64 protein-coding genes and 1 pseudogene are annotated in these 84265 nt (G+C 67.9%); 27 read left to right on the top strand and 38 right to left on the bottom strand.

Features of this window, described 5'->3' with window-relative positions:
• Nucleotides 1-123 precede the first annotated feature (123 nt).
• Nucleotides 124-1494 (bottom strand): alpha/beta hydrolase family protein, encoded by a 1371-nt coding sequence (locus tag MRBLAR12_RS06525; RefSeq protein ID WP_364744502.1) that lies wholly within the window; start codon nucleotides 1492-1494, stop codon nucleotides 124-126.
• Nucleotides 1495-1615: 121 nt separating this feature from the next.
• On the opposite strand from MRBLAR12_RS06525, the gene MRBLAR12_RS06520 reads away from it, so the two are divergent.
• The 9 genes from MRBLAR12_RS06520 to MRBLAR12_RS23815 all read left to right on the top strand — a co-directional run bounded on the left by MRBLAR12_RS06520 (nucleotide 1616) and on the right by MRBLAR12_RS23815 (nucleotide 12054).
• On the top strand, nucleotides 1616-2104 hold the full coding sequence (locus tag MRBLAR12_RS06520) for a hypothetical protein (RefSeq protein ID WP_229993284.1): 489 nt from the start codon (nucleotides 1616-1618) through the stop codon (nucleotides 2102-2104).
• 14 nt (nucleotides 2105-2118) lie between these two features.
• Nucleotides 2119-2646, top strand: a complete 528-nt coding sequence (gene msrB, locus MRBLAR12_RS06515) for a peptide-methionine (R)-S-oxide reductase MsrB (protein WP_229993283.1) — start codon at nucleotides 2119-2121, stop codon at nucleotides 2644-2646.
• A gap of 164 nt (nucleotides 2647-2810) precedes the next feature.
• Nucleotides 2811-4229: a DUF6421 family protein gene (locus MRBLAR12_RS06510; protein WP_229993282.1), complete on the top strand. Its 1419-nt coding sequence runs from the start codon at nucleotides 2811-2813 to the stop codon at nucleotides 4227-4229.
• A complete protein-coding gene (locus tag MRBLAR12_RS06505) occupies nucleotides 4226-4993 on the top strand; it encodes an SDR family oxidoreductase (RefSeq protein ID WP_229993281.1) in 768 nt (255 codons plus the stop codon). Before MRBLAR12_RS06510 ends, MRBLAR12_RS06505 begins: the two co-directional genes overlap by 4 nt.
• 111 nt (nucleotides 4994-5104) lie before the next feature.
• Nucleotides 5105-6193: a threonine aldolase family protein gene (locus MRBLAR12_RS06500; protein ID WP_229993292.1), complete on the top strand. Its 1089-nt coding sequence runs from the start codon at nucleotides 5105-5107 to the stop codon at nucleotides 6191-6193.
• Between the two features lie 72 nt (nucleotides 6194-6265).
• Nucleotides 6266-6913 carry a DUF3000 domain-containing protein gene (locus tag MRBLAR12_RS06495; RefSeq protein ID WP_229993280.1) on the top strand — a complete coding sequence of 216 codons (648 nt, stop codon included), beginning with the start codon at nucleotides 6266-6268 and terminating at the stop codon, nucleotides 6911-6913.
• A gap of 61 nt (nucleotides 6914-6974) precedes the next feature.
• Nucleotides 6975-8333 (top strand): HRDC domain-containing protein, encoded by a 1359-nt coding sequence (locus MRBLAR12_RS06490; protein WP_229993279.1) that lies wholly within the window; start codon nucleotides 6975-6977, stop codon nucleotides 8331-8333.
• A 284-nt stretch (nucleotides 8334-8617) separates the two neighbouring features.
• Entirely contained in the window at nucleotides 8618-9880 is a 1263-nt protein-coding gene (locus MRBLAR12_RS06485) for a thiolase family protein (protein ID WP_229993291.1), read from the top strand.
• Nucleotides 9877-12054, top strand: a complete 2178-nt coding sequence (locus MRBLAR12_RS23815) for a 3-hydroxyacyl-CoA dehydrogenase NAD-binding domain-containing protein (protein WP_364744496.1) — start codon at nucleotides 9877-9879, stop codon at nucleotides 12052-12054. Before MRBLAR12_RS06485 ends, MRBLAR12_RS23815 begins: the two co-directional genes overlap by 4 nt.
• Nucleotides 12055-12313: 259 nt before the next feature.
• Here MRBLAR12_RS23815 and MRBLAR12_RS06475 read toward each other — a convergent pair whose 3' ends face one another.
• The 5 genes from MRBLAR12_RS06475 to MRBLAR12_RS06455 form a co-directional block, all read right to left on the bottom strand.
• Entirely contained in the window at nucleotides 12314-13885 is a 1572-nt protein-coding gene (locus tag MRBLAR12_RS06475; protein WP_364744493.1) for an ABC transporter ATP-binding protein, read from the bottom strand.
• Complete coding sequence (locus tag MRBLAR12_RS06470) at nucleotides 13882-14640, bottom strand: energy-coupling factor transporter transmembrane component T (protein ID WP_364744490.1); 759 nt, start codon at nucleotides 14638-14640, stop codon at nucleotides 13882-13884. The genes MRBLAR12_RS06475 and MRBLAR12_RS06470 overlap by 4 nt, the downstream gene beginning before the upstream one ends.
• 64 nt (nucleotides 14641-14704) lie before the next feature.
• Nucleotides 14705-15526: an ECF transporter S component gene (locus MRBLAR12_RS06465; protein WP_229993275.1), complete on the bottom strand. Its 822-nt coding sequence runs from the start codon at nucleotides 15524-15526 to the stop codon at nucleotides 14705-14707.
• Between the two features lie 144 nt (nucleotides 15527-15670).
• On the bottom strand, nucleotides 15671-16699 hold the full coding sequence (locus tag MRBLAR12_RS06460; RefSeq protein ID WP_364744488.1) for a nucleoside hydrolase: 1029 nt from the start codon (nucleotides 16697-16699) through the stop codon (nucleotides 15671-15673).
• A 71-nt stretch (nucleotides 16700-16770) separates the two neighbouring features.
• Nucleotides 16771-17748, bottom strand: coding sequence for an aldo/keto reductase (locus MRBLAR12_RS06455; RefSeq protein ID WP_229993273.1), 978 nt, complete (start codon nucleotides 17746-17748; stop codon nucleotides 16771-16773).
• On the opposite strand from MRBLAR12_RS06455, the gene MRBLAR12_RS06450 reads away from it, so the two are divergent.
• Nucleotides 17747-18058 (top strand): hypothetical protein, encoded by a 312-nt coding sequence (locus MRBLAR12_RS06450; protein ID WP_229993272.1) that lies wholly within the window; start codon nucleotides 17747-17749, stop codon nucleotides 18056-18058. The two genes, MRBLAR12_RS06455 and MRBLAR12_RS06450, sit on opposite strands and share 2 nt — an antisense overlap.
• Before the next feature lie 28 nt (nucleotides 18059-18086).
• On the opposite strand, the gene MRBLAR12_RS06445 is transcribed toward MRBLAR12_RS06450, so the two are convergent.
• The 5 genes from MRBLAR12_RS06445 to MRBLAR12_RS06425 all read right to left on the bottom strand — a co-directional run bounded on the left by MRBLAR12_RS06445 (nucleotide 18087) and on the right by MRBLAR12_RS06425 (nucleotide 27307).
• On the bottom strand, nucleotides 18087-18644 hold the full coding sequence (locus MRBLAR12_RS06445; RefSeq protein ID WP_229993271.1) for a hypothetical protein: 558 nt from the start codon (nucleotides 18642-18644) through the stop codon (nucleotides 18087-18089).
• A gap of 74 nt (nucleotides 18645-18718) precedes the next feature.
• Entirely contained in the window at nucleotides 18719-20692 is a 1974-nt protein-coding gene (gene dxs / locus MRBLAR12_RS06440) for a 1-deoxy-D-xylulose-5-phosphate synthase (protein ID WP_229993270.1), read from the bottom strand.
• A gap of 211 nt (nucleotides 20693-20903) precedes the next feature.
• Entirely contained in the window at nucleotides 20904-23717 is a 2814-nt protein-coding gene (locus MRBLAR12_RS06435) for an aconitate hydratase (RefSeq protein WP_229993269.1), read from the bottom strand.
• 219 nt (nucleotides 23718-23936) lie between these two features.
• Complete coding sequence (locus tag MRBLAR12_RS06430; protein WP_364744484.1) at nucleotides 23937-25334, bottom strand: class I SAM-dependent RNA methyltransferase; 1398 nt, start codon at nucleotides 25332-25334, stop codon at nucleotides 23937-23939.
• On the bottom strand, nucleotides 25331-27307 hold the full coding sequence (locus MRBLAR12_RS06425) for an APC family permease (RefSeq protein ID WP_229993290.1): 1977 nt from the start codon (nucleotides 27305-27307) through the stop codon (nucleotides 25331-25333). Before MRBLAR12_RS06425 ends, MRBLAR12_RS06430 begins: the two co-directional genes overlap by 4 nt.
• A gap of 154 nt (nucleotides 27308-27461) precedes the next feature.
• Here MRBLAR12_RS06425 and MRBLAR12_RS06420 point away from each other — a divergent pair, with 154 nt between their 5' ends.
• Both MRBLAR12_RS06420 and MRBLAR12_RS06415 read left to right on the top strand, forming a co-directional pair.
• Nucleotides 27462-28133, top strand: a complete 672-nt coding sequence (locus tag MRBLAR12_RS06420; protein ID WP_229993267.1) for a potassium channel family protein — start codon at nucleotides 27462-27464, stop codon at nucleotides 28131-28133.
• Nucleotides 28134-28877: a potassium channel family protein gene (locus tag MRBLAR12_RS06415; RefSeq protein ID WP_364744482.1), complete on the top strand. Its 744-nt coding sequence runs from the start codon at nucleotides 28134-28136 to the stop codon at nucleotides 28875-28877.
• An 83-nt stretch (nucleotides 28878-28960) separates the two neighbouring features.
• On the opposite strand, the gene MRBLAR12_RS06410 is transcribed toward MRBLAR12_RS06415, so the two are convergent.
• The 4 genes from MRBLAR12_RS06410 to dut all read right to left on the bottom strand — a co-directional run bounded on the left by MRBLAR12_RS06410 (nucleotide 28961) and on the right by dut (nucleotide 31718).
• Nucleotides 28961-29776, bottom strand: coding sequence for a DUF3159 domain-containing protein (locus MRBLAR12_RS06410; RefSeq protein ID WP_229993265.1), 816 nt, complete (start codon nucleotides 29774-29776; stop codon nucleotides 28961-28963).
• Nucleotides 29773-30228, bottom strand: coding sequence for a hypothetical protein (locus tag MRBLAR12_RS06405; protein WP_229993264.1), 456 nt, complete (start codon nucleotides 30226-30228; stop codon nucleotides 29773-29775). Before MRBLAR12_RS06405 ends, MRBLAR12_RS06410 begins: the two co-directional genes overlap by 4 nt.
• The gene (locus MRBLAR12_RS06400; protein ID WP_229993263.1) at nucleotides 30221-30952 is read right to left on the bottom strand and encodes a DUF3710 domain-containing protein; all 732 of its coding nucleotides are present in this window, start codon (nucleotides 30950-30952) and stop codon (nucleotides 30221-30223) included. The genes MRBLAR12_RS06405 and MRBLAR12_RS06400 overlap by 8 nt, the downstream gene beginning before the upstream one ends.
• Nucleotides 30953-31199: 247 nt before the next feature.
• Nucleotides 31200-31718 carry a dUTP diphosphatase gene (gene dut, locus MRBLAR12_RS06395; protein ID WP_229993262.1) on the bottom strand — a complete coding sequence of 173 codons (519 nt, stop codon included), beginning with the start codon at nucleotides 31716-31718 and terminating at the stop codon, nucleotides 31200-31202.
• A gap of 155 nt (nucleotides 31719-31873) precedes the next feature.
• Here dut and MRBLAR12_RS06390 point away from each other — a divergent pair, with 155 nt between their 5' ends.
• Nucleotides 31874-32359: a DUF3093 domain-containing protein gene (locus tag MRBLAR12_RS06390; RefSeq protein ID WP_229993261.1), complete on the top strand. Its 486-nt coding sequence runs from the start codon at nucleotides 31874-31876 to the stop codon at nucleotides 32357-32359.
• Between the two features lie 71 nt (nucleotides 32360-32430).
• On the opposite strand, the gene MRBLAR12_RS06385 is transcribed toward MRBLAR12_RS06390, so the two are convergent.
• Nucleotides 32431-32730 carry a DUF4193 domain-containing protein gene (locus tag MRBLAR12_RS06385; RefSeq protein ID WP_229993260.1) on the bottom strand — a complete coding sequence of 100 codons (300 nt, stop codon included), beginning with the start codon at nucleotides 32728-32730 and terminating at the stop codon, nucleotides 32431-32433.
• Between the two features lie 332 nt (nucleotides 32731-33062).
• Between MRBLAR12_RS06385 and sepH the strand changes: the two genes are divergently transcribed.
• Nucleotides 33063-34487, top strand: coding sequence for a septation protein SepH (sepH, locus tag MRBLAR12_RS06380; protein WP_229993259.1), 1425 nt, complete (start codon nucleotides 33063-33065; stop codon nucleotides 34485-34487).
• Nucleotides 34488-34551: 64 nt separating this feature from the next.
• On the opposite strand, the gene MRBLAR12_RS06375 is transcribed toward sepH, so the two are convergent.
• The 3 genes from MRBLAR12_RS06375 to MRBLAR12_RS06365 all read right to left on the bottom strand — a co-directional run bounded on the left by MRBLAR12_RS06375 (nucleotide 34552) and on the right by MRBLAR12_RS06365 (nucleotide 39406).
• Nucleotides 34552-35847, bottom strand: coding sequence for an alkaline phosphatase family protein (locus MRBLAR12_RS06375; RefSeq protein WP_229993258.1), 1296 nt, complete (start codon nucleotides 35845-35847; stop codon nucleotides 34552-34554).
• Between the two features lies 1 nt (nucleotide 35848).
• The gene (locus MRBLAR12_RS06370) at nucleotides 35849-36592 is read right to left on the bottom strand and encodes a DUF5998 family protein (RefSeq protein ID WP_229993257.1); all 744 of its coding nucleotides are present in this window, start codon (nucleotides 36590-36592) and stop codon (nucleotides 35849-35851) included.
• A 102-nt stretch (nucleotides 36593-36694) separates the two neighbouring features.
• Nucleotides 36695-39406, bottom strand: a complete 2712-nt coding sequence (locus MRBLAR12_RS06365; RefSeq protein WP_364744474.1) for a GNAT family N-acetyltransferase — start codon at nucleotides 39404-39406, stop codon at nucleotides 36695-36697.
• Nucleotides 39407-39473: 67 nt separating this feature from the next.
• On the opposite strand from MRBLAR12_RS06365, the gene MRBLAR12_RS06360 reads away from it, so the two are divergent.
• Nucleotides 39474-42002, top strand: coding sequence for a DNA gyrase/topoisomerase IV subunit A (locus tag MRBLAR12_RS06360; protein WP_364744471.1), 2529 nt, complete (start codon nucleotides 39474-39476; stop codon nucleotides 42000-42002).
• Between the two features lie 223 nt (nucleotides 42003-42225).
• Here MRBLAR12_RS06360 and MRBLAR12_RS06355 read toward each other — a convergent pair whose 3' ends face one another.
• Both MRBLAR12_RS06355 and MRBLAR12_RS06350 read right to left on the bottom strand, forming a co-directional pair.
• On the bottom strand, nucleotides 42226-42609 hold the full coding sequence (locus MRBLAR12_RS06355) for a VOC family protein (protein ID WP_229993254.1): 384 nt from the start codon (nucleotides 42607-42609) through the stop codon (nucleotides 42226-42228).
• Nucleotides 42610-42851: 242 nt separating this feature from the next.
• On the bottom strand, nucleotides 42852-44918 hold the full coding sequence (locus tag MRBLAR12_RS06350; RefSeq protein ID WP_364744469.1) for an HNH endonuclease: 2067 nt from the start codon (nucleotides 44916-44918) through the stop codon (nucleotides 42852-42854).
• Nucleotides 44919-45146: 228 nt separating this feature from the next.
• Between MRBLAR12_RS06350 and MRBLAR12_RS06345 the strand changes: the two genes are divergently transcribed.
• Complete coding sequence (locus MRBLAR12_RS06345; RefSeq protein ID WP_364744466.1) at nucleotides 45147-45665, top strand: DinB family protein; 519 nt, start codon at nucleotides 45147-45149, stop codon at nucleotides 45663-45665.
• Between the two features lie 131 nt (nucleotides 45666-45796).
• On the opposite strand, the gene MRBLAR12_RS06340 is transcribed toward MRBLAR12_RS06345, so the two are convergent.
• From MRBLAR12_RS06340 to MRBLAR12_RS06325, 4 genes are all read right to left on the bottom strand, one after another.
• Nucleotides 45797-46849, bottom strand: a complete 1053-nt coding sequence (locus MRBLAR12_RS06340; protein WP_229993252.1) for a GNAT family N-acetyltransferase — start codon at nucleotides 46847-46849, stop codon at nucleotides 45797-45799.
• A gap of 21 nt (nucleotides 46850-46870) precedes the next feature.
• Nucleotides 46871-50539, bottom strand: coding sequence for a thiol reductant ABC exporter subunit CydD (gene cydD, locus MRBLAR12_RS06335; RefSeq protein ID WP_364744462.1), 3669 nt, complete (start codon nucleotides 50537-50539; stop codon nucleotides 46871-46873).
• Between the two features lie 7 nt (nucleotides 50540-50546).
• Nucleotides 50547-51596, bottom strand: coding sequence for a cytochrome d ubiquinol oxidase subunit II (cydB, locus tag MRBLAR12_RS06330; protein ID WP_364744459.1), 1050 nt, complete (start codon nucleotides 51594-51596; stop codon nucleotides 50547-50549).
• A 62-nt stretch (nucleotides 51597-51658) separates the two neighbouring features.
• Complete coding sequence (locus MRBLAR12_RS06325) at nucleotides 51659-53254, bottom strand: cytochrome ubiquinol oxidase subunit I (protein WP_229993249.1); 1596 nt, start codon at nucleotides 53252-53254, stop codon at nucleotides 51659-51661.
• Nucleotides 53255-53574: 320 nt separating this feature from the next.
• Between MRBLAR12_RS06325 and MRBLAR12_RS06320 the strand changes: the two genes are divergently transcribed.
• Nucleotides 53575-53961: a BlaI/MecI/CopY family transcriptional regulator gene (locus MRBLAR12_RS06320; RefSeq protein WP_229993248.1), complete on the top strand. Its 387-nt coding sequence runs from the start codon at nucleotides 53575-53577 to the stop codon at nucleotides 53959-53961.
• A 6-nt stretch (nucleotides 53962-53967) separates the two neighbouring features.
• On the top strand, nucleotides 53968-54957 hold the full coding sequence (locus tag MRBLAR12_RS06315) for a M56 family metallopeptidase (RefSeq protein ID WP_229993247.1): 990 nt from the start codon (nucleotides 53968-53970) through the stop codon (nucleotides 54955-54957).
• Between the two features lie 117 nt (nucleotides 54958-55074).
• Here the strand turns inward: MRBLAR12_RS06315 and MRBLAR12_RS06310 are convergent, their stop codons facing one another.
• Together MRBLAR12_RS06310 and MRBLAR12_RS06305 are read right to left on the bottom strand one after the other, a co-directional pair.
• Nucleotides 55075-56601: a M20/M25/M40 family metallo-hydrolase gene (locus MRBLAR12_RS06310; RefSeq protein ID WP_364744456.1), complete on the bottom strand. Its 1527-nt coding sequence runs from the start codon at nucleotides 56599-56601 to the stop codon at nucleotides 55075-55077.
• A gap of 171 nt (nucleotides 56602-56772) precedes the next feature.
• Entirely contained in the window at nucleotides 56773-58881 is a 2109-nt protein-coding gene (locus MRBLAR12_RS06305; protein ID WP_229993245.1) for a DNA gyrase/topoisomerase IV subunit B, read from the bottom strand.
• 251 nt (nucleotides 58882-59132) lie between these two features.
• On the opposite strand from MRBLAR12_RS06305, the gene MRBLAR12_RS06300 reads away from it, so the two are divergent.
• Nucleotides 59133-59354, top strand: a complete 222-nt coding sequence (locus MRBLAR12_RS06300) for a DUF7455 domain-containing protein (RefSeq protein WP_026266251.1) — start codon at nucleotides 59133-59135, stop codon at nucleotides 59352-59354.
• A 269-nt stretch (nucleotides 59355-59623) separates the two neighbouring features.
• Here the strand turns inward: MRBLAR12_RS06300 and MRBLAR12_RS06295 are convergent, their stop codons facing one another.
• The 4 genes from MRBLAR12_RS06295 to MRBLAR12_RS06280 all read right to left on the bottom strand — a co-directional run bounded on the left by MRBLAR12_RS06295 (nucleotide 59624) and on the right by MRBLAR12_RS06280 (nucleotide 65277).
• Nucleotides 59624-60961, bottom strand: a complete 1338-nt coding sequence (locus MRBLAR12_RS06295) for an RNA polymerase sigma factor (RefSeq protein ID WP_364744452.1) — start codon at nucleotides 60959-60961, stop codon at nucleotides 59624-59626.
• Between the two features lie 283 nt (nucleotides 60962-61244).
• Nucleotides 61245-62825: a DUF4192 family protein gene (locus tag MRBLAR12_RS06290; RefSeq protein WP_364744449.1), complete on the bottom strand. Its 1581-nt coding sequence runs from the start codon at nucleotides 62823-62825 to the stop codon at nucleotides 61245-61247.
• 147 nt (nucleotides 62826-62972) lie between these two features.
• A complete protein-coding gene (locus tag MRBLAR12_RS06285) occupies nucleotides 62973-64304 on the bottom strand; it encodes an MFS transporter (RefSeq protein WP_364744446.1) in 1332 nt (443 codons plus the stop codon).
• A 34-nt stretch (nucleotides 64305-64338) separates the two neighbouring features.
• Nucleotides 64339-65277 (bottom strand): proteasome assembly chaperone family protein, encoded by a 939-nt coding sequence (locus MRBLAR12_RS06280; protein ID WP_229996050.1) that lies wholly within the window; start codon nucleotides 65275-65277, stop codon nucleotides 64339-64341.
• 377 nt (nucleotides 65278-65654) lie between these two features.
• Between MRBLAR12_RS06280 and MRBLAR12_RS06275 the strand changes: the two genes are divergently transcribed.
• The 4 genes from MRBLAR12_RS06275 (at nucleotide 65655) to MRBLAR12_RS06260 (ending at nucleotide 71176) form a co-directional block, all read left to right on the top strand.
• Nucleotides 65655-67181, top strand: coding sequence for a leucyl aminopeptidase (locus tag MRBLAR12_RS06275; RefSeq protein ID WP_229996051.1), 1527 nt, complete (start codon nucleotides 65655-65657; stop codon nucleotides 67179-67181).
• A gap of 267 nt (nucleotides 67182-67448) precedes the next feature.
• Nucleotides 67449-68834: a dihydrolipoyl dehydrogenase gene (gene lpdA, locus MRBLAR12_RS06270; protein ID WP_018772391.1), complete on the top strand. Its 1386-nt coding sequence runs from the start codon at nucleotides 67449-67451 to the stop codon at nucleotides 68832-68834.
• Between the two features lie 115 nt (nucleotides 68835-68949).
• Entirely contained in the window at nucleotides 68950-70674 is a 1725-nt protein-coding gene (gene sucB, locus MRBLAR12_RS06265; protein WP_364744441.1) for a 2-oxoglutarate dehydrogenase, E2 component, dihydrolipoamide succinyltransferase, read from the top strand.
• 151 nt (nucleotides 70675-70825) lie between these two features.
• Complete coding sequence (locus tag MRBLAR12_RS06260; RefSeq protein WP_229995712.1) at nucleotides 70826-71176, top strand: hypothetical protein; 351 nt, start codon at nucleotides 70826-70828, stop codon at nucleotides 71174-71176.
• Between the two features lie 121 nt (nucleotides 71177-71297).
• On the opposite strand, the gene MRBLAR12_RS06255 is transcribed toward MRBLAR12_RS06260, so the two are convergent.
• The gene (locus MRBLAR12_RS06255; RefSeq protein WP_229995713.1) at nucleotides 71298-71681 is read right to left on the bottom strand and encodes a VOC family protein; all 384 of its coding nucleotides are present in this window, start codon (nucleotides 71679-71681) and stop codon (nucleotides 71298-71300) included.
• Nucleotides 71682-71830: 149 nt separating this feature from the next.
• Between MRBLAR12_RS06255 and MRBLAR12_RS06250 the strand changes: the two genes are divergently transcribed.
• Complete coding sequence (locus MRBLAR12_RS06250; RefSeq protein WP_229995714.1) at nucleotides 71831-72259, top strand: OsmC family protein; 429 nt, start codon at nucleotides 71831-71833, stop codon at nucleotides 72257-72259.
• Between the two features lie 150 nt (nucleotides 72260-72409).
• On the opposite strand, the gene MRBLAR12_RS06245 is transcribed toward MRBLAR12_RS06250, so the two are convergent.
• On the bottom strand, nucleotides 72410-76006 hold the full coding sequence (locus tag MRBLAR12_RS06245) for a S41 family peptidase (RefSeq protein WP_364744437.1): 3597 nt from the start codon (nucleotides 76004-76006) through the stop codon (nucleotides 72410-72412).
• Nucleotides 76007-76079: 73 nt separating this feature from the next.
• On the opposite strand from MRBLAR12_RS06245, the gene MRBLAR12_RS06240 reads away from it, so the two are divergent.
• The gene (locus tag MRBLAR12_RS06240; protein ID WP_229995716.1) at nucleotides 76080-76973 is read left to right on the top strand and encodes a TIGR01777 family oxidoreductase; all 894 of its coding nucleotides are present in this window, start codon (nucleotides 76080-76082) and stop codon (nucleotides 76971-76973) included.
• Here MRBLAR12_RS06240 and MRBLAR12_RS06235 read toward each other — a convergent pair.
• From MRBLAR12_RS06235 to MRBLAR12_RS06215, 5 genes are all read right to left on the bottom strand, one after another.
• Nucleotides 76970-78316, bottom strand: coding sequence for a dipeptidase (locus tag MRBLAR12_RS06235; RefSeq protein WP_290369408.1), 1347 nt, complete (start codon nucleotides 78314-78316; stop codon nucleotides 76970-76972). The two genes, MRBLAR12_RS06240 and MRBLAR12_RS06235, sit on opposite strands and share 4 nt — an antisense overlap.
• Before the next feature lie 3 nt (nucleotides 78317-78319).
• Entirely contained in the window at nucleotides 78320-78766 is a 447-nt protein-coding gene (locus MRBLAR12_RS06230; RefSeq protein ID WP_229995718.1) for a hypothetical protein, read from the bottom strand.
• The gene (locus MRBLAR12_RS06225) at nucleotides 78763-80205 is read right to left on the bottom strand and encodes an APC family permease (RefSeq protein ID WP_229995719.1); all 1443 of its coding nucleotides are present in this window, start codon (nucleotides 80203-80205) and stop codon (nucleotides 78763-78765) included. Before MRBLAR12_RS06225 ends, MRBLAR12_RS06230 begins: the two co-directional genes overlap by 4 nt.
• A 193-nt stretch (nucleotides 80206-80398) precedes the next feature.
• Complete coding sequence (locus tag MRBLAR12_RS06220; RefSeq protein WP_364744432.1) at nucleotides 80399-81373, bottom strand: APC family permease; 975 nt, start codon at nucleotides 81371-81373, stop codon at nucleotides 80399-80401.
• Between the two features lie 31 nt (nucleotides 81374-81404).
• A complete protein-coding gene (locus tag MRBLAR12_RS06215) occupies nucleotides 81405-83108 on the bottom strand; it encodes a serine/threonine-protein kinase (RefSeq protein WP_364744430.1) in 1704 nt (567 codons plus the stop codon).
• A 107-nt stretch (nucleotides 83109-83215) separates the two neighbouring features.
• Between MRBLAR12_RS06215 and lipB the strand changes: the two genes are divergently transcribed.
• Both lipB and MRBLAR12_RS06205 read left to right on the top strand, forming a co-directional pair.
• Complete coding sequence (gene lipB, locus MRBLAR12_RS06210) at nucleotides 83216-83884, top strand: lipoyl(octanoyl) transferase LipB (RefSeq protein ID WP_229995722.1); 669 nt, start codon at nucleotides 83216-83218, stop codon at nucleotides 83882-83884.
• A pseudogene (locus MRBLAR12_RS06205) lies at nucleotides 83881-84265 on the top strand (lipoyl synthase); the annotation flags it as partial. The gene lipB and the pseudogene MRBLAR12_RS06205, both read left to right, overlap by 4 nt.

Raw genomic sequence — 84265 nt, 5'->3', positions numbered from 1 at the left:
CCGACGCCCGGAGGAGTCCGGCATCAGGTCCTCAATCAGAGCCCACTGGTCATCAGTCAAAACGGAAGTACGTGACACCCGTCCACTATTTCAAAAACCACGCCCCGAATTAGGAGACACGCCCTAGTTGGGTGTGGCGTTTCCGGCCGCCGTCTCCTGGTCGCCGGGGTTGGCACGGGGCGCCAGCTGCTGCCGGAGCCAGGCCGCGACCTGCCGGTCCCAGCGCTCCGGATCCACGTTCCATTCCTTGGTGTGCAGGGCCCTGTCGAAGGGCTCGAACGTGACCATCTCCGGATTCTTCTCGGCCAGCGCGGCGGAAGGCCCGAACGGCACGTATTCGTCGTCCACGCTGTGCACAATGAGGGTCGGCGTCCGCAGCTCCACGGCCCGCGAAACCCAGTCCATCGCCTTGAGGTCAACGGGGGCGGCCAGCCCGGTCAGCCGCCGGCCGAGGCGGTGGCTGAGCATCAGCTGTCCGTAGCGGCCCACGGACGACGGGATCCGGTTCAGCTCCGCGTGGTGGGCCAGCACGTTGACCCAGTTGATGACCGGCGCGTCCAGGACCATTGCCCGGATCAGGTGGCGATGGCGGGAGAGGTCAGCCGTCTGCAGGCAGATCGCGCCGCCCATCGACCAGCCGAACAGGACTACCTCGCGGGCGCCCTGTTCCAGGGCATAGCCGATGGCGGCCTCGACGTCGCGCCATTCGGTGGAACCCAGGCCGTAGCGCCCGTCGCTGGCTGACGGGGCCAGTCCGTCGTTTCGGTAGGAGATCAGCAGGCTGGACATGCCCAGTTCCCTGGCGGTCTGGAGGGCCCGCAGTCCCTCCTGCCGGGTGGCGCCGCGGCCGTGCACCATGATCGCCCAGACATCCGGGGCCAGATCCTCCGCCGGCGTGGCGGGGACCAGCCAGGCCGGCGCGGTCCCGGCATCGACGTCGATCAGCACGTCCTCCACCGGAAGCCCCAGCGCGGCCGGATCCGGATAGGCCGCCCCGCTCCACCATCCGCGCCGGGCGGTGGCAATGTCCCCGCTGTAGACGTGCTCAACCTCGCGCAGCACGGTGCGTTCGGCCGGCGAGTAGGACAGGATCCGGCCGATCCGCGCATGGCCACGGCCGCCGTCGAAGAAGAAACCATAGACCCCGTCCACTGTGGAATCCGGGGTGGCGGCGAGAATGACGTGCAGCGCCCGGCCTTCGCGGATGACGGCCAGCACTTCCTGGTCCTCAGCGCGGAACCGGGCCGGGGTGATGACGCGACGGGCGAAATAGAGCGCGAGGGCGGAGGACCCGGCGGCCAGCACGCCCGCAGCGGCGCTGCCGCCGATGATGCCGCCCACCGCCCACTTGGCGCTTCCGGACGCGGTGGCGCCGGTGGCCACTGCGAGGTGGACTGCTGTTTCGCGGGCAGCGGTCCGGCGGGCGGCGGTCCGGCGAAGATCCGGGCGGAGGTCCGGGCGGAGGTCCGGGCGGAGGCGCAAGGAGGATGCCATGGCACCATTCTGACTGAACCGCAGCCCAACCGTGGCATTGGCACGGCAGCCGGCATGGACACGCCAGGCTGCCGCGGGGCACAACCATGCGGGGCAACACGAGCGCGACTAGGCTGGGGTCATGAGTGATCCAATCGTCATTTTGACAGAAGAGCCCCTCGGTGCGGATGACCGCGTCAATATTGAAACCCTGATTGCCGGCGGTGATGCGCCCGTGCTGATCCTGGTGCCGGCCAACACCGAGCGGCACCTGGTGGTGGATTTCCTGGAGAACCTTTCCTTGCTTGAAATCGCTAAAGCCTTCCGTGAACTGACGGCACACTCCGACCCCGCCGTGGAGCGGGCCGAAGCCGCCGACACCCTGGCCGCGTCGCTGGCCGCACTGGCCGGCCTGGGCGGCGGCGTCTCGGGCGAAGTCGTCGAGGGCAAGGCCGTCGACGGCCTGGTTGCCAAGGTCAAGGAACTCAGTGCCGGACAGGCTGTGGTCATCACGCGCCCGCACGCTGTCGCAGACACTTTCCACACCGACTGGGCCACCAAGGCACAGGACAAGCTGGGGCTGCCCGTCCTGCATCTGTACGCCGGTTCGGGATTTATCGGGGACTCCTGAGCGTTATTGAGGCTATGAGCATCTTTAACAGGTCCAAATCCATGCCCTCCGCAGTGCCCGCCGCTGACCCCGCCGCGGCGCCTGCCGCTGCGCCGCTTGAACAGCCCTCCGGCGAACACACGCCGGGCCAAAAGCCGGTCGAAAAGACGGACGCCCAGTGGCGCGAGGAACTGACGCCCGAGGAGTACCGCGTACTCCGCCAGGCCGGCACCGAGCGGCCGTACACCGGCGAATACTGGGACACCCACACCCGGGGCGTCTACCAGTGCCGGGCCTGCGGCGCCGAGCTCTTCACCAGCAACGAAAAGTTCGACTCGCACTGCGGCTGGCCGTCCTTCTGGGCTCCGCTCGCCGAGGGAACCGTGCGCTACATCCATGACCGCACCATGGGCATGGACCGGGTGGAAGTCCGCTGCGGCACATGCGATTCCCACCTGGGACACGTGTTCGACGGCGAGGGCTACGGCACCCCCACGGACCAGCGGTACTGCATCAACTCGGTCTCCCTGAAACTCGTTCCCGCGGACGGCGCCGGGCAGTAGCCCGCAGCCCTTCCTCTCCTTCCGCTGGAACGGGCTTTCAGAATCACTTGCCCCAGACTTTCTTATGCTCGAAGCAATTTTGCATTAGCGCCTCTGTTTGCTTGCTACGCTCGATTCAGATCCAGCGACACGCTCCACAGCAACCAGAAAGGCGACCGTCGACGATGACCACGACTGCTCTCACCGCCCCCGCCCCGATCACTGCCAGCAACCAGGAATGGCTGCGGCTCAAGGCTGCGGCCACGGCCCTGCAGGCCCTCCAGGTCAAGGACGGATCCGTGCCGGATGCCGAAGCCCACGACGCCGCGGCCGGCCACGTTGGAACCATCACCGCGGCGGTCACGGCCCTGGCCCCGTCCTTCCCGCACGATGCCCGTTACCTTGACCTGCTCGTCACCGACTTCGGCCGGTGGGCCGACGCCGGCTTTGGCGTGCCGGACTTCCTGGATTCCCTGCAGGCCTTCCAGCCGCAGCAGCACCGGGTCAACGGGCTCCAGCACCTCGTCGTGTTCCCGATGTACACCCAGAACGGCAGCAGCAGCCGCCTCGTCGAGGCCGTCCTGATCGAGGTCATCTGGCCCGAGTTCATAGGCGGCCTGGAAACGGGCGAATACTCCAACAAGCTCTTCGTCCCGATCCGTTTCCTCGACTTCACCCCGGGCTACAACACCAACTCAGCAGTCCTCTTCCCGGAGACCGTCGCTGTCCGCGAGACCCCGACGTTCACGTGGGGCGCGATCTTCGCCGACCGCGAGGCCGCCCGCTTCCGCCGCGTCCTGCGTGCCGCCGCCGAGATCACTTCCCTGCAGCTGCCCAAGGACGCCGCCGGGCTGCTGGAGGACCAGGAGCTGACGCAGGAAACGTTTGTCATGTGGGACCTCATCCATGACCGCACCCACATGCGCGGGGACCTGCCCTTCGACCCGTTCATGATCAAGCAGCGCATGCCGTACTTCCTCTACTCGCTGGAGGAACTGCGCTGCGACCTCACCGCCTTCCGCGAATCGGTGAAAATCGAGAAGGACGAGGACGCCGACCCGGAGGCCCGCCGGCACGCCAAGCTTGTCCAGTACGCCGTGATCTTCGACCGCATCTTCCGCTTCGCCATCACCGGCACCCGCGTCCGCAATTACGACGGCCTCGGCGGCCAGCTGCTCTTCGCCTGGATGCACCAGCACCACGTCCTGCACTGGACCGACAGCAAACTCAGCATCGACTGGGACGAGGCCGCCGGGGTCGTGGTTGAACTCGGCGCCAAGATCGAGGAACTGTACTGGCGCTCGATCGACCGTCCCAAGGTGGCCCACTGGCTCGCCGCCTACGAGCTCATCTCCGGCACGGTCACGCCCAACCCGGCCTCGGTCTGGGCCAAGGGTCCGGACGCCCTTCCCCTGGACGGCCCGCCCCGCGGCCTCACGGACCAGGTCCTCGACGACGAGTTCCCGCTCTCCATGTTCTACGAAGCGCTGGAGAAGAAGATGCGGCCGGTCATCGAATCCACTGCCGGCATCACGGGATCTTCAGACACCGGATCTTCAGACACCGGCGAGGGCAGCGGCACCCGGGCACTGAACGCCGGATGAGCAACGGACGCACGTTGAACGTGCTGGTCACCGGCGGCAGCGGGCCGTCCGGGATCGCCACGGCCCGGGCCCTGCGCGACGCCGGCCACAGGGTCTTCACCGTCGGTTCGAATGCCGCCCACATCGAGGCCGCCGCCGCCGAAGCCGGCGGCGGCATCACCCCGCTTGTGAGCGATCTCGCGAGCCTGGCGGAGGTAAGGGCCTTGCGGGCGAGCGTGGCCGGCATGGCCGGAAACGTCGACGGCGTCATCCACCTGGTGGGCGGCTGGCGCGGCGCGAAAGGCATCACGGACCAGAGCGACGAGGACTGGGACTTCCTGGAACGCAATGCCGTCACGACGCTGCGGAACGTCACGCGCGTCTTCTTCGACGACCTCGCCGCCTCGGACACCGGACGCTTCGCCATGGTGTCCTCCACGGCCGTGAGCACCCCGACGGCGGGCGGGGCCAGCTACGCCGCGGCCAAGGCCGCCGCCGAAGCCTGGACGCTGGCGGTCGCGGACGGCTTCCGGCGGGCCCACGCCGCGGCCGCCGGTGCCGGCAACACCGGGCAGGAAAGCCCGGATCAGGAAAAGCCGCAGCTGCGCAGCGCCGCCACCATCTTCGTGGTGAAGGCCCTCGTTGACCCCGGAATGCGGGCCAAGGCCCCGGAACGGTCGTTCCCGGGCTTCACGGACGTGGCTGACCTGGCGGCTGCCGCAGCCGGGCTCTTCAGCACTCCTGCCGGCGAGCTGAACGGCCAGCGGCTGCTGCTCAGCCGCTGAACAGATCCGGATCCACTGACCCCGGCTCAGTGGCCCGGACTGCCGCCGGACTTAGCCCCTTGGCTTAGCCCTTGGGGCCCGACCTCTTAGACTGAAAGCGTGAGCAAAACGATGACCAGCACAGTTGAAACTGTCCCTGCCAGCACTTCGGTGCGGCTCCACGATCCTTCCGTCCGCGGCTTCGCCTCGGACAACTATTCCGGCGTGCACCCGGAGGTCCTCGCGGCCTTGGCCGCCGCGAACGAAGGCCACCAGGTCTCCTACGGCGAAGACGACTACACCGCGCGCCTGCAGCAGCTGATGGAAGGGCACTTCGGCGAAGGCATCGAGTGCTTCCCGGTGTTCAACGGCACCGGCGCTAACGTCCTGTCCCTGCAGTCCCTGCTGCCGCGCTGGGGCGCCGTCATTTGCGCCTCCACCGCCCACATCAACATGGACGAAAACGGTGCACCGGAGCGCATCGGCGGCATCAAACTGCTGCAGGTCCCCACCCATGACGGCAAACTCACGCCCGCGCTGATCGACCAGGAGGCCTGGGGCTGGGGCGACGAGCACCGCGCCCAGCCGCTGGCCGTCTCCATCACCCAGACTACCGAGCTGGGTACCTGCTACACCCCGGACGAGGTCCGGGCCATCGCGGAGCATGTCCACGCCAAGGGCATGAAACTGCACATGGACGGCGCCCGGCTGGCCAACGCCGCCGCGCACCTGGGCGTCCCGCTGCGGGCCTTCACCCGCGACGCCGGCGTGGACATCCTCTCCTTCGGCGGCACGAAGAACGGCCTGCTGTTCGGCGAGGTTGTGGTCGCGCTGAACCCCGAAGCCGCCCACGGCCTGGTCTACCTGCGCAAGATGAACATGCAGCTGGCGTCCAAGATGCGGTTCATGTCCGCCCAGTTCATTGCCCTCCTCGAGGGTGACCTGTGGCTGCGGTCGGCCTCGCACGCCAATGCCATGGCCGCCCGGCTGCGCGCCGGCGTCGAGGCGATCCCGGGCGTCGAACTGAGCCAGAAGACCGAGTCCAACGGCGTCTTCGCCGTCCTGCCTGCCGGTGTCGCGGACCGGCTGCGCACGTCCTTCCGCTTCTATGACTGGAACGAGGCTGCCCGCGAGGTCCGCTGGATGTGTTCCTTCGACACCACCGAGGAAGACGTTGATTCCTTCATTGCGGCCATCAAGCGCGAGCTCGCCGCGGCCTGAGCCCTGCACGGCTTCCCCTGCCCGGCGGCGAGTCTGCCGGGCGGGGGCCTGGCCGTTGCATAACCTTCCAAGGTGAGCTCCCTCGATCAGGTTCCGGCAGATTTCCTCTTCGCCTTGGGGACCCTTCGACATGCACGCTGCCGCAGCGAGCTGCACCTGGACGAAATTCCGGCCCCGTCGCGGCTGGCGCCGTTCGCGGTGGCCCTGGGTGCCGAGGTGATCGGACCGGGCGAGTCCCCCGCCGGCGGGCCGGTCCACGGCCCGGCTGCCGCGGCCCTGGAACGGGCGTCCGGCAGTGACGACGTCGAACTGGCCACCGGCCGCTTTATTCTGCTCCACGATCCCGACGGCTCCGCCGTGTGGGACGGGGAGTTCCGGATCGTCACCTACATCCGTGCCCAGCTGGAACCGGAGATGGGCAACGACGAACTCCTGGGGTCCGTGGCGTGGACGTGGCTGGTGGAGGCACTGGACAACCATCAGGCCCCGTACCGCTCCGCCGGCGGCACCGCCACGAGGGTGCTCTCGGAGAGCTTTGGAACATTGTCGGACCGGCCGAATTCAATCGACATTGAGCTCCGGGCCTCCTGGACCCCGGCCACTCCGGACATCACCTCGCACCTGGAGGCGTGGTCGGACATGGTCTGCACCTTCGCCGGACTGCCGCCGCTGCCCGAGGGCGTGACGCCCCTTCCCCGGCGCCCCCGCGGACACGCATGAGGCGCTTGTTCGGCCACGGTCACGGCCTTAGACGCCATGTTGTCGGTAAACTGTAGAGACCATGACCCCTCAGAATCCGGAAATCAGCACGGCCGCCGCCATTCGCAATACGGCCGAGGCTGCTGACACCACAGCCCACATCACCGTGGAAGGCTTCGACAGCCTGGTCCCTGAAGTGATCGACCTCGACGTTCCCCGCGATGGCGTGCCGCTGGTCATTGAAACCCAGTCCGGACTCGAACGCTGCGCCGCGGCCCTCGCCGCCGGCCACGGCCCTGCGGGCGTGGACGCGGAGCGGGCCTCAGGCTTCCGCTACGGCCAGCGCGCCTTCCTGGTCCAGATCCGGCGCGAAGGCTCCGGGACCTGGCTGATCGATCCAGAGCCCTTCGGGGACCTGAGCATCGTCAATGACGCATTGCGCGGCGTCGAATGGATCCTCCACGCCGCCAGCCAGGATCTGCCCTGCTTGTCCGAACTCGGGATGTGGCCGGACAAGCTCTTCGACACCGAGCTCGCCGCGCGCCTGGCCGGGCTGCCCCGGGTGGGCCTCGCCGCCGTCATTGAACAGCTCCTGGGCTTCGGCCTGGCGAAGGAACATTCCGCCGCCGACTGGTCCACCCGCCCGCTGCCGGAACCGTGGCTGCGCTATGCGGCCCTCGACGTCGAAGTCCTGACCGAGCTTCGCGAGGAACTGATCGAACTCCTCGTCGCGGACGAAAAGCTGGAATACGCCGAGCAGGAATTCGCCGCCATCCTCGAGGCCGGACAGGCCCCGCCACGCGTTGATCCGTGGCGCAAGACGTCCGGACTGCACCAGATCCGGGACCGCCGCCAGCTGGCCGCAGTCCGGGAGCTGTGGCTGGAACGCGATTCCCTGGCCCAGAAGCGCGACGTCGCCCCAGGCCGACTGATCCCCGACTCCGCCCTCGTCGCTGCCGCGAAGGCGATGCCCTCCACGGTTCCCCAGCTTCTGGGCACCAAGGGGTTCCACGGCCGCGCCGCCCAGCGCGAGGCGCCCCGCTGGCTGCGCTGCATCGGCATTGCCAGGGCCCTGGAAGACCTGCCGCCGCTGCACCTGCCCACCAACGCTCCCCCACCCCCGCGCGTCTGGGCAGACCGGGACCCGGAGGCGGCCGCCAGGCTTGCCACCGCACGTCCGAAACTCCAGGCCAGGGCCGAGGAGCTGAACCTGCCGGTGGAAAACCTGCTGACTCCGGACTATCTTCGGCGGGTCGCGTGGCGTCCGCCGGCAGAGCTCAGCGAGGAAGGCGTCGCCGAGGAACTGGCGAACCTCGGGGCGCGCCAGTGGCAGATCGAAATTACTGCCCCGCTCATTGCCGAGGCCTTCCTGCACCCCGAGCCGTTGCCCGTGAAGGAGCCCAAGGCCCCCGCAGAGGCGCCATCGGCTTCCACGCTCTAGCAGATCCTCCCGGGGCGGCACCCCTCCTCCTTGCCAGCTATGTTACTGACGAGTAACATAATTCATGATGTCGTTCGGATCCCTCCCGCCCGTGGCAAGCCCGGCCACCGGCGGGGTTCCGGCAACCATGTCTCAATGAGGAGTAACACGTGAGCCAAGCCCACAGCAGTGGAACCCCCGGCAGCGGAACAAACAAAAGCGGACAAAACAGCAGCGGAACAAACAGCGGCGCGAGTCCGCGCGCCGCACGTCCGCGCACCGCAGGTCCCCGCGCCGTCCGCGATATCGTCTTTGTCGACGGCGTCCGCACCCCCTTCGGCCGCGCGGGCGAAAAAGGCATCTACGCCGGCACCCGCGCCGATGACCTTGTGGTCAAGTGCATCCGCGAACTGATGCGCCGCAACCCCTCTCTACCTGCGGACCGGATCGACGAAGTCGCGATCGCCGCCACCACCCAGACCGGCGACCAGGGCCTGACCATCGGCCGCACCGCCGCGCTGCTGGCCGGACTCCCCCGGACCGTGCCCGGCTTCGCGATCGACCGCATGTGCGCCGGCGCCCTGACGGCGGTAACCACGACGGCGAGCGGCATCGGCTTCGGCGCGTACGACGTCGTCATCGCCGGAGGCGTCGAACACATGGGCAACCACCCGATGGGCGTCGGCGCGGACCCCAACCCGCGCTTCATGTCCGAACGGATCGTGGACCCCGCCGCCCTCAACATGGGCAACACGGCCGAGAACCTGCACGACCGCTTCCCGGCCATCACCAAGGACCGCACGGACGCCTACGCCGTCGCCTCGCAGGACAAGCTCGCCGCCGCCTACGCCAGCGGCCAGATCCAGCCCGACCTCGTGCCCGTCGCCACGATGAAGCCGGGCAGGGGCTGGACCGTCAACACCGTGGACGAACCCCCGCGCCCCGGAACCTCACTGCAGGACCTGGCGGCCCTCAAGACCCCGTTCCGCGCCCACGGCCGGGTCACGGCGGGCAACGCCGCGGGCCTGAACGATGGCGCAACGGCGGCCCTGCTGGCCTCCGCCGATGCCGCCGAGGAACTCGGGCTGCCGGTCAGGATGCGCCTGGTCGCCTACGCTTTCGCCGGCGTGGAACCCGAGGTCATGGGCATCGGCCCGGTCCCGGCGACCGAAAAGGCCCTCAAGAACGCCGGACTCGGCATCGGGGACATCGGCCTCTTCGAAATCAACGAGGCCTTCGCCGTCCAGGTCCTCAGCTTCCTGGACCACTTCGGGATCGCCGACAACGACCCCCGCGTCAACCGCTACGGCGGCGCGATCGCCGTCGGGCACCCGCTGGCGTCCTCGGGGGTCAGGCTGATGAACCAACTGGCCCGGCAGTTCGAGGAGGACCCCTCGGTCCGCTTTGGCATGACCACGATGTGCATCGGCCTGGGCATGGGCGCCACCATCATCTGGGAGAACCCGCATCACGCGGACTACGGCACCGACGCCCACAGCACCGAAACACACAGCACCGAAGCAGATCAGGCAGAGACTACGACCACCGAGACTGGAGCCACAGCATGAGCGCCGCTGATTTCCGCAAGCTTGCCGACCTCTTCCCGAACGAGACGGTCACCCACTCCTATGTCCAGGACATCGAACTGCCTCCCGTCGACGGCACAAGCCCCGGCACCTTCGCACTGGTCACCCTCGACAACGGCCTGGACCACTCCAAGCCCACCACCCTCGGACCCAACACCCTGATCGAGCTCGGCACGGTGCTCGAGGGGCTGAAGGAACGCGCCGCCCGCGGCGAGATTGCCGGCGTCGGCGTCACCGGCAAGCCGTACTTCCTCGTGGCCGGCGCAGACCTGTCAACGGTCAAGTCGGTCAGCGGACGCGAGCAAGGCAAGTGGATGGCCCAGCTCGGCCACGACGTCTACTCCACCCTGGCCACCCTGGGCGTGCCGAGCTTCGCGTTCATCAACGGCATTGCCCTGGGCGGCGGCCTGGAGATCGCACTCCAGTCCACCTACCGCACAGTCTCCACCGGCGCCGGAGCGCTGGCCCTTCCCGAGGCGTTCATCGGACTCATCCCGGGCTGGGGCGGGGTCTACATCCTGCCGAGGCTGATCGGGCCGGAGAACGCCCTCAAGGTCATGATCGAAAACCCGCTGACCAACAACCGCACCCTCACCGGGCCGCAGGCCTACCAGCTCGGCATGGCGGACGCGATGTTTGAACCGGCTGACTTCGTGGAACAGTCCCTCGCGTGGGCCGCGAAAGTCATTGCCGGCGCCGTGGCGCCGGAGCGGGCGAACGCCGTGGACCCGTCCGCCCCAGAGGTCGCCGCACGCTGGTCGGCCGCCGTCGCCAAGGGCCGGGCCTTCGTGGAGGCCAAGACCTCCAACGCCTCACCGGCGCCGGCCAAGGTCCTGGACGTCATGGAAGCCAACCGCACCCTGACCCAGGCGCAATCCGCCGGGCTCGAATGCGAGACACTGGCGGACCTCATGCAGACTGACGAGTTCCGCTCCACCGTCTACGCCTTCCTGGACCTCGTGCAGCGCCGCTCCAAGCGTCCCGCCGGCGCCCCGGACCGCAAGCTCGCACGCCCGGTCACGAAGATCGGCGTCGTGGGCGCCGGACTGATGGCGAGCCAGCTGGCACTGCTCTTCGCCCGCCAGCTCAAGGTTCCGGTTGTACTGACGGACATTGACCAGGCCCGCGTGGACAAGGGCGTGGGCTACGTCCACGCCGAGGTGGACAAGCTCCTTGCGAAGGGCCGGATCAGCCCCGACGCCGCCAACCGCACCCGCGCGCTCGTCACGGGATCCGTTTCCAAGGAGGCCTTTGCCGACGCCGACTTCGTCATTGAGGCCGTCTTCGAGGAACTCAACATCAAGAAGCAGGTCTTCAAGGAAGTCGAGGCGATCGTCTCGGCCGAGTGCATCCTCGCCACGAACACGTCCTCGCTGTCCGTCACCGCGATGGCGGAAGATCTTGAGCACCCGGAGCGCCTGGTGGGCTTCCACTTCTTCAACCCGGTGGCCGTGATGCCGCTGCTGGAGATCGTGCGCGCACCGAAGACCGACGACGCCGTGCTGGCCACCGCGTTCGAGCTCGCCAAGGGCCTCAAGAAGTCCGCCGTGCGGGTCTTGGACGCCCCGGCGTTCGTGGTCAACCGCGTCCTGCTGCGCCTCATGGGCGAAGTCACCGCGGCCTTCGACGAAGGCACGCCGGCCGAAGTGGCGGATAACGCGCTGCGGCCGATGGGCTTGCCCATGACTCCCTTTGTGCTCGGTGCCATGGTGGGCCTGCCCGTGGCCCAGCACGTCCAGGAATCGCTGCACGCGGCGTTCGGGGACCGCTTCAGGGTTTCGAGGAACCTGCAGGCGCTGATCGACAACGGTGTGACGTCCATTTGGGCCGTGCAGAATGGGGCGCCGGTGCCGGGCCCGGACGGCAAGCCATTCATCCCGGCCGAGACCCTGGCGCTGATGTCCTTTGGCAGCGCACCGTCCACCGGCGAGGAAGTGCTGCGCCGGACGCAGGACGCGCTGGCTGAGGAAATCGGACTCATGCTCGAGGAGGGCGTCGTGGCCGGCCCCGAGGACATCGACCTCTGCATGATCCTTGGCGCGGGCTGGCCGATGTTCCTGGGCGGCATTACGCCGTACCTGGACCGGGTGGGCGCCTCGGAGCGGGTCAACGGGAAGAAATTCCTGGCGCCGGGCGTGGCGTCCGAACCGGCCTAACTCCGGCGTTCGGCGGTCAGGCGCCAGCCTGAACCGGCCCTGCCTTATGGCGCCGCTGCCTGGACTTTGGTCCGGGCGGCGGCGCCGCTTTCGTTGGTGCCGCGCGTGTTCAGGCTGAGTGTGCCTGTGCCGCGTGACTGTCAGGTACGGCGATCATTTTCCGGGTGCCAGCGAGGCATCGATGCGCTGGCGGATCTGGTGGAGAGCGTGTGCAGCGATCGCTCCCTCGAACGCGAGTAGCGGAGAAACCCCGCCGGAGTCAGATCTCGCTCAGCCGGCCGTCCGTGAGTTCCAGGACGCGGTGCGCGTTCATCCGCGCGTAGGCCAGGTCATGGGTGACCATGACGACCGCGGCGCCCCGCGCGGCGGCGCGGACAACGGCGGCCTGCAGCGCCTCGAGCCCGTGCCGGTCCAGCCCGACGGTGGGCTCGTCCAGGGCCAACACTGCCGGTTCACGGGCCAGGACCGTGGCCAGGGCGAGCAGACGTTGCTGGGAGGCCGACAGTTCAGCCGGGTGGACCTCCCCGGTACCGGACAGCCCCACCGCCGCCAGCGCCGCCCGGGCCTTGCCCTCGGCTTCGGCTTTCCCGAACAGCTGCCGGAGTCCGAACGCGGCTTCGCGCAGGACGGTCCGTTCGAACAGCTGGTCCCGGGGGTGTTGGAACAACAGGCCCATGGAGGCCGCGACGGTTCCCACCGGCACGCCGGCAATACTGCGCCCGCAGACCCGCACGTCCCCGGCCGAGGGCCGGAGCAGTCCGTTGAAGTGACGCAGCAGTGTCGACTTGCCGGCGCCGTTGGGCCCGGTCACGGCGATGATCTCGCCCCGCTGCACGGCGAAGTCCACGTCCCGGAGGACCCGAGCCTGCGTAGCGGTGCCTGGCCGCCGCGGGTCCTGGCCGTAGCCGAACCCAACCCCGTGCAATTCCAGCGCTGCCGGCCCGGGGCCGGGCGCAGCGACAGGCACCGGACCGGGGCCGCGGGCTCCGGCGGTAACACCGGGCCCCAGAACGCCGGGACCAGATACGGGAGGGCCAGGAATGCCATGGCCGCGCACGCCAATCACACCGGCCCGCTCCAGCTCGGCCGAGCCGGACAGCTGCGCCGGCGTTCCCGCAGCGGTGACCGTCCCGCCGTCGAGAACTGTCCAGTGCGTTGCTTCGCCGGCGAGGCGGTCCGCCGCCTGGCTCAGCAGGACGACGCCGGTCCCGGTGCCGCGGAGGCTGCGGACCAGATCCTCAACCTGTGCGGCTCCGGCCGCATCCAGCGATGCCAGCGGCTCGTCCAGGATGAGGATGTCCGGTTCCGCGATGACGGCGCAGCCCACGGCGAGCCTGCGCAGCTCTCCTCCGGAGAGCGTGGCCGGGTCCCGGTCCAGCAGGTTCGAGAGTCCCGTGCGCGCAGCCGTCCGCCCCACCGCGCGGAGCATGTCGTCCCGCGGCGTCGCACGGTTTTCCAAGCCGAAGGCCAGCTCTTCGGCGACGGTGGCGCGAACCGAGGAGAGCATCGCGGCGGGGTCCTGCGGGACGAAGGCCACGCGGCGCGACCATTCGGCGGGGTTGATCCGGGGATCGTCAGGGGCGCCGCGGAATTCCAGCAGGGTGCCGTCAAGCTCCAGGCTGCCGCGGAATGCTCCCGCGTGACCGGCCCGGAGCCAGCCGGCCATGAGTTTGCCCAGCGTGGATTTTCCGCTCCCGGAGCCGCCCAGGACAGCGGTCAGGGAGCCGGGCGTGACCGAGACCGACGCACTGCTCAGCACCGGGGTGCCCTCGCCGTGGAACGTGAACGCCTCGATCCGGATCTGGAGCGCCGTCCGGGTGGTGGCCGTCACGTCGGCACCCCGGCAGGCCAGGAGGCCACTATCCGTCCGGCGACGGCGGCTGCCGCGAAGAGCAGCGCGGCAGTCCGGAAGCGACGCTGGCCGGGCGGGTCGGCGACTTCGCGGTAACTGGTGCGGGGTCCCGGGCTGCCGAAGCCGCGGGCGTCGAGCGCCTGGGCGCGGCTGCCGGCGTCGTCGATCAGGGCCAGGACCAGCGGCACTATCTGCAGGCGGAGCGCGCCGAGGCGGGACAGCAGGCCGCGCCGGACCTCCATCCCGCGCGTTTCCTGGGCCTGCCGGATCCGGTCCAGGCGGACGGCAACGGCGGGCAGGAGGGTGAGGGTGGATGCCAGGACAAAGCCGAACTGCGGCGGGATCCTGCGCCCGGCGAGGGCTGAGACAAGGTCGGGAACGCTCACGGCGAAGGAAAAGAGCAGGAAAACCAGGACGCAGGCGGTGGTCCGCGTTCCGAGTTCCAGCGCGAAGCCCAGGCCCTCGGCCGTGACCCTGGCAGGGCCCCAGTGGGCCAGCACGATCTGGCCTTCGGGGAAGAACAGGCCGTGCAGCACCAGCAAGGACAGGCACAGGGGCGTCAGGATCACCGCCGCGGCAGGCAGGACCCGGCCCGCAACTCCAGTGCGCACCGCGAGAAACACCGCGGCGAGGGCCACGGCGACAGACAGCGGCCAGTAAGCAGCCGCCGTCGTGACGACGGCGGCACTGGCGGCGGCGGTCAGCGCGGTGAAGGGGTGGAGACGCGGTTTCATAGGCACGGTCTCATAGGCACGGTGTCAGGGTCTCACTGTCACGAGGTCACAGTGGTCACAGGGCTCAGGCCTCCGGCGCTGCCGGAGCCTTGCCGGCGAGCACCCGGTAGCGGCGCACGAAGGGGAACTGGAAGGTGGTGCGGCGGGGCAGGGCGTAGGCGAGCAGCGCCGCGATCGTGAAGACGATCGCCTTGTCCATGGGATCGGAAATCAGCGCCTGCTTGGTGATGGCGGCCAGGAGGGTGTCCCCCATGGCCCGGAAGGCGCTGACGATCGCCCCGGTGCCCAGGCCCGAGGTACCGCCAAAGACGAAGGCTGCGATCGGGGCGGAGACGACGCCGGCCAGGATGCCGGTGACGAACCCGGCGATGGGGGCGAAGTAGAAGCGGCGGAACAGGCCGCCGCGGGCGGCCATGCCGGCCAGGAAACCGATGAGCGCAGCACCGGCGGCGAAGGGCAGCACGGTGGGGTTGAAGAAGGACCAGACGATGCTGCTCAGCGCGCCCGTGGCGGCACCGGCCGCGGGGCCGGCGAGAACGGCGATCAGGACGGTGCCGATCGCGTCGAGGTAGAACGGCAGGCCGGTGCTGCCCATCAGCTGTCCGAGGACAACGTTCAGGACCAGCGCCACCGGGATCAGGACCACGGTGGAAGTGGGGAGAACGGGCAAGACGGCCACAATCAGCAACACCGCGCCAAGCAGGAAGCCGCCGAGGGCCACGAGTGCGGAGAAACTGGCCGGGCCGTTGGCAATGTCCACAGGCTGGGTCAGCACCAGGAAGATGTACGTGGCGGCGATGGCGGCGGCGCCTGCGATTTCGAGCAGGCGGCGCCTGCGGCCGGCCGCCTGTCCAGGGGCAGTGACGGTGAGGGCTGGCTGTGACATGGGCGGTGTTCCTTTGGCTGGGTGCAACAAGTTCCGCCTCATGTCACCTCGGCGCAGCTACCATCCTAGCGAGCAGCGACGGTTCTAGCGATCTGCAGACCCGCCCGGGAACTCCCCGCGTTGACCCAGCAAAAATGTCCGGCTTCAGGGCGTCGGGGACCGGGGGCCCACCGCGCGGGCAAGGGCGCCGACCGAGGAAATCAGTTCGTCGAAGCAGTGCCCGGGGTTGTTGTCCGAGACAATCCTCGCGTTTGGCGGTAGCCCCCACAGCCCGCGGAAGTCGGCCACCGTGGTACCCATCAGCAGGGGCGAATCCGTTTCGACGTCGACCGTGGCCAGCCGGGTGGCGAACGGTGTGCGTCCCGCGGCAGCGCAGGCCGCGAAGGCGTCGTGCACGTGCGCCACATAGCCCTGGTCGTAGAGCCGGTGAAATTCCATATAGAAACGCAGGGCGTCGGACAGGCAGGCGACGAGGGGGTTGCCTGACTGGCTGCGCTGGCCTTCGGGCTGGTCCGGGAGGACGAGTTCAGGCTCCGGCGCGCCCGCAGCCTCGCCGAGGCGGCGCAGGTGCTCCGGGCGCATCTCGATCCGCTCCGTCATTTCCAGGGCACACAGGATCGGCAGTTTGTCCTCGGGCATCCCCCGGTAGGCAGCAAACACTTCCTTGGCGGCATGCGGGTCCACCGAGGTGTTCCATTCTGCCGTCGGGGTCGTGTTGCCCTGGTAGTAGAAGCTGCCGCCCATGATGACGAGTCCCTTGAGCAGCCGCGGCAGCTCCGGCTCGCGGCGCAGGGCCAGGGCGAAATTGGTCAGCGGACCGGTGATCAGCCCGGTGAGCTCCCCCGGGTGCGCCCGTACCTCCTCCACCCAGACGTCGACGGCGTGCCGCGCCGAGATCTGCTGGTGCGGCGGCGGTAGCTCGGCGTAGCCGATCCCCTGCGGCCCGTGGGTCTCCTCGGTGGTGACCAGCGGGATCTCCAGGGGGACCTCGGCGCCGATGGCCACCTCGATGCCCACGCGGCCGCACAGCTCCAGCAGGGCCAGGTTGTTCAGCGCCACCTGCCGGGCCCCGACATTCCCCGCGGTGCACGTGATTGCCTGGAGGCGGACCTCGGGCCGGGACAACAGGTAGACCAGGGCCAGGGCGTCGTCGATCCCGGTGTCGACGTCCATCAGGATCGAATGCGTGACCTCAGGACCGGCCCCGGGGGCGCCCAGGGCCGGCTCATTCAGGGGCGGACCGTTCAGAACAGTGCCACCTTGGGCGTGCGCGGGAAGAGGACGTCCAGCTCGGCGAGGTCGGCGTGGCTGGGGACCCAGGCCACGGCAGCGGCATTCTGGCGCACCTGCTCCGGCGTGGTGGCTCCGGCGATGACGCTGCTGACGGACGGCTGGGCGGCAAGCCAGGAGAACGCCACCTGGACTTCGTTGAGCCCGCGTTCGGCCGCGAACTTGCCGAAGGCACCCAACTGTTCCCAGTCGGCGTCGTGGACCAGATTGGTGCGGGTGTGGCTGAGCCGGGTTCCCTCAGGGGCCTGCCCGGACGAGTATTTGCCGGTCAGCAGGCCGTTGGCGAGCGGGAAGTACGGCAGGACGCCCAGGCCATAGGCCTCGGCCGCAGGGGTCACCTCGAGCTCGGCGCGTCGGTCCAGCAGGTTGTAGTGGTTCTGGCTGGAGATGAAGCGGGCTCCCCCGCGGGCGCGGGCCACGTACTCGGCCTCAGCGATCTGCCAGCCGGCCCGGTTGGAGTGGCCGATGTAGCGGACTTTGCCGCTGGTGACGAGGTCTTCGAGGGCCGAGAGCGTCTCATCGATGGGCGTGAGCGGGTCCGGGGTGTGGAACTGGTAGAGGTCGATCCAGTCCGTGCCGAGCCGGCGCAGCGAGGCTTCCGCAGCCTTGATGATATAGCGGCGGGATCCGCGCGCACCGAAGTCCTCGCCGTTGGCGCCGCGCATGTCCATGCCGAACTTGGTGCCGATGACGGCGTCATCCCGGCGGGCGCCGAGGGCCCTGCCGAGCATCGTCTCGCTGAGGCCCGGCTCCCGGCCGTAGGTGTCCGCGACGTCAAAGAAAGTGATCCCGGCGTCGAGGGCCGCATGGACGACGGCGTCCGTGCCTTCCTGCGATTCGGTCACGGTTCCGGGGCGGCCCAGGTTGTTGCAGCCAAGTCCCACGACCGAGACGGACAGTCCGGAATTTCCTACGCGGCGGTATTCAGTCATGGATTTAGCCTATATCGCCCGGGCGGGCGTGCCGGCCAAGGCCGCGGCAGCACTACCCTGCGGGCAATTCCAGCCCGTGCTCGTCCATGGCATCCTGGAGCTGCGCGACCGTGCGCGGGCAGACACCAGGCATCCCCGCAAGCCGGCGCTGGCCAAGCTGCACGAGGTTTTCGAGGGTTTCGACCCCCGCGTGTGCAAGCGACTTGCGCGCGGGCGCCGCCAGTCCTGCGGGGAGTGGAGTGCTGCCTGGTCGAGAGGATTTTCGCGTCACTGCGTTGCCTTCCAGTCGGTTGCCCCCAAACTGATGTGAGCCGTGCCCGGCTCCTTACCGGTGTGGCCTAGAGCGTGAAGCTGTTGGCCGGTTTCGGTGAGTGCTTGAGCTTATAAGTGTCCTCGCCAAACGGCGCGGCGCCAATGCTCAGCTTGGTAAAGTCCAGGTCCTCGCCGCGGATGCAGACCTTGATGGCGCTGACCGTCTTGTTGACGTCCGGGGTGAGGCAGAAGATATTGAGCCTGGAGTCGGAAAACTCGCTGCGGTCCACAATCCCCAGGCCACGCCAGGCCAGGTGGCTGATCAGGGCGTCCTTGGCTTTTTCCTCGAGGTAGCGGTCGCGGCTGGTTCCGTCCTTGGTCTTCAGCGCATACTGGGCCACCACCCAGAACTGTTCCTCCTCGGGGATTTCGGCGTACCCGTCCTCGGCGCACTGCACCGCGAAGGCGTCCATGAGGCGCTCGGCGGCTTCGGCATTTTCGACGTCGGTCTCGTCGGTGGTGCTCTGGTGTCCAACGACGCCGTGGTTCATCACGAACTGGCTGTAGTCCTCGTCAAACCAGGCTTCCCTAAACTGCAGGGCGCCCTCTTCGTCGCGCCTGTAAACCCGGATAATTCCACTCATATGCCAGTTCCTTCCTGGGCCGTCCCGCCGCCAAGGATGGCGCCGCACGGGGTAATGCTCAACAGATGTGCTGGCTACAGCGTCGGCAGGCTGCCGGTGCTGGGGTGTTCCTGGCCGGGCAAGGGGCGCGCAAACGGCACCTTTGTGCCCAGGACCTGGGCGACGACGTCGTGCGTGATCTTCTGGGCGGTCAGCCCGACGCGTTCGAGCACCTGGTTGCGGGTGCCGTGATCGAGGAACTCCACCGGGAGGCCGACCTCGTTGAGGGCGGTGTCCACGCCCGCGGCACGCATCTCCTGGCGGATCCGGGAGCCGACGCCGCCGGCCCGCACACCATCCTCGATGCAGATGACCAAGCGGTGGCGTGCGGCGAGATCGATGATGGAACGCCGGACCGGGAGGACCCAGCGCGGATCCACCACCGTGGAACTGATGCCTTGGGCACCGAGCCGGTTGGAGACGTCCAGCGCGAGTTCAGACATGGCGCCCACGCTGACGATCAGGACGTCGTTCTCGCTGGAGCCCGCGGGACGGCGTGCCAGCACGTCCACGCCGTCGTCCAGGCGTTCGACCGCCTCGATTTCGGCACCGACGCTGCCCTTGGAATAGCGGATCACGCTCGGGGCGTCTTCGATGGCCACGGCCTCGCGCAGTTCCTCCCGCAGCCGGGTGGCGTCGCGCGGTGCCGCGAGGTGCAGCCCGGGGACGATCTGGACCATGGCCATGTCCCACATGCCATGGTGGCTCGCGCCGTCTGGTCCGGTGACGCCGGCCCGGTCCAGCACGATCGTGACGCCGGCTTTATGCAGGGCCACATCCATCAGCAACTGGTCGAACGCACGGTTCAGGAAGGTCGCGTAGACCGCGACCACCGGGTGCAGTCCCCCGAACGCCATGCCGGCAGCCGAGGTGAGGGCGTGCTGCTCGGCGATGCCGACGTCGAACACACGCTCCGGGTGCCGGGCGGCGAACTTGTGCAGCCCGACCGGAATCAGCATGGCGCCGGTGATCCCGACGATGTCCTGGCGCTCGTCGGCGATGTCGGCGATCTCGTCGGCGAACACGGCGGTCCAGGATTTGGCGCCGCCGGCCTCGGTGGGTGCGCCGGTCTCCGGATCAATAATGCCCACGGCATGGAACTGGTCAGCTTCATGGGCGCGGGCCGGGGCGTAGCCGTGGCCCTTTTCCGTCATGGCGTGCACGATCACGGGGCCGGCGTAGTTCCTGGCTGTGGAGAGTGCGTTTTCCATGGCCTGGAGGTCATGGCCGTCGACGGGACCGATGTACTTCATGCCAAGGTCCTCGAACATGCCCTGCGGGGCCCACCAGTCCTTGAGGCCCTTCTTCATGGCGTGCAGGCTCTTGTAGGTGAACTGGCCCGCGGGGCCGCCGTTCTGCAGTTTGCGCTTCCACCACTCGAGGGTGCCTTCGTAGGAGGGGGCGGCGCGGAGGGAATCGATGGTGGGGCGCAGGGACGCGAGGTAGTCGGCGAACCCGCCGACTGTCGCGGCGTAGGAACGGCCGTTGTCGTTGACCACAATCACGACGCGGCGTTTCTTGTCCGCCGCAATGTTGTTGATGGCCTCCCAGGCCATACCGCCGGTCAGGGCGCCGTCGCCCACCACCGCGACGACGAAGCGGTCGCCGTCGCCGGTCAGCTGCCGGGCGCGGGAGATGCCGTCGGCCCAGGACAGCGACGAGGACGCGTGCGAGCTTTCGACGATGTCGTGCTCGGATTCGCCGCGGTCGGGGTAGCCGGACAGGCCGCCCTGCTGGCGGAGCGTGCTGAAATCCTGCCGTCCGGTGAGGAGCTTGTGCACGTAGGACTGGTGCCCTGTGTCGAAGACGATGCTGTCGCGGGGGGAATCGAAGATCCGGTGCACCGCGATGGTGAGCTCGACGACGCCGAGGTTGGGGCCCAGGTGCCCTCCCGTCTGGGAGACGTTGCCGATCAGGAAATCCCTGACCTCGGCTGCCAGTTGATCCAGCTGCGCCCCGGACAACTTACTCAGGTCCTGCGGATTCCGGATGGTGTCCAAGATTCCCAACGGCCCCTCCTTCGGGTGGTAGACATACCTTTTAACTCTAACGCCTCCGGGCGAGCCGCCGCGCCGGAGCCTGCACCGGTCCCCCGCACCGTCCCGGAACCTGTCCAAAACCGGTCCAGACCGGTCCAGAACCGGGAACGCAAAGGCCCCGGCCGGTCAGTGACCGGCCGGGGCCGTTGCGTGCGTTACCGAAACTGGCCGGCAGCTCCGCCTAGTGCGCGGAGATCTGGCGCAGGACGTACTGCAGGATGCCACCGTTGCGGTAGTAGTCCGCCTCGCCCGGGGTGTCGATGCGCAGCACAGCGTCGAAGGACGTGACGGTGCCGTCCTCGGCCGTGGCTGTGACCTTGAGGGTCTTCGGCGTAGTGCCTTCGTTCAGGGCGGTGACGCCCTCAACTGCGTAGGTTTCCGTGCCGGTCAGGCCCAGGCTGGCAGCATTCTGGCCGGCCGGGTACTGCAGCGGCAGGACACCCATGCCGATCAGGTTGGAGCGGTGGATACGCTCATAGCTCTCGGCCACAACAGCCTTGACGCCCAGAAGGGCGGTGCCCTTGGCGGCCCAGTCGCGGGACGAACCGGAGCCGTACTCCTTGCCTGCCAGGACCACCAGCGCGGTGCCGGCAGCCTGGTAGTTCTGCGCGGCGTCGTAGACGTAGGCCTGCGGGCCGTCGGCCTGGCTGAAGTCGCGGGTGAAGCCGCCCTCCACGCCGTCCAGGAGCTGGTTCTTGATGCGGATGTTCGCGAACGTGCCGCGGATCATGACCTCGTGGTTGCCACGGCGTGAGCCGTAGGAGTTGAAGTCCTTGCGCTCCACACCGTTGGCCAGCAGGTACTGCCCGGCCGGGGTGTCGGACTTGAAGGAACCGGCCGGGGAGATGTGGTCCGTGGTGACGGAGTCGCCGAGCTTAAGCAGCACGCGCGCACCGGTGATGTCCTGGACCGGCTCCGGCTGGGCCTTCATGCCCTCGAAGTACGGGGGCTTGCGGACGTACGTGGACTTCTCGTCCCAGGCGAAGGTGTCGCCGGCGGGGGTGTCGAGCGCCTTCCAGCGGTCGTCGCCCTCAAAGACGCCTTCGTAGCCGCGGGCGAACATTTCCTTGTCGATCGAGGAATCGATGACCTGCTGGACCTCGACCGGGTTCGGCCAGATGTCCTTCAGGAAGACGTCGTTGCCGGCCTCGTCCTGGCCCAGGGCGTCGTTGTCGAAGTCGAAGTCCATGGAGCCGGCCAGGGCGTAGGCGATGACCAGCGGCGGGGAGGCCAGGTAGTTCATCTTCACGTCCGGGTTGATCCGGCCTTCAAAGTTACGGTTACCCGACAGCACGGCCGTGACGGAGAGGTCGTTGGCCTGGATGGCCTCGGAGATCTCGGCGTCGAGCGGACCGGAGTTACCGATGCAGGTGGCGCAGCCGTAGCCCACGATGTAGAAGCCGAGCTTCTCCAGGTACGGGGTCAGGCCCGACTTGTTGTAGTAGTCGGTGACCACCTTGGAACCCGGGGCCACCGAGGTCTTGACCCACGGCTTGGACGTCAGGCCCTTGTCGACAGCATTGCGGGCCAGCAGTGCGGCGGCCAGCATCACGGACGGGTTGGACGTGTTGGTGCAGGAGGTGATCGAGGCGATCGACACTGCGCCGTGGTCCAGCTCGAATTCGCGTCCGTCCGCGGTCTTGACGCTGACCGTGTTGGACGGGCGGCCGTCGGACTTCGGGCCATGCCCGTGCGGGGCCACGTCACTCAGGTGCGAGGCTGAGGCGGTGAACGCGGGCGAGTCCGAAGCCGGGAAGCTTTCGTCGATCGCTTCGTCCAGGCTTCCGCCGGCCAGGTCTTCCTTCACGTAGTTGCGCAGGTCCTCGCGGAACTGGGCCTTGGACTCGGTGAGGATGATGCGGTCCTGCGGGCGCTTCGGGCCGGAGATCGACGGAACAACCGTGGACAGGTCCAGCTCGAGGTACTCGGAGAACTTGATCTCGCGGGAGGGATCGTGCCAGAGGCCCTGTTCCTTCGCGTAGGACTCCACCAGGGCGACGTTCTCCTCGGACCGGCCGGTGAGGCGCAGGTAGTCAAGGGTGACGTCGTCGATCGGGAACATCGCGGCCGTGGAGCCGAACTCCGGGCTCATGTTGCCGATCGTTGCACGGTTGGCCAGCGGCACAGCCGCGACGCCTTCACCGTAGAACTCGACGAACTTGCCGACCACACCGTGCTTGCGCAGCTGCTCGGTGATGGTCAGGACGACGTCGGTGGCGGTGGCGCCGGCCGGGATGGAGCCGGTGAGCTTGAAGCCCACGACGCGCGGGATGAGCATGGAGACGGGCTGGCCGAGCATGGCAGCCTCGGCCTCGATGCCGCCAACGCCCCAGCCCAGCACGCCCAGGCCGTTGACCATGGTGGTGTGCGAGTCGGTGCCGACGCAGGTATCCGGGTAGGCGCGGACAACGCCGTCAACTTCGCGGGTCATGACGGTGCGGGCCAGGTACTCGATGTTGACCTGGTGCACGATGCCGGTGCCCGGCGGGACGACCTTGAAGTCATCGAATGCCGTCTGGCCCCAGCGCAGGAACTGGTAACGCTCACCGTTGCGCTGGTATTCGATCTCCATGTTGCGCTCCAGTGCGCCGGAGTTGCCGAAGGCGTCAATCTGGACCGAGTGGTCAATGACCATTTCGGCCGGTGCCAGCGGGTTGACCCGCTTCGGGTCTCCGCCGAGCTCCTTGACGGCCTCACGCATGGTGGCGAGGTCAACGACGCAGGGCACGCCGGTGAAGTCCTGCATGATCACACGCGCCGGCGTGAACTGGATCTCGGTGTCGGGCTCGGCGCTGGGATCCCAGCCTGCCAGCGCACGGACGTGGTCGGCCGTAATGTTGGCACCGTCCTCGGTCCTCAACAGGTTTTCAAGCAATACCTTGAGGCTGAACGGAAGGTTTTCTGCACCTTCGACGGAGTTCAACCGGAAAATTTCGTATTCGGTTCCGGCTACATTAAGTTTGCCTTTTGAACCGAAGCTGTCCACAATGCTCATCGCAGGACTCCTCTCGCAACAGTTTCATCTTTGTCGCGCCGCAGGACCCTTGCTAGTTAGGTCGGCCTAACTAATACAGGCATCAGTACATCGTGGTACGCAATGCAGGTAAGAAACGCAGGGAACGGCCGATTAACGCCAAGTCATTAACAGCTGTGGTGATTTAACAGCTGTGGTGATGGAGCGCGACGACGGACTACTACGCCCATCCTAGTGGCATCACGGTTGGGGAGTCAGTAACGCCACAGTCTCCATGTGATGGGTGTGCGGGTACAGGTCGAAGGCACGCAGCCCGGCCATCCCCCAGCCGCCCTGCCGGAAGTAGCCGAGGTCGCGGGCGAACGAGGCCGGATCGCAGGAGACATACGCGATGGCCCGGGGACCGGCATCGATCAGCTGCTTGACTACCGCTTTGCCGGCGCCGGCACGCGGCGGGTCCAGGATCAGTGCGTCGAAGTTGCGCGGTTTCTGCCGCAGCACCCGTTCCACGCGGCCCTGGACGATCTCCACCTGGGCTGCGTCGTGCAGGTTCTTGCGTGCATCACGGCTGGTTCCGGGTGCCCCCTCGACCGAGAGCACGGATCCGGTCACGCCCACGGCATCGGCCAGCGGTGCCGTGAACAGCCCGGCACCGGCGTACAGGTCCGCCACCACCGAGCCCGGCTCGAGGTAGCCGCCGTCGTGCAGGAAGCCGGTAACGGCTCCGACGAGCGTCTCCGGGCCGTCCCGGTGGATCTGCCAGAAACCGTCGCCGGTAACCCGGTAGTCGTGGCCCGCCGCAGACTCCTGGACATAGGTACGGCCGCGCAGCTGCAGCACCTCGCCGGTGGCCGGGTCCAGGCTGGCCACCGAGACGTCGTCGGGCAGCTGGGCCAGGATGCCGCCGAGCCGCTTGGACCGGGTTCCCGGGGCGGGCACCAGCAGCACCAGCGGCCGGGAGCCGTTCGCCGGGGCGGCGACCTCGACCCGTTCGATGCCCTGCAGGTCGATTTCCCAGAGCCGGAGGGCGTTGATGCCCGCCACGGCCAGCGGCATTTCGCGCACGGGCAGGATGGCATCGGAGCGGTGGGCGTGCATGCCGAGCTTGCCCGCCGGCGTCACGGCAAAGCCGGCACGCGTCCGCCAGCCCAGGCCGGACACGGCGGCGCCAGCAGCGCCGTCAGTTGCGCCGCCGGCCCCGCCGTCGCCGGCCGCCGTGCCGACGGCTTCGACTGTGATCTGCCCTGCGGGCGAAAGGTCGACGCCGGCCAGCCGCTTGAGCTGTTCGGCCAGGACGTCGGCCTTGAGGCTGCGCTGGCGGGCCAGCGAAATGTGGCCAAGTTCGGCGCCGCCGACGGGCGGATGCCGGTGCGACCAGGAGCGCGCGGAATCGGCGAGGTCCCAGAAGTGGGGCACCCGGTCCGGCGAGGGCTCCAGGACCTCCACCACATCGGCGCGCCAGAACTTGGCGGCGGGGCCGTCGTCGGTGAGCCTGACCCTGACCCTCTCGCCGGGAATGCCGTGCCGGACGAACACGACGCGTCCCTCGTGCCGGGCAACGCAGTGCCCGCCGTGGGCGACGGGTCCGACGTCGACGACGAGATCGGTGTGGGCGTGCGTCCGGGTGTCGGGGGTCATTGGATATCCTGCAGTTTCTTGGCTTCTTCGGACGATTTCAACTGCCATGGCACGCTACACACCATGACGCCGGGCTCGAAGTGCAGCCGGGTCTTGATGCGCAGCGCGGTCTGGTTGTGGACCAGCTGCTCCCACCATTTGCCCACGACGTACTCCGGGATGTAGACCACGATCAGGTCGCGCGGCGAATCCCGGCGCATGTTCTTGATGTACTCCATGATCGGAGTCACCGTTTCGCGGAAGGGGCTGGCAAGCACGGTCAGGGGCACCGGGATTTCGAGCTTCTCCCAGTCCGCGACAGTCGCCTCGGTCTCCTCGGAACTGATGTCCACGGTAATGGCGTCCAGCCGCGACGGGCGGGAGGCCCGGGCATAGGCCAGGGCGCGCAGGACCGGCTTGCGCACGTGCGAGACGAGCAACACGGCGTGCACCCGGGTGGGCAGCGCGCGCGGCGAGGAGTCCTCGTCGACGGCGAGTTCCTTGGCCACGTTGTCATAGTGCGCCCGGATGCTCCACATGATCAGGAACAGCACGAACATGGCCAGCAGCGCGATCCAGGCCCCCTGTGTGAACTTGGTGATCAGGACGATCACCAGGACCAGGGCGGTCATGCAAAAGCCCACCGTATTTATGGTCCGGGACTTGATGATGCGCCGCCGCACGGCGGGGTCCTTGGACAGTTTCAGTTCCCGGCCCCAGTGCCGGATCATGCCCAGCTGGCTCATCGTGAAGGAGATGAAGACGCCCACGATGTAGAGCTGGATGAGCTTTGTGACGTCGGCGTTGAAGGCGAGGATCAGGACGATGGCGCCTGCCGCCAGTGCCAGGACGCCGTTGCTGAAGGCCAGCCTGTCGCCACGGGTGCGCAGCTGGCGCGGCAGGTAGCCGTCCTGGGCCAGGATGGAGCCGAGCACCGGGAAACCGTTGAACGCCGTGTTGGAGGCGAACACCAGGATGACGCCGGTGGCGGCCACCACGATGTAGAACGGGATGGAGCCTGGGCCGAAGACGGTCTGCGCGATCTGGCTGATGGCCGGATTCTGGATGTACCCCTCCTCCAACGGTTTGCCGTCCAGGAGGAATTCCGTTGCCGGATCCAGCACGATGTGCACATTGGTGGCGTTGGCCAGGTAGATGATGCCGGCGAGCATGGCGGAGGCAATCACGCCGAGCAGCAGCAGCGTGGTGGCTGCGTTCTTGCTCTTGGGCTTCTGGAAGTTGGGCACACCGTTGCTGATGGCCTCGACACCGGTCAGGGCCGCGGCGCCGGAGGAGAAGGCCCGCAGCAGCAGGAAGGCGCCGGCGAGCCCGACGAGTCCTTCGTCGAAGCCCGGCTCCGGCACGATCTCGAACGCCGCCGACGGCGCCTGCCCCAGCTGGCCGGTTACCGACTGGAAAACCCCGACGGCGGTCATGCCGAGGATGGAGGCCATGAAGATGTAGGTCGGTACGGCGAAAACGCTGCCGGCTTCCTTGATGCCGCGCAGGTTCACGAGGGCCAGGATGATGACGCCGATCGTGGCAATCGCCGCCTGCTGTCCGTGCAGCGAGGGCACGGCGGTGGTCAGGTACGTCGCGGCCGAGGACATGGACACGGCCACGGTCAGCACGTAGTCAACCAGCAGCGCCGAGGCCACGGTCAGGCCTGCATACTTGCCGAGGTTGACGTTGGCGATCTCGTAGTCACCGCCGCCGGAGGGGTAGGCGTGGACGTTCTGGCGGTAGGAGGCCACGACGGTCAGGAGCACCACCATGACGGCGAGGCCTACCCACGGCGAGAGGGCCACTGCGCTCACGCCGGCCAGGGCCAGGGTCAGGAGGATTTCATCGGGCGCATAGGCCACGGAGGACAAAGCGTCCGAGGCGAAAATGGGCAGCGCGATCCGCTTCGGCAAGAGGGTGTGGGCCAGACGGTCGTTCCGGAAGGGCTTGCCTACCAGCACCCGCTTCACGGCATTGAAAATTGTCAGCACCACACAAAACTAGTCTGATTCGGACGCGATGTCATGACGGCGAAGTTGGCGTCCGCAAGGTCGTCGCCCGGCGCCCCGTGGCCGTGGCCTCCCGGCGCCGCGTGGCCGGTAGAGTTTTACGCAGTATCAGACGCAGAACCAAGAGGAGGCCCATGTGGCGCACTTCGTGATCATGGGTTGTGGCCGTGTCGGGTCAACCCTGGCACACACGCTCGAGGACGCCGGCCATTCGGTGGCCATCATCGACCAGGATGACCGCGCCTTCCGGCGGCTCCGCACGGGGTTTTCCGGACGGAAGGTCACCGGGGTCGGGTTTGACCGCGAGACGATGAAGCGGGCCGGCGTCGAGGAAGCCTATGCCTTCGCCGCCGTTTCCAGCGGCGACAACTCCAACATCCTCGCCACCCGGGTGGCACGGGAGACCTTCCACGTTCCTCATGTGGTGGCCAGGATCTACGATCCGGGCCGCGCCGAAATCTACCAGCGCCTCGGCATTCCCACGGTCGCCGCGGTCCGCTGGAGCGCCGACCAGGTACTGCGCCGCATCCTGCCCGAACAGCACATCGCCGGCGACTACCGGGAGCCCTCGGGCCGGCTGGTCCTCGCCGAGGTTGACCTTAACCCCGACTGGATCGGGCACCCGATCTCCTCGATCGAGAAGGCGGCCGGCATCCGGATCGCGTATCTGACCCGGTTCGGTGAGGGCATGCTGCCCGCTGCCAGCACGTCATATCAGGACGGCGACACCGTCCACGCCATGCTGAACGTGGACCGGAGCTCCGAGATCGGCCATATTCTCGCCAAATCCCCCGCCAAGGAGTCCTGAGTGAAAGTTGTCATCGTCGGTGCCGGAAGCGTCGGTTCCTCGATTGCCCGCGAGCTGTTGGCCCACAAGCACGAAATCCTGCTGATCGACGAGAAGCCGGAGGTCATCGGCCGCAGCGGCCTGCGCGGCGCGCACTGGCTGGTCGGTGATGCCTGTGAGCTGAGCACCCTGCAGGACGCCAAACTCGAGGACGCCGACGTCGTGGTCTCCGCCACCGGTGACGACAAGGTCAACCTCGTCGTCTCGCTGCTGGCCAAGACAGAATTCGGCGTCGGGCGCACCGTCGGCCGGGTCAACAACCCCAAGAACGACTGGATGTTCGATGACTCCTGGGGCGTCGACGTCGCGGTCAACACCCCGCAGCTCATGACCGCCCTGGTGGAGGAGGCGGTGGAGATCGGTGACCTCGTCCGGCTGCTGACGCTCCAGACCGGAGTGTCCTCGCTCGTGGAGTTCACCGTCCCGCACGACTCCCATGTGATCGGGCTGACCGTGGGCGATGTCCAGTGGCCCGAGGACTCCACCCTCGTGGCGATCCTGCGGGACCAGGCGCCCATCACACCGAGCCGCGACGACGTGATCGACGGCGGCGACGAACTGTTCTTTGTCACCACGATCGCGGCCGAGGACGAACTCCGCGCCCTGCTGGCACCCGAATCCCCGCTCGAGGACCAGCACCCGGTAACCTCGGACCAGCACGGCCACGGCACCCAGCCGGCCGCGGACGACGGGTTCGACGGCTAGGGCGGTTCCGCTCTCAATAGTTGCGCTATCAGTTATGGCCGTTCCCAAGGCTGGGAAACGGCCATAACTGATAGCGCATCAGGTCAGTTGGGCTCTTTGGCTCCGGCGGGCACCGGGGCCGGCCGGGTGAGCAGCCAGGCAATCCAGATGCCGAGGATGTAGAGCGGGGCGCCCATGAGGAGCCGGGTGGTGGCGAGGGCGGCGAAGCCCTGCTCCCCCATGAAGTACAGCGGCACCTGCACCACGAGCCGCAGGACCAGCACGGAAACTATCACCCAGGTGCCGATGCTGTAGGCCCTGACCCGTTTCGGGTCCTTGCGCCATTCCAGGCCCTCGTTGCGGATGAAGCCGAAGAGCAAGCCGGCGATCGGCCAGCGCACGAACACGGAGATGGACATGGCCAGGATGTAGCCGATGTTGGTGAAGAACCCCAAAACATAGAAGTTCTCTGCCTTGCCGGTCGAGGTGGCCAGCCATGCGGAGAGTCCGACGCCGATGAAACCCGCCAGCGCCTGCGTCAGCGGTTTGCGCTGGAGAAGCCGTGCCACGGTAAAGGCGGCGGCCACCGCCAGGGAAGCGATGACAGCCAGCGTCAGGTTTTCCCTGTCGATGGTGAAGGCAATCAGGAAGACGAGGCCCGGCAGGATGCTCTCGGCGATGCCCTGGATGCCGCCGGCGCTCTTGAGCACGTCGATGTTGCCGTTGCTCGACCGGTGCAGGCCGGCCTTGGCCGCGTAGTCCTGGGCAAGTTGGGCGACGCTTGGCTGGGCTGCGGCGGGCTGGGCTGCGGTGGGCTCGGAAATGTCCCGGTTGCCGCCCCCGGCTTCCCCCGGCTCCTGCCGGCCGGTGTCCCTGTCTTCCCGCTGGGGGGCCAGCTCGGGGGGTTCTGGCAAGGTCATTGCTCCTCCTGGCGGGAGAGTATTTCGTAGCGGGGATTGAAGATCGTGGGCAGCCCGTCGCGCATGGTGACCATGCCCTCGAGCCGGAGCTCCGTTCCGGCGTCGACGCCGGGGATCCGGCGCCGGCCCAGCCACACGACGCGCAGCCGTTCCTTGGGCCCGGTGGGCCGCTGGCGCTGCGCGCTGGGACGCACCCGGTGGGTGGACACGCCGTTGGCGGGCAGGCTGCTGGCCGTTCCGGCGCCGGCTCCGGCTTTGGCACTCAGGCCCGGGAAGCGGGTGACGGGGGCGGGCGTATCGTGATCGATCAGGATCGCGATGAAGGATGCCACCTGGTTGGCGGGCATGTACGTGACGGACTCGATGAAGCCATGGCACAGCACCCGCCCGCGGTCCGGCAGGTCCCGGACCGACACAGCGGCGGCGGCTTTCCTGCCGGCGGCATCAGCCAATCTGGGTTATCTCCGGTCCGCGTTCGGGCTGTTCGAACTCGGGGGCCGCCTGCGGCGACGGGGCGGCCGCGGTGTCCTTGGGCAGGCGCAGCTGGAGCAAATCGCGCGGCGGCATGGGGTTCTCGCCGCGGACCACGACGATCTGCCGGAACAGCCCTTCCAGCCCGGCCGCGGCGTCGCGGTCCAGGGCTGCCTCGCCGCCGAAGACGCCGCGGAGGAACCAGCGCGGGCCGTCGACGCCGATGAAGCGGGCCACGCGGTACCCCTGGCTGCCGTCCGCGCCGCCGGCGGGAAGCTTGGCCACGAGTTCGGTGCCGAAGCTGCCCTCAACCTCCTCGACCTGGCCGCCCTGGCTGCCGACCGACTGGCCGATCTGCTCACGGATTTCGTCCCACAGGCCCTCGGAGCGGGGGGCGGCGAAGGCCTGCAGCTGCAGGCTCGAGCCCTCCAGGTCCATGGTGACGGCGACGACGCGCTGGCTCGCCTCTTCAACTTCCAGGCGGAGCTGGAGTCCCTCACGGGGTGCGATCAGCAGCGCACCGAGGTCCACGTACCCGTCCTGGTCGTCGATTTCCGAGACGTCGAAGGGACCGGTCGCGGCCCGGCCGGCGGTTTTGGCTGCGTTCCCGGCCGGCGTCGCGGCGGCGTCAATAGCAGCTTCCGTGGCCTCGCCCGGCTCTGTCGGTTGCTCCTGCTTGGCTTTCCTGCCGCGCCCAAAAACCATGGGGTGTCTCCTTCAGTTGTGATCCTGTGCCGCCGCCCGGCGCCGTCCTGGCGCCTGTCCGCGTGGCCGCCCGCTACCCTGCGGCCGCCTGCTCATTTTTTCTGCACCGCTGATCTTGCCTCAGCGCCTGCCTTGCTTCCGTGTCTCATTGCTTCAGTGCCTGTGTTGCTTTAGTGCCTGTATTGCTTTAACGCCTGTGTGGCACGGCAAACCCTGAACGGCTCCCGTGGCCAGGCCGGGCCTGCGCTCAGGCCGGTCCGCCGAAACCGCCGGTCGAGCCGAAGCCGCCCCCGCCGCGAACCGAGCCGTCGAGCTCCTCGACCGGGAGGAATCTGGCGTACTCCACACGCTGAATGACCATCTGTGCAATTCTATCGCCGCGACGGAGCTCGATCGCTTCCTCCCGGTCCGTATTGAGCAGTGTCACCGCGATTTCTCCGCGGTAGCCGGCGTCTACCGTGCCAGGGGCGTTCACAACTGTCAGTCCGTGCTTGGTGGCGAGGCCGGACCGGGGGTGGATCAGCGCAACGAAGCCATCCGGGAGCGCAATCGAGACGCCCGTGGGAACGAGGCGGCGCTCCCCCGGTGCGAGGACGACGTCCTCGCGGGCGCGAAGGTCGGCGCCGGCGTCCCCCGGGTGTGCATACGACGGCGGCTCAAGCCCGTCGTCGAGCATTTTCAGCTGTACCGTCAAGGTGGGCGTTCCGTAGGCTGCGTCGCTGGCCGTCAATGCGGCACTGGCGACGGCGGTGTTTTCTTCAGTCACAGTCCCTCACTCTAACTCCCGTAGGGATCATCGTCCTAGCCGCCGCTGGCCTGCCCGCGCACGCCGCCCACGGGATTGGAGCGGGCTCGATGCGGCGTTGGAGCCGGCCGTGGGGCCGAGATGAAATACCCCGGGAAAGATGAAAAGCTGTGCTTATGCCCGAATCCAGCGCAGCTGCGCCTGCACCAAAGAACGCCCCGAGCGACTCCACTGTCCTTTACGCCGAGAAGCTCTGGCCGAACTTCTGGATCTGGCTGGTGTCGGCAGGGTTCTCCAGCGCCGGGATCCTCATGCTGGCACCCATCAGCATCTGGGCCGGCATTACCGCGGCGATCGTGCTCTTCGTCGTCATTTCCGTGCTGCTGGTGCTGTCCACGCCGTCAATCACTGTCACCAGGACCACTCTGAAGGTGGGCCGGGCCTCGATTGAACGCGGGTTCCTGGGCAAGGCCACGGCGTTCCGGGGCAAGGAAGCGACGGCGGAACGGGGCACGCGGCTCAATGGGCTGGCGTTCTTGTGTATCCGCGGATGGGTGGATCCGGTGGTCCGGATCGAGATCGAGGACCCCTCGGATCGCACCCCGTACTGGCTCACGTCCACCCGCCACCCGGAGCAACTTATCGCCGCGCTCAACTCCTAGTTCCTCTCCGCCTCCTACCCGCCGGGCACAGGGTTTTGAGATCCGGGTTCCTGATCAGGGCTGCCGCCTGTCTAGCCCTCGCAATCCCTGCAGTACTTAAGGCCGTCCTTTTCGCGGGCAATCTGCGAACGGTGGCGGACGAGGAAGCAGGAGGCACAGGTGAATTCGTCTGCCTGGGCGGGCATGACCCGGACCAGCAGTTCCTCCCCGGACAGGTCAGCGCCGGGAAGTTCGTAGCCTTCGGCGAGGTCGGACTCATCTTCATCCACCACTGCGGAAGGCTTCTCCGTACGCCGCGCCTTCAGAGCCTCAATCGAATCCTCGCTGAGGTCTTCTTCGGTCTTACGCGGCGCATCGTAATCAGTCGCCATTATTTGTTGCTCACACTCCGCATTCGTTCGATTGATTCGCCGCTCCAGGTTGGCCCGTCGGGATGGTAACCCTGGGCTCCGGGAGCGGTTCACCGATGTCAACGCCGGACATGCGGTTTTTGTGCCCGGTGTCGGTCATTTTTGCTTAAGCGCCTCCCGAATGCCAGAGCCCGCCGGTCCCCTTCCCACGATCTCTTCCGCACACCGGCCAAAACCGGCGGAAAGACGCGGAAAGTCGCGGAAAATCACGGCGCGCCTGCCGTCCTAACCCGAAATGTGTCCCGCTGGTGGCAGAGTTTCGATTGTTAGCAATGCCAGGGTGGAGGATTTGTATGCAGGATCTACGGCTTGTAGGCGTCCACGACGACGGAGAGCATCTCCTGTTGAGTGGCACCGGCGGCGAGATGTTCCAGCTGCCGATCGATGAAGCACTTAGGGTGGCAGCCAGCCGGATGTCGGCGAAGTCCGCGTCCAGCGCGGCCGCAGCCCCTATTGCCATGTCTCCGCGCGACATCCAGACCAGGATTCGCAACGGAGCCACCGCCGCCGAGGTGGCGGAGCTGTCCGGAATTCCGCTGGAGAAAGTCCAGCGCTATGAGGGCCCAGTCCTGGCCGAACGCGAGTACATCGCCCAGCAGGCCCGCAAGGTGGAGGTTGCCTCCCCCGCCCCGGGCCACGACGTCTACCGCTCCGTGTTCGGTGAAAACCCGGCGTCGCTCAGCGACATGGTCGAGCACCGCCTCAGGGCTTACGGCGTCGAACCCTCAACGCTGGAGTGGGATTCCTGGCGACGTCCCGACGGCAGCTGGAACGTGGTGGCCCGCTTCGAGCCCAAGCCCGGCGGTCCGGCCGGGATCGGCGAGGAGCCGCCGGCCATGTGGACCTTCCACCCCGCCCGGAAGTCCCTGCAAAACGCTAACCGCTGGGCCCAGCAACTGAGCGAACTCGAGCCGCTCGAGGGTCCCGTGCCGGCCCGGCGCCTCACGGCCGTCTCCGACCGGCCCTTTGACTTTGAAACCGATGCCGAGGCCGCAGCCCGCACAGCGACCGGCCAGCACAGCATTATTCACCAGATGCTTCTTCAGCAGGACAGGATCCACCAGGAACAGGACGCCGACGGGCTGCTGGACATGCTGCGTTCCCGCCGCGGCCAGCGGATCGGGGTGGACGAGGACGCGGATGACGCCTTGGCCACGCTCCTGACCACTGGCGTTCCCGCGGCCCACCCCCGTCCGGCAGAGGTGCCCGAGGCGCCCGAGGTTCCACAGGCGACGGAACCGCAGTCCATCTCCGAAGCCGCTGCGGCCGACGAACCCGACCCTGCCGAAGCTGACGCTGCCCTCATCCAACCCGGGCAGCCAGAGGTTCCGGCCCTGGAGGCCGCAGCCCCGTCGGAAACCGATGCCTTCGCCCGGCGCCGCGATGGAAGGCCGTCAATGCTTTCCCGCCTGAGCCTCGCTCCGCGCCTCCCGGAGGAGGACGATGCCCTGAGACTGCACGACGGCGTCAGCACCGAGACCCGGGAAGTCACCATCGCGGCCTCGCAGCTGCGCCCGGCGGGCAAAGCCCCCACCGCAAGCCCGGGCCTGGATGAATTGATCGGCGGCGGATCATCCCGGCGTCAGCACCGCGAGTCCCACGGCACTACCCGGAACGACGCCGGCACCGAGCAGCCGGAGCGCCAGCCGGCCAAGCCGAAGCGTTCCAGCGTTCCCAGCTGGGACGAAATCGTCTTCGGAACCCGCAACGACCAATAAGGGCGTCAGTCATGACGCCCAGGAACGCCTACGAACGGCTGCGACCCGCCGGGAAACCGGCCAGTCAGCCGCGCGGCGCTTTCTTGCCATCAGCCTGGAAGTAGAGCAGCGGCACTTCCCGCTCGGCTTTCGTCAGGGACCCGTGCTGGCCCACCACCTCCAAGGCAGTGGGCCGGACCCTGCGCGTATCGTAGAGCGCCAGCGAGTCCCGGGCCGCGATCATGATGTCACCGATCCGCAAGGCGGCCTCGGCCCGCACGTCACCGAACAGCCCGCCCGCGATCGCTTCCTCACGGGTGAAGGCCCATATTCTGTCTCCGAAACGGGACCGCCAGTTTGCCAGCAGGCGGGCGCGGGCGGCGTCGTCCCTTCCATCCTCGAGGTACAGGTGGACCATCCGCGGCTCCCCGGCGGTGTGGCGGACACCGGCCAGGAGCGCCGGCTCCGCGGAGTAGTCGATCCGCTGCGACTCGGGCACGTCCACCATGCCGTGGTCCGCCGTCAGCAGCACGGTGGTGCCGGCCGGCAGCGTGGCGTGGAGCCGCCGCACCGTGGCATCGAGTTCTTCGAGCTGGTGCTCCCACTGCGGTGACTGGCAGCCGTGGCGGTGCCCGGCCTTGTCGAGCTCATTGACATAGAAGTACATCAGCGAGGGCCCGGCGCCGGCCATGGCCTCGGCGGCCGCTTCGGTCCGGGCGTGCGATGTGGTTCCGGTGATGAAACGGCCTCCGCGGAGCGCGGCCTCGGTCATAGCCGAGGTGCTGAACTGCGGGAGGCTGACGGTCGTGACATCGACGTGCTCCGCGGCCCTTTCGAAAACGGTGGGGAACGGCTGCCACGTCCGCGGGTCCACGCCGGCGTCCCAGTTGCCAAGCATGTTCACTACCCGGTCCTGATCCGGGTCCAGGACGTCGTAGCCCACCATGCCGTGCTGGCCCGCCGACAGTCCGGTGCCAAAGCTGGCGAGGGATGCCGCGGTGGTGGACGGGAAGGCCGAGTCCAGCGCCACGGGCACCTGGCCCTGGCCGGCCTGCACGAGGGTGCGCAGGAACGGGGTGTGGGCGATCTTCTGCTTCAACAGGCTGCGGCCCAGTCCGTCGGCCAGCACCACGCACACGCGTTTGGCGGGCGGAAGATTCAGTTTGTTTTCGAATCCCGGGACACCCAGGCTCGCCGCCGCGCTGGTCAGCACCTCGGCGATGGAGCGGTGCCCAAACGCCGGAGCGGCCGGGAGCGGGGACTGACCGACGCCGGCGGCCAACGGGGCGGGCAAGGCAGCACCGGCGGCGGCTGGCGAGGGACTTAGCAGCGGCTCTGGAAGCTGATCTTGGGCAGACGCGGGCTGACGGAGGTCAGCCATGTCAGCGCTGGTGGCCGCGGCTGAGGCGGTTCCCGAACACACCCATCCGCGGGCGGGGCGGCAGGCCGGGCCCGTTGTGCGGGACCGGGGCGGCGGAGCCGGTGTTCACTGCGCGCAGGGCACGGGCGAATAGCTTGGCGTCCTGCACGGCCTGCAGACCGTCCGCTTCGGCGCTGATCCGCAGGACGATGTCTTCCTGCGCGATGGTGCCGCTGTAGCCATGGTCGGCCTCGCACTGCGGGTCCCCGCAACTGGCCGGGCCCATATCGAGGCGCTGGCCGCCGGACCACGCGATGGACAGCGTCAGCTCCCGGACAGGGTCGGAGGGCTTGTAGTCCTGCGGCTGGGCGTAGACGTAGCTCAGGACCACCGAGCGGATCTGGGTGACGGGGACGGACTCGGTCGACACCTGGGCAACGGTCTGCTCACCGGCATCATCGAGCTGCTGGTCATCGACGTGGGTGATGACCAGCATGTCCTCGGTCAACACCAGGACAGTGATATGGCGGCGGACCTCGGCGCGGTCGAAGTGGGTCTCAAGATGCACCAGATGGGCCACGCAGTCGCGGCCATCCAGGGCATCGGCGACGACGTCAGCCACGAGCCGGGGGTAGAAACCGGCCTGCTGGAGCGACCCTTCCAGGCTCTGGCCCTGCGCACTGTGGTCATGGAGGCCGTGGTGGTGCGCGGTCTGGCGTGCGGGGGCGGTCGCCAGGGGCTTGGGTGTTGGAGGCTGGGAGCTCATAGTCTCCATTTTCACAGATCGGCTGGGGACTTGCTAACTGCACGGCCCCGGACGCGGGCGTCGGCTGAGGCGGCTGACCGGGCCGGACCCGCAACAACGGGCCTAGCTGCGCATCGCCCGTCGCGCACTGTCCGTCCGCTGGGCGGCGTTCGCGATCCTGACGTCGGCGGCAAGGATCGAGGCGCCGTCGGGCCCGGCTAGGACGGGATTGAAGTGCACCAGCGCGATCTCCGGATGGTTGTCCTTGAGCCTGGTGAGGCGGGCGGCGAGATCCTCCAGGGCCGTGACGTCTACGGCGGGGAGGCCCTGGTACCCGAAGAGCTTCCGCGACGCCCGGGGCGCCCGGATGAAGTCCTGGACGTCGGAGCCGGAGAGCGGCGGCACGCGGTGGGCCCAGTCATCGAGCAGGTTCACGGCGTCGCCGGCCAGGCCGAAGGAGATCACGGGCCCCAGCAACGGATCTTCAATGGCACGGAAGGTGCAGGCCTGCCCCACGGGCACCATCGTCTGCACTTCGAGGGACGGGGAGCCGTACCGCTCGAGCGACTTGCGCATCTGGTGCACGTTGTCCCGCAATGAATCGGCGTCCTGGATGTCCAGCCGCACGCCGCCGAGGTCCAGCCGGTGCCGCAGCGCCGGATCCGTGGTCTTCAGCGCCACGGGCCAGCCGAGCTGCTCGGCCGCTGCCACGGCCTCCTCCGCCGTCTCGAACCCGACGGACGGGACCAGCCGGATGCCGTAGTGGCCCAGCAGCCGCGCGGCCGTGTCCTGGTCCAGCCGGACGAGCTGCTCGCCGCCCACATTGCGCAGCAGCTGCTCCAGGTCCGCCCGGGCAGCCTCCGGGTGGCACCCTTCGGGTTCCACGAACAGGCCCTGATCCCGGTCCAGCCACTGGGCGTAACGCACGACGGCGGCCAGGGCCGCCACCGCCGCACCCGGGTTGGAGTAGCACGGAACAGGTGGAGCCAGCAGGAGCTGGTGTGGTTGCTCCGGTTCGGCGCCGACCATGCCTTCCACGTAAATGGAGGGATCAAGAATTCCGCTAAAGGCAGCAACCACCGGTTTGCCCGCCGCCGCGGAGCATTCGGCCAGCACGCCCGCGATCTTTTCGACCGTGAGACCGCGCGCCGGAAGCAACGCCACCACCGCCGCATGCACAGTGTCCGCGGTGAGGGTTTCCTGCAGGCTCCGCCGCAGCGCCGGCAGCGCCCGGGACATGCCGGCATCGAGGTCAACGTCGGCAACAATCCGCTCCACCCCAAGCCCCTGGCGGGCGGCGCTGTCCGCGACCACCTTGCCCAAGGCGCTCGAGTTGCTGAAAACGGCGATCCCGGCGCCCTTGGGCAGCGGCTGGCTGGACACGATCTGGGCGACGTCCATGAGCTCTTCGATAGTCTCGACCCGGATCACGCCGGCCTGCCGCATCATGGCGTCCAGTGCTTCCGGGGGCGCCTGGGTGGTGCGGACGGCGTGCCCCGGCGGCAGGTTCAGGCCCATGGCGTCGGACTTGGCCACAATCACCGGCTTGGTCCGGGCCAGGCGGCGGGCCAGCCGGGAGAACTTGCGCGGGTTGCCGATCGATTCCAGGTACAGGCCCACCGCCGTGGTGTCGGCGTCGTCCTCCCAGTACTGCATCATGTCGTTGCCGGAGACGTCGGCCCGGTTGCCGGCGGAGAGGAAGGTCGAGATGCCGACCCGGCGGCGGCTGGAGGCGGCGTAGAGGGAGACGCCGATCGCAGCCGACTGGCTGAACAGCCCCAGCCCGCCGCGGCGGGCCAGGGCCGGTGCCATCGAGGCGTTGAGGGACACGGCCGGGTTGGTGTTGACGATGCCCAGCGACGCCGGACCGATCACGCGCATGCCGTTGGCGCGGGCCTGCCGCACTAGTTCGCGCTGGCGGGCCAGGCCGCGTTCGCCGTCGTCCGCGTACCCGGAGGTGGCCACGACGATCCCCTTGACTCCAGCGGCGGCGCATTCCTGGACCACTTTGGGGACCTCGTCGTACGGGACCGCGATGATGGCGAGCGTGACCGGGCCGGGCACGTCGGAGAGCCGGGCGAAGGAGAGCATGCCTGCGAGTTCCAGGGCCTCCGGGTTGATCGCATAGACCGGGCCGCTGAACCTGCCTTCGATGACATGCTCGAGGAGCTGGTAGCCCACGGTGCCCCATTTGCGGCTGGCTCCGATCACGGCCACGGACGACGGGGCGAGCAGTTCCTGGATGCTGCGGGCCTCGGCGCGGTGCTCGCGGGATTCCATCACGGCACGGGACTTGTCGGTGGGGTCGATGTTGAACTCGAGGCTGACCACGCCGTCGTCGAAGTGCCGTTTGACGTCGTAGCCGGCATCGGAGAAGACCATGAGCATCTTGCGGTTCTCCGGGAGCACCTCGGCGCTGAACTTGCGGATCCCGTTCTCGCGGGCGGCGGCGGCGAGGTGCTCGAGAAGGATCGAGCCGATGCCGCGGCCCTGGTGGGCGTCGGCGATGTTGAAGGCAACCTCCGCCTCCGCCGGGTCATTCAGCCGGTCGTATCGGCCGATGCCCAGGATTTCGCCGCCAATGGTGATCACCAGGGCCACCCGGTCCTTGAAGTCCACCTCGGTGAATCGCTTGAGTTCCTTGCTGGAAAGCTTGGACTTGAAGGCGAAGAAGCGCATGTAAATGGACTTTTGGGACTGGCCCACGTGGAAGGCCTGGACCGCGTCTGCATCGGAGGGGTGGATGGGGCGCACATGCGCTGTGCCGCCGTCGCGCAGGACAACATCGGCTTCCCAATATTCCGGATATACGCCGTCCGCCGGCTGATCCACCATAGGCTTAGCCTAGTCATAAACTTACGCAGTACCCGTTCAGCACCCCTCAGAAGGATCCACCAGCCTTATGGCACGCCGCCAAACCACGCCCCCGGCAGGGGAAGCCAGTCAGGATTTCACCGAGAACATCGTCGATATCGATGTCACGTCCGAGATGGAAGGCTCGTTCCTCGAGTATGCCTATTCGGTGATCTACTCGCGGGCCCTCCCGGACGCCCGCGACGGGCTGAAGCCCGTACAGCGGCGCATTCTCTACATGATGTCCGACATGGGGCTGCGCCCGGACCGCGGCCACGTCAAGAGCGCCCGCGTGGTGGGCGAGGTCATGGGCAAGCTGCACCCGCACGGCGACGCCGCGATCTACGACGCCATGGTGCGCATGGCCCAGGACTTCTCCCTGCGGCTGCCGCTGATCGACGGGCACGGCAACTTCGGCTCGCTCGACGACGGCCCCGCGGCCCCCCGCTACACGGAAGCCCGGCTGGCAGCCGCGGCCCTGACCCTCACGGACCACCTCGACGAGGACGTCGTCGACTTCGTTCCCAACTACGACAACCAGCTGACCCAGCCGGAGGTGCTGCCGGCCGCGTTCCCCAACCTGCTGGTGAACGGCGCCACGGGCATCGCCGTCGGCATGGCCACCAACATGGCCCCGCACAACCTCATGGAAGTCATCGCCGCCGCCCGGCACCTGATTGAGAACCCGGACGCCACTCTTGAGGACATCATGAGGTTCGTCCCCGGCCCGGACCTGCCCACCGGCGGCCGGATCGTGGGCCTGGACGGCATCCGCGACGCCTACGCCACGGGCCGCGGCTCCTTCAAGACCCGGGCAAAGGTGGACATCGAGCAGCTCTCGGCCCGCCGCACCGGCCTGGTGGTCACGGAACTGCCGTACATGGTGGGCCCGGAGAAGGTGATCGAGAAAATCAAGGACGCCGTCAACGGCAAGAAGCTCACCGGCATCAGCGACGTCGTGGACCTCACGGACCGCAAGCACGGCCTGCGCCTGGTCATTGAGCTGAAGAACGGCTTCAATCCCACAGCCGTGCTCCAGCAGCTCTACCGCTACACCCCGATGGAAGACTCCTTCGGCATCAACAACGTCACCCTGGTCGACGGCCAGCCGCAGACCCTCGGGCTGCTCCAGTTACTCTCGGTCTACGTGGACCACCGGATCAATGTTGTCCGGCGCCGCACCGCCTTCCGGCTGGGCAAGAAGAAAGACCGCCTGCACCTGGTCGAGGGCCTCCTGGTCGCGATCGTGGACATCGACGAGGTCATCCAGATCATCCGGTCCTCCGACGAGGTTGCCGCGGCCCGGACGCGGCTGATGTCCATTTATGATCTCTCCGAGATCCAGGCCAACTACATCCTGGAACTGCGGCTGCGGCAGCTGACTAAATATTCACGGGTCGAGCTGGAGAAGGAGCAGGAGGAGCTCCGCCGGGAGATCGCCGAGCTGGAGGCTATCCTGGGCTCCCCTGCGCTGCTCCGTACCCTCGTGTCGGACGAGCTCGGCGAGATCTCTGAGAAGTACGGCACACCGCGCCGGACCGTGCTGCTGGAATCCGAGGCCGTCTCCCCCACCGTGGCAGCCGCAGTTGGTGCAGCCACCGGGGCCAAGGGCAAGGCCGCACCGCTGGCCCTTGAGATCGCGGACGATCCTTGCTGGGCCATCCTCACCGTGTCCGGCCAGATCGCCCGCACCGCCAGCCAGGACAGCCTGGCCGAGGCCGGTCCGCGGACCCGGCATGACGTTTTCTCCTCCGTGGTCAAGACCACCGCCCGCGGCGAGATCGCAGCAGTGACCTCGCAGGGCCGCATGCTGCGCCTGCAGGTCATGGACATGCCCGTGCTGCCGCCGACTTCGGGCACGCCGAACATGGCCGGCGGCGTACCGGCCAAGGATTTCATCACGCTCCTCAAGGGCGAGTCGCTTATGGCCTTCGCGCCGCTGGACCAGGTCCTCGCGATCGGAACCGCCCAGGGAGTGGTCAAGCGGGTGCAGCCGGACTATCCGCTGAACCGCGAGGACTGGGAAGTGATCGCGCTCAAGGACAAAGACACCGTGGTGGGCGTTGCACCCGCCGGGTCCGACGACGACGACCTTGTCTTCATCACGCGCCAGGCCCAGCTGCTGCGGTTCAGTGCCTCCGCCGTCCGCCCGCAGGGCCGGACAGCGGGCGGCATGGCCGGGATCAAGCTGGCCGCCGGGGACCGGGTGATGTTCTTCGGGGCCGCCAGTCCCGCGGACGCCGCCGCCGTCGTCGTGACCATCGCGGGGACGGACGGCGCCCTACCGGGCACGGCCCCCGGGGCTGCGAAGGTCACCGCCCTGGCCGAATACCCGGTCAAGGGCCGGGCCACTGCCGGGGTGCGGGCACACCGCTTCCTCAAGGGCGAGGACACGCTCCTCCTCGGCTGGGCCGGTCACGGTCCGGCCAAGGCTTCCTCACTCGCCGGTGTGGCCCGCTCACTGCCCGGCGAGCACGGCCGCCGCGACGGCTCCGGAATCCCGCTGTCCCAGGCGATCGACGCCATTGGACCCAGCATGGCGTGGTCAGAGGAACCCGAAGCCGGCACCGACCCGTAGCCGCGGGCACGCACGAAGCCCCGGGGATGCACGAGGCCCGGGGGTTGCATGAGGCCCGGCCGGAAACGCTTTCGCGATCCGGCCAGGCCTCGTGACCTTGGGTTGTGTTCGGGCCGCCTGCCCGGGGTCTCTGTCCGTTCGCCGTCTTCGGGCTCAGGGACGTGGCACCGTGTCCGGCAACCTCAGTCCCGGCAAGGCCGTGCCAGCATCCACCGGCCAGGCGCTAGGTCAGGGAGACGAGGCTCAGGATGTTGCCCTCCGTGTCCAGGAACCACGCGGCCGAGCTTCCGTCCGGAGTGGTGGCGATGCCGCCCTCGGTTTTTAGGCCCGGGAAATCGTATTCCTCGAAAACGACTCCCTTGGCGCGGAGTTCCGCAACGGCGCCCGGCACGTCATCGACCATCCAGCCGATCTGCGTGTTCTTGGCTGTTCCGGCATTGGGCGTCTGGTACAGCAGGAACGCGGTTCCTCCGCCGCATTTGTACTGCAGGTTGTCCTCGGCGTCCGGGTTTTCGGGTTCGAGCCCGAGCTTATCCCGGTAGAAATCCCGTGCACGGGCGATGTCCGCTGCCGGTAGCACTGCGCCGACTTGCTTGTCCTTGAGCATGGCTATTCACTTTCCAGGCCCGCCCCCCGGAAGGAATAATACTCCTCCACGTGCCGCACGTACCTGAGAAACTGAAGGGCGTTTCCCGCGGCCGCCGGCGGCATGGCCGGGACGCCAGTCCGCGGTGCAGCGGACTGCTGACTGAGGTGCGGCGGTCACTGCACAGGTACCGCCGTCTAGCTGTCGTGGAGCCGTCGCGGAGCCGTACAGGGGTGCCTTTGTCACCTCCGCCCGGGCCGTGGTCATGCGGCCGTCACGAGGTCGTCTGGTCGGAAGTAGTGGTTCCGTCTGGGTTGCTGGCGCGGGTCGAGGTGGGGTGGCGGGATGAACCAGGGAATCCCGGTTTTGAGCCGGATGGTCCAGTGTTCCTTGTGGATCACGTGGTGGTGGTGGGAGCAAAGCAGGACCCCGTTCTCTGTCCCGGTGGTCCCGCCGCGGGACCAGTAGGTGATGTGGTGGGCCTCGCACCAGGGTGCGGGGATGGTGCAGCCGGGAAAGGCGCAGCCCCGGTCCCGGGCCGTGATGGCTTTGCGGATGTGCGGCGGGAAGACCCGGGAGGCGCGGCCGATGTCCAGGACCCGGCCCTCGCCGCCGAGGACGACCGGGATGATGTCCGCGTCGCAGGCGATCTTCCGGATCGTGGAGGCGGTGACGGGCCCGGTGAACAGCAGCACCCCGGTACCCGTCCCGGTGCCCGTCCCGGGCTGTCCGGTGTTTGCTGTGGCGCCGGGGGTGTTCTGCAGCCGGGTGAGCAGGTCCCGGTAGTCGATGGTCGCCATGACCTGGGGCCGGAGCCCGCCGGCGGCGGGCAGCGTTCCGGCGGCGAGGGCGACCTTGCACGCGCCGACCAGTCCGTCGAGCAGCCTCTGGGCCCGGGAGCGGAGGTCCAGGGCCGGCAGCGCGGGGTCCTCATCCGCGGCGGGCTCATCGCCGGGGCCGGGCTGGTGCTCCGGGCTGGTCGCGGCAGCCGAAGCGCCTGCACCGGTCGAAACGTCGGAAGCAGAAGCGCCCGCACCGGACGGGTCGTAGTCGGCACGGGATACGCAGGCCGATGCCCCGGCAGCAGCAGCACTGACCGAAGCCTCACCGGAGGCCGCACCGGCGGCCCAGCCGCCGCCGCCCGAAGCGTCACCGGAGGCCGCGCCGGCAGTCCAGCCGCCGCCGGCAGCAGTGGCGCCGGCGGCCGTGCCTGCGGTCCAGCCGTCACCGGCAGCAGTGGCGCCGGCGGCGGACCTCTCGGCGGTGTCCGTGGCCGGGGAGGTTCCGGTGTTGCCGGTGCGGGGGTTGGTGGCGGTGTTCATGACGGTCAGGAGGTGTTCGAACTGTTCGGTGGTCGCGAAGATCTCGAGGTGGTGCAGGCCGTGGCGCCGGCGGCGGATGAAGGCGCCCTGGAGCTGGCGCAGCAGCTCCTCGGAGGGCTCGGCGCCGTCCTGGTCCAGCGCGTCGGCCCAGCTGCGGGTGACGCGGACGAGGAAGTCGGCGTCGTTCTCGGCGGCCGTGCGGGTCAGGGCGTGTTCCATCCGGGCCGCGGCGTCCGCCTCGCACAGGGGCCGGACCCGCTCGAGCGCGGCGGTGATGACGCTCGCGGCCCGGGACGCGACTTCACCGGCCGCGACCGCGGCCCCGAGCTCCCGGTGCAGGGGCGGCGCCGGCCGGCCGGCGAGTCCCTGCCCGGGCAGCAGAGCCTCGGCGAGGGAGAGCCTCCGCCGGGCCTCCGCGGCGCCGATCCGCAGCCGGGCCCGCAGGAACTCCACGGTGTTCCGGTACCCGTCATCCAGGACCGACGCCGGCACGGCTGACCCGTCAGCCACGTCAGCCGTCGCAGAGGCAGGAGGCGCCGCCGCGGCCGCCGATCCGGATACGGCAGCCGTCACGGACGCCGCCACGGACGCGCCGCCTGCGGACGCGCCTGCCGCGGCGGTGCCGGCAGGCTCCGCGGCTCCGGATCCGCCGGTCTCCCAGCCGGCCGGGCTCTCCCGCCAGCCCGTGGTCCACGAGGTGACAGCCCCCGCGGCCCCGGCATCGGCCGCGGACTGCTTCCGGGTCCGGTCCACAGCCGAAGCCGCCACCAGCTGCAGAAACTCCACCGTGCGCGAGAACTCCTCCACCCGTCCGGCGAAGTCCGACGCGGCCCGGAATCCCCACGACCCCGCGTCCTCCACCACCGTCCCACTCAACGCCTGCAACGCGGCCAGCGCCCCGTCCAAGCCGTCAATCCCGTCCACACTGGGTTGCTGGACCGGGGCTGGGCCCCGGTCCGTGCCCTGCCCCTCTTCCTGGCAAGCAATGAAATCCCTGACGGCTTCCATAACCAGAGTCTGCCAAAGGGGTGTGACATTTTTAGGCAGGACCCCGAGTGTGCACTCTGGCAACAAAGGCGACATCGCCATGGCCGGTTTGTCGTCAGGAAGATCCTCCGCGACAACTCTGCAGTGAACGCGGCGGCCAGGTGGGCATGACCTTGCGGGTCGCGGCCCCCACCGGCTGTTGCACCGAGTCGGCATGCCCGGCGGAACAAATGCACCTACACTGCTGGAATGCCTATCATTCCCGATTCCAAGGACTGGACCTGGGTCCTGTCACGGCCCTGCCCCGAGTGCGGTTTCGATGCCTCCGCTGCGACCCCTGCCACGGCCCCGGGGATGGTCAGCAGCATGCTCCCACGCTGGCGGGCGGCCCTTCGACGGCCGGACGCGGCGGAACGCCCCAATGAGGCCACGTGGTCCGTCCTCGAGTACGGATGCCACGTCCGGGACGTCTTCGCGCTTTTCGATCACCGTCTGTCCCTCATGCTGACCGAGGACGATGCCCGGTTCGATGACTGGGACCAGGACAAAACGGCAATCGAGAAGGACTACGCCAACGCCGACCCAGCTGAAGTCGGTGTTGAATTGACCGCCGAGGGCGAGCAGATTGCTGCGTCCTTCGCGCGGGTCCCGGAGGAGGTTTGGGGGCGCAAAGGGACCCGGAGCAACGGCTCGGTGTTCAGTGTCCTGACTTTCGCGCAGTACTTCCTGCACGACGTCGTCCATCACCTCCACGATGTGGATGGCTAGCGTGTGGACGGCTAGCGCGAAACACGGCCAGCACGCCGGCGGCTGGCACCCAGACGGCTGGCACCCAGACGGCCGGCACCCACACGGCAAGTCTGCGGTCCCCTAGATAAAGCTGTCCCCTAGAGCATTCCCTAAGGCGCCGACCGCTGGAGATCCTTGTCCCAAGCCATGCTTCGGTTGACCGCCACATAGCCCATCTTGACGTAGAGCGCGAGGGCTCCGGTGGGGTTCTCCGAATCGACGTCCAGCGAAGCCACGTCCATCCCCGCGGCGGCGAAGCGGCGCATGGCATCGGCCAGGAGCACCTGCGCGATGCCCCGGCCCCGGAATTCCCGCCGGACTCCGAGGAGCTCGGTGTATCCCTCGCGGAACCCCCGGGTCAGGGCGGCCTCGGCGTCGTGGGTGGCCAGCTGGTAGCCGGCCACAATCCCGGTGGAACGGTCCAGTACGACGCCGCTCAAGTCCGGCCGGGCCTGCGGATCGTTCACCACAAAGCCCCAGGCCTCCTCGTCGCGGGGCTCGCTGCCCCAGTGGTCCCGAAATGCCGCGTTGTGCGCCAGCCGCACCGGCTCATGCAGCGCCGGTCCAAACGTCACGAGCTCCAGTGCCGGGTCCAGGATGGCCTCAGGCACAGTCTGGGTCAGCGGCCGGTGCATCTCGTTGTAATAGCGGACAATGCCGTAGCCGGAACCGGCGAACAAGGCGGCCTGGTGTTGGTGCTGCTGCTCCATGTAGAGCCGCAGCCTCGGGCGCGGGACCGCGCTCCGTGCGTCCCCGTCCTCGTCGGCAGTCCCCGCCGCGCGCGCGTCCTCGGCGAAGCGGTCCCTGGTCCGCTGTTCCATCCAGCCCAGCAGTCCGGTGCCGATCCCGCTCCCCTGCCACTCAGGGTCAACGCAGCCGGAGCCGTTCGCCTTGTCACCGTCGCGGTTCTTGGTGATCCGGCCATATGCCCGGGCAACACCGTCCGGATCGAAGCCGAGGAGGGTGTTTGCCGCCACCGGGTTGTTCTTCGACTCCAGGATCTGTTCCAGATCCGCCCGGCGTTCAAACCAGACGGGCTGCTCGACGGCGGCGGTCCGGGCGATCAGCCTGGCCCACGAGTCGAGGTCGCCGTGCTCCGCCGCCCGCCAGGACAGCCGGGGATCGAGTGCGGGCCGGGGCAGGAGCTCGCCGTTTTGGTTCATGGCAACAGGCTAATCGGCCGGCTACCCCCGCGCCAGCACAGCCGCCGGCGCCGGACCGTCGCCCGCGGCGGCCGCGGCAGCCGCGGCGTCGAGGTCGAGTCTGGTGTCAGCGGGGTCGATATCGTTCGGGTTGTGGGTGACAAGGACAACGGTCCGGTCGCGCAGCCCGTTCCGCAATTCGGCGAGCATGAGCCTGCCTGATTCCGCATCGAGGTGTGCGGTCGGTTCATCGAGCAAGATGATATCGGCCCCGGTCATGAGCGTGCGCGCAACGGCCAGACGGGTACGCTCCCCGCCGCTGAGGAACGCCCCGCCCGGGCCGATCCGGGTGTCCAGTCCGTCCTCAAGCCGGGCCAGCACCGGACCAAGTCCGACGGCGTCGAGGGCAGCGCGCATCTGCTCGTCGCCTCCGGCGGCCGCGGACGTTCCGCCCGCCGCGGCATCCCCGGCTCGCGCGGCATCCCCGGCCGCACCCGTGGCGCTGTCCGTGCCGGCGCGAGCGGGCTCAGGCCGCGCGAGTTGAAGGTTGCCCCGGATGGTCGAGTCGAAAAGGTGCGCCTCCTGCGGGCACCAGGCGGCGCGCCCGCTCAGGTACAGGTGGCCGCCGGCCGCCGGCAGGAAACCCAGGATCGCTGCCAGCAGGGTCGATTTGCCGGAGCCGGAGGCGCCGGTGACGGCCAGCCAGCGCCCTGGGCCGGCCTCGGCAGTGAGTCCGGTAAAGACGTTGCCGCTGCCAGGCCACGCGGCTGCGAGGTCCACAAGTTCGATCCCGGGCCCGCCGCCGGGTCGCGAAGGCACGTGCACCAGGCCGCCCGTTGCGGCGTCGTCGCCCTCCGGTTCACCATTGGCCCCCGGCTCCAGGACACCTGCCTCGCTGATCCGCCGCATTACGGCGCGCAGCGCCGGGTATTGCCGCACGGCCGTGGTGATGGCCGCGTAGGGGTCCACCAGGGCAAGCTGCACCAGGACCACGACGGCGACCGTCTCCGCTTCGACCGCGCCGCTCAGAGCGAGCGGGGCGGCCAGCACGGCACTGGCCAGGGCGGCTCCGGCGCAGGCCAGGACGGTCAGGGCCTGGCCGAGCCCTTCCGCCCACGCCGACCGCTGTGAAGCAGCCGTCGCGGCCCGGTCCGCCCGGCCTATCGCACCAAGCACGGGGGCGCTCACGCCGTTCGCATTCAGTTCTGCGCGGGCGTCCAGGGCGGCTGCCACGTGACGGAGCACGCCGGAGCGGAGTTTTTGTTCGGTGCCGGCAGACATGCGGTCGGCGGCCAACGCCAGTGCCGGGGCAACGACGATGCTCAGCAGCGCTGCCACAACCACGGCGGGCAGCGCCGCGGGAAGCAGCAACCCGATCCCGCACACTGCGGCCACGGCAACAGCCATGGCAGTCACGGGCGGCAGCACGACGCGCGGCAGGAGCTCGCGGACAGTGTCGACGTCGTCCACCACCGTGCCCAGGACGTTGCCACCCTGCAGCAACCGGCGCAGGGACAGTGCCCGCCGGCTCAGCGACTCCCACAGCCGGCCCCGGAGCCGGGTCAGGGCGGCGAACACGGCGTCATGCAGCAGCAGCCGTTCGGCGTACCGCAGGCCCGCCCGGCCGACGCCGAAGAACCGCACGCCGACGATCGCGGTGAGCAGGTACAGGATGGGGGGCTGCTCGCTGGCGCGGATGATGAGCCAGCCGGAGAGCCCGGCGAGGGCGACCGCGAACAAGGCCGCCAGAGTGCCTACGGCTCCGGCGGCGGCAAACCGGCCCGTTACCGGGGCCAGCAGGCGACGCAACTGGGAGGTGACTGAGCCGGCCGGGCCGACCGAGCCGAATGAGCCGGCAGAGCCGACGGCCACGGCAGGCGCGGCGCCAGCTTCAGGGCCGCCAGGCGTTGCGCTCGGCGTTGCGCCCCGGCTCGGACTCGGCGTCGCGGCAGCCGCGGCGGAAGGCGGCCGGATGGCCGCGGCCTGGACGTCAGCGGCCTGGACGTCCGCATCGATTGATGCCGGCAAAGGCGTGGCGATGGACGGATATTCGACTCCGTGGCGCCCGGAGCCGTGCGGAGCCACCGCGACGAGCATGTCGGCAAGCTCCCGGGTCTGCCGGTCGTGCGCGACGAGCAGCACAGTGACCTGTCCCCGGAGCCCGGCGAGGGTCCGATTGACCTTTGTGGCCGATTCCCGGTCCAGATGGGCGGTGGGTTCATCCAGGAGCAGTACGCTGGCGCCGGCCTCGATCCGTGCCAGCCCGCGGGCCAGCGCCACCCGCCGCAGCTCCCCCGGGCTCAGCTCGGCCGGGTGCTTGGCGGCCAGGTGTTCCGCGCCCACGGCCGCGAGGCACCGCTGCGCTGCCGCATCGTTTTCCGCGCTGGCCGAACCGCCGGTGGCAGCGCTGGCCGCGGCGGCGTCGGGTCCGTTGGCGGGAACACCGAGATACAGGCGGATCTCGTCCAGCACCGTGGAGGCCACCATGACGGGGTGCTGGGGCACCCAGGCGAGATCCGCCGTCGTGAATCCTCCGAGGCGTCCCGATACGACGGTCCCCGAGCCCGTCCCGACGGTCCCCGCGAGGACTCCGAGCACGGTGCTCTTGCCCGCACCGCTGGCCCCGTCGAGTGCCGTAATCCGGCCGGCAGGGGCGGTGAAGCTCAGCGGACCGACGGCGGCATCCCTGCGGCCGCCGAACCGAACGCTCAGCCCGTCCACGGTGATGGAGGGCGGTCCAGCGGCAAATCCGGCGTCGGGCGCCGGAACCAGTGGCGCGGTTTCCGGCACTGAAAGGACCGCAGTGGTTTCGGCGAGCGCTGCCCGGCCTTCGTCGCTGGCGTGGTGTGCGGTGCCAAGCTCCCGGAGCGGCAGGTAGCAGTCGGGGGCCAGGATGAGGGCAAGCAGCCCTGCCTCCAGCGCCATGTCGCCGTGAACCAGGCGGACGCCGATGAACACAGCGACCACCGCCACGGAAATGGTTGATATGAGCTCAAGGGCCAGGGCGGAAAGAAAGGCCGTGCGCAAAGTCCCCATGGTCCGGGAGCGGTATTCCTCGGACATGTCCTCCAGTGCCTGGCGCTGGGCGGCGGCCCGGCCCAGGCCCACCAGGACGGGCAGGCCTTTGGCGAGTTCGAGCATGTGGCCGGAGAGCCGCGCCAGTGCGGACTGGGCTTCCCTGACGCGTTCCTCTGTGTACCGCCCGATCAGCACCATGAACAGCGGCACCAGCGGCACCGTCAGCACGATCACCACGGCGCTGATCCAGTCGGCGAACAGGATGCGGGCCCCCAGCAGCAGCGGGATGGCCGCGCAGTTGACCAACGCGGGCAGGAACTGGGTGTAGTAGTTATCCAGGGCATCCAGCCCACGGGTGGCCAGCACGGCGAGGCCGCCGTCGGCGGGCCCGGACGCCCGCGTTCCGTTCCTGAGCGCCTGCTCCAGCAGCTGAGAGCGCAGCTCCTCCTTTACCCCGAGTGCCGCCCGGCGCGAGGCCACCGACTGCGCCCACACGGTCAGTGAGCGCAGCACGGCTCCGGCGGCCCCCAGAACCAGCTGGTCGGCCCAGGCGGGGTCATGCGCCGCGAGCCCGGCGAGCATCGATGCCACGGCCTGGGCCATCAGCACAAGGGACAGCGCCTTCAGGGCGGCCAGCAGTCCCAGCAGGTAGAGGGCGGAACGGGTCGCAGGGCCGGCGGGGAACGGTCTCATCAGCGAGTTAGTCCTTCGGTGCCAGGGCTTTGGCGGCGATCGCGGGAAGGAAGCTGTGGGCCTCGGGGATGTGCGCCGCGCTGACCCGGCGCCGGAACACCCAGTACGTCCAGGCCTGGTACGCCAGGACCAGCGGCAGCCCGATGCAGGCCACAATGCTCATCAGGCCCAGGGTGTAGTCCGAGGACGAGGCGTTGGAGACTGTCAGGTTGAACGCGGGATCCAGGGTGGACGGGAGCACCACGGGGAAGGCGGCACCGAAGATGGATGCGCTGCCAAGCAGGAGGAATGCCCCCAGCGACAAGAAGGCACGGCCTTCGGCATCCTTCCGGGCAAAATTCCACGCCAGGACTGCCGCGACCACGGCGGCGACGACGGCAGCGATGGTCCAGGCCTCGCCGCTGAGAAGTTGGAGGCTCACGGCCCAGCCGGCGATAGGCAGCAGCAGCACGGGCAGCAACCGGACGAACCATGCCCGCGCCCGGTGGCGGACCTCGCCGTCGGTCTTCAGCGCCAGGAACCCGAGCCCGTGCAGGAGGGAGAACCCGACGACGGCGAACCCGCCGAGCACGGCGTAGCCGCTGAACCAGGCGAACGGGCCGCCCTCGCGGTCACCGTTGGCATCCAGCGGCAGTCCCGTGGTGGTCAGGGCCAGTGCGGCGCCGACGCCGAAGGCAGCGACGAACGATCCTGCCGCGATGGCCCAGTCCCAGCGGGCGCGCCACCGGGGGTTGTCCACTTTGCCGCGGTATTCGAAAGCGACTGCACGGAAGATGAGCGCCACGAGGACCAGCAGCAGCGGCAGGTACAGTGCGGAGAACAGCGAGGCGTACCACAGCGGGAAGGCCGCGAAGGTGGCACCGCCGGCGGTCAGGAGCCAGACCTCGTTGCCGTCCCAGACCGGGCCGATCGTGTTGATCAGGACGCGACGCTCCGTGTTGTTCCGGGCGAATACCTTCATCAGCATCCCGACGCCAAGGTCGAAGCCCTCGAGAAAGAGATAGCCCGTCCACAGCACCGCGATGGCGACGAACCAGATGGTGGGTAGCAGTTCCATGCTGAGAATCCTCTGCGCTTTTTGTGTGGGGTTGCTGGGTAGGTGGGTTGCTGGGCGGGCGCCTAGTAGGCGAAAGCCAGGACGTCGTCGTCGGGCTTGCCTGGACCGCCCCGGGGGGTGCCGTCCTCGTTTTCGTCAACGGGGGCATGTGCGAGTTCCGGCATGGCCGAGGCCACGCCGCCGCGGATGTACTTGACCAGGAGCTTGACCTCCACCACCAGTAGCACTGCATAAATGCTGGTCAGCACCACGAGGGAGGTCAGGATCTCGCCGGCCGAGACTCCCGGTGAGACGGCCGCGGCGGTGAACATGAAGACCTGATCGATTCCGCTGGGGTCCGGGTTCGGGGCGACGACGAACGGCTGGCGGCCCATCTCGGTGAAGATCCAGCCCGCGGCGTTGGCACCGAAGGGTGCGAGGATGCCGAACACCGCCAGGCGCATGAGTCCGCGGGAGGCCGGCACGGTTCCCTTGCGCGTGGCCCACAGGGCCACCAGGGCGGCGAGGGCGGCCACGCCACCGAAGCCGATCATCATCCGGAAGCCCCAGTAGGTGACCTCCATGACGGGCACGTACTGGATTTGCTGGCCGGCGCGGTCCCCGTAGATGGGGTTGTCCGGCAAAGTGGTGCCGTACTTGGCCTGGTACTCATCCAGGAGGCTGTTGACGCCCTTGACCTCCGTGGTGAAGTCGCCCTTGGCCAGGAAGGACAGGATGCCGGGGACCTCGATCACGGCCACGATGTCGTCGCAGTTCTTGGCGCCGACGTTGCCGACGCTGAGGACCGAGAAGCCGGTGCCGTCGTGGCAGGCTGCCTCGGCGGCGGCCATCTTCATGGGCTGCTGCTCGAACATGAGCTTGCCCTGGAGGTCCCCGGTGACGGCGGTGCCAGCGAAGGAAATCATGGCGACGACGGCGCCGATCCGCAGCGAGCGGATCCAGACGGTGTGGTCTGCGCGGTCCCGACCGAGGATGCCGGCGGCCTCGCCGGGAATCACCTTGCCATCGGCCCCGATCGTGTCGATGCCGTCGTGGCGGCGGCGCCACAGGTGGTACCAGGCGATCCCGAGGAGGAAGCCTCCGGCGACGGCGAGGGCGCCGAACAGGGTGTGCGGCACGGCCACGAGGGCGGTGTTGTTGGTGAAGACGGCCCACGCGTCGGTCATGACGGGCCGGCCGTTGACCATTTCGACGCCGACGGGGTGCTGCATCCAGCTGTTGGCCACGATGATGAAGTAGGCCGAGAACACGGAGCCAATCACGGCAACCCAGAGGCAGGCCAGGTGGACGCCGGGTTTGAGTTGTTTCCAGCCGAAGATCCACAGGCCCAGGAACGTTGACTCGACGAAGAAGGCCAGGAGCGCTTCCATGGCCAGCGGGGCGCCGAACACGTCACCGACAAAGCGGCTGTACTCGCTCCAGGCCATGCCGAACTGGAATTCCTGCACGATTCCGGTGGCGACGCCCATGATGAAGTTGATCAGGAAGAGCTTGCCCCAGAACTTCGTCATGCGCAGATATTCCGGCTTGCCGGTGCGGTACCAGAGCGTCTGGATCACAGCCACCACCAGCCCGAGGCCGATCGTGAGCGGCACCATCATGAAGTGGTAGACCGTGGTGATTCCGAATTGCCAGCGTGCGATTTCCAAGGCGTCCAAGGCAGTCCCTACTTTTGGCTAGGTCCGAGCAACTTCTACGCGGCGTAGAAGTAAGTCTTCTACAGAGTGTAGAACACAACGGCGCTTCCCCGTAACTCAGACTCCCACGGCGCGTCACGGCCTGCAATGGTCGGACTGGCGCCGTCCCGGCGCTCCAGACCGGCCGTCCGACACGCCGAACGGCCGTGTTCTACTTCATGTAGAAAGAATGCGCAAAACACGCTAAATTTGTAACTGAAGTATTCACATATAGCGCACCGGCAGGCACCAGCATTTTCCCAGCACGACGCCGGTGCTGCAGTCATAGAAGGATGTACGCAATGGCAAGTCTCGGTGAACTGGAACGGGCAGTGATGGACCTGCTCTGGGCAGGCCAAGAAGCTGCGACGGCCAACACGTTGCGGGACCTCCTCGCGCAGAGCACTCACCCCCAGGACGGCACGGCCGGACACGTGGGCAAGGACCTCGCGGTCACCACGGTGCTGACCGTGCTCTCCCGCCTCGAGCGCAAGGGCCTTGTTGAACGCGAACGCGGCACCCGCCCGCACCGCTACCAGGCTGTCTCGAGCCGCGCGGACCACACCGCGGAGCTCATGCACGAGGTCCTCGGCTCGGCCCCGGACCGCGAGGCCGTCCTTGCCCGGTTCATTGGTTCCGTCACGGACAACGAAGCAGAAACCCTGCGCAAGCTATTGGGCCGCAACTAGCGCCCGATGTTCTGGACCTCATATTTTCTGGCGGTCCTGGCGATAGCATTGGCGTGGCCGGTGCCTATCCTCCTCTCCCGTGCCCAGTGGCCGGCCCGCTCTCCTTTCACGGCGATGCTGCTGTGGCAGGCGATCGCCCTGGCCGGTGGCCTGTCCATGATCGGCGCCATGCTGGTCTACGGGCTCGAGCCGATCGGGGATAGCCTGCTCTCCGGCCTGCGGGCCCTGGCGGGGATGGTCTTCAACAATGCCCCCACTACCGATCTGGGCTTCTGGCACATTTTTGCGCTCTCGGCCGCGGCCCTACTGACGGCGCACCTTGTTTTCACCCTGCTGCTGACCTACTACAAGATCCAGCGACAGCGCCGGCGCCACCGCGAACTGCTGGACCTTCTGGCCTCACCGTCCTCTGACGGCCCGGGGACCATGGTCCTGAACGTGGACTCCCCCGTGGCGTACTGCCTGCCCGGCGGCGCACGGTCCGTGACTGTTCTCTCCGACGGGCTCATGGCCGCCCTGGAGCCCGATGAGCTGCGTGCCGTGCTGATTCACGAGAACGCGCACCTGAGCCAGCGCCACCACCTCCTGCTGTGGGCCTTCGCCGCGTGGCGCCAGGCCCTGCCTTGGCTCCCCACCACCCGGCTGGCGCAGGAATCGGTCAACTCCCTGATCGAAATGCTGGCCGACGACGTCGCGCTCAAGACAGAGAGCAAGGCGACCCTCATCAAGGCGATTGCCATTGTGGCCAGCGGTTCACCGGCCACCCCCGCGGCACGTTTGGCGTTCGGCGAGCCCGGCCTGTCCGACGTCGACTCCAGCCAGCCCGGCGCCACTGGAGGCACTGGCTCGGCCGGTACGACGGCGTCCCGGGTCAGCCGCCTGCTCTCGCCCCGGCCGCCGCTGTCGGAACCGCTGCGCGCCGTCGTCCTGGCCTGCTGTGTGCTGCTGCTGGCCGTGCCGACGGCCCTGTTGCTGGTCCCAGGCCTGCTCGGCTAGGGCCGGCCCCAGCCAATCTGATCATCGCGCTCAAACGCCGGACCGCCCCGCCAGAAGAACGGCGAAGCGGCACGGCTTAGCGGCCGGCGAAGCGGCCCGGCTTGGGGGCCTGCGCTGTTATTTCAGCAGCTTGCTGGCCTTGAACTGGAGGTCGACGTTCCCGGAGCCGTTGCCCTTGGCGGATCCATTGACCGCCGAGGTGGTCATGGCGAAGGTCAGTGTGGAGTGGGCGATCGCGTCGGCCATTTGCTCCAGCACAGTGGTGTTGACGTTGCCGATCGTGTCGCAGGCCTGGTGGTAGCAGGAGTCATGCGCAACATTCGCTGTCCCGCCGAACACCGCCGCCTCCTCCACGGTCTTGATGCCTTCCGCGCCCGTGAACAGGCCGCCCGCAGGAATCCCGTTGTTGATGAACCCGGAGTAGTCCGAGCGCCCGTCAAACTCCGTCGGCGCGGTGGGCAGGTTCTGGGACTTGAAGTAGTCCACGAAGACCTTCTCGACGAGCCCGGAGCCGTTGGGGCCCTTCGTGCCGAAGGAGGAACCGTCGCCGTCGTAGACGTACCGGACAAAGTTCGGCGAGCCGACCATATCGAAGTTGAGGTTGACCGCGTGAGTCTTTATCTGGCTCGCCGTCAGCTGGGAAGCGTAGTAGTCCGAGCCGATGAGTCCGGGCTCCTCTCCTCCCCAGAAGGCGAAGCGGACCCTGTTGACGGGGGTCTGGCCGGACGCCTTCAACTGGATCGCCGTCTCCAGGATGGAGGCGGTCCCGGTGCCGTTGTCGTTGATGCCGGGCCCCTCAGGCACGGAATCGAGATGCGCCCCCACCAGGACGGTGCGGTCCGCACGTCCGCCGGTGTCGGCCAGGATGTTGAAGGACGTCAGTGCGGTGACGGTGGCGTTCACGGAGAGGTGCATGCTGACGCCTGTCAGCCCGGCGAGTTCGGCGCCGGTCGCGAAACTGGTGCTGACCACAGGGAGACTGGCCTGAGGCGCGTCCAGCGTGCCGCCGAACAAGGCAAAGCGCTCGTCCCCCGGGTCGTCATTGCCCTGGTTGAAGATGATGACGCCGGCTGCTCCGGCCGCGGCGGCGTTGTCCGCTTTGATCCGGAAGGTGCACGTGCCGCGCTGGATCAGGGCGATGCTGCCCGGCGTGAACGCGCCGAAGTCAGCTGCCTCGCAGCCGCTGGTGGAGGCCCGGTCACCGGCCAGGTTGATGTCGACGGCGGCCAGCGGGGCAGTGACGTCGCCGGAACCGGAGTAGACCATATCGAGGAAGCCGTCCGGGGCGTCATAGGTGTAGCTTCTTGGGGATGGCGATAGCCGCTCCATGGAGGCCGAGACCGTGTCATAGCGGTCGTAGGGGAAAGTTTGGCGGACCGGGGTGTAGCCGGCGGCCCGCAACTTCCGCTCGATGTACCGGGCGGAGGCTTCATAGCCGGGAGTGCTGGCAGCGCGGGTGCCGCCGTTGGCGTCCGCGACCGCCTGGAGCGATGCGAGATGCTTCATGATGTTCTTCGCCGACACGGCGGCACGCAGGGATGCCGTGTTTGTTCCGTTGTCAGCGAGTGCGGGCGGCGCAAGGCTGGCCGCCAATCCGATCGAGGCGGCGATGGCCGCGCGGCGGATATTCCGGCGTTGCTTCATAGGGGTCTCCTGGATTCGGCTGCGGAATCCGAATCCGGGCGTCCTTTGCCCGCATCGGTGAGATGAAGCTATCGGAAGCACCTTGGGCAAAGGTTGGGCGAACCAGGTGCCGGCGGGGCAGCCGCGACGGGAGGGATCTCCATCGCACGGCCCTTACCCGCCGGCGGGACATCAGGCGTCGATGCGCTCCCGGTCCAGGTTTGCGGCGCCTGCAATGATGAAGTCCTTCCGGGGCGCCACGTCCGAGCCCATAAGGAGGTCGAACGTCTCTTCGGCCTGCTTGGCGTTCTCGATCCCGACCTTGCGGAGAGTCCGGTGACGGGGGTCCATGGTGGTTTCGGCCAGCTGCTCGGCGTCCATCTCACCCAGACCCTTGTAGCGCTGGATCGGCTCCTTGTAGCGCTTGCCCTCTTTGGCGAGCCGCGCCAGCAGGACATGGAGCTCGGCCTCGGAGTAGGTGTAGATCATCTCGTTGGCCTTCTGACCGGCGTTGACCACCTCCACCCGGTGCAGCGGCGGGACGGCCGCGAAGACGCGGCCCTCGTCGATCATCGGGCGCATGTAGCGGAAGAAGAGCGTCAGGAGCAGGGTCCGGATGTGGGCGCCGTCGACGTCGGCGTCGGTCATCAGGATCACCTTGCCGTACCGGGCGGCGCTGATGTCGAACGTCCGGCCCGAGCCGGCTCCCACCACCTGGATCAGGGCCGCGCACTCTGCATTGGAGAGCATGTCCCCCACAGAGGCCTTCTGGACGTTGAGGATTTTGCCGCGGATCGGCAGGAGCGCCTGGAAGTCGGAGGACCTCGCCAGCTTGGCGGTGCCGAGTGCGGAGTCACCTTCGACGATGAACAGTTCGGAGCGTCCGACGTCGTCCGTGCGGCAGTCGGCGAGCTTGGTGGGCATGGATGAGGTTTCCAGTGCATTCTTCCGGCGCTGGGTTTCCTTGTGGACCCGCGCGGAGATGCGGGACTTCATCTCGCTGACGATCTTTTCCAGCAGCAGCGCGGACTGGGCCTTGTCGTTGCGGTTCGCGGACGTCAGCTTGGCGCTGATCTCCTGTTCCACCACCTTGGCCACGATGGCCCGCACAGCCGACGTGCCCAGGATTTCCTTGGTCTGGCCCTCGAACTGCGGTTCGGCCAGCCGGACGGTCAGGACTGCGGTCAGGCCGGCGAAGATGTCGTCTTTTTCGATCTTGTCGTTGCCGGCCTTGAGCTTGCGGGCATTGGTCTCCACGGCCTTGCGGAACGTCTTGAGCAGGGCCTGCTCGAAGCCGGACTGGTGGGTACCGCCCTTCGGCGTGGAAATGATGTTGACGAAGGTGCGGACCGTGCTGTCGTAGCCGATGCCCCAGCGCAGCGCGACGTCGACCTCGCAGTCGCGTTCGACCTCCGCGAGCTGGCTGTGGCCCTTTTCGTCGAGGACGGGGACGGTTTCCTTGAATTTCCCGGCACCATGGAGGCGCCAGATGTCCGTGACGGCCGGGTCGGCGGCGAGGAAGTCGACAAACTCGGAGATGCCGCCGTCGTGGTGGAAGACCTCCTCGTGCGGGCCCGATTCGCCGGGCGTGCCGGCAACCCGGCGTTCATCCCGGACCGTGAGCTTCAGTCCGGGGACCAGGAACGAGGTCTGGCGGGCACGTGCGGCGAGGTCATCGTAGGAGAATTTGGCGTCGGGCGTGAAGATCTGGCGGTCCGCCCAGTAGCGGATCCGGGTTCCGGTCACCCCGCGCTTGGCCTTCCCCACGACATCCAGCACGGAGCCGTCAATGAAGGGTTCGAAGAGGGTCGCGGGGTCCGGCTTCGTCCCCGGATCCTTGAACCGGCCAGGCTCCCCGCGGCGGAAGGACATCTTGTACGTCTTGCCGCCGCGGTCCACTTCGACGTCGAGGCGGGCCGAGAGCGCGTTGACCACGGAAGCGCCAACGCCGTGCAGACCGCCGGAAGCGGTGTAGGAGCCGCCGCCAAACTTTCCGCCGGCGTGCAGTTTGGTGAATACCACCTCGACGCCGGTCAGCCCGGTTTTCGGTTCGACGTCCACCGGAACGCCACGGCCGTCGTCGTGGATCTCCACCGAGTTATCCGCATGGAGGATGATCTTGATGTCGTGGCCGAAGCCGGCCAGGGCCTCGTCGACGGAGTTGTCGATGATTTCCCAGAGGCAGTGCATGAGTCCGCGGGAGTCCGTGGAGCCGATGTACATGCCCGGGCGCTTACGGACGGCCTCGAGGCCCTCCAGCACGGAGAGGTGCCGGGCGGTGTAATCAGAACTGGGTGCCACGGGTCGTGAACTCCTTACAGGATCGGGACCGCCCCTGCAGCGTGCAAAGGTGGGCAGTCACAGAATTTGACGCTCTTCCTAGATTAGTCGGACTCCGGGTCATCGACGGTTTGCCACTCCCCGCAGGCGCTCTCCGCCCACTCGCCGTTACTGAGACGTGATACGCGGACAGCGAAAGAAGGCCATCCGTGCCATGGTTTGGCCACGAATGCTGGTTATATAGGTATACCGATCTACTAAGGAGGCCGAACATGACAACAGCAGTTGCGGACCGCACACTGACCGCCGCAGACCGGTGCGATCGTTGCGGAGCACAGGCATATGTCCGAGTTGTTCTCGGTGCCTCCGGCGGTGAGCTTCTTTTCTGCGGCCACCACGCACGCGCCGTAGAGCCGACACTCAAGCCGCTCAGCTCAGACTGGCATGACGAGACTGACCGCCTTCACCAGAAGGCCCCGGTTCCGGTCGACTAGACCGCACACCGGTTTCGTTTCGGCGCCCCACAGGGTTCCGGGCGACCTGAGACACTGCATCAGGGCCCCTCCATACCGGAGGGGCCCTGATTCGTTAAGTGACGTTTTCCCGTGGGCTACGCTCACCAAGCAACGTGGCGGCATCAACAGCGACCTTGGCTGCACCAACAGCAACGCGGGGCCACGTCCGGCCCGTTCCTCCGATGAGGACGGGCGGGATGTGACCCCGCGTTGGTGTGAACTTCGCCTGGCCTGTGGCCAGTGGGCGTTTAGTCCAGGTAGTCGCGCAGGACCTGTGAGCGCGACGGGTGCCGCAGCTTGGACATGGTCTTGGATTCGATCTGGCGGATGCGCTCGCGCGTCACGCCGTAGACCTTGCCGATTTCGTCTAAAGTCTTCGGCTGACCGTCGGTGAGGCCGAAGCGCATCGCGACCACACCGGCTTCACGCTCGGACAACGTGTCCAGCACCGAGTGCAGCTGTTCCTGCAGCAGGGTAAAGCTCACGGCATCCGCGGGAACCACGGCTTCGGAATCCTCGATGAGGTCGCCGAACTCGGAGTCGCCGTCCTCGCCCAGGGGGGTGTGCAGCGAGATGGGCTCGCGGCCGTACTTCTGGACCTCCACGACCTTTTCCGGAGTCATGTCCAGCTCGAGGGCCAGCTCCTCCGGTGTGGGTTCGCGGCCGAGGTCCTGCAGCATCTGCCGCTGTACGCGGGCCAGCTTGTTGATGACTTCCACCATGTGCACCGGGATGCGGATGGTGCGGGCCTGGTCGGCCATGGCGCGGGTGATGGCCTGGCGGATCCACCAGGTGGCGTACGTGGAGAACTTGAAGCCCTTGGTGTAGTCGAACTTCTCGACCGCACGGATCAGGCCCAGGTTGCCTTCCTGGATCAGGTCCAGGAACAGCATGCCGCGGCCGGTGTAACGCTTGGCCAGGGAGACGACGAGCCGGAGGTTGGCCTCAAGCAGGTGGTTCTTGGCACGCTTGCCGTCGTGGATGACGAACTCAAGCTCACGCTTGAGCTTCGGATCCATGGTGCCGTCGTCGGCGGCGATCTTCTCCTCGGCGAAGAGTCCGGCCTCGATCCGCAGGGCCAGGTCCACTTCCTGCTCGGCGTTCAGCAGGGCGACCTTGCCGATCTGCTTCAGGTAGTCCTTGACGGGGTCGGCGGTGGCGCCGGCCGACATGACCTGCTGCACGGGGGCGTCATCGTCGTCGGCGTCGGAGTACACGAAGCCGGAGCCGGTGGCGGCCGCGGCCTTGCCGGCGACTTCTTCGCCTTCTACTTCTTCGCCGAGCTCGGCGGCGTCGGGCGTGATGTCGTCGAGATCCTCTTCGGCGTCGACGTCGTCGTCGGACGCACTGGCTGAGTTGCCGGCGGCTTCTGCCGCGGCTTTAGCGCCGGGCTTGGGCCCGCGCTTCTTGGGCTCAGGCTTGGCGACCCCGGTAACGGTGTCGCCACCCTCTACGGAAGCGGCGTCCTTGACAGCCTTGTTGGCTGCGCGGGTGGCGGCGCGCTTGGCGTTGGTCGCCGCCTTCTTCTCCTCGGGGGACAATTCGGCCTGGTCGGCGGGTTCCTTCTTCGCGGAAGACGGGGTCACTGAAAACCTTTCTAGCTGCGGTCTGCGGAATCACCATACGGGCAACACCACTATGACCCTGTCAAGTCCGTGTTCAACACCAGGTGCAAACCACGACCAGCAGAGCCACTTAGTAGAACTGCTGGGATGGCCTAAATGTTCCCTGTTTCCAAGGAACATTTAGAGCACTTGATACACGGACCCAACCGGGTCTCGGCAACCATTGTCTCACGGTTTTCACGCTGAGTGCCTTCGGGACACCGGGTCCACAATATTGCGGCGGCTTCCCGGCCGCGTCAGTTACTCATGCCGCGTCGGGCGCAAACTTCTGCCAGGCGGCCTCGCGCCTGGCCGCCCAGCCGCACAGGGTGCCGCGCCGGCCAAGCTCCGCCAGCAGTTCCGCGAGCCTGTATCCCGGGTGCTCCTGCAGGGCCTGCTCGTACAAGGCGTCGGCGTAGGAGCCGCGGCCACGGCACCATTCGATCCAGCCCCGTGCCGTCACGGCAGCTGCAGTTGACTCCCCGTCACCCAAACCGCCGAGCCGCTCCAGGACCCGCTCGAGCCCGACCATCAGGGTCCAATCCGGGACTGATGGCGCCAGTCCGAGCAGGACTTCCCCGTAACCGGGGACCGCCTCGGCAACCGGAACCGTGCCAGTAACGGGCCCGCCGGTGGCAGACGCCTCCGGCAGCGGCGACCCCGGAACGGACATGGAACGGGAAGCGGGGTCGGAAGTGCGATCAGGCATGCGGTCCGGCATGGGCCCTGACAGGGGACTAGGCGTCGGTCCGAGCCGTGAGCCGAACGTGGATCGGGGAAAGGCGTCGGACCCGGCCTCCGCGTCGAACATGCCGAAGTCCTCAGCGCCGCATTCGGCTGCGGACCGTCCGGCCGCCGCCATGACGAGCACGGCGTCCCGCCATGACGGAATGCACAGGCTGGCCCGCAGGTAGCCCGCCAGCTCGGGTGAGAGCTGAAGTGGCTGAGCCGCGGTCCTGGGATCGAAGTTAGTGGGATCAAGATTCCCGGCGGGGTGACTCCCGGCGTCGGGCGTCGCGGCGTCGGGGATGGCGGCCCCAGGGGCCAGGGCGCTCTGCGCCGGGCCGGGGGGATTCTCGCGGACAGTGCCGGCCTGCATGGCCATCGTCCAAACATCGAGCACCTGGTCAAATTGTTTCCGGTCCCGCCGCCGCGGGGAGAATTGTTCCGCCCAGCCGCACTCGGCCGCGCGCACCGCGGGGTCCACAGGCAGCGGTGCCGGGTGAGTCCCTTGCGCGCCGGGGACGGCGCCGACGCTGCTGCCGCGGTAAACCATCTCGGCGTTGAGCCGGCTGTTCTTGATCTGCTCGACCGGCCGGCCGGGCCCGCAGCACTCCGGATCATCGCAGTACGCGTTGCGCCAGAACTCAGCACCGATAATCCAGGCGTCCCGCAAAGGCAGGCCGGCTGCCTCGAGTGCCAGCTCGAGTTCCTTGAGCAGGCCCGCCCACGCACTGCTTTTGCCGGGAGTGTTCGCATCGGTGTCAGTGAAAAAGGCCAGCAGCGAACCGTCAGCTGCGTCATCCGCCTGCAGGTAGGCCACGACATTTCGTGCGAATTCTGCCAACATATCCCTCCGGCCCGAGCCGGAGCGTCGTTTGGGGACGGCGCTCCCGCGCCCGCCAGCCGCGGAGTCACTGCCTCCCCCGCCGCTCTGGCCCCCACCGGCCCCGCGGCCGGTGCCGCCTCCGGGCTCGGGGAGGTCGACCCGCAAGGTGGCTCCGAGCCGTTTGCCTTGCAGGGGCATGGCCACGAGGCTGTTTTCCGGCCAGTAGCCGAGGGAATGCGGGATGAAGCCCAGGATGTCTTCGGGGCCGGTGATTCTCAAGTGATCGGGAGCTGTCATAAGCCCAGCTTCGTGGCGGCCGCGTCCTCGCGGCAGTACCAGACAGCGCTATGTGGATAAACGCGTGGTGGATAAACAGCTATGTGAATAACCGGGTGCGGAAACGTGCGGGCCGTGCCGGCCAGCAGCCAGGGCCCAAACAACGGATCAGGGCGTGCGGCGGCGCTCCGCGACCAGCCTGCGCTGCTCGGCGATGGTCTTGAGCAGCGGCGGAACCATGACCCCTTGGGCCGCCATCTGGCGCCGGACCTTCCGCCGGGTCGCGATGATGGCGCCCGCTCCCCCGGCAAGCAGCAGGAACTGCACGCTGAGGGCCACGCGGAACGGATCCAGGCCGTAGAGCTCCCCTTGGGAGAACCCGCTGGCGTTCAGGAGGTCGAGCACCAGCCCAATCAGGTAGATGGACACCAGCGCGGCAATGAAGCCGCCCACGTTGACAATGCCGGTGGCGGTGCCCAGCCGGTGGGCCGGATTGAAAGTCCGGGCGAAGTCGAAGCCAATCATGGAGCCGGGACCGCCGACGGCCAGGGTCACCACGAGGGCAGCCAGGAGCCAGAGCGGTGCGCGCCCCGGCAGAAGCAGAACCGCTGCCCAGGCGGCGGCGGTGCACCCGGAAATCAGGAGCACCATGGTGGAGCGCCGGAGCGGATGGCGGGCAACGAATCTTCCCATCAGCGGTCCGGCGGCAATGGCACCGGCCACGTACAGCGCCATGAGGGCCGAGACCGTACCGCGGTCCAGCCCCTGGGCGGAAATCAGGAAGGGGTAACCCCACGTCATGGCAAAAACCGTGCCGCTGAACTGGACAGTGAAGTGGCTCCACAGCCCCAGCCGGGTCCCCGGTTGCCGCCAGGCGTGCGCCAGCGAAATCCCGGTAGCGCGCAGCCCCTGGGATGGCGTCGGAGCGGGGTGCCCCGGCGGTAGGTCCTGAAGCAGGAGCAGGACCAGCACGACGGCGAGGCCCGACATCGCGGCGAGTGTCAGGAATGCAGGAGTCCACCCCGCAGAGTGCAGGATCATCGCGAACGGCACCACGCTGAAGAGCTGGCCCAGCTGCCCGGACATGCCGGTCAGCTGCGTCAGCAGCGGCACACGCCCCGGCGCGAACCAGAGCGGGATAAGCCGGATCACGGAGATAAATGTCATGGCGTCACCGGCGCCCACCAGGACGCGTCCCAGAACTCCGCCGGGGATGTTGTCGGCAAACGCCAGCTGAAGCTGGCCGAGCCCCATCAGGACACCGCCGCCGGCCAGCATGGCGCGGGAGCCGAAGCGGTCCACGAGGATGCCTACGGGAATCTGCAGCGCGGCATAGACCAGCAGCTGGAGCACGGTGAAAAAGGAGATCTCGGCCGCGCTGGCGTGGAAGCGTTCCGTTGCTTCCAGGCCGACCACCCCGAAAGAGGTGCGCTGGCTGACCGCCACGAGATAGGCAAAGATCCCGATGATCCAGATCAGCCAGGCGCGGGGAGAGGTCACTCCCCCATTATGCCCGGTTCATGATAAATAGTATTTATTCGCCGGGTTCTTTACGGGCCAGATACGCCTCGACGGCAGCACCAAGGGCATCGGCGTTGGGGATTTGGTCGTTCTCATCGGCCAGCAGCGACCTCCGGACCGTCCCCTCCGCCTTTTCGTCGTACCGGGTCTCCAGCCGCGAGACCACCTGCTGGACCTCCTCGGACGCCTCGATCTGCTCGGCGATCTGCCGGCCCACCTCGCGTCCCGCCTCGCGCAGACGGTCGGTCGGCAGCATGAGGGACGTGGCCGCGCCCAGGTACTCCAGCCCGGCCACGGCGGCCGTGGGGTACTCGGCTTCGGCCAGGTAGTGCGGCACATGGATCACATAACCGGCGATGTTCCGGCCGGCTTCTGTCAGCCGCAGCTCCAGGATGTGTCCCACCGCAGCCGGGACCTCCACTGTGGGCTTCCATACCGAGATCCCCTCGATCAGCTCCGGCCGGTTGCCGTGCACGGTCACACCGACCGGCCGGGTGTGGGGCACCGGCATCGGGATCGAATGGATCCAGGTGACGAGGTTAACGTCGAGCTCTTCGACGAGGCCGACGACGGCGCGCGCGAAGCGTTCCCATTGCAGGTCCGGCTCGAACCCGGCAAGGAGCAGGAACGGGCTGCCCAGCCCGTCGACCAGCCGGTAGAGCGCCAGGCTCGGCGCCTGGTAGTCCTGCAGGTGGTCCTCGACAAAGCTGATCTGCGGGCGCCGGGACCGGTAATCGATCAGCTGGTCGGCGTCGAACTCGGCGATCATCTGGGCGTCGAGCGTGTCCAGCAGTTCAGCGGTGATCTGCCGGACCACGTGGCCGGCGTCGGCGAAGCCGGTGAACCCCATGACGAGGTTGAGTCCGCGCAGTTCGGTGCTGGAGAACAGCGCGTCATCACGGATGTAGAGCGACTGGGGATCCAGCAAAGAGCCGGAAATCCGTTCAATCACGGCGTGTTCCTTTCACGATGGCGGCGGTGGGAGAAGCGGGGTGCGGTCCGTCGTCCGGACGGTGCCAGGCAGAACCCGCCAGTCAGGCAGATCCTGTCGGCCAGTCCCATGAGGCACTCACCGCACGGCAGCGCCGCTATCAATACAACGCCCCAGGGCCCGGGCTAATTCCTGCCTGGGGTGTGCTCCAGCTCTCATTCGATTGAATTTCCGCACTGCCGAGAGACTACGATCGGACATGGCCCTAGGGCTTGTTTTGCAGACACCGGGTTGCGCCCCAGACCGACGGCGCCCCTGGGATCCGTGGCAGGGCGCCAAACATGCAGTTCCTGCCGAATATCACCGAGAACCATCACAGAGAATTGAGGACTGTCCTCGTGGTCAAGAATAGTGAAGTCAAACTTAGTGCAGTCGCAGGGGATTTGAAGAAGTCCCCCAGCGATGCCCTCGTCATCGGCGTCGGACAGGGTCCCGACGGCCCCGTTTTGCTCGACAATCCGCTGACGGCCAAGGCCGCGGAGGCCCTGGCGGAATCACTGAGCGTTCTTGGCATCACCGGCGCGGCGGACCAGGCTCACCGGCTGCCCGGCCTGCCCGAGGCCGGGGCCACCGTTCTGCTCCTTGCCGGCGTCGGCAAACTGTCCGCGAAGCAGCCGGTCTCCGAGGAGGCGCTGCGCCGCGCCGCCGGCTCGGCCGTCCGCCAGCTGGCCGGCGTCACCACCGTCACCCTGGCACTTCCGACGACGACCCTGGCCGAGGTCGCGGCGGTCGCCGAGGGCGCCGCGATGGGCGCGTATTCCTACACCGAGTTCCGGACCTCCAAGGACGGGCTCAAGGATCCGGTGAAGAACGTCGTCATCCGCACCGACTTCGCTACCGACAAGGCGCTCCAGCCGGTCCTGCACCGGGCGTCCCTGATCGGCACGGCCGTGAACGCGACCCGCACCCTGGTGAACCAGCCGCCGAGCCACCTCTACCCCGAGTCCTTCGCCGACGCCGCCAAGGAACTGGCCAAGGGCCTGCCGGTCAAGGTGACGGTCTGGGACGAGAAGCGCCTTGAGAAGGAGGGCTTCGGCGGCATCCTCGGGGTCGGCAAGGGCTCCACCCGGCAGCCGCGCCTGGTAAAGGTCGAGTACGCCCCGGCGAAGGCCACGGCCAAGATCGCCCTCGTGGGCAAGGGCATCACCTTTGACACGGGCGGCATCTCCATCAAGCCGGCCCTGGGCATGGGTGACATGAAGTCCGACATGGCGGGCGCCGCCGTCGTCCTCAACACGGTCCTGGCCCTGGCGGGCCTCGGGCTGCCCGTCAAGGCGACCGCGTGGCTCTGCATCGCCGAAAACATGCCCTCCGGCGCTGCCCAGCGCCCGGCCGACGTCCTGACGATGTTCGGCGGCAAGACCGTCGAGGTTCTCAACACCGACGCCGAGGGCCGCCTGGTCATGGCCGACGGCATCGTCGCCGCCAGCCAGGAATTCCCGGACGCCATCATCGACGTCGCAACGCTCACCGGCGCCCAGCTGATCGCCCTGGGCGACCGCACCGCCGGCGTGATGGGCGCCGACTCACTCACCGGCGCCATCAAGACCGCCGCCGACCGGGCGGGCGAGCTCGTCTGGCCCATGCCGTTGCCGGAAGAGCTCCGGGCCAGCCTGGACTCGCAGGTCGCGGACATCGCCAACATCGGCGAACGCCACGGCGGCATGATGACCGCGGCCGTCTTCCTGCGCGAATTCGTGGGCAAGGGCAAGGACGGCGAACAGATCCCGTGGGCACACATCGACATCGCCGGCCCGTCGTTCAACAGCGGCAGCCCCTACGGCTACAACCACAAGCAGGGCACGGGCTGCACCGTCCGGACCCTGGTGGCCTACGTCGAGGACATCCTCGCCAAGGCCGTCTAGTCGGCATTGCGGCTTTGTGGCCGGGGCGGCGGTGCTTCCCCGGCCACAAAGCCGCGTGACACTGGACACAAGCGCTCCACAAACGCCATGGCAAGGTGGAGCATGTATTAGTGGTTCGCTAAGGTAAACCTTGTTTCCCAGAAGCAGACCCCAATGTAGTAGTCACAAATGAAAGGGAACCTGCCAGCTGGCACAATCACAGCAGGCAGGTTCCAAGACCAGATGATGCGTACTCTCGTGTCATCGTTCACGCGAGGGAGCGTTTTAGTGGCCGATCAGGCAACTGCGCAAGAATTCGACATCCTGGTACTCGGCGGCGGCAGCGGCGGCTACGCCACCGCGCTGCGTGCTGTCCAGCTCGGCCTCACCGTCGGCCTCATCGAAAAGGGCAAGCTCGGCGGTACGTGCCTCCACAACGGCTGTATCCCCACCAAGGCCCTGCTGCACTCGGCAGAGCTGGCCGACCACGCCCGCGACTCGGCCAAGTACGGCGTCAACGTGACTCTTGACAGCATCGACATCACCGCTGTCAATGCGTACAAAGACGGCATCATTGCCGGCAAGTTCAAGGGCCTGCAGGGTCTGATCAAGGGCAAGAAGGGCATCACCGTCATTGAGGGTGAAGGCAAGCTTCAGGGCACCGACACCGTCGTCGTGAACGGCACCGCGTACAAGGGCAAGAACATTGTCCTCGCGACCGGCTCCTACTCCCGCACGCTGCCGGGCCTGGAAATCGGCGGCAAGGTCATCACTTCCGACGAAGCCCTCACCATGGATTACATCCCCAAGAGCGCGATCATCCTGGGCGGCGGCGTGATCGGCGTCGAGTTCGCTTCTGTCTGGAAGTCCTTCGGCGTCGACGTCACGATCGTCGAGGGCCTCCCGTCGCTGGTTCCGAATGAGGACGCCACGATCGTCAAGGCTTTTGAGCGCGCCTTCAAGAAGCGCGGCATCAAGTTCTCCACCGGTGTCTTCTTCCAGGGGGTCGAGCAGAACGACGACGGCGTCAAGGTCACCCTCGTAGACGGCAAGACCTTCGAAGCCGACCTCCTGCTCGTAGCTGTGGGCCGCGGCCCTGTCACGGCGAACCTCGGCTACGAAGAGGCCGGAATCACCATCGACCGCGGCTTCGTCATCACCAACGAGCGCCTCCACACCGGCGTCGGCAACATCTTCGCCGTCGGCGACATCGTCCCCGGCGTGCAGCTCGCGCACCGCGGCTACCAGCAGGGCATCTTCGTCGCCGAAGAGATCGCCGGCCTGAAGCCGGTCATCGTCGAGGACGTCAACATCCCCAAGGTCACCTACTCCGAACCCGAAATCGCCACCGTCGGCTACAGCGAGAAGGCCGCCAAGGAGAAGTTCGGCGAGGACCAGATCCAGACCCAGGAATACAACCTGGCCGGCAACGGCAAGAGCTCCATTCTGGGCACCAGCGGCCTGGTCAAGCTGGTCCGCCAGAAGGACGGCCCCGTGGTGGGCGTCCACATGATCGGCGCCCGCATGGGCGAGCAGATCGGTGAAGCCCAGCTGATCGTGAACTGGGAAGCCTACCCGGAGGACGTGGCCCAGCTGGTCCACGCCCACCCCACCCAGAACGAATCCCTGGGCGAGGCGCACCTGGCGCTGGCGGGCAAGCCCCTCCACGGCTAAGCATCTCCGCAAGACAACAGAGCTTGGTGCACCCGGCCGGAAATGCCGGGTGCACTAAGCTCGAACAAGGCAGCAATCATCCGCACTAAAGATCAATAAGGAGAACGGGGACGACATGTCTGAATCCGTTAACTTGCCCGCCCTCGGTGAGAGCGTCACCGAAGGAACCGTCACCCGCTGGCTCAAGCAGGTCGGTGACCGGGTAGAGGTGGACGAGCCGCTGCTCGAAGTCTCCACCGACAAAGTAGACACCGAGATCCCCTCTCCGATCGCCGGCGTGATCGAGGAAATCCTCGTCGCCGAAGACGAGACCGCTGAAGTTGGCGCCCCGCTGGTCCGCATCGGCTCGGGCGACGCCGCCCCGGCCGCCGCAGAGGCTCCGGCCGCCGCACCCGCCGAAGAGGCCCCCGCGGCTGAGGCTCCCGCAGCCCCCGCCGCAGAGGCACCGGCTGCAGCTCCGGTTTCTGCTCCCGCGGGTGAAGGACACGACGTCACGCTGCCGGCCCTGGGTGAAAGCGTCACCGAAGGCACTGTTACCCGCTGGCTGAAGAGCGTCGGCGATACCGTAGAGGTCGACGAGCCGCTGCTCGAGGTTTCCACCGACAAGGTTGACACCGAAATCCCGTCCCCGGTTGCCGGCACCCTCCTGGAAATCCGCGTCAACGAGGACGAGACCGCCGAGGTCGGCTCCGTCCTGGCCGTCATCGGCTCCGGCGCCGCAGCACCCGCCGCACCGGCGCCCGCCGAGGCACCGGCCCCGGAAGCCCCCAAGCAGGAAGCTCCGGCAGCCCCCGCGCCGGCAGCAGCTCCCGCGGCCCCCGCCCCGGAAGCCCCCAAGCAGGAAGCCCCCGCTGCTCCGGCAGCCCCCGCCGCTGAAGCGAAGACGGAAGCTGCCGCACCGGCAGAGTCCGGCTACGTCACTCCCCTGGTCCGCAAGCTCGCCAACCAGCAGGGTGTCGACATTGCTGCCCTCACCGGCACGGGCGTCGGCGGCCGCATCCGCAAGCAGGACGTACTGGCAGCTGCCGAGGCAAAGGCCGCGCCGGCCGCAGCCGCTCCCGCCGCGGCGCCGGCATCCGCGCCGGCAGCTGCGTCAGCCTCAGCTTCCGCGTCCTCGCTGCGCGGCACCGTGCAGAAGGCCCCGCGGATCCGCCAGGTCATCGCCCGCCGCATGCGCGAGTCGCTGGACATCTCCACCCAGCTGACGCAGGTCCACGAGGTCGACATGACCAAGGTGGCCAAGCTGCGCGCCAAGGCCAAGAACTCCTTCCAGGCCCAGAACGGCTCCAAGCTGACCTTCCTGCCCTTCATCGCCAAGGCCGTTGCCGAGGCCCTGAAGCAGCACCCGAAGGTCAACGCGTCCTACGACGAGGACAAGCAGGAGATCACCTACCACAACGCCGAGCACCTGGCGATTGCGGTGGACACCGACAAGGGCCTGCTGGTTCCGGTCATCTCGGACGCCGGCAGCCTGAACCTGGCCGGCCTGGCCGGCAAGATCGCCGACGTCGCCGACCGCACCCGCAACGGCAAGATCGGCCCGGACGAGCTCTCCGGCGGAACCTTCAGCATCACCAACATCGGTTCCGTGGGCGCACTGTTCGACACCCCGATCATCAACCAGCCGCAGGTTGCCATCCTTGGCACCGGTGCGATCGTCAAGCGGGCCGTAGTGGTCGCCGACGAGAACGGCGATGACTCGCTGGCCATCCGTTCGATGATGTACCTCTCCCTGACGTACGACCACCGCCTGGTGGACGGCGCCGACGCGGGACGCTTCCTGCAGACGCTGAAGGCACGCCTTGAGGAAGGCGCCTTCGAAGCCGACCTTGGGCTCTAGGGTCTAAAAGCACACCGACGGCGACGGCGGTGCGGGCGCCGGTGGGAAACCACCCGAGTGCCCGTGCCGCCGTCGCCGTTTGCTGTTCCGTCCCGGGACGGCCCGGCGGGTCCTACTACGGTGCGTAGAAGACTCTGGCTACACTGATGCCATGAACATCGTCTATAACGTCATGGTCTTCCTGCACATCATCGGCGCCGCCATGATCGTCGGCATCTGGATCGGCCAGATGAAGAAGCCCACCGTCCACCCCCGCCAGTTCGACGGCGCGATGCTGCAGCTGATCACGGGCATCATCATGATGGGACTGATCCCGGCCCTGGACATGAACGCCAACTACGTCAAGCTCGGCATCAAGCTCGTCATCGCCCTGATCGTCGGCGTCCTGGCCTTCATCGGCCGCCGCAAGTACAAGAAGGGCGAGCCGATCAGCAAGGGCCTCGCGAACAGTGTTGGCGGCCTGGCACTGCTCAACGTTGCGATCGCGACCCTCTGGCAGTAGTTGTTCTGACGAACAGCGGCGGCGCCGCACCCCGACCGGGGGTGCGGCGCCGCCGTCGTTAATGCGCCGCCGACGTTAATGCGCCTCTGTCCTTGAAGCGCCGCTGCCGTTAAGCGGCTTGTCAGTCGCCGGCGATGCAGAATTCGTTGCCCTCGGGATCCTGCATGACATCCCAGTGGAAGTCGCCAATGTCATTGCCCTCCACGAACCCGGCACCGAGGGACTCTGCGTGAGCGCGCAACGCCGCAGGGTCGGTCCCGTGGATGTCCAGGTGCAGGCGTCGCCTCCCTTCCGTGGGCTCCTCGACCTGCTGGAAGGCCAACTGCGGGGCCCCGGGGCCGGCCGGCTGGAGCCAGACGAACTGTTCGAAGCGGGACGAGACCGCCGTGCCCAGCAGCGCGGCCCAGAACTGGGCCAGACGCTCGGCGTCGACGGCGTTGACCATGATCGTGGCGATGCGTGCCGACGGCGGGGCTGGCGCCTGCGCATCTTCCGTAATTTCCATGACGCCACTGTACGGACGACACCGTCCGGGGTCACAATCCTCTGACAGCGGAACCCCCGTGCGGCGGCCGCTCGGAATCCCTAGGATTGATCACGGCAGGCTCCGGCATCTCGCCGGTCCCTGATTCACAACGACGTCGAGGAGTGGACATGGCAACAACACGCACCGCACACACTGTATGGAATGGCGACCTGATGACAGGCGCCGGCAACACCACCCTGGACAGCTCCGGGCTGGGCAACTTCGACGTCACCTGGAAGGCGCGCGCCGAGGCCGCCGAAGGCAAGACCAGCCCCGAGGAGCTCATCGCGGCAGCACACTCCGCCTGCTTCTCGATGGCGTTCAGCAACGCCCTGGCCCAGGCCGGCCACACGGCCGAGGAGATCAACACGAAGGCTGACGTGACGTTCCAGCCCGGCACCGGAATCACCGGCAGCCACCTCACCGTCTCCGCGCGGGTCCCCGGCATTTCAGCTGACGACTTCCAGCGGCTGGCCGAGGAAGCCAAGACCGGCTGCCCCGTCTCCGCCGCCCTGACCGGCATCGAGATCACCCTGGACGCCACGCTGGCCTCCTAGTTCCGGCTAGCTCCGGGCGCAATTTGAGGCCCGCAGTAAAAGGCCCGCACTAAGCAATGGCCCGCCGTACAGCAAAGGCCCCCGTCCTCCTGGAATCTCCAGGAAGGCGGGGGCCTTCAGCACGGGGTTCCTCGCCGTCGGGCGGGCCGCCTAGGCCTGGCCGGCCTGCTGCCGCGCAGGCAGCGGTGCCGGCCGGACCCTGCGGTAGCCCTCGCGCAGCGGCGGACGGTCCGTGGGCAGTTCCTGGATCATTTCCTTCAGCGCCCCGATTCCGTACTCCAGCTGCGGGTCGGTGCCGGCGGCGTAGGCGTGCGGCGGGAAGGTCACCTCGATGTCCGGGGTGACGCCGAAGTTCTCTACGCCCCAGCCAACGCCACCGGCGAACCAGGTGGCGTAGCGCGGCTGGGTGACGCCGGTGCCGTCGGCCAGCGCGAAGCGGTTGTCGATCCCGACGACGCCGCCCCAGGTGCGGGTGCCGATGACGGGACCGATCCCCCGCAGCTTGGAGACCTGCGTGATGATGTCGCCGTCGGAGCCGGCGAACTCGTCCGTGAGGATGACGACCGGTCCGCGGGGAGCGTGGTGCGGGTATGTCCGCGGCTTTTCCCCGCGCGGCATGCTCCAGCCGGTGACCTTGCGCCCGATGAGCTCGGCCACGAGCTGGGATGTGTGGCCACCGCGGTTGCGCCGGACATCGACAATGAGTCCGTCCAGGGCCGTTTCGGTGTCGAGGTCGCGGTGCAGCTGGGCCCAGCCGTTGGCCATCATGTCCGGGATGTGCAGGTAGCCGAACGTCGCGTTCGAGGCTTCCCGGACGGTCCGCCGGTTGCCGGCGACCCATTCCTGATAGCGCAGGCGCTCCTCGTCCTTGACCGGGACCACCGCGACGCGGCGCTGGGTTCCTGCGGCCGCGCCGTGGCCGGCGCCGTTGCGCAGGGTGAGTTCCACGGGGCGGCCGGCCGCACCGACGAGCTGCACTGCGGGGGTCCGCGTTTGGGTAAGTTCGACGCCGTCGATCGCCAACAGGACGTCGCCGGGCTTGGCGTCGGCGCCGGGCCGGGTCAGCGGCGAGGTGGCCAGCGGGTCGGAGGACTCTCCCGCGAGGATGCGGGTGATTTCCCAGCCCTCACCGGTGAACTCCAGATCCGCGCCGAGGCGCCCCTGCGGGCTGCTGCCGTTCTCGGTGACGGCCACCGGGCGGACGTAGGCGTGGGAGGTGCCCAGCTCGCCGTGAAGCTCCCACAGCAGGTCCACAAGGTCATCATGGGAGCCGAGGCGTTCCACCACCGGACGATAGCGGGCGTGAATGGACTCCCAGTCCTGGCCGGCCATGTCCTCGGTCCAGAAGAAGTCGCGCTGGAGCCGCCATGCCTCGTCAAAGGCCTGGCCCCACACACTGAGCGGGTCCAACTGTACCCGGATGCGGCCAAGGTCCACCTTGATGAGCTGGCCGGAGTCCTCGTCGGCCTTGGCGCCGGCGGGCGCAACCCGGATCTGCTTGTCCTGGATGAACACGATCTTTTCCCCGTCGCCGGAGAGCCGGTAGCTGTCCACTGCCTCAACGATCGTGGACGTGCGGCGCTTGGCCAGGTCGTAGCGGACCAGGCTTGGCGCGGCGCCCTTGTCCTCGAGGCTGGCCCGGCCTTCGCCGGTGGTGCCGGCGAGTTCGCTGTCAAGCCAGAGCAGGGCCCCGGCAGCGGCGGCGAGTGAGGAGTAGTTGCCTTGCGGCACCGGGACGGCGATGACGCGGTGGGCCAGGCCGTCGGCGTCGACCCGCACGGAAGGCACGGGCTTGGCGGCGGACTGCCCCCCGGGTGCAGCACCGTCGGCTCCTGCCGCGCCTGAGACTGCGCCTGCGGCGCCGGCGCCGGCGCCGGCGTCGGCGTCTTGGAGGTCGACGCTTGGGCCGAACGGCGATGGGGTATCTGCGGCGAGGGCGACGAGGTAAGGCTTGATCGGGCTAGGGAAGGACAAATCGAAGGAGTGGCCGTCGTAGACCGGATCGAAACTGCGGTTGGAAAGGAAGGCGAGGTATTTGCCATCCGGGGTGAACGACGGTGATTCGTCGCGGAACCGGCCGTCGGTGACATCAATGATTGCCGCGCCCGCGCCGCCGTCGATCCTGGTGATCCGGAGCCGGCTGCGGGACCCGAAGGACGTAACCGGCTCGGACCAGCCGAGCCACGCGGAGTCCGCGGACCAGGTGAATCCTTCGATGCTGCCCTCGCCGATGCTGCTCAGCTGGGATATCGTGCCCGCGATTGTGTCCGCAAGGTAGATGTCACCGAAGGACGTGCCGACGGCGAGCCAGCGGCCGTCGGGGCTGGCTTCGATGGCGCTGGCCCGGCTGGGCTTGGGGAAATCGATCCGGGTGACGTCGCTGGACGCAGGCGCCTGCACGGCGGTGCCCGCATTGGCCGGGCCAGTCTGGGGGCCGGAGCCGGATGCGTCAGTAGCGGCCACGGCCCGGACTGCCGTCACCGGACTGGACACGGAACTGCCCACCGCGGCGGCAGTCAATCCGGAGCCGGTCAATGCTGCTGCGGACACCGGCTTCGGCAGCGGCATGCCGGCGTCTTCGGACGCCGCTGTGGAGTGCAGGCTGGCCTGGACGGCGGGCTGCGGTGCCTTGGTGGCCGCCACAGACGCGCCCGCCAGGGGCGCCGCAATGGCTTTTAGGTACAGGGCCTCGACGCCGTCGTGGTCGGCGACATAGGCGATCCGGCCCTCGCCGAACGGCCGGGGCAGCCGTGCACGGACACCCGGGGTGGCTTCGAGGACGCGGGAGGGGCCGTCCTTGTGCCGCAGCCAGTGGACGGTTCCGTGGGATTCAACGGCGCTGGACGCGCCGGTGCGGTCCGGGACGACGTCACCGAGGTGTCGTGAGGGCTTCAGCGCGGCGGGGCGGCGCGCTTGCGAGGCGGACCCGAGCGAAATGTCGAGTTTGACGGCCTCCGCGTCGAGGCTGGGCAGCAGCCAGAGCTCGCCGGCCGATTCGAAGACGACGCGTTCCCCGTCGGTGGCGGCGTGGCGGACGTAGAAGTCCTCGTGGTCCGTGTGGCGCCGCAGGTCGCTGCCGTTCGGCAGTACGGAATAGAGGTTTCCGTAGCCTTCGTGGTCGGACAGGAACGCGATCCGTCCCTTGACCCACAGGGGGTCAGTGAGGTTTCCGTCCAGCGCGGGGGCGAGCCGGAAGAATTCGCCGTTTCCGTCGGCGTCGATCCACAGCTTGCCGGCGGCGCCGCCGCGGTACCGCTTCCACCAGGCGGGCTCACGCGACAAGACGCTCGCGAGCACCACGGGGCGTTCGTCCCCGACGACGGGGCCGAAGGCCACCGATTCAACCGGGCCAAACGGGAGTTCCTTCGCCCAGCCGCCGGTCACGGGGAGGCTGTAGGCGTGGGTGTGACGGCTGTCTGACTGGCGGAACGCGCTGGTGACCAGGACGTCGCCGTCGGGCGTGAAGCCCTTGACCCGGGTGGAGCTGTGGCCGAAGTAGCTCAGCTGGCGGTAGCCGCCGCCGTCGACGTTTGCCGTGACGACTTCCGGGGCCGTCCCCTGGACGACGGTCCAGACCAGGCGCTTGCCGTCGGGGGTGAAACGGGGGTTGCGGGCCGGCAACTGCAGGGAGGATACGCGCCAGGCACGGCCCCCGCCCACGGGTGCAATCCACACGTCGTCCTCGGCCACAAAGGTGACCAGATCGCCGTGGACATGCGGGAAACGAAAGTAACTCGAGGGGGTCATCGTTTGATCATAGCGACAACGGCCCTTGCGGCCCGGGAGTTTCGCGGCCGTGCCGGGCATGGTGAGATGGATCATGCGAATCCTTATTGCCGGGGCCTCCGGGCTGATCGGAACCGCCCTTTCGAGCGCACTGCGCAGCGAAGGGCACGACGTCGTGGCCCTGGTCAGGCGTGCCCCCGTGTCAGCGGCCGAGTTCCAGTGGGACCCGGCGGCCGGCCGGATCGACGACACCGCGCTGAAGGGCGCGGACGCGGTGGTCAACCTCTCCGGCGCCGGAATCGGCGACCGGCCCTGGACCCGGGCACGTGTCAACGAACTCCGCAGCTCCCGGCTGGGGGCGACCCGGACCCTGACGTCGGCGATGACCCGGCAGGAGACGCCGCCTGCGGTGTTCCTGAGCCAGTCGGCCTCCGGTTACTACGGCAACGCCGGCGCGGTGGTGCTTCGTGAGAACGCGCCCGCCGGGGACGGCACGCTCGCCCGGATCTGCGTCGACTGGGAGGCCGCGGCGCATGAGGCGCCTTCCGGGGTCCGCGTGGTCACGCCCCGCACCGGCGTCGTCCTGAGCCGCTCCGGGGGCGCGCTTGGCCGTTTGTTGCCGCTGCTGCGCCTGGGCGTCGGCGGCCCGCTCGGCAACGGCCGGCAGTACTGGCCATGGATCACCTTGCCGGATGTGACCGGTGCCTTTTCCTTCCTTCTCTCGGCGCCCGTGGCCGGGCCGGTCAACGTCTCCGCCCCCGAAACCGCAGACGTGAACTCCCTGATCGCGCAGCTGGCTGGAGCGCTGCACCGGCCCGCGGTGCTGCGCGTACCCGCCCCGGTGCTGCGGCTGGTGATGGGCCAGCTCGCCGAAGAACTGCTGCTCGCGAGCCAGCGGCTGGAGCCGGCCGTCCTGGCGGACAACAGCTTCGCCTGGCAGCACCCGTCACTTCGCGACGCCGCGGCGTGGGTGGCAGGACGCGGCTAACCGCGTAGCGTGGCGTAGCGCTGGAGGAACAGCGCCAGGGACTCCGCCAAGGCCCTGATCTCGTTTGGATCGACGCTCTCGTTCGGTGCATGGATGAGTGCGAGCGGTTCTTCGACGCCCAGCAGGATGATCTCCGCGTCCGGGTAGGTGTCGGCGAACACGTTACAAAGGGGAATCGATCCCCCTTGCCCCAGGGTTGCCATCGGCCGTCCGTAGGCCTCGGACATCGCGGCACCCATGGCCTCAAATGCCGCGCCGCCGACCGCTGCCTGGAAGGGGGACCCGATGGCCTCAAGGTCAACGGTGACGTGGACACCCCAGGGTGCGGCCGCCTTGAGATGGTCGGCCAACGCAGTGCGGGCGTCGGCGGCGGCCATGCCTGGCGGGACCCGCAGGTTCAGGCGCGCGGCCGCCCGCGGCACGATCGCCGCCGTCGAGCCGGTTACCGCCGGGCAGTCGATGCCGAGCACAGTAATGGCTGGCCGCGCCCAGAGCATGTCGGACACACTGCCGTCTCCCAACAATGAGACTCCCTCGAGCACGCCGGCGTCGACGCGGAACTGCTCGGGCGGATAGGGCGCGCCGGTCCAGGTCTGGGCGTTGTCCAATCCCGTGATCGTGGTGTTGCCTTGCTGGTCGCGCAGTGACGCCAGCATGGCGATCAGAGCGGCGAGCGCGTCGGGGGCGGCCCCGCCGAACATGCCGGAGTGGAGTTCGGACGCCATCGCCTCCACTGTCACCACCACATTGACCATTCCGCGCAGGGTCACCGTCGCCGCGGGATGTCCCACGGCGGCGTTGCCGGTGTCGCAGACCAGGATGGTGTCGGCACGGAACAGGTCCGGGTGGCTCGCGACGAACGCCTCGAGCCCACCCGTACCCTGTTCCTCGGACCCCTCGACCACCAGCATCAGGTTCACCGGCACGTCGTCGCCGAGCGCCCTGAGCGCGAGCAGATGGGCAAGGATGTTGCCCTTGCAGTCGGCGGCGCCCCGGCCGTACCAGCGGCCGTCCACTTCAGTGAGTTCGAAGGGCGGTGTGCGCCAGGCCGAATCATCGAGGGGTGGCTGCACGTCGTAGTGGGCGTAGAGGAGCACGGTCGGCGCATCCGGATCAGGTCCCGGTCTCGAGCCGACCACCGCGTCGGAGCCGTCCGGCGTGCGCTCGAGATGGGCATCGGAAAATCCGAGCCCGGCGAATTTGCCGAGCACCCACTGGGCAGCCTTGGCACACTCCTCGGCGGGGAACTGCCGCGCATCTGCCACCGACCGGATGGCCACGAACTCGGCGAGCTCCTCCCGTGCCGGGCGCATCAGATCGGTGATGCGGGCGCGCAGGTCCACGGCTCACGCACCACCCGTGTGGTACGTCTTGAGGTCGTCGATGAACTGCTGGAACTCGGCCAACTGGTCCGGGCAGTAGGTCTTGATAATCGCGACCTCGCCGATGAGGATGCGGGCGTTCGCGATCACCGGCCTGTTTCCAGGTCCCGTTGCCCCGTTCGTCAACTGGCTCAGGTAGGTGGCCCGGCTCAGGGCGTCGTTCGGGTTCGCGCAGACCGCGCCGCCGTCGTCGCCAAGCACCCGGGCTATCTGTTCGCGCGAGGGCGCCGTCCCGCCGGCCCCTTCGATCGTCGCTATCAGCTGGTCGGCCTTCGCCAGGGATTGTTGCGTCTCCCTCGCCGACCGGAACGACAGCAGTGCGACGACGGCGAACACCACGAGCAGGATCATGGCAACGATGTAAACGACCGAGCGGCTGCGCTTGGTGGAGGACTCCGTCTGCGTGCTCATGACTTCGGCACCTCCGTCGGCGCTTCTTGGTCCGGCAGCTTCCACGAGGGCTTGCGGAACCTGTAGAAAAGGAACGGAACGAGCAGCCCGAGCCCTAATGCACCGCCGCCGACGATCAGGAAATAGACCACTGGATCGCCGTTGCCGAACTGCGACGGTGGGACGAACCCGACAAGCAGCGCGGCCAGGGAAGCGGCGAATCCGACGCCGCACAGCCCGATCAACATCGGCGCCCGGTAGCCGCGCGGGTGGTCGGGGTCGTTGCGGCGGAGCCGGACCGCGGCCACGAACATCAGCAGGTACATGATCAGGTAGACCTGCGTGGTGATCACCGAGAAAATCCAGTAGGCACTGGAGACATCCGGGATGAGCGCGTAGCCGAGCGCGATCACGGTGGTGACGAGCCCCTGAGTGACCAGGAGGTTCTGCTGGATGCCGTTCTTGTTCAGCTTTTGCAGGAACGGCGGGAGGTAGCCTTCCTCCCGTGAGATCAACAGCAGGCCTTTGGACGGACCGGCCAGCCACGTCAGCATGCCGCCGAGGGAGGCAGCGACCAGCATGATGCCGAGGATCGGCGTGAGGCCTTGCATGTTGAAGGACGCCAGCACCGCGTCGAAGGCCTGCATGACACCGGCTGTGAGGGAGAGCTCCTCGGCAGGCACGATCCAGCTGATCGCCAGCGCCGGCAGGATGAAGATGAGCAGGACGAGTCCCATGGCCAGGAACATCGACTTCGGATACTCCTTGGGCGGGTCCTTCAGGGAGGACACGTGCACCGCGTTCATCTCCATGCCGCTGTAGGACAGGAAGTTGTTCACGATCAGCACCAGACTGGCGAGCCCGGCCCACTCGGGGAAGAAGTTCGCCGCTGTCATCGGAGCGGCGGACGGATTGCCCTGGCCGAGGAAGACGACACCCAGGATGACGAGCAGGGCGCCAGGGATCAGTGTGCCGATGATCAGGCCACCGCTGGCCAGGCCTGCCACACCCTTCGTGCCGCGGGATGAGACATACACGCCGGCCCAGTAGAACACCACGATCACCAAGGCCGTCCACACGCCGCTGCTGGCCAGCGCCGGGTTGAAGACGTAGGCGAGCGTGCTCGCGACGAATCCCAGCAGGGTTGGATAGTAGAAAATCGTCATTGCGAACTGGCACCACACCGCCAGGAAGCCCATTGGCTTGGAGATTCCGGACGATACCCAGTTGTAGATGCCGCCCTTCCATCCGGACGCCAACTCGGCTGACACGAGGGAGGTGGGCAGCAGGAAGACGATCGCGGGAACCACGTAGAGGAAGACTGAAGCGAGGCCGTAGACGGCCATGGTCGGTGCCGCACGGAGACTTGCCACCGAACTGGTGGTCATCAGCGCCAGGGCCACCCAGGAGATCCACACGGCCGGAGGCGCCTTCGGCCGGGTCAATGCCTGTTCACTCACGTAGGCCACACCCTCATGTGCCCCGTGGTCTGTGCCACGGGCCAGGCGGAGCTAAACCGCCTGGGGCGAGTAGTTGACGGTTTGAACATGCCACTGCCCCCTTATCACACAAAGTGCTCGGTGCCTACAGCATGGACCTAGGAATTCGCCGGGAATAGTCCCCATCTCCTCTTTACGGCAGGTCGGCGGGGTGCTAATTTGCGCGGCTCCGGGTGCGCTTCCACAGCAGGTCGGTGATCAGGGCCAGGGCAAGGATGACCACCAGCGCTGCGGCGGTGGCGGGTTCATTGACGAGCGTGGTGGTGCAGAACACCAGGAACGTCCCCAGGGTCGCGATCAGGGCGATGATGAGCATGAAAAGCAGGGCGCCGGTCTCCCGGTACACCTTGAAGTGGGCCAGGGTGACCGCGGAGAAAATCAGCAAAGCCACGGCACTTCCGAGGGAGGCAATGCTGTTCAGGTTGAACAGCAGCACCATCACCGCCGCGAGGCAGGCCATGACCAGCAGTCCGACCGGCACTTCCCTGCGGCCCAGGGAGCGGCCGAACACCGGCGGAAACTGGCCCACCGAGGCGAGGTGCCGGGTCATCCCGACAGAGGGGTAGAGGGTGGCGTTCACCGCCCCGGCGGTGGAGAGCAGGGCGGTGACCACCATCAGCACGTATCCGAACTGGCCCAGCGTGGGCTTGGCAGCCTCGGCCAGCGCTGTGGCGCCGTAGGCGACGACCTGGTCGGCGGTCAGGGTCCCGAAGACGCCCAGGGACACCGCGACGTACACCGTCGTGGCGATCGCCAGCGCAAGGTACATGGCACGGGGCAGTTGACGGGACGGATCAGGCAGATCCTTCGCGGTGAAGGTGATGACGCCGAACCCGAGGAAGGCGAAGAACGTCAACGCGACGCTCGCGATGATTTCGCGAACCCCGGGGTAGCTGGCCGGGTCGAGGAGCGCGGGGTTCCAGTTCGCGATCGTCACAATCGCGAACACGGACAGGATGGCCAGCACCACCTTCACGATCAGGGACTGGACTTTGGCCACCGCCGTGGAGCCGACAGCGTTCAGGAAGGTCATGACCACGATCAGGGCGACGGCGAACACCTTGGCCCAGGTTGGGTCACGGCCGGTCAGGACTGCGCTGGCATACCCACCGAAGGACGACGCCACCATGAGGTACCACCGGGCCCCCGACGGCGGAACCCTAGCCTGCTTCAGGCCCCGGGGGTAGAACGTCCTGGATCCGCCAGCGCCCATCGACGGGCACCAGAACGAGATGAAGCTGCTGCCCGGAAGCGGCGGGAACCTCAGCCACTAAGGCGCCGTTCCCATCGAGCTCCTGGTACCCAGAGGACGCCGTGGTGATGGCCACCACGGCCCTGGCGGGGCTGCTGTCCGCGGTGGTTTCGATCCGCGTCAATGACGTCGAGAATCCGGCCAGCACATGGCCGGATCCGCTGAGCTGCGTTCTGATCTGCGCATCGGCAGCGGCGGCGGCAGACTCCGGGGCGTTGACGGCGTCGAGCAGGCTGAAGTCCCCGGAGCTGAACGCGAGCGAGCGCAGCCTGGCGAGACCGCGGACGGCCTCCGCCGGGTCGGCTGAAGCCAGCAGGGCCTCAAGATCGGGGCGAATTGGGTTGGCCCCGCCGTCGGCCTTGGCAGGCGTTGGTTTCTCTGCCGGGCCGCCCGAAGGCTCCGTTGACGTCCCCTCAGCAACGGCAGGTCCTGATGGCACCGGTGTACCGAGGTCCGCACTGTGGTCCGCACCCAACCCCGGAAACAGCCCGGCGACGGCCTCGGGTGCCGGCCCGCCGCCCGCGAGCAGCCAACAGCCAGCCAGCAGGGCCATGGCTGTGAAGATGGTCCAAAGGGCCCGTCGTGCGGGGCTCTTTCGGACTCCGCGGTGGAATCCACCGCGGAATCCGCGGTGAAGTCCGGCGGCCGACGGCCGGTGCCGAAGAGTCCCGGGGCTGCGCCTCCGCGAGCCGGGCTGCACAGCCCGGCGGGTGAGCAACTGTGGAATGACCGTCGGGTGCACGGACACGGACAGGTCCACCGGCTCTGCCGCCGTGCTGCGATAGACTGCGGCGGCCAATTCGGCGGCCGAAGGCCTTTTCCGCCGGTCCTCGTCGAGTGCAGCCTCCAGCGCGGCGGCCAGCGCCGGCGGTACGTCGGGCACCAGGAGCGGCAGCGGCGGACGCCCCGGGCCGGGGACCGGCGCCAGGCCCGTGAGGCAATACCAGCCCAGGGCCGCCAAAGAATAGACGTCGCGCTCCGGCTGGAGGCCCGCCCTGAAGGCGTCCACCGGCGCCGGATCGGAAAAGCCCTCGGTCCCGGCGGCGCGGGCTGCCCCGGCGTCGGCCACCATCCGGGCCACGCCCACATCGGCCAGCAACGGTTTCCCGTGCGCCGTGAACAACACGTTGCCCGGCGAGACGTCGCCGTGGGTGAAGCCCTGCGAATGCAGGTATTGAAGGGCCTGGGCAATGGGTGTCAGGACCGTCACGGTCTCCCCCGCACCAAGCCGTCCACGGCCCGCGATCAGGTCAGCGACTGATCCCCCGGGCGCATAGTCCAGCACCAGGCCCAGGGCTTCCTTTTCGTCCGGCCCGGACCGCGGCCCGTGAAGACGCAGCACGGTGTGGGCCCGGAGCAGGTGGTCGTGGTCCAGCGCCGAAAGGATCCGAACTTCCCGGCGCATGGCCTCTTCGGCTTCCCGGTCCGCGGTTCCGCCGGCATCCTCCGCTGCCTCTGCCCCGGAGTCGAAGCACTTGAGGGCGAACTCCCGGCCCGTTGACCGTTCGGTGACCAGCCACACGGCCGCTGTGCCCCCGCGCCCCAGCAGGCGTCCGACGTCGTAACCGGGAACCTCGGGGGCGGCGCAGTCCGCGGCAGGGAGATCTTCCATACCCAAGGAATAGCCGATTGCGCGGAATCGTGCAGAAGTTATCCACAGGCATGAGAGCTTAAGCACACAAACGGGCGCTGGGTGCGGCGGGGTCTAAGCTTGATGCCATGACTCTTGAGTTCAAACAGCTGGGTCTCGCCCCGGACTTCATCGATTACACGCGCGGCTGGGACATCCAGCGCGAATTGCATGAAAAAGTCCTCGCGGGCACCGCGCCCAGCACCGTACTGCTGCTCGAACACTCCGCGGTCTACACCGCCGGCAAGCGCACCGAAGACCACGAACGGCCCTTTGACGGGACTCCCGTGGTCGCGGTTGACCGCGGCGGCAAGCTCACGTGGCACGGCCCCGGACAGCTCGTGGGCTACCCCATCATCAAGCTCAAGAACAAGGCGGGCATCCGCGACTACGTGGAGCGCCTCGAGGCCGTGATCATTGCCGTCCTGGCGGACTACGGCATCGACGCCGTACGCATCAAGGGCCGCGCCGGCGTCTGGATCGCGCAGGACGAGAAGGGCCCGGACCGCAAGATCGCGGCCATCGGCATCCGCGTCAACGAGGGCGTCACCATGCACGGCTTCGCGATCAACTGCAACAACGATCTCGCCCCCTACGGCCAGATCATTGCCTGCGGCATCAGCGACGCCGGGGTCACCACGATCGCCCAGGAACTTGGCAGGGACGTCACCCCGGCAGACCTCGTGTCGCGGATCATCGAAGAACTGCGCGAGAATGAACAAGCCCTAGTTGCAACCCCAGAAGGAGCTCTACTGTGACACTGGCACCAGAAGGCCGGAAGATGCTGCGCATTGAGCAGCGAAACGCGGCCACACCGGTGGAACGGAAGCCGGAATGGATCAAGGCCAAGGTCCAGATGGGCCCGGAGTTCGTCCAGCTCAAGAACCTCGTCAAGAAGGAAGGCCTGCACACCGTGTGTGAAGAGGCCGGCTGCCCGAACATCTTCGAATGCTGGGAAGACAAGGAAGCGACCTTCCTGATCGGCGGCTCCGAATGCACCCGGCGCTGCGATTTCTGCCAGATCGACACCGGCAAGCCCTCGCCCGTGGACATGTTCGAGCCCACCAAGGTGGCCCGCTCGGTCCAGGCAATGCAGCTGCGCTACGCCACCGTGACGGGCGTGGCCCGCGACGACCTCG

Origin of the sequence: Arthrobacter sp. LAR12-1-1.1 (assembly GCF_040676555.1) — a bacterium.
GTDB lineage: Bacteria > Actinomycetota > Actinomycetes > Actinomycetales > Micrococcaceae > Arthrobacter.
The sequence above is the reverse complement of the archived record's forward strand: the minus strand, read 5'-3'. Positions and strand labels throughout refer to the sequence as shown.

What these genes read in the sequence shown, in the direction of transcription:
- MRBLAR12_RS06525 (WP_364744502.1), bottom strand. Translation starts at nt 1,494, where the DNA reads ATGGCATCCTCCTTGCGCCTCCGCCCGGACCTCCGCCCGGACCTCCGC.
- MRBLAR12_RS06520 (WP_229993284.1), top strand. Translation starts at nt 1,616, where the DNA reads ATGAGTGATCCAATCGTCATTTTGACAGAAGAGCCCCTCGGTGCGGAT.
- msrB (WP_229993283.1), top strand. Translation starts at nt 2,119, where the DNA reads ATGAGCATCTTTAACAGGTCCAAATCCATGCCCTCCGCAGTGCCCGCC.
- MRBLAR12_RS06510 (WP_229993282.1), top strand. Translation starts at nt 2,811, where the DNA reads ATGACCACGACTGCTCTCACCGCCCCCGCCCCGATCACTGCCAGCAAC.
- MRBLAR12_RS06505 (WP_229993281.1), top strand. Translation starts at nt 4,226, where the DNA reads ATGAGCAACGGACGCACGTTGAACGTGCTGGTCACCGGCGGCAGCGGG.
- MRBLAR12_RS06500 (WP_229993292.1), top strand. Translation starts at nt 5,105, where the DNA reads ATGACCAGCACAGTTGAAACTGTCCCTGCCAGCACTTCGGTGCGGCTC.
- MRBLAR12_RS06490 (WP_229993279.1), top strand. Translation starts at nt 6,975, where the DNA reads ATGACCCCTCAGAATCCGGAAATCAGCACGGCCGCCGCCATTCGCAAT.
- MRBLAR12_RS23815 (WP_364744496.1), top strand. Translation starts at nt 9,877, where the DNA reads ATGAGCGCCGCTGATTTCCGCAAGCTTGCCGACCTCTTCCCGAACGAG.
- MRBLAR12_RS06470 (WP_364744490.1), bottom strand. Translation starts at nt 14,640, where the DNA reads ATGAAACCGCGTCTCCACCCCTTCACCGCGCTGACCGCCGCCGCCAGT.
- MRBLAR12_RS06465 (WP_229993275.1), bottom strand. Translation starts at nt 15,526, where the DNA reads ATGTCACAGCCAGCCCTCACCGTCACTGCCCCTGGACAGGCGGCCGGC.
- MRBLAR12_RS06460 (WP_364744488.1), bottom strand. Translation starts at nt 16,699, where the DNA reads ATGGACGTCGACACCGGGATCGACGACGCCCTGGCCCTGGTCTACCTG.
- MRBLAR12_RS06450 (WP_229993272.1), top strand. Translation starts at nt 17,747, where the DNA reads ATGGATTTAGCCTATATCGCCCGGGCGGGCGTGCCGGCCAAGGCCGCG.
- MRBLAR12_RS06455 (WP_229993273.1), bottom strand. Translation starts at nt 17,748, where the DNA reads ATGACTGAATACCGCCGCGTAGGAAATTCCGGACTGTCCGTCTCGGTC.
- MRBLAR12_RS06445 (WP_229993271.1), bottom strand. Translation starts at nt 18,644, where the DNA reads ATGAGTGGAATTATCCGGGTTTACAGGCGCGACGAAGAGGGCGCCCTG.
- MRBLAR12_RS06435 (WP_229993269.1), bottom strand. Translation starts at nt 23,717, where the DNA reads ATGAGCATTGTGGACAGCTTCGGTTCAAAAGGCAAACTTAATGTAGCC.
- MRBLAR12_RS06430 (WP_364744484.1), bottom strand. Translation starts at nt 25,334, where the DNA reads ATGACCCCCGACACCCGGACGCACGCCCACACCGATCTCGTCGTCGAC.
- MRBLAR12_RS06410 (WP_229993265.1), bottom strand. Translation starts at nt 29,776, where the DNA reads ATGACCTTGCCAGAACCCCCCGAGCTGGCCCCCCAGCGGGAAGACAGG.
- MRBLAR12_RS06400 (WP_229993263.1), bottom strand. Translation starts at nt 30,952, where the DNA reads ATGGTTTTTGGGCGCGGCAGGAAAGCCAAGCAGGAGCAACCGACAGAG.
- MRBLAR12_RS06390 (WP_229993261.1), top strand. Translation starts at nt 31,874, where the DNA reads ATGCCCGAATCCAGCGCAGCTGCGCCTGCACCAAAGAACGCCCCGAGC.
- MRBLAR12_RS06385 (WP_229993260.1), bottom strand. Translation starts at nt 32,730, where the DNA reads ATGGCGACTGATTACGATGCGCCGCGTAAGACCGAAGAAGACCTCAGC.
- sepH (WP_229993259.1), top strand. Translation starts at nt 33,063, where the DNA reads ATGCAGGATCTACGGCTTGTAGGCGTCCACGACGACGGAGAGCATCTC.
- MRBLAR12_RS06375 (WP_229993258.1), bottom strand. Translation starts at nt 35,847, where the DNA reads ATGGCTGACCTCCGTCAGCCCGCGTCTGCCCAAGATCAGCTTCCAGAG.
- MRBLAR12_RS06370 (WP_229993257.1), bottom strand. Translation starts at nt 36,592, where the DNA reads ATGAGCTCCCAGCCTCCAACACCCAAGCCCCTGGCGACCGCCCCCGCA.
- MRBLAR12_RS06365 (WP_364744474.1), bottom strand. Translation starts at nt 39,406, where the DNA reads ATGGTGGATCAGCCGGCGGACGGCGTATATCCGGAATATTGGGAAGCC.
- MRBLAR12_RS06360 (WP_364744471.1), top strand. Translation starts at nt 39,474, where the DNA reads ATGGCACGCCGCCAAACCACGCCCCCGGCAGGGGAAGCCAGTCAGGAT.
- MRBLAR12_RS06355 (WP_229993254.1), bottom strand. Translation starts at nt 42,609, where the DNA reads ATGCTCAAGGACAAGCAAGTCGGCGCAGTGCTACCGGCAGCGGACATC.
- MRBLAR12_RS06350 (WP_364744469.1), bottom strand. Translation starts at nt 44,918, where the DNA reads ATGGAAGCCGTCAGGGATTTCATTGCTTGCCAGGAAGAGGGGCAGGGC.
- MRBLAR12_RS06345 (WP_364744466.1), top strand. Translation starts at nt 45,147, where the DNA reads ATGCCTATCATTCCCGATTCCAAGGACTGGACCTGGGTCCTGTCACGG.
- MRBLAR12_RS06340 (WP_229993252.1), bottom strand. Translation starts at nt 46,849, where the DNA reads ATGAACCAAAACGGCGAGCTCCTGCCCCGGCCCGCACTCGATCCCCGG.
- cydD (WP_364744462.1), bottom strand. Translation starts at nt 50,539, where the DNA reads ATGAGACCGTTCCCCGCCGGCCCTGCGACCCGTTCCGCCCTCTACCTG.
- cydB (WP_364744459.1), bottom strand. Translation starts at nt 51,596, where the DNA reads ATGGAACTGCTACCCACCATCTGGTTCGTCGCCATCGCGGTGCTGTGG.
- MRBLAR12_RS06320 (WP_229993248.1), top strand. Translation starts at nt 53,575, where the DNA reads ATGGCAAGTCTCGGTGAACTGGAACGGGCAGTGATGGACCTGCTCTGG.
- MRBLAR12_RS06315 (WP_229993247.1), top strand. Translation starts at nt 53,968, where the DNA reads ATGTTCTGGACCTCATATTTTCTGGCGGTCCTGGCGATAGCATTGGCG.
- MRBLAR12_RS06310 (WP_364744456.1), bottom strand. Translation starts at nt 56,601, where the DNA reads ATGAAGCAACGCCGGAATATCCGCCGCGCGGCCATCGCCGCCTCGATC.
- MRBLAR12_RS06300 (WP_026266251.1), top strand. Translation starts at nt 59,133, where the DNA reads ATGACAACAGCAGTTGCGGACCGCACACTGACCGCCGCAGACCGGTGC.
- MRBLAR12_RS06290 (WP_364744449.1), bottom strand. Translation starts at nt 62,825, where the DNA reads ATGACAGCTCCCGATCACTTGAGAATCACCGGCCCCGAAGACATCCTG.
- sucB (WP_364744441.1), top strand. Translation starts at nt 68,950, where the DNA reads ATGTCTGAATCCGTTAACTTGCCCGCCCTCGGTGAGAGCGTCACCGAA.
- MRBLAR12_RS06260 (WP_229995712.1), top strand. Translation starts at nt 70,826, where the DNA reads ATGAACATCGTCTATAACGTCATGGTCTTCCTGCACATCATCGGCGCC.
- MRBLAR12_RS06255 (WP_229995713.1), bottom strand. Translation starts at nt 71,681, where the DNA reads ATGGAAATTACGGAAGATGCGCAGGCGCCAGCCCCGCCGTCGGCACGC.
- MRBLAR12_RS06250 (WP_229995714.1), top strand. Translation starts at nt 71,831, where the DNA reads ATGGCAACAACACGCACCGCACACACTGTATGGAATGGCGACCTGATG.
- MRBLAR12_RS06245 (WP_364744437.1), bottom strand. Translation starts at nt 76,006, where the DNA reads ATGACCCCCTCGAGTTACTTTCGTTTCCCGCATGTCCACGGCGATCTG.
- MRBLAR12_RS06240 (WP_229995716.1), top strand. Translation starts at nt 76,080, where the DNA reads ATGCGAATCCTTATTGCCGGGGCCTCCGGGCTGATCGGAACCGCCCTT.
- MRBLAR12_RS06230 (WP_229995718.1), bottom strand. Translation starts at nt 78,766, where the DNA reads ATGAGCACGCAGACGGAGTCCTCCACCAAGCGCAGCCGCTCGGTCGTT.
- MRBLAR12_RS06220 (WP_364744432.1), bottom strand. Translation starts at nt 81,373, where the DNA reads ATGGTGGCGTCGTCCTTCGGTGGGTATGCCAGCGCAGTCCTGACCGGC.
- MRBLAR12_RS06215 (WP_364744430.1), bottom strand. Translation starts at nt 83,108, where the DNA reads ATGGAAGATCTCCCTGCCGCGGACTGCGCCGCCCCCGAGGTTCCCGGT.
- lipB (WP_229995722.1), top strand. Translation starts at nt 83,216, where the DNA reads ATGACTCTTGAGTTCAAACAGCTGGGTCTCGCCCCGGACTTCATCGAT.